The sequence below is a fragment of the Drouetiella sp. genome, assembly GCF_059504425.1.
In genome coordinates, this window is the sequence record NZ_JCACIN010000081.1 from 105,109 (window position 1) to 187,637 (window position 82,529).

At 50.4% G+C, this 82,529-nt stretch carries 65 protein-coding genes, 1 tRNA gene and 1 pseudogene; 32 read left to right on the forward strand and 35 right to left on the reverse strand.

Features of this window, described 5'->3' with window-relative positions:
• The coding region (locus tag AC5JMP_RS18965; RefSeq protein ID WP_495853045.1) for a tetratricopeptide repeat protein at positions 1 to 2,675 on the reverse strand (2,675 nt) is incomplete at its 3' end.
• The gene (locus AC5JMP_RS18970) at positions 2,668 to 3,699 is read right to left on the reverse strand and encodes a caspase family protein (RefSeq protein ID WP_495853046.1); all 1,032 of its coding nucleotides are present in this window, start codon (positions 3,697 to 3,699) and stop codon (positions 2,668 to 2,670) included. The genes AC5JMP_RS18970 and AC5JMP_RS18965, both read right to left, overlap by 8 nt.
• Before the next feature lie 283 nt (positions 3,700 to 3,982).
• Between AC5JMP_RS18970 and AC5JMP_RS18975 the strand changes: the two genes are divergently transcribed.
• Positions 3,983 to 5,746: a sensor histidine kinase gene (locus tag AC5JMP_RS18975; protein ID WP_495853047.1), complete on the forward strand. Its 1,764-nt coding sequence runs from the start codon at positions 3,983 to 3,985 to the stop codon at positions 5,744 to 5,746.
• Positions 5,743 to 7,461 carry a putative bifunctional diguanylate cyclase/phosphodiesterase gene (locus AC5JMP_RS18980; protein ID WP_495853048.1) on the forward strand — a complete coding sequence of 573 codons (1,719 nt, stop codon included), beginning with the start codon at positions 5,743 to 5,745 and terminating at the stop codon, positions 7,459 to 7,461. Before AC5JMP_RS18975 ends, AC5JMP_RS18980 begins: the two co-directional genes overlap by 4 nt.
• 18 nt (positions 7,462 to 7,479) lie before the next feature.
• On the opposite strand, the gene AC5JMP_RS18985 is transcribed toward AC5JMP_RS18980, so the two are convergent.
• Both AC5JMP_RS18985 and AC5JMP_RS18990 read right to left on the reverse strand, forming a co-directional pair.
• Positions 7,480 to 8,802: a glycosyltransferase gene (locus tag AC5JMP_RS18985; RefSeq protein WP_495853049.1), complete on the reverse strand. Its 1,323-nt coding sequence runs from the start codon at positions 8,800 to 8,802 to the stop codon at positions 7,480 to 7,482.
• Positions 8,803 to 8,926: 124 nt separating this feature from the next.
• Positions 8,927 to 9,988: a Gfo/Idh/MocA family protein gene (locus AC5JMP_RS18990; protein ID WP_495853050.1), complete on the reverse strand. Its 1,062-nt coding sequence runs from the start codon at positions 9,986 to 9,988 to the stop codon at positions 8,927 to 8,929.
• A gap of 125 nt (positions 9,989 to 10,113) precedes the next feature.
• Here AC5JMP_RS18990 and AC5JMP_RS18995 point away from each other — a divergent pair, with 125 nt between their 5' ends.
• A complete protein-coding gene (locus AC5JMP_RS18995; RefSeq protein ID WP_495853051.1) occupies positions 10,114 to 11,079 on the forward strand; it encodes an aldo/keto reductase in 966 nt (321 codons plus the stop codon).
• Between the two features lie 350 nt (positions 11,080 to 11,429).
• Positions 11,430 to 12,308, forward strand: a complete 879-nt coding sequence (locus tag AC5JMP_RS19000; RefSeq protein WP_495853052.1) for a S1 RNA-binding domain-containing protein — start codon at positions 11,430 to 11,432, stop codon at positions 12,306 to 12,308.
• Positions 12,309 to 12,317: 9 nt separating this feature from the next.
• Here the strand turns inward: AC5JMP_RS19000 and AC5JMP_RS19005 are convergent, their stop codons facing one another.
• Complete coding sequence (locus tag AC5JMP_RS19005) at positions 12,318 to 13,253, reverse strand: lipase family protein (RefSeq protein WP_495853053.1); 936 nt, start codon at positions 13,251 to 13,253, stop codon at positions 12,318 to 12,320.
• Between the two features lie 647 nt (positions 13,254 to 13,900).
• Between AC5JMP_RS19005 and AC5JMP_RS19010 the strand changes: the two genes are divergently transcribed.
• Positions 13,901 to 14,578, forward strand: a complete 678-nt coding sequence (locus tag AC5JMP_RS19010; protein ID WP_495853054.1) for an SDR family oxidoreductase — start codon at positions 13,901 to 13,903, stop codon at positions 14,576 to 14,578.
• Positions 14,579 to 14,602: 24 nt separating this feature from the next.
• Positions 14,603 to 15,691: an A/G-specific adenine glycosylase gene (gene mutY / locus AC5JMP_RS19015; protein WP_495853055.1), complete on the forward strand. Its 1,089-nt coding sequence runs from the start codon at positions 14,603 to 14,605 to the stop codon at positions 15,689 to 15,691.
• Between the two features lie 74 nt (positions 15,692 to 15,765).
• Here mutY and AC5JMP_RS19020 read toward each other — a convergent pair whose 3' ends face one another.
• From AC5JMP_RS19020 to AC5JMP_RS19035, 4 genes are all read right to left on the reverse strand, one after another.
• Positions 15,766 to 16,587, reverse strand: coding sequence for an acyl-CoA desaturase (locus tag AC5JMP_RS19020; protein WP_495853056.1), 822 nt, complete (start codon positions 16,585 to 16,587; stop codon positions 15,766 to 15,768).
• Positions 16,588 to 16,798: 211 nt separating this feature from the next.
• On the reverse strand, positions 16,799 to 17,437 hold the full coding sequence (locus AC5JMP_RS19025) for a histidine phosphatase family protein (RefSeq protein ID WP_495853057.1): 639 nt from the start codon (positions 17,435 to 17,437) through the stop codon (positions 16,799 to 16,801).
• A 35-nt stretch (positions 17,438 to 17,472) separates the two neighbouring features.
• Positions 17,473 to 17,823, reverse strand: coding sequence for a hypothetical protein (locus tag AC5JMP_RS19030; protein WP_495853058.1), 351 nt, complete (start codon positions 17,821 to 17,823; stop codon positions 17,473 to 17,475).
• A gap of 80 nt (positions 17,824 to 17,903) precedes the next feature.
• Positions 17,904 to 19,094 (reverse strand): transaldolase, encoded by a 1,191-nt coding sequence (locus tag AC5JMP_RS19035; protein ID WP_495853059.1) that lies wholly within the window; start codon positions 19,092 to 19,094, stop codon positions 17,904 to 17,906.
• A gap of 677 nt (positions 19,095 to 19,771) precedes the next feature.
• Here AC5JMP_RS19035 and AC5JMP_RS19040 point away from each other — a divergent pair.
• On the forward strand, positions 19,772 to 21,019 hold the full coding sequence (locus tag AC5JMP_RS19040; RefSeq protein ID WP_495853060.1) for a 1-acyl-sn-glycerol-3-phosphate acyltransferase: 1,248 nt from the start codon (positions 19,772 to 19,774) through the stop codon (positions 21,017 to 21,019).
• On the opposite strand, the gene AC5JMP_RS19045 is transcribed toward AC5JMP_RS19040, so the two are convergent.
• The 3 genes from AC5JMP_RS19045 to AC5JMP_RS19055 form a co-directional block, all read right to left on the reverse strand.
• Positions 20,994 to 21,407 (reverse strand): DUF2141 domain-containing protein, encoded by a 414-nt coding sequence (locus tag AC5JMP_RS19045; protein ID WP_495853061.1) that lies wholly within the window; start codon positions 21,405 to 21,407, stop codon positions 20,994 to 20,996. The two genes, AC5JMP_RS19040 and AC5JMP_RS19045, sit on opposite strands and share 26 nt — an antisense overlap.
• A gap of 95 nt (positions 21,408 to 21,502) precedes the next feature.
• Complete coding sequence (locus AC5JMP_RS19050) at positions 21,503 to 22,873, reverse strand: NAD(P)/FAD-dependent oxidoreductase (protein ID WP_495853062.1); 1,371 nt, start codon at positions 22,871 to 22,873, stop codon at positions 21,503 to 21,505.
• Between the two features lie 182 nt (positions 22,874 to 23,055).
• Positions 23,056 to 24,303, reverse strand: a complete 1,248-nt coding sequence (locus tag AC5JMP_RS19055; protein ID WP_495853063.1) for an aminotransferase class V-fold PLP-dependent enzyme — start codon at positions 24,301 to 24,303, stop codon at positions 23,056 to 23,058.
• A gap of 194 nt (positions 24,304 to 24,497) precedes the next feature.
• Here AC5JMP_RS19055 and AC5JMP_RS19060 point away from each other — a divergent pair.
• Positions 24,498 to 24,571, forward strand: a tRNA-Asp gene (locus tag AC5JMP_RS19060).
• 6 nt (positions 24,572 to 24,577) lie between these two features.
• Here AC5JMP_RS19060 and AC5JMP_RS19065 read toward each other — a convergent pair.
• Together AC5JMP_RS19065 and AC5JMP_RS19070 are read right to left on the reverse strand one after the other, a co-directional pair.
• Complete coding sequence (locus tag AC5JMP_RS19065; RefSeq protein ID WP_495853064.1) at positions 24,578 to 25,081, reverse strand: gluconokinase; 504 nt, start codon at positions 25,079 to 25,081, stop codon at positions 24,578 to 24,580.
• Between the two features lie 152 nt (positions 25,082 to 25,233).
• A complete protein-coding gene (locus tag AC5JMP_RS19070) occupies positions 25,234 to 28,035 on the reverse strand; it encodes a sensor histidine kinase (RefSeq protein WP_495853065.1) in 2,802 nt (933 codons plus the stop codon).
• Between the two features lie 363 nt (positions 28,036 to 28,398).
• On the opposite strand from AC5JMP_RS19070, the gene AC5JMP_RS19075 reads away from it, so the two are divergent.
• The 3 genes from AC5JMP_RS19075 (at position 28,399) to AC5JMP_RS19085 (ending at position 30,573) form a co-directional block, all read left to right on the forward strand.
• Positions 28,399 to 29,544: a quinone-dependent dihydroorotate dehydrogenase gene (locus AC5JMP_RS19075; RefSeq protein ID WP_495853112.1), complete on the forward strand. Its 1,146-nt coding sequence runs from the start codon at positions 28,399 to 28,401 to the stop codon at positions 29,542 to 29,544.
• 76 nt (positions 29,545 to 29,620) lie between these two features.
• On the forward strand, positions 29,621 to 30,088 hold the full coding sequence (locus AC5JMP_RS19080; RefSeq protein WP_495853066.1) for a DUF3531 family protein: 468 nt from the start codon (positions 29,621 to 29,623) through the stop codon (positions 30,086 to 30,088).
• Positions 30,089 to 30,108: 20 nt separating this feature from the next.
• The gene (locus AC5JMP_RS19085; protein ID WP_495853067.1) at positions 30,109 to 30,573 is read left to right on the forward strand and encodes an NUDIX hydrolase; all 465 of its coding nucleotides are present in this window, start codon (positions 30,109 to 30,111) and stop codon (positions 30,571 to 30,573) included.
• Positions 30,574 to 30,671: 98 nt separating this feature from the next.
• Here the strand turns inward: AC5JMP_RS19085 and ribE are convergent, their stop codons facing one another.
• A complete protein-coding gene (gene ribE / locus AC5JMP_RS19090; RefSeq protein ID WP_495853068.1) occupies positions 30,672 to 31,379 on the reverse strand; it encodes a riboflavin synthase in 708 nt (235 codons plus the stop codon).
• Positions 31,380 to 31,738: 359 nt separating this feature from the next.
• Positions 31,739 to 32,782, reverse strand: a complete 1,044-nt coding sequence (locus AC5JMP_RS19095) for a DUF2278 family protein (RefSeq protein ID WP_495853069.1) — start codon at positions 32,780 to 32,782, stop codon at positions 31,739 to 31,741.
• Positions 32,783 to 33,144: 362 nt separating this feature from the next.
• Between AC5JMP_RS19095 and typA the strand changes: the two genes are divergently transcribed.
• Positions 33,145 to 34,935 carry a translational GTPase TypA gene (typA, locus tag AC5JMP_RS19100; RefSeq protein WP_495853070.1) on the forward strand — a complete coding sequence of 597 codons (1,791 nt, stop codon included), beginning with the start codon at positions 33,145 to 33,147 and terminating at the stop codon, positions 34,933 to 34,935.
• A gap of 82 nt (positions 34,936 to 35,017) precedes the next feature.
• Here typA and AC5JMP_RS19105 read toward each other — a convergent pair whose 3' ends face one another.
• Positions 35,018 to 35,251: a hypothetical protein gene (locus AC5JMP_RS19105; protein ID WP_495853071.1), complete on the reverse strand. Its 234-nt coding sequence runs from the start codon at positions 35,249 to 35,251 to the stop codon at positions 35,018 to 35,020.
• 172 nt (positions 35,252 to 35,423) lie between these two features.
• Here AC5JMP_RS19105 and AC5JMP_RS19110 point away from each other — a divergent pair, with 172 nt between their 5' ends.
• The 3 genes from AC5JMP_RS19110 to AC5JMP_RS19120 all read left to right on the forward strand — a co-directional run bounded on the left by AC5JMP_RS19110 (position 35,424) and on the right by AC5JMP_RS19120 (position 37,868).
• Entirely contained in the window at positions 35,424 to 35,663 is a 240-nt protein-coding gene (locus AC5JMP_RS19110; protein WP_495853072.1) for a hypothetical protein, read from the forward strand.
• Between the two features lie 101 nt (positions 35,664 to 35,764).
• The gene (locus AC5JMP_RS19115; protein WP_495853073.1) at positions 35,765 to 36,163 is read left to right on the forward strand and encodes a hypothetical protein; all 399 of its coding nucleotides are present in this window, start codon (positions 35,765 to 35,767) and stop codon (positions 36,161 to 36,163) included.
• Positions 36,156 to 37,868, forward strand: a complete 1,713-nt coding sequence (locus tag AC5JMP_RS19120) for a GUN4 domain-containing protein (RefSeq protein WP_495853074.1) — start codon at positions 36,156 to 36,158, stop codon at positions 37,866 to 37,868. The genes AC5JMP_RS19115 and AC5JMP_RS19120 overlap by 8 nt, the downstream gene beginning before the upstream one ends.
• On the opposite strand, the gene AC5JMP_RS19125 is transcribed toward AC5JMP_RS19120, so the two are convergent.
• Positions 37,843 to 38,925 carry a glycosyl transferase gene (locus AC5JMP_RS19125; protein ID WP_495853075.1) on the reverse strand — a complete coding sequence of 361 codons (1,083 nt, stop codon included), beginning with the start codon at positions 38,923 to 38,925 and terminating at the stop codon, positions 37,843 to 37,845. The genes AC5JMP_RS19120 and AC5JMP_RS19125 overlap by 26 nt on opposite strands.
• A gap of 238 nt (positions 38,926 to 39,163) precedes the next feature.
• Here AC5JMP_RS19125 and AC5JMP_RS19130 point away from each other — a divergent pair, with 238 nt between their 5' ends.
• The 9 genes from AC5JMP_RS19130 to AC5JMP_RS19170 all read left to right on the forward strand — a co-directional run bounded on the left by AC5JMP_RS19130 (position 39,164) and on the right by AC5JMP_RS19170 (position 50,621).
• Positions 39,164 to 39,778, forward strand: a complete 615-nt coding sequence (locus AC5JMP_RS19130; RefSeq protein WP_495853113.1) for a TetR/AcrR family transcriptional regulator — start codon at positions 39,164 to 39,166, stop codon at positions 39,776 to 39,778.
• A gap of 44 nt (positions 39,779 to 39,822) precedes the next feature.
• Positions 39,823 to 41,247 (forward strand): GH1 family beta-glucosidase, encoded by a 1,425-nt coding sequence (locus AC5JMP_RS19135; RefSeq protein WP_495853076.1) that lies wholly within the window; start codon positions 39,823 to 39,825, stop codon positions 41,245 to 41,247.
• Between the two features lie 312 nt (positions 41,248 to 41,559).
• Positions 41,560 to 42,180, forward strand: a complete 621-nt coding sequence (locus AC5JMP_RS19140) for a TMEM165/GDT1 family protein (protein ID WP_495853114.1) — start codon at positions 41,560 to 41,562, stop codon at positions 42,178 to 42,180.
• Between the two features lie 124 nt (positions 42,181 to 42,304).
• Positions 42,305 to 44,242 (forward strand): CASTOR/POLLUX-related putative ion channel, encoded by a 1,938-nt coding sequence (locus AC5JMP_RS19145; protein ID WP_495853077.1) that lies wholly within the window; start codon positions 42,305 to 42,307, stop codon positions 44,240 to 44,242.
• Between the two features lie 523 nt (positions 44,243 to 44,765).
• A complete protein-coding gene (locus AC5JMP_RS19150; protein WP_495853078.1) occupies positions 44,766 to 46,328 on the forward strand; it encodes an N-acetylmuramoyl-L-alanine amidase in 1,563 nt (520 codons plus the stop codon).
• Between the two features lie 11 nt (positions 46,329 to 46,339).
• Positions 46,340 to 47,254: a 3'(2'),5'-bisphosphate nucleotidase CysQ family protein gene (locus AC5JMP_RS19155; RefSeq protein ID WP_495853079.1), complete on the forward strand. Its 915-nt coding sequence runs from the start codon at positions 46,340 to 46,342 to the stop codon at positions 47,252 to 47,254.
• Between the two features lie 206 nt (positions 47,255 to 47,460).
• Positions 47,461 to 48,159 (forward strand): Crp/Fnr family transcriptional regulator, encoded by a 699-nt coding sequence (locus tag AC5JMP_RS19160; RefSeq protein ID WP_495853080.1) that lies wholly within the window; start codon positions 47,461 to 47,463, stop codon positions 48,157 to 48,159.
• Between the two features lie 114 nt (positions 48,160 to 48,273).
• Positions 48,274 to 49,476 carry an NAD(P)/FAD-dependent oxidoreductase gene (locus AC5JMP_RS19165; protein WP_495853081.1) on the forward strand — a complete coding sequence of 401 codons (1,203 nt, stop codon included), beginning with the start codon at positions 48,274 to 48,276 and terminating at the stop codon, positions 49,474 to 49,476.
• Between the two features lie 161 nt (positions 49,477 to 49,637).
• On the forward strand, positions 49,638 to 50,621 hold the full coding sequence (locus AC5JMP_RS19170; protein WP_495853082.1) for a potassium channel beta subunit family protein: 984 nt from the start codon (positions 49,638 to 49,640) through the stop codon (positions 50,619 to 50,621).
• A gap of 65 nt (positions 50,622 to 50,686) precedes the next feature.
• Here AC5JMP_RS19170 and mtnA read toward each other — a convergent pair whose 3' ends face one another.
• The gene (gene mtnA / locus AC5JMP_RS19175) at positions 50,687 to 51,745 is read right to left on the reverse strand and encodes an S-methyl-5-thioribose-1-phosphate isomerase (RefSeq protein WP_495853083.1); all 1,059 of its coding nucleotides are present in this window, start codon (positions 51,743 to 51,745) and stop codon (positions 50,687 to 50,689) included.
• Positions 51,746 to 52,077: 332 nt separating this feature from the next.
• Between mtnA and AC5JMP_RS19180 the strand changes: the two genes are divergently transcribed.
• Positions 52,078 to 52,764 (forward strand): hypothetical protein, encoded by a 687-nt coding sequence (locus tag AC5JMP_RS19180; RefSeq protein WP_495853084.1) that lies wholly within the window; start codon positions 52,078 to 52,080, stop codon positions 52,762 to 52,764.
• Positions 52,765 to 52,805: 41 nt separating this feature from the next.
• Positions 52,806 to 54,467, forward strand: a complete 1,662-nt coding sequence (locus tag AC5JMP_RS19185) for an NAD(P)H-hydrate dehydratase (protein WP_495853085.1) — start codon at positions 52,806 to 52,808, stop codon at positions 54,465 to 54,467.
• Here the strand turns inward: AC5JMP_RS19185 and AC5JMP_RS19190 are convergent.
• The 8 genes from AC5JMP_RS19190 to AC5JMP_RS19225 all read right to left on the reverse strand — a co-directional run bounded on the left by AC5JMP_RS19190 (position 54,454) and on the right by AC5JMP_RS19225 (position 59,757).
• Complete coding sequence (locus AC5JMP_RS19190; RefSeq protein WP_495853086.1) at positions 54,454 to 54,699, reverse strand: hypothetical protein; 246 nt, start codon at positions 54,697 to 54,699, stop codon at positions 54,454 to 54,456. The genes AC5JMP_RS19185 and AC5JMP_RS19190 overlap by 14 nt on opposite strands.
• A 284-nt stretch (positions 54,700 to 54,983) precedes the next feature.
• A complete protein-coding gene (locus tag AC5JMP_RS19195) occupies positions 54,984 to 55,199 on the reverse strand; it encodes a hypothetical protein (RefSeq protein ID WP_495853087.1) in 216 nt (71 codons plus the stop codon).
• A gap of 491 nt (positions 55,200 to 55,690) precedes the next feature.
• Positions 55,691 to 57,001: a TldD/PmbA family protein gene (locus AC5JMP_RS19200; RefSeq protein WP_495853088.1), complete on the reverse strand. Its 1,311-nt coding sequence runs from the start codon at positions 56,999 to 57,001 to the stop codon at positions 55,691 to 55,693.
• A 29-nt stretch (positions 57,002 to 57,030) separates the two neighbouring features.
• Positions 57,031 to 57,597, reverse strand: coding sequence for a hypothetical protein (locus AC5JMP_RS19205; RefSeq protein WP_495853089.1), 567 nt, complete (start codon positions 57,595 to 57,597; stop codon positions 57,031 to 57,033).
• Between the two features lie 67 nt (positions 57,598 to 57,664).
• On the reverse strand, positions 57,665 to 58,561 hold the full coding sequence (argB, locus tag AC5JMP_RS19210; RefSeq protein ID WP_495853115.1) for an acetylglutamate kinase: 897 nt from the start codon (positions 58,559 to 58,561) through the stop codon (positions 57,665 to 57,667).
• 233 nt (positions 58,562 to 58,794) lie between these two features.
• Positions 58,795 to 59,346 carry a shikimate kinase gene (locus AC5JMP_RS19215; protein ID WP_495853090.1) on the reverse strand — a complete coding sequence of 184 codons (552 nt, stop codon included), beginning with the start codon at positions 59,344 to 59,346 and terminating at the stop codon, positions 58,795 to 58,797.
• Positions 59,347 to 59,419: 73 nt separating this feature from the next.
• Positions 59,420 to 59,512: a cytochrome b6-f complex subunit PetL gene (gene petL, locus AC5JMP_RS19220; protein WP_495853091.1), complete on the reverse strand. Its 93-nt coding sequence runs from the start codon at positions 59,510 to 59,512 to the stop codon at positions 59,420 to 59,422.
• 62 nt (positions 59,513 to 59,574) lie between these two features.
• Complete coding sequence (locus tag AC5JMP_RS19225; RefSeq protein WP_495853092.1) at positions 59,575 to 59,757, reverse strand: hypothetical protein; 183 nt, start codon at positions 59,755 to 59,757, stop codon at positions 59,575 to 59,577.
• A gap of 236 nt (positions 59,758 to 59,993) precedes the next feature.
• On the opposite strand from AC5JMP_RS19225, the gene AC5JMP_RS19230 reads away from it, so the two are divergent.
• The gene (locus AC5JMP_RS19230) at positions 59,994 to 60,833 is read left to right on the forward strand and encodes a Tic22 family protein (RefSeq protein WP_495853093.1); all 840 of its coding nucleotides are present in this window, start codon (positions 59,994 to 59,996) and stop codon (positions 60,831 to 60,833) included.
• A 462-nt stretch (positions 60,834 to 61,295) separates the two neighbouring features.
• On the opposite strand, the gene AC5JMP_RS19235 is transcribed toward AC5JMP_RS19230, so the two are convergent.
• On the reverse strand, positions 61,296 to 67,949 hold the full coding sequence (locus AC5JMP_RS19235) for a PAS domain-containing protein (protein WP_495853094.1): 6,654 nt from the start codon (positions 67,947 to 67,949) through the stop codon (positions 61,296 to 61,298).
• A gap of 735 nt (positions 67,950 to 68,684) precedes the next feature.
• On the opposite strand from AC5JMP_RS19235, the pseudogene AC5JMP_RS19240 reads away from it, so the two are divergent.
• Positions 68,685 to 68,890, forward strand: a pseudogene (locus AC5JMP_RS19240) (DUF5615 family PIN-like protein); the annotation flags it as partial.
• A 267-nt stretch (positions 68,891 to 69,157) separates the two neighbouring features.
• On the opposite strand, the gene purB reads toward AC5JMP_RS19240, so the two are convergent.
• The gene (gene purB, locus AC5JMP_RS19245) at positions 69,158 to 70,453 is read right to left on the reverse strand and encodes an adenylosuccinate lyase (protein WP_495853095.1); all 1,296 of its coding nucleotides are present in this window, start codon (positions 70,451 to 70,453) and stop codon (positions 69,158 to 69,160) included.
• 198 nt (positions 70,454 to 70,651) lie between these two features.
• On the reverse strand, positions 70,652 to 70,918 hold the full coding sequence (locus tag AC5JMP_RS19250; RefSeq protein WP_495853096.1) for a helix-turn-helix domain-containing protein: 267 nt from the start codon (positions 70,916 to 70,918) through the stop codon (positions 70,652 to 70,654).
• A gap of 185 nt (positions 70,919 to 71,103) precedes the next feature.
• On the opposite strand from AC5JMP_RS19250, the gene AC5JMP_RS19255 reads away from it, so the two are divergent.
• Complete coding sequence (locus AC5JMP_RS19255) at positions 71,104 to 71,316, forward strand: hypothetical protein (protein WP_495853097.1); 213 nt, start codon at positions 71,104 to 71,106, stop codon at positions 71,314 to 71,316.
• Complete coding sequence (locus AC5JMP_RS19260) at positions 71,313 to 72,275, forward strand: DNA-methyltransferase (RefSeq protein WP_495853098.1); 963 nt, start codon at positions 71,313 to 71,315, stop codon at positions 72,273 to 72,275. The genes AC5JMP_RS19255 and AC5JMP_RS19260 overlap by 4 nt, the downstream gene beginning before the upstream one ends.
• A gap of 86 nt (positions 72,276 to 72,361) precedes the next feature.
• Here the strand turns inward: AC5JMP_RS19260 and AC5JMP_RS19265 are convergent, their stop codons facing one another.
• The 4 genes from AC5JMP_RS19265 to AC5JMP_RS19280 form a co-directional block, all read right to left on the reverse strand.
• Positions 72,362 to 74,125 (reverse strand): CHASE2 domain-containing protein, encoded by a 1,764-nt coding sequence (locus tag AC5JMP_RS19265; protein ID WP_495853099.1) that lies wholly within the window; start codon positions 74,123 to 74,125, stop codon positions 72,362 to 72,364.
• A 260-nt stretch (positions 74,126 to 74,385) separates the two neighbouring features.
• The gene (locus tag AC5JMP_RS19270; protein ID WP_495853100.1) at positions 74,386 to 75,093 is read right to left on the reverse strand and encodes a DUF928 domain-containing protein; all 708 of its coding nucleotides are present in this window, start codon (positions 75,091 to 75,093) and stop codon (positions 74,386 to 74,388) included.
• Between the two features lie 153 nt (positions 75,094 to 75,246).
• On the reverse strand, positions 75,247 to 77,937 hold the full coding sequence (locus AC5JMP_RS19275) for a CHAT domain-containing protein (RefSeq protein WP_495853101.1): 2,691 nt from the start codon (positions 77,935 to 77,937) through the stop codon (positions 75,247 to 75,249).
• Positions 77,938 to 78,153: 216 nt separating this feature from the next.
• Positions 78,154 to 78,363, reverse strand: a complete 210-nt coding sequence (locus AC5JMP_RS19280; protein ID WP_495853102.1) for a high light inducible protein — start codon at positions 78,361 to 78,363, stop codon at positions 78,154 to 78,156.
• A gap of 180 nt (positions 78,364 to 78,543) precedes the next feature.
• On the opposite strand from AC5JMP_RS19280, the gene AC5JMP_RS19285 reads away from it, so the two are divergent.
• Positions 78,544 to 81,312 carry a cation-translocating P-type ATPase gene (locus AC5JMP_RS19285; RefSeq protein WP_495853103.1) on the forward strand — a complete coding sequence of 923 codons (2,769 nt, stop codon included), beginning with the start codon at positions 78,544 to 78,546 and terminating at the stop codon, positions 81,310 to 81,312.
• A 79-nt stretch (positions 81,313 to 81,391) separates the two neighbouring features.
• Positions 81,392 to 81,550, forward strand: a complete 159-nt coding sequence (locus tag AC5JMP_RS19290) for a hypothetical protein (RefSeq protein WP_495853104.1) — start codon at positions 81,392 to 81,394, stop codon at positions 81,548 to 81,550.
• Here AC5JMP_RS19290 and AC5JMP_RS19295 read toward each other — a convergent pair.
• A protein-coding gene (locus tag AC5JMP_RS19295) for an IS630 family transposase (protein WP_495853105.1) occupies positions 81,531 to 82,407 on the reverse strand; the annotation gives its coding sequence in 2 pieces (ribosomal slippage) (positions 81,531 to 82,076 and positions 82,078 to 82,407; 876 coding nt in all). The genes AC5JMP_RS19290 and AC5JMP_RS19295 overlap by 20 nt on opposite strands.
• Positions 82,408 to 82,529 lie beyond the last annotated feature (122 nt).

Sequence of the window (82,529 nt, forward strand, 5' to 3'; positions counted from 1 at the left end):
TTAACCGATTTTGGGTCAAGTTCGATCGCTTTTTGATAGCTTTCAATCGCTTCCTTATATCGCTCCAAATTTTTAAGTGCGACTCCCTTATTTACCCAAGCATTAACCGATTTTGGGTCAAGTTCGATCGCTTTTTGATAGCTTTCAATCGCTTCCTCATATCGTTCCAAATTGCCAAGTGCGACTCCTTTATTTCCCCAAGCCTGAACCGATTTTGGGTCAAGTTCGATCGCTTTTTGGCAGCTTTCAATCGCTTCCTCATATCGCTCTAAATTGTTAAGTGTAGCCCCTTTACTTGACCAAGCCTGAACCAATTTTGGGTCAAGTTCGATCGCTTTTTGATAGCTTTCAATCGCTTCCTTATATCGCTCCAAATTTTTAAGTGCAAAGCCTTGACCAAAAAAAGATACTGCATTACCTTGAGCTAATTCAAATGCTTTCTCATAGCAATCCAGCGAATCTTGGTAACGTTCTGCACCAATCAAAAGTCTGCCAAGATTTGAAAAAAGACCATGAATCAATTTTGGACGGCAGTGAATCATGAGTTGTTCGGTCTGGGTTTTCGCTTGCAAGAGCAAATTACTTCTATCTCTAGATCTATGGCAACGTAAAGACTGATACATCAACCCTACAGACTTGCTTAAGCCATCCGGCAAGCTGTCCACCTGCTCTAACAAAATTCGCAAGGAATCTTCGAGCTTTTTGAGATGCTTTTCAATCACTTCCGTTGAAAGATTTCCATCACTTTCAAACTTATGCTCATAGCTTCCTGGAAGCTTATCTAGAAAAAACCAACCTAAGCCAAGGGCTATTCCTGAATCCTTAAAAAACGCACCTGTCGATTTGGGAAGCAGATTTTGGTTCTCTTCACTCATTTCTGCGCTGACAAAAGCGAAGGGAGTCATGAATATATCTGGCTCTCGGAGATAAACTGCGGCAAAGACCTGCTCAACATATCGTTGCAGTCCTTCTCTTCCCTTGCCAAAAAGACTGTAGTAGAGAAACTCAGCTATCAGCCCTCGCCATTCCTCATCCTTATACGGATCGGGTAAAGGACTCTGCGGATCAACCACTTCATCTGCCTGTCCCTTAAAGTAGTCGGCTAGTAGACTATTAGTTTTCCGAAACTGAGTTTGGTCATCCTGAAAATAGGATTGCCGAAAGACATCCCGCGCCACATCATCCAAGCGGTAATATCCTTTAGCAAACTCAACGAAATCTGAACCCTTGAGCCATTCAAAATAGCTTTCTGCGTCGTCACCAGCATTCTGCAGGCCTAATCCATCGCTGTTCAGCAAATGTCGAATGATAGCCAGATCAAACCATCGGCAGCAAGCCACCACCTGTAAAATCTTCCGCTCCTGAGAACTTCGTCCCTGCAAAAGTAGTTCAGCGATCGCCTGATTTCCTTTAGAAAAATCAGGGTCTTCGCCTTGCTCTCGTTGCTTCCGCACCCAATCCAGATAATAGGGCAATCCCTGTGTTGCTTTGAAAATGTTGGCGCGTGTTCGACCCTTCTCAATGCCAATTTTTTGGAGATAGACCTCTGTATCTTGCTTACTAAACTTCGTCAGCGGCGTCTCATAAAGCAACTTCCGATCCTGATTGAGCTTGCGCCACCCCTCATCGGTTTGCAGCGATCGTCGCCCCACAACCACAAGCTTCACAGGCGCAGACTCTAAAGGAGTATCTTCTACCAAATACTGCCACAGCCATTGATTCAGGTAAGGCTGAGCTTTTTCATAGGTATCCAATACCAGCACGAGCGATCGTCCTCGGCTCTGGGCAATTTGCATCAGACTCTCAGCAAAAGCTTGCGTTAGCCTAGAAACTGGCTCCAACATCAGCGCTTGTAGCTCAGGCTCATTTTTGGTTGCAGGATGATTCCGCACTCGCTGCTGTATCCAGTCTTTCAAGCCCTCTGCATCTTCCCCCGCCGCTGAAATCGAAAACCCGCCTGCAACCTCAAAGGATTTTGGCTTACTTGGAGTAGAGATCAAACTCGTTGAGCCTAACCAGATCAATTGTTCAAACCAGCTTGTAATTTTCCTGGATTCTTCGCTGCTGATTGTTTCACCGTCTACTGATTTATGGCTCAACTCAAACAGAGCCGCCCCAAACTGCTGCTCCCGCTGAGTAAATGCATCAGCGGCTTCCAACCCCCCAAGCCCCATTGCTTGCTGATGCAACCTCCGCATCAGCTTCAGCGGCATCTCAATATCAGCAGTTTTAGCAAAACAGACATCCAGAAAATCAACTTCGCCAGCATGGGCTTCCTGCAATCGCCCCAGTAGCGTTGTTTTGCCAACTCCGCCAATTCCATAAATATTGAACAGTAAGGGTTGTCCCTGTGTCGGCTTCAGCGCAACCGCAAAGCGTTCTAAGAGCCTTTTGGCTTGATCTCGTTCGATGTAATGATCGGTTGGCACTCGCGATCGCATTCGAGACGGCTGATTTATCCCAGCCTGAGCCACCTGCTTAGACTCTTTCTTTGCCAATTGCGCTCTCTTCAGCCTTTCCTGTAAGCTTTCAACTTCTTGGCGCTTTGCATTTAAGTCTATGGTTAGGTGTGAGGGCGTTGTGAGGCTGGTGTAGCCTGCCGCCTTTTTTTCTAAGTCCATAAGTACTGCTTGGGCAATGACCAGTGTCTGTTGCAGACCAACGCAATCATCCATCAGATTCCCCATTTCTCAAGCGCGATTCCAATTCTGCAACCTGTTGGCGCTTTTCTTCCAGATCAATCTGTAGATGGGCAGGCATTTGTAACCGACCATAGCCAGCAGCTTGTTCTTCTAGGATAGCTAACGATCGCCGTGCCATCGCTAACGCTGGGGTCACTACTTCCTGATTCGTCATTACCTTGGGCGATTTTAGGCTTTGCCCTAGATTAGGTAGTCCCTTGCCGCCACGCAACAATGCGATCGGAAAATCCTCCGTTGCCGTATCAAAAAATGGAGTTTGTTCTGCTTGGCGGAGAGTACGAGCACTCTCCGCTACGGTTTTGCCCAGATGGGTCATGATATTGGACAGTGTCACTTGGCGATCGCCTGGTTGATTTGCTGCGCCCTTCAATGCTTCGATCAGGTGATAGGTGTAAAGGCTGAGCGTGCCGTCTGGACGCACCCATGAACTTTGATCTCCTCGCGACGAGGTAAAAACTGCGCGCCCTCCTCCCTGCTTCAGTGCATCCACCACGCCTTTAGGTAATGCAGTGGGCATAAAGTCAGCAGGCAAATCATCCTTGGCGCTTGCCATTCCCTCCGCATGGCAACTATCAATAATCACCCATAGACGTTTGGCATTTATCTCACGCAACTTTTGGGTTAGGGTTTCAGCAGCGAGAGCGGTTTCGGGAATAGACTGGCGATCAAAATCATGCTGGAGCAGGTAATAGGCATGGCTGGCGAGATCAACCATGCCGTGCCCAGAGTAATAAAGTACAACGGTGGCATCTTGATCTGTAGTAACTTTCTGCTTTAACCAATCTAAGCCGTTTAAGATAGCGCTACGAGTTGCCCCTTGATCTTGCAATAACTGGACATGGTCAAGATTGTTGGGATAAGCACAAAGATTGGGATCGGTAAGAACAGCTTTGAGCGCTTGGGCATCTTTGGTCGTCACGGGCAGTGACCAACGAGAGTTCGCCGTTGTACCTACACCAATCAGCAGAGCGTAGCCATGAGTAAATAAATCTGACATGTTCACGGAACTCCAGCATGATGATAATTGCAACAGCTCAAACAATCGAACCCAGGATAACCTGTCAGCCTTCCACTGTAAGCCAAACTTGATCATAAATAAGTCTTGCAAGAACTGCTCGGCTCGCTTATGAGCTAGCGAAAGCAGACCCGTTTACCCCGCTGTCACTCGATCGCAATCAAAACTTTGTTGTCTTAACGTGAGCAGGGTTTCATGGGCAGAGCCTGCTACCTAGCTTAGTCTGGAGGGTACTCTGAAGAAGCCGTCTCTTCCACGCTATACCGTGTTTCTTCTGACCGCGTTTCTCCCGACGGTTCTGACCCTATCCGCTGCTCAGAAATCAACCGCTCAGGAGCTTTTCCTCCAGATGGAGCGAGTGCTGCTGGCAATGAGTCTAGCAATATCTATTATTCTGGCTGCGGCTCTGGTGGTTTCGCTGTACGATCGCCGTATTCAAGCAGGGCGTTCTCGATTGGAAATGCTGCGCCGGAGCGAACAGCAGTTTCGATCGCTGGTGCAAAATAGCTCGGATATTATCATGGTGGTCACAGAGATAGGCTTGATTAGCTACGTCAGTCCTTCTCTGCATCGGCGGCTAGGTCATGCACCTGAAACCTGGCTAGGCTCTAATCTTTTCGATCGGGTGCATCCCCAAGATCTCTCTCAGAGTCAAGCGCTGTTGCAGAACGCGGCGCGATCGCCCAGAACAAATATCACGACAGAATTTCAGGTGCAAGACGGGCAGGGGGCATGGCGTATTTTAGAAGTCGTTTGCCTCTCATCTGATGAGCTTGCATTTGAACCGCAAGCGTTAAGTCTTGTTCTCACCTGCACTGACATTACTCTGCGCAAACAGCAAGAAGAGCAGCTGCGGTTGCTGCAATCGGCGATGATTCAGGCTAAAGATCCGATCATTATTACCGAAGCTGCATCGCTGGAATTGCCGGGGCCTCGGATTATCTACGTTAACGAAGCCTTCACTCAGGTTACGGGCTACAGCCCTGAAGAGGCGATCGGCAAAACACCTCGGATCTTACAGGGTAAAAAAACCGATCGCGCGATCCTCGACAAAATCCGAACGGCGCTGGAGGCATGGCAGCCAATTGTGATAGAGCTGATCAACTATCACAAAGATGGCTCAGAATTTTGGGCAGAGTTGAGCATTGCACCCGTTGCCGATGAGACGGGTTGGTTTACCCATTGGGTTGCCATCCAGCGCAATATTACCGATCGCAAGCAGGCAGAAGCTGAAATTCGCAATGCGCTGGAGCAAGAGCGAGAGTTGCGAGAGCTAAAGTCTCGATTTATCTCAATGGCATCCCATGAGTTTCGTACGCCGTTGGCAACCATCATGGCATCCAGCGATCTGCTGAAATCCTTTGGGCACAAGCTTAGCGAAGAAAAGAAGATAGAGCGCCTGAATAAAATCCAGAAAGAGGTCAACAGCATGACTCAGCTTTTGGAGGATGTTTTACTAATCGGCAAAGCTGAGTCTGGGTATGTAGAGTTCAATCCAACGCTGCTAGATGTGCCAACGCTCTGTCGGGATATTTTGGACGAAGTTGAGCTGACGAGCGATCGCCATTTTTTCACATTTGAAGTCACTAGCCGTGAAATTACTGAGATTTCTCCAGCGTTAGTGGATGAAAAGCTTTTACGCCACATTCTAACCAATCTGCTCTCTAATGCAGTTAAGTATTCTCCGCATGGTGGCAAGGTAAGTTTGCTACTACAGTATGACCTAGCCTCCATTACCTTTCAAATTCAAGATCAAGGGATTGGCATTCCGCTAGCTGACCAAGGGCATTTATTTGAGCCGTTTCATCGCGGTAGCAATGCGGGCAGTATTGCAGGGACAGGCTTAGGTTTAGCCATTATTAAATTTGCAGCAAATTTGCATGGTGGCAGTATTCAATTCGTCAGCACGGTTGGGGTAGGCAGCACTTTCACAGTTTCCATTCCCAGAGCTGCACCAGATTTATTATCTGAACCTTCATCGGATCAACCGCCTGGTCAATTACTAGCTCAGCCATCAGAGGGGAAATGACCACTATTCTCATCATTGAAGATACGGCTTCTTTGCAGGAAGAAATCCTGCAAATGCTGGATTTAATGAACTTCCGGGGGCTTGCCGCAGACAATGGCGTGGCGGGAGTGCAGCTTGCCCAGCAGCATCTTCCAGATATCATTCTCTGCGACATCATGATGCCCGAAATGGATGGCTACGATGTCTTGCAAACCCTGCGGCGCAATCCTGAAACGGCTCGAATTCCGTTTATCTTCCTCACCGCTAGAGCCGATCGCGCTGATATTCGGCGGGGCATGAACCTGGGAGCTGATGATTACCTAACCAAGCCTTTCACCAGCAGTGATTTGGGTGAGGCGATCACGGCTCGGCTTTGCAAACAGGCGGCTATCACTGCGCCCTACGTTTTAGAAATGAAGCGGGCGGCAGAGCAGTTGGGACAAATGGCGTTTCGAGATAGCCTGACCGGATTGCCCAATCGAATTCAGTTTCAGCATCGGCTTCAGGAGGCGCTGATTCAGGCAAATCGAAATCAGCAGGCGATCGCGGTTTTGTGCGTGAGTTTAGAGCGGTTTCGAGCCTTCAATGTGCGATTTGGTCAATCTGCGGGGGATGCTCTTTTGCAATCTGTTGCCGAGCGGCTGAAAACCTGCGTAACTGCCGAAGACACGATCGCCCGCCTCAGCGGCGATGAGTTTTGCATTTTGTTGACCCACCGTAGCCCGGAAGCAATCGAGCGATCGGCTGAAGAAATTCTTAAGGCGCTGTCCGCACCCTATCTGATTCAGGAACATTCTTTGCATACGCAGATCAGCATGGGAGGCAGCATTTATCCAAATGACGAGAGTGGGGATAAGCTGCTCAATCATGCTGCGATCGCGATGAATTGGGGCAGAGAGCAAGGCAACCCCCACTGTCAATTTTATAGCGATGAAATCGCTGAGACTACTGCCACTCGCAGCTTGCTAGAAGCGGGACTTCGACGAGCGTTAGACAAGGCAGAGCTACAGGTTCACTACCAGCCTCAGGTGAATTTGATCACCGGGCGAATCATTGGCGCGGAGGCTTTTCTCCGCTGGAATAGCGCTGAGCTAGGCTCGATTTCGCCTTTTAATTTCATCGCGGTAGCTGAAGAAACGGGACTAATTGTGCCGATCGGCGAGTGGATGATTCAAATTGCCTGTCTACAGGCCAAAACCTGGCAAACGAAACATTTGCTGCCTCTCAGGATGTCGGTGAATCTTTCGGCATACCAATTTAAGCAGCCCGGACTGGTGCGATCGATCGCCCAAATTTTGAAGGATACTGAGCTAGATGCAGAGTTGTTGGCGATCGAAATTTCCGAAACGACCGTCATGGCAGATGTGGAAGCCAGCTTGTCTACTCTACAGCAGATCAAAGAGTTGGGCGTTCACATCAGTATTGATGACTTCGGCACAGGCTATTCATCGCTTAACTACTTGACGCGCCTGCCGATGGATACGCTCAAGATAGATCAGGCTTTTGTCAAAGATATTACGACAGATCAGTATGGTGCGGCGATCGCCTCCGCAATTACGGCTTTGGCGCAAAGCCTTAATCTTCGCGTAGTTGCAGAAGGGGTTGAAACTCCAGAACAACTTGCCTTCCTACGCCGACAAGGCTGCAATGCTTTGCAGGGATTCCTGTTTAGTCCCGCTATTTCTGCCGACGAGTTTGAGAAGCTGTTGACAGAAGATAAACGTCTGTTACTTTAGCGCCTATTGCTTCAGCGCCTATTCCTGCGTGTCGGTGACACGCCAGCTCAGCTTCAGGTTGAGCCAAAAATTCCAGACAGTAACAATTGCGATCGCAATTAAGTTTGCGGCATAGCGATTGATATGAAAGGTGTTGAATAAGAAATTGAGCAGCAGTACGTTGAGAATCAATCCGGCAAGACAGATCAAGTTAAATTTCAAGAATCGCCGGAGACGTTTGCGGTTGCCGCGCTGACGGCGAGAAATATCCCCAAAAGTCCAGCGATCGTTCCATAAAAAGTTGTTAAGGATCGCCACTTCAGAAGCCATGATTTTGCTCCGGGTCAATCCCCACGCCAGAGTAGAGGGATCGCTGAGCAGGTACAGCATAACCATGTCCACAAATACGCCGCTCAAGCCCACTAGACCAAAGCGGATAAATCGCCGGAAGGGCAGTTGCTCTGGGTGAGCCGCAGATTTCGTCGCGCTGAATCTCAGCCTGACCAAGTGCAGCAGATACTCTACATATTGCTTCCAGGTGACTTTACTTTCGCCCTCTTGACGCTCCTGAAACACATACCCAACTTCGGCAACTTGCTCAATGTTGCCGCGACCCAAAACCTCCAGCAGAATTTTGTAGCCTAGCGGATGGAGCGTGCATCCGGCGATCGCCTCTCGTCGCACCAAAAAATAGCCGCTCATGGGATCAGAAACGCGACCTACTACGTTCGGCAGTACAATCAGTCCCAGCATCTGCGCCCCTCGCGACAAGAATCGCCGCGTCGGACTCCAATCGCTGACTCCGCCCCCGTCGCTGTTGCGGCTGGCAACGGCAAGGTCGGCTCCCTTTTCGATCGCTCCCAACAAATTCAGCAGCACTTCCGGCGGGTGCTGTAAGTCGCCATCTATCACGCCCAAAACTTCGCCCTGAGCTGCCTGCCATCCCCGAATGACGGCGGTAGATAGACCACGCTCCTGCTGACGGCGCATCACCTGAAGAGCAGGGTAGTCTTTCATCAATGCCTGCGCTTTTTCCCAGGTGCAATCGGGGCTGTCGTCATCCACCACAATCAGCTCATAGTCATCTGCCAGTACTGGATCGAGCAATTGAGAGAGGCGATCGATAATCAGGGCAATATTTTTTCCCTCGTTATAGGTAGGGATGATCAGAGAAAATCGGACGGGTCTTTGAGTGGGTGGAGCGGGAGTGTGGCGAACGTCACTTGTTTGAGCTTGCGTCTGATCTAGAGCTTGCGTCTGGTCTAGAACTTGCGTCTGATCTAGCTGATCTGTTTGAAGATCAGGAATTTGCAGCGCTCCTGACGGAGTCATTAGCAAAGCGCGAACGGAACGAGTCGTCATTTTAGGCTAACTCCCTTGCTGTGATCTGTGCGATCGCACCTAAAACTGTGCCCGCTTAAGTTCCAAGACTAAAATTAAACTCAATATTTGTCCATACTCCGCTGAAGCTATTTGTGGTACCCCTTTAGACTGATTGCGGCAACTCTACGGTGACTGTATGACCCAATTCAGCCGATCGCCGCGCTGCATCAGCAACTTTCAGAGCATGAAGGCTTGATTCTAAAGTGACATAGAGGGGCGTACCCTCCGTCAGATAATCCAGTATCCTGCCTGTGTCTTGGGCAAAAAGTCCCTGGCGGCTACCCATTTCGAGTTCATGGGTTTGATCGGCAAGCACTAGCTTCCCCTTCTGCCCTTCTACCAAGACTGCGCCTGTCTCGCCTTGAATATGGAGCGATCGCTCATTCTGCCAGATGGCTTCACCTTTGCCATAGGTCAGGTCCGCGATCAGTCCGCTCTTAAACTGCAACTGTGCTGAGCAAAGGCAGGAGGTGTAGAAATTTGGAGTGCTGATAGCTAGAGGTTCGCCGTCTGGAGATTCGCTGTCTAGAGATTCGCTGTCTAGAGATTCGCTATCTGGAAACCGATACCAAAAACGGGCTTGACAACTCACCTGACTGACTTGCCCAAAGAGATGAGTCAGGCGATGAATTCGAGAGACTGCACCCACCAGCGGAAAGCCAAACAGATCGGGGTAATAAGTCCATTTTTTTGGGGCGGGTCGCTGAGTGGCGAGGCTGGCATAGCGCACATAGAAGGGAGAGCCGATCGCCCCCAATGCCTCCCGAATTGCCAGATGAATGCCGCTGAGCAGCTCAATATGTTCGACATGCAGAAGCAGGTTTTGGGCGGCAGCAAGCTGAATCATGGATTCAGCCTCAGCGATATCTAGCGCCAGCGGATATTCCACTACCACATGTTTTCCAGCTTGCAGTGCTGCGCGGACGATCGTCCCATGATCCCGATTGACGTTGGCAATGACAACTAAATCTATATCCGATCGCGCGATTAGATCTTGCCAGGACGCTAGCGCTTCAGCCTCATGGGGTTGACTTAGAGCCTGAGCTTTTTCGAGATTACGCCCTGCAACGGCAATGAGGCGCGATCGTCCATCAGCTTGCAGGGCATCGGCTCTTGCTTTGGCTGCGTAGCCTGTTCCCACTATACCGACTGCTATAAGACCCATACCTTCTTGGATTTTAGATTTTAGATTTTAGATTTTGGATTGTGAAACTCTGTTATCCCTGTTCAAAGCTGCTTGGCGCTGCTTTAAGAACGGTAAACTGAAGATATTAAGTAGTGTAAATGATCATGGCAAATACCATTAGAATTGGCGCTAATGATGCGATCGCTCCTTTGGGCATTGGCACTTGGGCTTGGGGTGACAGTCTCTTTTGGAGCTATGGCAAAGATTATGCGGCTGCTGATCTGCAAGAGGCTTTCAATGCCTCTCTAGAGGCTGGAGTCAGCTTTTTTGATACTGCCGAAATTTATGGGCTAGGCGAGTCTGAGCGGCTTTTGGGTCGGTTCATGCAGCAGCAGGCTGCACCTGTGCAAATTGCCGCGCCTGTACAAATTGCCACGAAATATTTTCCGTTGCCTTGGCGGTTCAGTACCACTGCTGTTGCGGATGCTTTGACGGCAAGCTTGAAGCGGCTGCAAGTGCCGTCAGTGGCGCTGTACCAGGTTCATTGGCCGTTCGATTTTTTCATGGGACAGAAGGCGCTGATGAATGCTCTTGCTGATGAGGTGCAGCAGGGCAGAATTAAGGCGATTGGGGTAAGCAATTACTCTGCCGAGCAAATGCGTCAGGCGCATCAATTCCTTGCCGAACGGGGAGTCCCTTTAGCGGTGAATCAGATGCAGTATTCCCTGCTAGCTCGTCAAATTGAGCAGAATGGCGTGATGACGGCGGCTCGTGAGCTGGGTGTGGTGATTTTGGCTTACAGTCCTCTGGCACAAGGGTTGCTGACGGGCAAATATACGCCGGAGAACTACACACAGCCGACAGGCGCACGTCGGCTTGATCCCAAGTTTAGCCAGAGCGGTCTGCAAAAGCTGGCTCCTGTGATTGAAGTGTTGAAAGCTGTGGGGGCAACGTACGATCGCACTCCTGCTCAGGTTGCGCTCAATTGGTTAATTGCTCAAGGCAATGTGATTCCAATTCCGGGCGCAAAAACGGCAAGTCAGGTTCGGCAAAATGCAGGCGCGTTGGGCTGGTCTATGACGGAGGTAGAGCGAACTCAAATTGATTTAGCGACTCGCTCTTGGCTGTAGAGCCAGCAGTTATAGATTTCATACTAGGAAGTTCGCGCCCGCAGGGCGCGAACTTCCCCCCACAAAGCCCGAAGAAAGCTCGCCTGTGGCGAGCTTTCTTCGGGCTTTGTGGCAAAACAAGAATTGCTGCTGTAGGGCAATCTCAAACGGCATGAGTTAGCGGCATGAGTTAGAATGGCTCTTTCCATAAATTTCCCGTTGACAATCATTGACAATTTTCTCTCGCGTCCATGCCAGATGCTAGAGGAATTGATTATATTGGGAAGACTTAACCCTAGAAGATACATATTCTAGATATGTTCTAGCGGATATGTTCTAGCGATTATTTGATCCAGTTCCAGGAGGCTACCTTGTCCTTTTCCACCGACGATTTTGCCAAAGCCCTTGAGCAACATGACTACCAATTTCAAAAAGGTCAGGTAGTCCGGGGGAAAGTGGCAAGCTACGACTCTGATGGTGCCTACATCGACGTTGGCGGCAAGGCTGCGGCTTTTTTGCCGCTTGAGGAGGCTTCGCTAAAGCGCGTTACGAATTTAGAAGAATTCTTGCCTACCGATGAAGAGCGAGAATTCATGATCATCCGTGAGCAGGATGCAGATGGTCAGGTGACGCTATCTCTTCGTCAACTAGAAATTCGTCAAGCCTGGGAACGTTTGGCAGATATGCAGGAAAGCAACCAAACGATTCAGGCAAGGGTCAGCGGCTTAAACAAGGGCGGCGTGACGGCAGATGTTCAGGGCATTCGGGGGTTTATTCCGCGATCGCATCTGGTTGAGCGCAATGATCTGGAGTCGCTGATCGGCAAAGCGCTGACGGTGAGCTTGATTGAGGTTGATCCGACTCGCCGGAGATTGGTGCTATCGCATCGGATGGCTTCTCAGGCGGCTAGCTTGAGCCAGCTGGCGATCGGTCAACTGATTGAGGGCAAAGTTGTCAGCCTCAAGCCGTTTGGAGTCTTTGTAGACTTTGAGGGCACAACGGGTCTGCTGCACATTAACCAGGTCAGCAAGAACTATGTAGCTTCTCTGAATGCAGTCTTTGATATGGGTCAGCCAATTAAGGCACTGATCATTGACTTAGACGAAGCCAAACGCCGTGTTTCGCTTTCAACTAAAGTTCTGGAGAGCTATCCCGGCGAGATGCTGGAAAAAATGTCAGATGTGATGGCGGAAGCCGATGTTCGTGCTGAGAAAGCTCGAAAGAATATAGAGCAGCGGGGCGTTGAATAGATTTCACGGCTAGCTGAATCTAGCTGCATCTCTGTAGGTTTCGATCGCGTGATTTAGCTCAAGCGTATCTTCCTGCGCTACGTAAGTTTGTTGCTGTCCTATATGCTGATAGGCGAGCCTAGAGGGGGGCAGCAGGGGAATGCGATCGGCGAGATTGACCATGCGGTAGGTGCGGGGCAGCAGTGCATCATAGAACGTGGCAAAGGCGCGATCGCCCAATCGGGGAGCGCCAAAGCTATAAACCTGGATCTTTTCTCGCAACTGGGGAAGGTTTAGGGCAATTTCGGCGGCGGCTAAGTGGGCGATCGCGCCTCCCAAGCTGTAGCCCGTTACGTAGCAGGGTAGAACCGGATCAATGTGTTGGGTGACTGCCTGGATTTGAGGTTTCAACGCAGCGTATAGCTGCTTGACGCGGCTGTGAACCTGTCCTTGTTCTGGCTGATGGGGATCAAAATCAGTTGGGCGAGCAGAAGCGTATTGCAGCCATTCGGCATCAGATGGGCTGATCTGTAGGGCAATGATGTTGTGGTGGGGCGACCGCAACGCTAGTCCAAAGTTTTGCAGCTTTCCATAGATGGCGGCCTGGTCTGAAAGCTTGAGGGCCACGCCGTGAAATTGAGGTTCATAAAAATGAGGAACCTGCGCTTGAAACGAGGCAATTTGGGTGTGGCGATCGAAGAGTTCAGGATTTATTCCGGAGGGCTGAACAGAATTTTGATGATCCGTAAGAATAAATTTGGGGGGTAGAGAAACGACTTGTGAGGCTGCCAACAGACAGCATTGCATCAGCAGGTTAGAAGTTTTGGGGTTAGGAAAGCCTACCTCATGCGATCGAGAATGTGGATGGCGCTCAGCAACATCTCCTTTTGCCCAACTCGATTGAGTGGCAGCCAAAGCTCCGACTGCCAAACTTGCCTTCAGGAGTCGCCGACGGTTTAACTTCATGCTGGTATTCTGGAGCTTGCATTCATTTCAATCTCTTTGGTCATCCTAACGAGATCGATCGCCTCTAGCCAGTGAGTAGAACACAGTAAACATAAAGATTTCATGAAAATGGATTATCAGTTTCGAGGTTTAAGTCAGCCAACTCTGTGTTTTTTGAGCGATCGCCTTCGTTCTCCAGAAAATCCACTCTGTGATTTCAATTCATGACTTTTGAAGAAAATAGGTTAATTCAGCTCTGAATAGTTTTAGGTGTAAGTTCTATCTAACTTTGCTATAAAATTCGTCCTAAACCTTCGCTTTTTTGGACGCTTGATGAGTATCAGTAGATCGCAAACCAATGCTCACGCTAGAAATACTCGTGTCTGCTCCCCCTAAATCCCCGCGCTATCGCGCCGCTGCGCTAGAAAAAAGGGGGACTTTGAGGTTTGAAGCCCCCTTTTTAAGGGGGTTGGGGGGATCAAGTGTAAGCTTCGCAATCTACTGAGTATTACTAATTCTCTATCTCAGAAGCATTTTAGATTCTGTAAAAGTTTTGGCATCGCTTACTCAAAATCAACTGGACATTCAAGGTTTTCAAACTTATTTTTCGCGCTGAAAGCTTCAGGCATGGTTAGATCAAGATAGAGATCAGAACACTGGAGATCATCATGCCAAGTACAGCCTACATTTTTTTGGCGGGAGCCAGCCGAGGCGTGGGGCGAGAAATTGCGCATTGCCTGATTGCCCAGTCGTTGAACGTCAAGGCGCTAGTGCGATCGACTGCGGTTCAGGCTGAGCTAGAGGCAATGGGAATTAAAGTTGCCTTGGGTGACGCGCTAGACACAGAGGCAGTAGAACAGGCGATGTTAGCCGATCCGATCTCTGCGGTTATCAGCACGATCGGCGGTTTGAGAGCTGACGGACAGCGAGTCGATTTTTTGGGCAATAAAGCCTTGATCGATGCAGCCGTTCAGGCAAAGGCGCAGAAGTTTGTGCTGGTGTCTTCAATTGGCAGCGGTAACACGGCGGCAGCACTCCAGCCCCAGGTACTAGAAGCCTTGCATGATGCTCTGGTTGCTAAGGAGCAAGCTGAACAGCACCTGATTGCCAGCGGCTTGACCTATACGATCGTTCGTCCAGGCGGGCTAAAATCTGAACCTGCGACCGGAAATGCGGTGCTGACCTCTGACCCGACGATCGCGGGTTCTATTAACCGGGCAGATGTTGCTACGCTGGTCTGTCAATGTCTGCTCTCTGACAAAGCCAATAACCAAACGCTGTCAGCAGTCGATCGCCAGATGGTGTACGTCCAAAAAGAGTTTGAGATTTTAGACTTGAGTTCGTGATCTAGCTCAAAGGGCGATCGCATCTTGAATCCACTCCCTTCATCTCTAAATCTGAAAGCCCTACGTCGAGATCTGCTGAGCTGGTATAGGGCATCAGGGCGAACCCTACCCTGGCGGCAAACCCAAGATCCCTACGCCATCTGGGTGTCTGAAATTATGCTTCAGCAGACTCAGGTGAAGACAGTGATGCCCTACTATGAGCGATGGCTGCAAGCGTTTCCAACGATCGCCGATCTTGCTGCCGCCGATCAGCAGCAGGTGCTCAAGGTCTGGCAAGGGCTGGGATACTATGCCCGTGCCCGGAATTTGCATCGAGCGGCACAGGCGATCGTGCAAGAATTTAAAGGAGAGTTCCCGGTCAACCTATCGGATGTTCTGTCTCTGCCAGGAATTGGGCGCACCACGGCGGGAGGCATCCTGAGTGCGGCGTTCAATCAACCCTTGCCGATTTTAGATGGCAACGTCAAGCGGGTTTTGGCACGGCTAACGGCTCTAACCCTGCCCCCTAGCAAGGCGCTCAATGCACTCTGGCAGCTTTCGACAGAGTTACTAGACTCCCAGAATCCCCATGATTTCAACCAGGCGCTGATGGATCTAGGGGCAACGGTCTGTACGCCCAAAAATCCGAGTTGCCCTATTTGCCCGTGGCAATCTCACTGTCAAGCCTTTCATCTAAACCAACAAACCCAAATCCCTATGAGTGAAAACCGATCGCCCCTGGCTCACAAGCAAATTGGCGTTGCTGTGATCTGGAATCAGGAGAGACAAATTCTGATCGATCGCCGTCGTCAGGAAGGTCTATTGGGCGGCCTGTGGGAGTTTCCGGGAGGTAAAATTGAACCCGGTGAAACGGTAGAGGACTGCATCAAGCGAGAAATTCGAGAGGAGCTAGGCATCGAAATTGCGGTGGGCGATCGCCTGATGACCCTCGATCATGCCTACACGCATTTTCGGGTGACGCTCAACGTTCACCACTGCCAGTATCTCAGCGGCGAACCCCAGGCGATCGAATGTGACGAAGTGCGCTGGGTAACATTGGCAGAATTGGATCAGTTTCCCTTTCCTGCCGCCAATGTTCAGATCATTGAGGCGCTAAAAACCGGGCAGCCCTAAAGGTGTAACTGTCGCCAGTTTGCTGAGGACATTCAGGGTGGGGCGCTTTGCGCCCCACCCTGAATGTCCCCGTCCTAACCGACCTTAGCGCCTTTAACATGGGTGGCTAATCCAACGGCTTGTAGGAGACGGATAGTCAGCCAAGTTACGTCTATTTCCCACCACTGGTAGCCATAGCGCGCCGAAGACTGAGCGGCGTGGTGATTGTTGTGCCAGCCTTCGCCATAGGTCAGCAAAGACACCCACCAGCAATTGGTTGAGCGATCGCCCGTTTCATGGGAGCGATAGCCAAACTTATGGCAAACGCTGTTGACAAAACAGGTGCAGTGAAAGCCTAGGAACAAACGGACAAACACGCCCCAAACCAGAAAGGGCATGCCGCCAATCAGGTACAAAATCACGGCCAGCACCCCTTGCAGCGGGATGTACTGGTTGTGGCAGAACTGGTAGAAGCGATCGTTCGCAATGTCTTTAGTCAAGCGGGGCAGCTCGCCTTTGGTGGGCACAGTATGCATCAGCCAGCTAATGTGGCTCCACCACAAACCCTCATTGGAGTTATGGGGATCAGCCGCTTTGTCGGTATAAAGATGATGCGCCCGATGGTATCCTACCCAGCCCAGTACACCGCCCTGTCCTGATAAGGTGCCACATAGTATCAAGAAATACTCCAGCCATTTGGGCACTTTGAAGCTGCGATGGCTTGCCAGTCGGTGGAATCCTAGAGAAATACCTAGCCCAATTGTCAGCCAGTGCAGAAACAGAGCCACGCCAACCGCCGCCCAGCTAAAATTGCCAGGGAAGAAGGCAAGTAGAGCAGCCAGGTGCAACACAACCGTGAAAAAGATCACGTGCCACCGGGGGCGAGGCGTATCAAGCGTCAAAGATGGATTAGACATTGAGTCAGCTAAGGTATTGAGTAAGTTTGAAATAGGGGATGCGAGTAGGATTAACCTGCGTAACGATGATACGCCGTTATTTAGGCAACATCAAAGAGGCAACATCAAAGAATATAACCCCTCGATCGCCTTCCCGTAATCCTTTGACGCAGGTTTTTCAGCTTGAGATTCCACTTTGAGATCCTAGCCTGAGGTTTTAGCAATTCCAGCTCTAGCTGCCCGGCAGATCGCGCAGATGCTCAGGAAAGTGCGATCGATCGCCCAACCTGTGCAGCAGCGGCCCATGTGTCCCAAATTCGATCACGCTGATGGAGGCAACGGGTACGCCAAGGCGATCGCGGTAGCGCCCCACATCGATGCCCAGCAGACCACAGAGCATGATCCGGATAGTGGCTTTGTGAGAAACCACCAAGACGTTACCCGTGGGATACTTCTGCTCAATTTCATCTAACACAAGATGGCTGCGTCGGGCAATATCTACAGCCCGTTCGCCTCCGGTGGGGGCATTCCAGCCTGGATCAGCCATATAGCGAATGTAGTCATCGTGATAGTCACGGCTGGCTTCTTCAGGAGTTATGCCTTCCCACTTGCCATAGGAAATTTCCCTTAGCCCATCTCGGATCTGCATCTCCGCGCCGATCGCCTGACAAATTGGCATGGCAGTATCCAACGCGCGTCGTTTAGGGCTGCAATAAACGGTAGCCCAGGGAAAAGAGCGATAGGCTTCTGCAAAGGCGGCTGCCATTTCTTTACCAACCGCCGTCAGCTCAATATCCAGATCGCCACAATAGCCGCCCGATCGACTAGCAGCCGTTTCGCCGTGCCGTAAGAAGTAGATATGTAGGCTCATGGGGCTTTATTTTGCAAGAGCTTGTTTTTCAGGGCTTATTTTTCAGGGGTCTGCTTCGGAGAATCGTAATGCATTCTGTAGACTTCGTTGTCTAAACCCAGTTCGGTAATGGTGGAGCGGGTATGAAGGACGCGATCGGCGATCGATAAAGCGTCACTCACGACTGCAAACAGAGAAATCTCTGTATCTATTCGACGCAAAGTAGCCATTAGCTCCTGTGTCTTTTGCTCGTCTTGATGGGCATGAAGCTGGCTAGCCGTATGGCTTCGCTCAATTTCATAATGAGAGCAAGCATCTTTAAAGTACTCATGCAGTTGCCCGATTAAGGAAGCAACAGACTGGTGATCCGTCAAAAAACTGGGATCTTTACGTTCTTTTTGAGTCATGGGGGCGGCTAAGGTCGCGATTTCTCTACAATACTTTTAATCTTAAGGGGAAGCGCAAGCCCCCCCTTAAAATTGACAGGTCAGGCTGTCGGTACGAGCGCCTTCGCCAGATGTAGAACCGATCCCAGACCCGCACTCATCTCTTCTGGCGTAATTTTGCCATCCTTGTTGCTGTCTAGCGCATCAAATACGGCATCTGTGCCCATCCATTCTTCGCGGGTAATGAAGCCATCGCCATCTAAATCGTAGAGGTGAAACATGTCTTCGGTTGCATGGCTTTCCTGCTTCTCGCCCTCTAGCTTAGAAAGGCGATCGGTCAGCAGAGATTCGAGCGCCTCTAGAGCTTTGGTAAACCCTGCGATGCCTTCAGCCAGCTTGTCAGATGCCATCCGGTCTGCGGCATGCATCTTGTCAAAGGTTTCCTTGTCTATCGAGATTTTTTCAAGATCTGTGGCGGCAGCTTGGCTAGGATCGAGCTTGCGGGGCAAGTCGGCTTCGGTAGACTGCAATTCGGCAAGGAGAGCTGGAGAAATCGTTAGCAGATCGCAACCCGCCAACTCTGTGATCTCGCCAAGGCTGCGGAAGCTAGCTCCCATGACTTCAGTGTCGTAACCAAATTTCTTGTAATAGTTGTAGATCGTGGTGACAGACTGAACGCCCGGATCTTCTTGAGGAGTATAGGTGCGTCCAGTATCTTTCTTGTACCAGTCTAAAATGCGACCGACGAAGGGCGAAATCAGGGTGGCTCCAGCCTCGGCGCAGGCGATCGCTTGGTGAAGTCCAAACAGCAACGTCAGGTTGCAGTGAATGCCCTCTTTTTCGAGCACTTCGGCAGCTTTGATGCCTTCCCAAGTAGAGGCAATCTTGATGAGAATGCGATCGCGGGAAATTCCAGCCTTTTCATATTCCGAGATGAGGTAGCGACCTTTCTCAATGGTTGCCTCGGTGTCATAGGAGAGACGGGCATCGACTTCAGTTGAAACGCGCTTGGGCACAATTTCTAGAATTTTTTTGCCGAAGGAGACTGCTAGGCGATCGAATGCCAGCTTTGCCACATCTTGGTCAGATGCATTGTCTCCTGCATCAAGCCGAGCCTGCTTCAGCGTTTCGTCAACAATTTCCTGATATTCGGGCATTTGGGCGGCTGCGGTAATCAACGAAGGATTCGTCGTTGCATCGCGGGGCGTAAATTTCTTGATTGCCTGAATATCGCCTGTGTCGGCAACCACAACCGTCATTTCCCGCAGTTGTTCCAGCAAATTTTTAGCCATGCTTTTTATCCTTACAACAGTAGTTGTGTATCTGGGTCATGCTTCTAGACCTTTTATTTCTTGAAACATCCCTCTAATGCCTTTAGAAGTCAAGAAAACAGCAGAAGTCGAGAAAAATAGCTTGGGTACTCAATGTCGGACTTGGAAGTGATTTTGAAGATTTTAAGCCTTGCTACTTAACTTATATCGATAAAGTATCGATAAAGCTTGCTTGAAAGCATCAATCCAATGACCTACTACTCGATTTAGACCTGATCTACCCTAAGCGATCGCCAGAGACAGCCATCGCTAGAGATAGAAGTCGCCAGAGATAAAGTTAATTGCAGTCAAGTACAGCCTAGAACCTAGTTTGCCCTCCGCTGCAATCATATCGCTGCGGTTCTAGGGAGCAGAGGATTCTTCCAATTATTTACGGATATGAGCAATTTGCATGTTCGTTAGCCAACCAAAAAGCTAGTCTTTTGCGATCGCCCAATTCAATATGGCAGCAATTGAGTGAATATAGAGGCAGCGAGTCCTACAGACCAGACCTAAAGGAAAACCTAGAGGTGCGAAATTTTTGGCTGTCAATCTGTAGATCGGTTCTAGGCTGTTAATTTTTCCGAACGACTTTGAAAAAATTGATAGCAGAATTTGGATTAGCTTCTTTCACCGAATTGCTCTGCAATGGACTCCGAATGACGCGGCTTCCCTTTTATCCCCCCAAGATCAACCCCTTCCTGGTGTGGATGCTCCAGCAAGCTTCTCCCTGGATTGCGCGCTGGATCGATCGCCTCGAACTTGTGGTCAGCGCAGAACCCGAAGTGCCGATCGCGACCCTGCAACAGCAGCCTTGCCTCTTGCTGTGCAACCACTCGACTTTTCAGGACGAGGTGGTGCTGTTTTTGCTCTCGGCACGGGTAGGACAGCCTTTCTATTACTTGGCGGCTCATGAGCGATTTCAGGGCATCCGAGGCTGGTTTTATCAGCGGATTGGGGCGTACTCGGTGCGGCGGGGGCTTGCCGATCGCGAGAGCGTGCGGCAAACGCTGTCTCTAGTGACTCGTCCGGGCTGCAAGCTGGTGGTTTTTCCAGAAGGCGGCTGCTCATTCCAAAACGATACGGTGATGCCATTTCGCTCAGGAGCCGTGCAGATTGCGCTTCAGGCGTTAGCAAGGCTGGACAAGCGTTCTGGTTCACCTGGCTCATCTGGTTCATCTGGTTCACCTAGCTCGCCCGATTTGCCTGACCTGTACGCCGTGCCCATTAGCCTCAAATACCGCTACACAGGCAAAATGTCGGTGGTGATTCAAAAAACCCTGAACCGCTTGGAAAAAGCGATCGCACTGCCGCCAGCAGGGGATGTTTATCAGCGGCTGAGAACGATTGCTGAGCATGTGCTGGTGAACTGTGAGCAGGAATATGGTCTACCCTCACCGCTTGATCTCAATTGGAATCAGCGCATTACCCGACTCAAGGCGCAGGTTTTGCAGCAGTGCGAGGCTCAGCTTAAGCTGACGTTTATCAAGGGAGAACCCGATCGTGAGCGGGTTTACCGCATCCGTCATGCCCTAGAGAACCGATCGAGTACCCTCATGCCTGACGGCACCGATGGCTGGGATGTGATGCTGCAAGCCACGGCGCGGGTGCTCAATTTTGATGCCATCTATGACGGCTATGTTTCCGAGAAGCCAACGCCTGAGAGATTTTTGGATACGTTGATTCGCCTAGAGCGTGAGGTTTTCAAAATTGATCAGCCGCACCCCAAAGGCTATCGGCAGGCCTACTTGCGCATCGGCAAACCCATTAACCTCAAGGATCATGTGGCAGACTATCGGCGCGATCGCTCAGCAACCGTTAACCAGGTAATCCAGCAGCTTCACGGCACGGTGCAACGGAATCTAGACGTGCTTTCGGAAGCTACGGCAAGAGGTATTTCATGGTGATAGTGAGCGATCGGCTTTCCGGCGTAAAGTCAAAGGCGGCTTTATGGAAGGGAGGCGCACCTAGCCAGATTTTGGGATCGCTCGAAAAGCCGATGCCTTCTTTAGGAATGCCCAGAGAATTGACGTTGAGAATGCCATCCTGATTTTCGTCATGATGCACCGTAGCGGCATAGCGCCCAAACGGCAGATCGGGGAAGGTCAAAATTAATGGACTGGCTGAAACCTCAAAGCAGCCCGATCGCACGGCTTGGGCAGCAACATTGGGAAACCCTTCTGGGCTGTCAAATAACCCCAGGTTGACGACACCCCTGAGATTGCGAAGCCCAACTAGCTCCAGGGTAAGGGTTCCGACTCTAACTGATCCAAGAATTGACGCAGGTTCAGACATTGCCTCAAAAAATCAAGTAAAAAACAAATAAAAAGCAGCAGGCTCAGAAAATTAGGGGGAGGGTAGAAGCAATGAGCGACTTCTACCCCCGGTGTTCATACCTTAGCGGCAGCCTGACTCGCTGAAGCAACTGCATAATTGCCGTCCGCGTCTACGTTGACTTGCTCTAAAACGCCTTCGCCTGTAATCAGCCTTGCTCCACGGTTACGGGTGAAGTAGTTCCAGCCCCACTGGAGCATCACAATCAGCTTGTTGTCGAACTCAATCAAGTAGTAGATGTGGGCAAAAGTCCACAGAAACCAAGCTGGCGCTCCTGAAAACTTAGCGCCTCCCATGTTGGCAACCGCCTTGTTTTGTCCAATGATTGCCATACTGCCCATATCGTTATAGCGGAAGGGAGGCAGGTCGTTCCCCAGAAGGCGTTCGCGCACCAGACGCGCAACGTACTGCCCTTCCTGAATGGCTACAGGAGCTACACCAGGCAAGGGCTTGCCGTCTTGGTGGGTGTAAACAGACAAGTCGCCAATCACAAAAATATTGGGCTGATTCGGGAGGGTGAGATCGGGTTCTACCATGACGCGCCCAACGCGATCGAGGGTTGCCCCCGCCCGCTGCTCTAGCACCTTGCCGACCACCGAAGCCTTGACCCCAGCCGCCCAGAGAATGGTTTGAGCCGGAATTTCTTCCACCTGATCGCCCTGCTTTGCCGTGACGACATTGTTTTCGATGTTTGTTACCAGCGTTTTGGTGCAGATGGTCACGCCCATTTCCCCTAGTGACTGAGCGGCTTTCTCAGACAGCTCAGGGGGGTAAGGCGGCAGAATACGATCGAGACCTTCGAGCAGCAAAATCTTGGCGGCGCCTGTGTCAATGTTGCGGAAGTCTTGCTTCAGGGTTTTGTAGGCGAGTTCGGCGATCGCTCCAGCCAATTCCACGCCTGTCGGACCGCCGCCCACCACAATGAAGGTCAGCCAAGCTTTACGCTTCTCAGGGTCAGTTTCCTTTTCCGCGGCTTCAAACGCCATGAAGATCCGTCGCCGCATCTCCAGAGCATCCTCTACCGTCTTCAATCCAGGAGCGGTAGGCTTCCAATGGTCGTTGCCAAAGTAGTGATGGCTGACCCCTGTGGCAATGATTAACGTGTCGTAGGGCACTTCGCCATTCTGCAACATCACTTTCTGCTGAGTTGCGTCAATATCGGTCACTTCATCCATCAGCACCTTGGTGTTTTTGTTGCCGCTGAGGATGCCGCGCAGCGGCGAAGAAATATCTGCTGGAGAGAGGGTTCCCGTTGCCACCTGGTAGAGCAAAGGCTGAAACAAATGGAAGTTTCGCTTATCGATCAGCGTTACCTCAACCGGGGCGCGACCCAGCTCTTTTGCCGCATACAGCCCACCAAAGCCGCCTCCCACAATTACGACTCGGTGCTTCTCAGCAACTTCTACCATTCCTAGCAACTCCTTCATGTGATGCGGTTTCTGAGTTCTCAAAACTCAGCTTTCTTCTAAACTTTTCCCAAACCTTCTCAGCTTTTCTCAAAACAGAGGCTTTCCGACTTTATACAAAGTTTCGTAAAGTTGCTGCTGATACAAAGCTTAGCTCAGGTAATCCAGTTACTAGGTAACTATGACTACGGGTAGATAAATTTTTACTCAAACTTTTGAATTGCTTCAACAAGTCGATCGATTTCCGATTCCAAAGTCAGGTAATGTACACAGGCTCTCACACAGTCTGGATCTTGAATGGTGCGCAAAAAGATGGACTGTTGCTCTAGCTCCAGCACCAGACGGCTATGAATCCCAGCCCCAGGGCGATCGACTTTAAAGGACACCAAACCTGCTTCAGGGGGAGCCGATCGCAGACAGGTAACGTGGGGCAGATCGGATAACTTTTGCCAGAGAGCGAGGCTAAGCGCCAAAATCCGCTCAAAGCGTTCGGCAGCCGATCCCCACTGATTTTGAAGCGCGATCGCCTCTCGCAAACCGCTAAATAGGGCGTAATCAGAAGTGGCCACCTCAAAGCGCCTGCTGTCAGGCATCCAGCCGATCGGGTAGCCCGAAGCATTTTTCTTGACGCCGCGCCAGCCGATAAACGTGGGGCTGAGGCTAGACAGCGCCTCTGGGTGGATATACAGCCCGCCTATACCCGCTGGTCCACACCACCACTTATGTCCTGTAAAAGCGTAAAAATCTGCGCGTAGCTTGCTCAAGTTGAGCGGCATTACCCCAACCGACTGCGCTGCATCAACCAGAAGCCGCACTGGAATTTTGGGCGTGGGGTAATTGTGGCAGGCACGAGCAATTTCGGCGATCGGCAAAACCTGCCCTGTATTCCAGAGAATATGGCTGACGACCACAAGGCGAGTCGTAGGGCGCAAATTTTGCGTGATGACTGTCACCGGATCGCCTTCGTTCAACGTTGCCATCAAAGGGCAAAACGTCACCTCCGCCCCAAACCGCCGCTGAATTTCTAGCGCCGCCGCAATAATTCCTGGATGTTCGCAGTCCGACAGCAGCAGATGATCGCCCGTCTGCCAGTCAATTCCCCACATGGCAATGTTGCAGCCGACCGAGACATCTTCCGTCAGGGCGATCGTTCCGGGAGCCGCGCCTAGCTCAGTGGCGATCGTTTCTCGCATTTGCTCCATTTCTTCTGTCACCCAGTCGTTGATGGCGCTTGAGAAGGGACCTATCTGCTGGATATGCTCGTGGGCGCTGAGGATGGCAGCGATCGCGCTCTGGGGCATAGCTCCCTGCCCGCCGTAGTTAAAGTAGGCTTTGTTGGCAAGCGCCGGAAATTGCTGGCGATGCTGCTCTAACGGGCTGGGTTCTGAAGAACTGGATTCCAGAGAGCTTTCTAGAGAACTGGATTCCAGAGGGTTAGGTGAAGAGGTCATGGGTGCGCTAGGTCTTGACAGAATGAGGGCGATACTGCTGGCAGGGCACTAGAAAAATGTGCTGGGCAGTGCCGCAAATCGAATTGTATCAGGGTAGATTCACAACCTACGATAAAAAACTTCACAAGAAGTGTTTGACAAAATTCAATTACTAGGTAAATATGGAGATCGCGCTGAAAACGCGTTCGCTACGAGGGATCGTAGTTCAATTGGTTAGAGCACCGCCCTGTCACGGCGGAAGTTGCGGGTTCGAGCCCCGTCGATCCCGTTCTATTTACTCAATCTTGAAATCGGTTTTGATTGCCTGAACTATCGCTTCAGGTGGTTGACCAATCTCTATCTGGAGTGCATTGTCGGGTTCTTCCAAAGTATCGAACTGGCTTTTAAGCAGGTTTGCTTTCATGTAGTGCCCTTGGCGCTGGTTGAGTCGCTGCTGAATTAGCTCAGATGAGCCTTTGAGGTAAACCCACTTGATCTGATCAGTTAGCTGGAGCTGATTAGATGGCTGAAGCCACTGGCGATACTCAGACTTGAGGGCAGAACAGGCAAGTACGACATTGATTCCCTGACTCAGCCATTGCTCGATCGCCCCTTGCAATAACTGAAGCCAGGGCAGGCGATCGGCATCGCTTAACGGCACTCCCCGACTCATTTTCTCGATATTGGCTGCCGGATGAAAATCATCGGCATCGCTAAATTGCCACTGCAATGTCTCTGCCAGCATTTTGCCGATCGTGGTCTTGCCAGAGCCGGAAACCCCCATGATTAGGATTACCATTGTTCCCTTGGTAGTGTTTCAAAAAATCAACAATATAGCAACCGCTAAGGCGGTTGGGACAGGGAAATTTTTGGTGGGGCGCGAAGCGCCCCACCAAAAATTTCCTAAGCAAACTAGCGACAGCTATAGGTCTAGAACATCATCCCTTCCCTTTAGAAAAATCCTGTAATTTCGCCCTCACTTCGAGCCGCATGATTCAGAGTTGTTCCTGTGGCGATCGGCAGCAGCAGACGGCTGAACAGCCGACCATCTTCTAGCTTGTGAAAGCTAAATTCGCCACCAATTCGAACCATGATGGATTTGCAGATTGCTAGGTGTAAACCGGGCGGATGTTCTAGGGTTGAGGGAACGAGTAAATCGCTCGATCGCCCCATTTCTAGCTCTTCCAGCAGCCTTGGCTCGACAATGCCGTTATCGGTAATGGATAGCTCTAGCCACTGAGCATCAACCTGGCGGCACCAAATATCTAGCCGCCCTGCCGCGACAGAACGCTGACAGGCAGCCGTCAAAACCTCTAGCAGGACAAACTCAATTTTGGGAACATCGCCGCCAATGGTAACGCTGGCATCATTGTGAACCTGCGACCAGATCTGTCGCTGTTTGATCAAGGAGTCTAGCCGTTCGAGCGATCGCCTCAGTAAGCTGGCTAGCGGAATTGTCTCGTAATCTCCTTGAAACTGCCACTGCTCATGCTTTAGCACAGGAGTCAGCGCCGTTAGCGTTCCACCCAAATGCCGCAAAATTTGCTGGTAGCGCATACTGGATGCACCTTCTTTTTGGTGGCTGAGTTCGTTCAGCCGCCGCACGCCTGTTCCCAAGATACGGTAGGTTTCCTCTAGGCGGCGCTGCTTGTACCAGTTGAGCTGCTCTAGCTTTTCCCGCTGCTCGAACAGGGTTTCGGCAATGAGTAGATAGCGGCGACCCCAGCCTAACTGACTGGTGAGCGTGCCAAAGGCAATCATTTGCTGCTCTGACCACTGGCGATCGGCAACGTCACCCACCAAAATAATTCCGGTCGGCTCATGCTCTGGAGCCGTGCGCAAGGTCAACACAAGAACTTGACCGATCTCAGCGCCGCAAAGCCATTGGCGCGTCTCAGGCGAGATGTCATTGATGCCCACGGTCAGCAGCCCGTCGGTTTGTAGTGCCCATTGCACCAGCACATCTGTGTAGATAGGCACAGGCACCTGAATTGCCACCTCAAACTGACGCTTTGAGACAACGGGTGCCGTCAGCTGAGCGGTGGTGCGTCCCGGTAGCCAGGTGATCAGAACTGCCAGAGGAGATTGTAGGAGCTGGGCAATTTGCTGCGTGGCGGCTTGCTCTAGGCGATCGAGCTGATGTGTTTGCTGCATCGTGGTTAGCCCCCATTGCACCGCCTGATAGTTTTTTTGTAGCCGATCGGTCTGACGCTGAAGCTGAAATTGGTGCAACAGCAGCCCAATCTGCTGGCTAACGACCCGTAACAAATCCCGCTCGGCTCGGCTCCAGCTTCGGGCGGTTTCATGCCCCAGCACCACCAAGCCCTCGATCGACTTGCCCATAGAAGTGCTGCACACCAGCAGCGATCGCACCTCTGATTCTAGAAACACCTGCCGCCATGCCATCAGCTTCAGGTCTGCCTCCAGGTTTTCCACGGCAACAGCTTCTGTGCTACGTTCCAGCATCTGCCAGTCTACGGGATTCAAATCTTCTAGCGATTGGGCGATCGGACGGCGCTGTTTCGGCTGCTGCTGGTAGCAAATTTCAAATGTTTTAAGGTCTTTGTCGTAGAGTAAAACCAAAAACCGTTCGGTGCTGAGGCGCTGACACACCTGATCGGCACATTTTTGCAGGGTGATTTTCCAGTCATCCTCGGTGTAGAGGGCGCGCGTGATCTCTGCCGTCAGCACCTGATCGAGCTTAACCTGCTGAACAGTGACCTCCATTTCTTCGAGGGGAGCCACCAGGGAAACCATCTGCGCTACCCCCCGAACAAAGTTTTTCTCTTCTTCTGACCAGAGCCGCGCCTCATTGCCCTCAACAGTAAGAAAGCCGCGTAGCTCTCCCTGGTATAGCACCGGAGCCGCGATGAGCGATCGCGCCTGGAGATACTGCATAATGCGTCCGCTGAGGTCGGCTTTCACTGTGCTTTGGGCTTCGCCAATAGAAATTACCTGGTCAGCCGTTAGCGCCTGATAGAAACCGTTAATCTCCTGAACCGGAATTTTTAGGTCATTCCCTTCTAAAGCGCGGCTGCCTTGACGCTTCCAGAAGTAGCGCTGCTGAGGCTCATACCAGTAGATGTTGGTGCGATTGGGCTGGACAAAACGGTGCGTCTCATCAATAACGGCATCTAGGCGTTTTTTGAGATTGGGGAGCGATCGCAGTTTTGCTAACAGGCTTAAGAGCGGCTGATCAGGGCGCTTGACCTGCTGTCGATGCTGTTCACCTGCGAGTTGGTAAAGCCCGTCCGCTAATGATCCGAGCAGCATCGACAGTCTAGCTTTTTCGTCGGCATGGGGAGAGGTTCCCCAGAGAGGAGAACCCAGCAGCACTAGACCAAAACAGTCACTTTTATGGCGAATGGGGAAGACGATCGTGCCCTGAATGCTGTACTTTTGGGCAGCTTTACGCCATTCTCCGGCTCTGGACTCCTCACGCAGGTCGGGAACGCCAATGGGTCGGAGCTGAATCACCACCTGCTCCAGCAAATCGCCCGGACTGAGGCTGAAGCGCTGCTTAAGAAAAGTGTCATCTCCTGCTGGAGCGTGCCCACCCTTGCCGATTAGGCGGTGTTCAGGGCGATCGTATAGTGCTATCCAAACCAGAGCGTAGTTAAACTCAGCCTGAAGATAGCCCAACGCCATTTTGATCAAGCCATCAACCGTTTCCTCTTCCCGAAGGGCTTGAAGAACGCGTCCTAAAGCCACTAATTGTCTTTCATGTCCCGACGGTTCTTTTTGCAAACCCATGCCAATCTGACTCCTGCCGCCTGAATGCTCCTCTGATTAGACAAACTGGCGGGAATTTACGGTGCTCTCGCTTGTAATGCTCTTGATGGTACCCTGTAGCGCTCCGGTATGAAGGCTGAGACAAATCGCCATGAGGTATGATTTTGCAGGACTTTTACAGATTCTGCTGCCTCTAGACTCTAACAGAGCTGATTTTCTTTAGAATTCCCTTAGTCCTGCCCTTCCTATCTGTGCCTTCCATAGCAACCGCCAAAGCGGTTAGGACAGAGACATGATTCTCTTGCGCTTTAAAAACCCCTGCCCTGATTTACGTTAATCTGTGAAGTAGCCTAGACTTCAAGCCTTATTTTGAATATTGACAAGCTGGATATTTATAAGTCAATCCTACGTCCGCTCCTGTTCTCTGGGCTTAAAGTTGACCCAGAGCAGGCACACCAGCAAACGCTGCGCCTCCTGAACTGGCTGGCTGAGCAACGTGGAATATCCGGACAGCTATCTCAGCAGCTTCAGCGATCCTGTCAGTTTCAGCATCCGGGGCTAGAGCAGCAGCTTTGGGGTTTGCCCTTTGCCAATCCGATCGGTCTGGCGGCGGGGTTTGACAAAGATGGAGTCGCGGCTAGTCTCTGGTCTGATTTCGGCTTTGGCTTTGCCGAGCTAGGTACCGTCACCCTCCATGCTCAGCCAGGAAATCCTCAGCCGCGTCTGTTTCGCTTGCCAATCGATCAGGCGGCTCTGAATCGCATGGGATTTAATAACCAGGGAGCGGCAGCGTTAGCGAAAAGATTGGAGAAGATGACTGAACGGTCGATCGATCGCGCCTCCATTCCCATCGGCATCAACCTGGGAAAATCCAAAATTACGCCTCTCGAAACCGCCGCAGAGGACTACTCAGGCAGCTTTCGGCTCTTGCGAGATTGGGGCGACTACTTTGTGGTGAACGTGTCTTCACCCAATACGCCGGGGTTGCGATCGCTGCAAGCCGCCGATCAGCTTGAGCCTATCTTGGCAGCCCTCCAGCAGGAAAACCATCTCGCTAAGCCCATGCTGATTAAAATTGCGCCCGATCTGGAATGGGAGGAAATTGCTGACGTGATCAAGCTCGCTCAGGCTTACGAGCTTGCCGGAATCATTGCCACCAACACCACGATTCGCCGCGATCACTTAGAGACAAAGACGATCGCAGGTAAACCCATTAGCGAAGAGGCAGGCGGCATCAGCGGCGCTCCGGTGAGGCAGCGATCGACTGAAGTGATTCGCTTTATTTACCGAGAAACTCAGGGCAAACTGCCGATTATTGGCGTGGGCGGCATTTTTACGGCAGCCGATGCCTGGGAAAAGATTACGGCTGGAGCTAGTCTGTTGCAAGTTTACACGGGCTGGATTTATGAAGGACCTTGGATGGTGCGTCGTATCCTGGAGGGATTGGTGCAAAAGCTGGAGTCTAGCAAATTGTCCAATATTTCTGAAGCAATCGGACTAGAAACTCACACTTCCCAACCTCTAACGTAAGCTTTTTTGAAAAGCGCACAAAGCGCCTCTGCAAAAAAGTAACCCACTTGAAAAACACCCCCACGACCCGTCTCCCATGAAAGTAGAATTCCGCGAGTGCGATTTTTTTGATCTCTGGATCTGGCTAGAATTCAGCAACACGCCCTCGACCGCCGAACAGCAGTATGTTGAGGAAGTCTTCAACTCCTGGTTTCTGCTAGGTAAACTGGGCGGCTTCAATGCCGAAAATATGCAGGTGCAAGACACAGGCTTAGACATCAGCTACTTAGAGTACAACCAGGATGCCGCCGAAGATAGCTTTGTGGCGCTAATGCACAATATGAGTGAGTTTGAGTACGAAGGCAACTGGGGACGCTGCTGGTTTGATCTGGGCACTGCCGACGCGATCGCCGCCGATATTTTGATCAATGCCCTCGACCAGCTCAGCAAAGACTATGTGACGATCGAGCGGATTATTTTTGGTGGCGAAAATCAAGACTGGAAAATCCCTGGAAACAAGCGATCGAGCTTTGCCGAAAACGATCAAGACAATCAGAATAACTAGAGTTCTGCGAATTCACTTCCATGAATCAAACTGCTTCTCAGGGCGTTTATTCGCCCCCTGCACATATTCGCGTGGTTGCGCTGGGGCTAATCAAACACAAAACTCGAATTTTTGTATTTGAAGCCCATAATCCTGAAACGCAAGAAGTTTTCTATCGTGCCTTGGGAGGAGGGGTAGAGTTTGGTGAAACCAGTGAAGCAGCTCTCCGTCGAGAGTTTCTGGAAGAAATAAATGCTGAGCTGATTCACGTTGAATATATTGGATGCCTGGAAAATTTGTTTACCTACAACGGCAAGCCGGGACATGAGTTAGTCCAGCTTTACCGATGCGACTTTGCAGACGATCGCTTCTATCAGTCTGACTCGTTTCAAGCTTGTGAAGTGGGCAACAAATTCACGGCGCTTTGGGTAGAGTGCGATCGCTTGAGGTCGGGCGAACTCCGTCTAGTTCCCCCCGCATTTTTGCAATTCCTTGAAGATACGTAACGCTACGCGCCTAGATCCAATGAGTTATTTGAGAGCCGCGCTCTGCGCGGCTCTCAAATAACTCGTCCTAACTCAATTACGTAATTTTAGGCATAACGCTACGAATACCCATGTTCTGCTAAGAATGTCTCGGTAACATCTGCTCGATCGCCCCTACTTCCGCCCGCCACCAGAATTTCCTCTAGTCCTGAAACTGAGAGCTGATGAGCATCAGAACCAAGCCGCAAAAACTTCTCCACATACTTGCCTAGCACATCGCCCTCTAGGTTCACCCGACCACCAGGCTGTAAGTAGCGTAAGTTTGTCTCGGCATAGGTGAGTGGAATCACAGCCACCTTAAACCAGGAGCCAATCGGATCACAATCTGCGATCGTCAAACTCACCCCATTAATTGCAATACTGCCCTTAGACACAATGTAGCGAGCCACCCGCGCATCCGGCACCCTAAAACTCATCTCCCAGGCATTCTCTGTTTGCACAGAGGACTCCAGATAGCCCACACCATCAATGTGCCCCGTCACAAAATGCCCGCCCAGCTTGCTACCCACCTGTAGCGAAGGTTCCAGGTTGACAGGCACATCCTGAGAATCCTGTCCTAAAGTCGTGCGGCTGAGGGTTTCAGGCGACACATCGGCAGTAAAACCCATGGGCAGCAGCCCCGTCACCGTTAGGCAAATGCCATCCACCGCCACACTGTCTCCGAGTTCCAACGTGCCCAGATGAGCGATCGCGTCACAAGAAACCTGAAGCAGATTCTCTCCCTGTGCCCGAACCGTTCCCACAGCCTGAATCAGACCTGTAAACATCAGCCCTATCTCCTCCCTAAACGCCCGAACCCCCGACCCATGCGAAGCGCTCCCTCCCACTCCCCCATTATCGCGCAAGGGATAGCGCAAGGAATAATGAGCGGTTACAGGGCTTAGGGTTTTTCACCATCCCCTGTTCGAGCCAGAAATCCCCCCAGTTGGGTAATCCAGCGCACTGCTTGACGCAGGGTTGGCGGTTTTTTAGAGCGATTTTTTGGTTCAAACTTGCGCCCATGGGTCAGCCACATATCGCCAGCGATACTGGTTAAATTGGCATGAGAAAACTTTTTGTATGAGAGGGGCGCTCTGTACCCCTCTCATACAAAAATCATCCCCCGATCGAGCAATACCACAACGTCTTAGAAGACCACAGTCCAGCCTTCTAGCTTGGACTGCTGCGCCGTGTAGGCAACCCCATCGACCTTGAGTCCTTCCTGGTTGAGTAAAGTAATTAAGCCACCCTTGTTGCCTAACTGCACCGTAGGCGGCAAAGCAATCAGCACCGTGGCTCCAGGCGCGATCGCCCCTGTCAGCTTATGCTTGTTCTTAAGCCGATCGGCGATCGCCCAGTCAGTTAGATCGATCGCGTCAGGCGAGGTATTGAGCAGGGTTACGGTTTCTTGCTCAGGCGCAGGACCTGTAGAATTGACTAGCGCCGCAATGATCCGCACAATCCCTTGAGGTTCGTCTGGAATTGGCGTTTCGGGCGTAGGTTCTTCATTCACGACGGGCGGTTTGCCCGGTTCGTTGGTCGGAATAGCATGACCTGTGCGATCGTCTGTATGCCAAGTCTGGGACTGAAATTTCAGAAAAACAGCAATCCAGCGACTCTCAGCCGGAAAGTGGATTAACATCGCCCCATCTTGCCAAACGCCATCATCATCCACGTACCTAGCATTATTTCCCTGATTCATGTGAATGTCATGAATCCCATTACCCGGCAAGAAGCCAAAGTATTTGTCTTTCTTTTGCTCTTCTGGGCCCCATCTTGCGCCAAAGGCATAAATCAGAGCCGTTTCATCCGACAGCGCCCGCTGAACATATCGATTGATCTTCTCGTTCAAATCATTTTCTGGCCCAGGTATAGAACCCGCTAGCGGCACCATTTTAGTGCGATCGAAGAGGTTTCCCCGAATATAATCTAATGACAATCCGCCTGGTTTGCGCTCTGGCAGAGGCTTAAAGCCCAGAGGCAATTGCTCTAGCTGATTCAAAGTTGGGTAGGTAAAATTTTCATCCACGAAGTAGAGAACGTCAGGGGGAATTTCGCTCGATTTGACGTTGATCGCAATTCGGTAGTCTGTCGTGTCATCCACAATGCGAATCTGATAATGGTCATTTGCACCTGCGGCAAACTTGACGGCGATCGGGCGACCCTTCAGAACACCATAGTTTAGGGACATCAGGTTTCCTCTACTTTATTTATTAAGGAGCTTATGGCGAAAGGCTCATGGGTTTCAGTCTTGGAGAAGTTGGCGGCTTAACCAAAAGTTAATCAATTCAGCCCTGGACACGCCAATCTTGGCTAATTTGGGCAGTTTTGACCAGTGCCCTCACGGGTGCCTTTTGAAGAATGACTCTAACGGTGAGAAGCTAGCGATCGCCCTAACTCATCTTCCAGAAAGCCAGTTATTTTACGAACAGTTAAGATAAGATCATGACGGCTTCTTTACACGGAATTCTTTCTAGAAGCAAGGAAGACTCTATTAAGAAGTGAATTAACCCTAGTAAGGCTTCTCCTACATTTCTCTACCGGAACTTTTTTATGACTCTGCCTATTCGCAATGTTGCCATCATTGCTCACGTTGACCACGGCAAAACTACGCTCGTTGATGCACTGCTGCGACAGTCCGGCACATTCCGAGAGGGCGAAGAGGTTCCGGATTGCGTCATGGACTCCAACACGCTGGAGCGGGAGCGGGGCATTACGATTCTGTCCAAAAATACTGCCGTTCACTATGGCGAAACGCTGATCAATATCATTGATACTCCTGGACACGCAGACTTCGGCGGCGAAGTGGAGCGGGTTCTGGGCATGGTTGACGGCTGTATTCTGATTGTCGATGCCAACGAAGGCCCGATGCCTCAGACGCGCTTTGTGCTGAAAAAGGCGCTGGAAAAGGGATTGCGCCCCATCGTCGTCGTCAACAAAATCGATCGCCCTCAAGCTGATCCCCATGGATCGGTCGATAAGGTGCTGGATCTCTTCCTAGAGCTGGGCGCAGATGATGCCCAGTGCGATTTCTTCTACCTGTTTGCTTCAGGGCTGGCGGGCTATGCCAAGAATGCTTTGGAAGAAGAATCAACAGACATGAAGCCTATGTTTGAGGCGATTCTCAACCATGTGCCACCTCCAGTCGGCGATCCTGAAAAGCCGCTCCAGCTTCAGGTAACGACGTTGGACTACTCAGATTACATGGGTCGAATCATCATCGGCAAGATTCACAACGGCGTGATCCAGATGGGTCAGCAGGCGGCGCTGGTGAAAGAAGACGGCTCGATCGTCAAAGCAAAAATCACTAAGCTGCTGGGTTTCGACGGCTTGAAGCGGGTGGAAATGGCATCCTCTTCGGCAGGTAACATTGTAGCGATCACAGGCTTTGCCGATGCCAACATTGGTGAGACAATCACTGACCCCACCAATCCCCAGGCATTGCCGCTGATTAAGGTGGATGAGCCAACTTTGCAGATGACTTTTTCTGTAAACGACTCGCCGTTCTGCGGTCAGGAAGGCACGTTCGTGACTTCTCGACAGGTGCGCGATCGCCTCATGCGAGAGCTGGAAACCAACGTGGCGCTGCGCGTTGAAGACACTGACTCACCCGATAAGCTAGCGGTTGCGGGTCGGGGTGAATTGCACCTGGGCATCTTGATCGAAACGATGCGACGCGAAGGCTATGAGTTTCAGGTGTCTAAGCCTGAAGTGATCTACCGCGAAGTCGGCGGACGACCCTGCGAACCGTTTGAACAGCTCGTTCTAGATGTGCCTGAAGATGCGGTGGGTGGCTGTATTGAGCGGCTAGGTCAGCGCAAGGGCGAAATGCAAGATATGCACGTTGGCGGCAATGGTCGGACTCAGCTAGAGTTTTTGATTCCGGCACGCGGCTTGATTGGCTTCCGGGGTGAGTTTATGCGTCTGACGCGCGGCGACGGCATCATGAACCACAGCTTCCTGGATTATCGTCCGATCATTAGCGAATTTGAGACTCGCCGAAACGGGGTGCTGATTTCTTTTGAGGAGGGCGTTTCAACCTTCTACGCCATGAAGAACGCTGAAGACCGAGGCGCTTTCTTTATCTCGCCCGGTACCAAAGTCTACAAAGGCATGATCATTGGCGAACACAACCGCCAGCAGGATTTGGAGCTAAACGTCTGTAAAGCCAAGCAGCTCACCAACCATCGCGCATCTGGCGGTGAAGAGCTAGTGCAGCTTCAAACCCCGATCGACATGAATCTGGAGCGAGCTTTGGAATACATCGGCAACGACGAACTTCTGGAGGTCACACCCAAGTCGATTCGCCTGCGCAAGGTCTCGAAGAAGCTGGTTAAGCGCTAGACTAATCCGTTGAATCTATGAGCAGAGGGTTAGAGCATTGTCTCTAGCCCTTTTTTGTCGTCCCATTTTTTATCGTTCCAAACTACTCGATCGCCCCATAGCGCAACAGCACGCTCACCACCTCTCCCGGCTCCCCCAAATCCTGAGCGGCAACGGGTTTAGACCAAAAGCTAACTTCTGCATAGCCCTGAATATGCAGGATTTGAATCGTGCGTTTGACGGCTCTGGGCGAACCCACAAGCAAATGCTTGATCCGCTCTCTGCTGGACTGGACTTCGGGAGCGCGATCGTCTGACGACACAAATTCTTCTGCCATAGTTCACCTGTTGAAATAGTTCTCCTGCCCTCTATTGGTCAATAGCGGGGCGCTTGTTTTTATAATCGCACATTTTAGCAATTTGATAGATATCAAATTGCTAAAATGTCAATTCAATAATCTTCAACCTGTGACATGGCAAAATTGCACAAGTCTTTTGTGGCAATCTGTGATGTCGGAATCCAAATCAGTGCAGTTTAGGGCACAAGTGCGCCCAGATATTGATTTTTTGGTACGTGCAATCATTCCGCTCAAGAATTCGGGAAAGGATTGGTCGGTGAGTGATGTTGCCAATGAAGCGCTGATTGAGTGGTTGCAAAAAGCAGAGAATCGTCAACTGATCGAATCTCACAATCTCCTAGATGCCTTAGAGCGCCGAGGGCTAACCACAAACATCTACAGTGAATCTTAAAAGGTTTAAGTTGAGCAGTAGACACCAAACCGTTCTGCGGAAGCCTTTGGTACTGCTTTACTCTGGTTTAGAATAAACGTAATTTTATTCCTCTGCACTTTATGAATCATCCTATTGAGTTTCAGCTATCCGTCCAGGATGAACAGGCAACGGATGAGGATCTTCAACTTATATTGCGGACGTTAGCAGCGGAGCTAGAAAGCCAGTCTGCGGAGGTTATGCCTGTTGCCCCTTCTGCGGCTACAGAGCCAGAGATGGTAGAAAAAGGGGAACCTAGCAGCAGTATTTTGGATGTAAAAATTAACCTAGATACCCTAAAAACCTTTGGTACGTGGTTGTATGGTCGCTTGGTAGGAACAACTACGAAAGTAAAGTTTAAGCACGAAGGGACAGAGTTTGAGTTTGAAGGACGCAATGACAGCGATCGCGCCTCTGCTCAGCAAGATTTCGAGGATTTTGTCGCAAAGCTTGAGGCAGTAAAGCAGGCAAAGCATGAGTAAGCGAGTAGCGTTGCTAGTTGGAGTGAGTGAATATGGCGAGGGATTTGAGCCACTGCCAGGGAGCCTGCGAGATATGCAGGCAATGCAGACAGTGCTACAAAATCCAGATTGTGGTGCGTTTGAAGTACAGCCTCTAGAGAACTGCGATCGCACTCTTTTAGAAGCTCAGATCGAACAATTTTTTCGCGGCAGAGATCCAGAAGACCTACTACTGCTTTATTTTTCAGGGCATGGTGACTTGGGCAGCGGCGGTATGTTACATCAGCAGTTGCATTTTTGCACCCACAACACCTACAAACAGCAGGGGCGGCTAGTAGAGTCGAGTGCGTTGTCCGCAGGATTTCTAAAACGCCAAATGGATATGACTCGATCGCAGCAGGTAGTAGTGATCTTAGACTGTTGCTACAGCGGGGCGATCGCCGATTGGATCAAAAAGGGAGAGGGAGACATTGACTTTGATGAACTGAAAGCCAAAGGACGGGTTATTCTAGCTTCCTCTAGTGCAGCTCAAGTGGCATTACAAGCAAGGGACGGGTTATCGCTCTATACTCGCTACTTGGTTGAGGGCATGGAGGGAGCTGCGTATCCAGGACAGGGCGAGTGGATCGTCGCTAGAGATTTGCACGGGTATGCCGATCGCCGCCTTGAAATTGAAAGTAAGGGAGGCTATCCGCCCAAAATTATTGCCGAAGATACAGGCTTCGACTTGCCAATTGTGCGAGCGCCTAAACCAGAGCCTAAATTAGAGTACCGCAAGGCTGTCGATCGGATTTTTCAAGAACTTGATCAGGAGCTAGGTCTAGAGTTTAGTGGGGCAATTGAAGAAGAGCTGGATCGAGGTCGTTTGGATACTCGTTGGAGACGCTTGGGAATTTCTTCAGAAGATGCGAAAACGATTGAAGAGCAGGTTCAACAACCCTATCTAGTGCGAGCAGAACAGCGACGTAACTATGCCGATTATTTTGAGAAAGCGACTAAAAATGGCTTTTTGCCAGAAGAAAGTGCCCGCCGCAAATTAAAAGACATCCGCGAAAATCTTCTGCTTGGAGAAGACGATGCCGATCGCATTGAACAGCAATTAACTCAGCAACTGAACCTAAAATCCGCCTCAACTATTCTGGCTCCCGAAACTGCTTTAGTAATTCCTCCCTCTACTTCATCTGCACAAACCCCGTTACGTTACGCTCAGTTGGAAAAACATCTAGAAAACCAAGAGTGGAAAGAGGCAGATAAAGAAACCTATCGGCTGATGATTACTACTGTTGGTAAGAAGAAAGGACAATATTTTAATCGTGCCGATCTTGACACTTTTCCTTTCGAAGATTTGCGAACCCTAGATCAACTCTGGGTGAAGTACAGTAAGACACCGGATTATCCCGATGGCAAATGGGGCTTCAGTATTCAAAAGCAAATTTGGCAAGAATGCGGGTACCCAACAGATGATAACGATAATGATTGGAGAAGGTTTGGCACTCGCGTCGGGTGGCGCAAAGGCAACAATTGGGTGAGCTATGACAATCTCTCATTCGATCTAGAAAAGTCACTGATCGGAGAGTTGCCAGTTTGGCGATTTCGGTTGTGGGGTAGTTTCGTTCGCTTGGGCAGCTTCTCTTCTCTCATACAGAGGCTTGCAGGTTGTAGCACGAATCCTTCTCTCATACGAAAACTTGCAGATTCAGTCAATTCCGATCGACCCACTCCATAACCGCCTGAGCGATCGCCTCATTGCCATCTTTTGCCAGAGGCTCTGAAGTTTGGGGCGGCTGCATCGGTTCCTCTAGAAAGCTCCAGTCGCTTTTGAAAAATTCCTCTGGGGTGAGAATGCGATGCTGAGCGTGATTCTGGATACCCTTGAGCAGTACCGCAGCTTCGGCAAAATCATCTCGCGTAATAGAAATAATCGGCACTCCCACCCGACAAGCCTCAGCAAAGGTGCTGTAACCCGGTTTAGACATAACTCGACTACACAGCGGCATAAAGTCTACCGGGCGATACTGACGATCGCTAATTCTCACCAGGTTTGGCACATCTGGAATTTGGCGATCGAACGTGATGAACTGCCAGTCTGGAAAGCGCTGGAGATTGTGAACCGGAACCTGATCGACTCCTAAACCGCCAAAAGTCAGCAGCATCGTTTTCTCAATGGGCGCGGTCAAGTGAAACGTTTCTCGCAGATCTGCCAGCGCAAAGCTGGGGTCGCCGCCCGTCAATCCGATATCGGTGATGTGAGGAAAAGCGCTCATCTCCTCGTGAAAGGGCATCCGCAGCAGGCGATCGCACTGGGCAAACTGTGCGCCAATCCAGTCCGCCATCTCTACAAATTCGCCGCCCCAAGGACGATAGATAAAATCCCAGCCGAAGTTACTCATCATCCAGCCGGGAACGCCTGCCGCCCGTGCGATCGGAGCTGCCAGCGGCGGAATATCGGCAAGCACAAGGCTGACGCGATTCTGCCGGATAAAGTTCACCTCTCCGGCAATCATGGACTTATGGCGATCGCGGATTTGCTTCAGCTTTTCCAGGGTTGCCGCTTTGTCCATCGTCAAGCTGTCACCCTGCACCACGCCAATATCGAGGGCGATCGGACGGTGGATGAAGTCGCCTTTGATGTAGGCTTCCAGGAGCGATCGTGGGGCTGTCGTTACCAAAATCACGAGCGCTTCCGGGCACTGTCTTTGAATCTCCGCCACCACGGAGCAGGTGCGAGTCGTATGACCATATCCGTGATTGGTAATGGCAACGTAAAGGATAGGTTGGGGCATGGAAGATAGGTTTTCTAAGCAGTATGGGTGTCGCCAGTTAGGACATTTAGGGTGGGGCGCGCTGCGCCCCCACCCTAAATGTCCCCGTCCTAACCGCCTTGGCGGTTGCTACATAAAAAACAGGCAGCAAAGAAATTATCGCCTCCTTTTCCGCCCGCCTGTAAAGTTTTACAGACGGATGAAGTATTCACGAAGCATTGTCGCTACCATCTCTACATACTTCTACTTCTTTTTGGCTATGCGATCGTTTCGTACCCCGGCTCCCCCATCGGAAGTGGAAACCCGAACGCGGATTCTTAAAGCCGCTCAAAAATTGTTTGCGCGTCGAGGCTATGACGGCACCACCACCAAGGATTTAGCTCAAGAGTCTGGAGTTGCCGAAGGGACTCTGTTTCGCCATTTTGAAAACAAAAAAGCAATTTTAGTAGAGGTAGCGACGCAGGGCTGGGTCGAAATTCTTACCGATTTGCTGACCGAACTCAGCGAGATGGGGAGCTATAAAGCGATCGCTCAAGTCATGCGCCGCCGGATGCTGAACCTGCACCAAAATGCCGACCTGCTGCGGGTTTGCTTTATGGAAGCGCAGTTTCACGCAGATTTGCAGGCTCAAATTCAAACCGAAGTCATCGTTAAAATGACGGACGTAGCTGAGGCTTTCTTTCAAACGGCAATGGATCAAGGCATCTATCGCCGAACCAATCCCCGCATCGTGGCACAGGTGTTTTTGGGTATGTTTGCCGTTTCAGGGTTTAGCCGCGACACTATTATGCCCGAAGCTTCTTCCCCCCAGGCCATGCTAGAAATGGCGGAAGGTATTGCCGATATTTTCCTCAACGGCGTTTTAGCAAAGTAGCTATTAACCCGGCAATTAAAGATTTTTTGTTGTGAGGCGAAAATATGGCAACCTTTCCAGCCGATTTCCTATGGGGAGCCGCGACCGCCTCCTATCAAGTTGAGGGAGCCTATCAACAGGATGGAAAAGGACTCTCCATTTGGGATGTCTATTCCCATTTACCGGGCACAACCTACCAGGGAACCAACGGAGATATTGCTGCCGATCATTACAACCGATATGTAGAAGATGTGCGGTTAATGGCAGAGCTGGGACTGCGCTCTTACCGATTTTCGATCGCCTGGACAAGGATTTTTCCTGACGGCAGTGGAGAGGTTAACCCTGAAGGCATTGCATTCTACAGCCGCTTAATTGACGAGTTGCTGAAATACGAGATTGTTCCGTTCGCTACGCTTTATCACTGGGACTTGCCTCAAGCTTTACAAGATATTGGCGGTTGGGAGAATCGAGCCGTTGCGGATGCCTTTGCCACCTATGCCAGAACTTGTTTTGAGCAGTTTGGCGATCGCGTCAAATACTGGATTACCTTCAATGAAGTGATCAATTTCATCATGCTCGGCTATCGAGAGGGAATCCATCCACCCGGAGTCAAAGATGAACGCAGAGCCGTTGAAGTCACCCATATTGTCAATGTGGCCCATGCCAAAGCGGTGGCTGAGTATCGGCAGTTAGTGCATGAGGGGAAAATTCTGGAGGGCAAGATTGGCGTTGCTCATGTGCTGTTACCCGGATTTGCCATTAGCGATCGACCAGAAGACATCCAGGCTTGCGAATACTATGAAGCCATGGATCACCATTGGTTTTACGATCCTGTTCTCTTGGGCGAATATCCTCAGTTGATGTGGGAGTATTACCAAAACAAATGGGGCGCTCCCACGGTTCTAGAGAGCGATCGAACACTTTTGCGACAAACAAAAATTGACTTTATTGGAGTCAACTACTACCAGAGTACATTTTTGGCGCACAATTCAATAGATGGAGTAGGTGCTGCTCCGTTGAACACGACAGGTAACAAGGGTAGCCAAAAAGAGAGCGGCATTCCTGGATTGTTCAAGCGAGTTGTAAATCCCGATATTGAATACACTGATTGGGACTGGGCAATCTATCCGGAAGGGCTACTTGAAGGCATGAGACGGATTCAGGAAAGATACGGCAATATCCCAATTGTGATCACTGAAAATGGCATAGGGGCGAAAGATCCGATCGCTGAAAACGGAGAGATTTTAGATTTTCCTAGGATTGAGTACCTGAAGCAGCATATTCTTGCTTGCAAGCAAGCGATCGAGAATAGCATCCCTTTATTTGGCTACTTTGCTTGGTCGTATATTGATCTGTTGAGCTGGTTGAATGGCTATCAAAAACAGTACGGGTTTGTCTATATTGACCGAGAAAAAGAGTTAGAAAGACGGAAAAAACAAAGTTATTTTTGGTACCAAAGAGTTATTCAAACTAACGGAGCAGAACTCTAAGGATCACGATAAGCGGGAAGCTCCACAAAAAATAGATCACTCCCTATTGACAAGTCGATCGCAAAGCCGATAGATTACAGCTTATGAAGGGGAGTAGCTGCTAGCCGATCGCTGTCCGTTATGGGCAACCTCACTAGCTCGCCTTAAGTCAACATGCTGGTGATGAACCTGGCTGGGGCGACAGAGCTTTTAAGATTTCTGTAAGCGAGACCTTCACTGAGTCCACGTATTTTGTGGGCTTGGTGAAGCGTGTGTTTTCCCTCCTCTCATCAAGCCCACTCAAGATCCCTACATCTTTTGAGAGGCTTGATGATGTTGACGGCATTCACCGCATCGCTTTTGCTGACCACCATTTCTGAAGTTGGCGACAAGACTTTTTTCATCGCCGCCATTCTTGCCATGCGCCATTCGCGGAGGGTCGTTTTTGCTGGGGCTAGCGCCGCCCTGGCTGTAATGACCGTTCTCTCAGTGGCAATGGGGCAAGTCGCATCGCTTTTGCCCAAACACTATGTTGCTTGGGCAGAGATTCTTCTGTTTCTGGGGTTTGGGCTGAAATTGCTCTACGAGGCTAGCCAAATTTCGCCCAAGGTAACGGCTACCGAAGGCTGTCAGGAGGCAGAAGCCGCGATCGCTCAACAGGAAGCCAAGTTCAATCGGCACACCCAATGGGCGGTTCTGGCACAAGCCTTTGGCATGACGTTTGTGGCGGAGTGGGGCGATCGCACCCAGTTCACTACCATTGCCCTGGCGGCGGCGAATAATCCGGTGGGGGTAACGCTCGGCGCTATTTTGGGTCACATATTGTGTGCAGCGATCGCGGTGCAGTGCGGTCGCTATGTTTGTGGCAAGCTGTCCGAACGGACGCTTTTGGGAATTGGCGGAGCGCTATTTATTTTGTTTGCAGGGGTTGGCTTAGTGGAGCTGTTGCATTAGTTGTTAAGGCTCATTTTTTGGGCATTGGTTAATCTGGGTAGGAATTTTTTGAAAAGTGAGCCTGGAGTGTATCAGGGGAATACTGGCTTAACGGCTAGAAGGTTTCACAATTCCCCCATCCCTCATGCAAAAACTAATTAACGGTAAAAGATTTCGTGGCAAGGTAAACAGCGGTAGAGTCAACAGCTTTGCCGATCGGCTGCGCTATAAGTTTGATAACTTCATGTCCAAAGGCACGATCGCCCTTGTCGGTGGACTTGCCTTGGTGTGTTTTGCATTCATTCTTGTGATGGCATTTCTGGTCAACCTGGTGGGAATTGCGCCTGAAGGCAGCGATCGCCTCAGTGTCCCAGAAGCAATCTGGGGGGTGCTGATGCGCACCCTCGACTCTGGCACAGTCGGGGGCGATACGGGCTGGTTTTTCCGCCTAACGATGCTGTTTGTCACGTTTGGCGGCATCTTCGTCGTCAGTACCTTAATTGGTCTGCTGAGCAGCGGCATTGATGCCAAGCTGGAAGACTTGCGGAAGGGACGATCGCGGGTGATTGAAACCGATCACATTGTCATTCTGGGCTGGTCGCTTCAGATTTTCACACTCATTTCTGAGCTGGCGCTGGCGAATTCTAATCGATCGGATACCTGCATTGTTATCCTCAGTGAAGAAGATAAAGTGCAGGCAGAGACTGCCCTTCAAGATACGCTGGGTAAGCTGCCTCGCATTCGGTTGGTGTACCGTACGGGTAGCCCCAGCAATATGGCGGATCTAGGCATCGTCAGTATTCAGACAGCTCGCTCCATCATTGTCTTGAATCCTGCCAACGAACATTCTGATGCTCAAGTGGTGAAAACGCTGCTGGCCATTACCAACATTCCGCGATCGCTGCCTCAGCCCTATCACATCGTGGCTCAAGTCCAGACTTCCAAAACCCTAGATGTGATCAAACTCATTGGGCATCACGAAGTAGAGTCACTGATGACGAACGATTTGATTTCGCGCATTGTGGTGCAAACTTGTCGGCAGTCAGGTTTGTCGATCGTCTATATGGATCTGCTCAATTTCAGTGGGGATGAAATTTACTTCAAAGCAGAGCCTATGCTCCAGGGCAAGACTTACGGCGATGCGCTCCTGTCCTACAACAACTCCACAGTCATCGGCATGAGACGCTCAGATGGGACAATTCAGCTTAACCCACCCAGCATCACAAGGCTACAGGTTGATGAACAGCTCATCTTTATCAGTGAGGACGACGATACCATCCATCTCTCTAGCTACTCTGAATCTTGGATTGATCATCAGGTCATTCAGCAAGCAGAGCGAAAACCTGCCGAGGCAGAGCATACGTTAATTCTGGGTTGGAACAATCGCGTCTCTCACATTATTCAGCAGCTCGATCAATACGTTGCACCTGGCTCTACGGTAACTGTTGTTGCCGGGTTCCCAGCAGCAGAGGTGGATTTATCGGCTGAAGCGTTACAGCAACAAATGGCGCAATATCAGCAGGGTGAACCCACCGATCGCCAGGTCTTAGAAAATCTGCATCTGAGCAAATACGATCACATTATTGTTTTGTGTAGTCCTGATTTAGAACCGGAACAGTCAGATGCCCAAACCCTGATGACCTTGCTGCATCTCCGGGATATTGCCAATCGGGATGATCATGACTATCAGATCGTCACTGAAATGTTGGATGTACGGAACCAAACGCTGGCTCAGGTGGCTCGTCCTGATGATTTTGTGATCAGTGAGCAAATCATTAGTTTGATGATGGCTCAGGTGTCAGAACAGAAAAACATCAATGCGCTATTGACGGACTTGTTCAACCCAGAAGGCTCAGAAATCTATCTCAAGCCCGTTCAGGATTATGTGAAGAGCGATCGCCCTGTCAACTTTTACACGGTTGTAGAGGCGGCTAGGCGGCGGGGAGAATCTGCGATCGGCTATCGGCGCAAAGCAGATGCCAATAACATGGGAAGATCTTACGGAGTTGTGCTTAATCCCCAAAAAGATCAGCTCATCGAGTTTAAGCCTCAAGATATCATCATTCTCTTAGCTGACTCTTAGCTGGCTTTTATCAACTTGGCAATAATTGAGAGTGCATTGTTGGAAGATTTTTGTTGTGAGGCGAGTGAAGTTCGCCTCACAACAAAAAATCTTTAATTGCCGGATTAATAGCTAAACATCTGAGCTGGTTTTTGGCTAATTTTTTGGCGAAAAAGCAGAATTAAGCTCCATTAATTATTTGCCGTTTAATTAATAATCGGCAGACTGCAGGTTCCTTATTTTTATGATGAAAACCATTCTCAGAATAAGAACTACTCACCTCTTTCTGATAGGATGACAAGTCTGGTTAATTCTGGAACAAATGCTGTATGAGGTTGGGGTTTAGAGCCGATGAGGAAGGCGTTGCTGGTTTTATGGATAGTTTTTTTTGAAGGGGGCGCTCTGTATCCCTTTCAAAAAAATCACCTCCAGATTCAGCCCTGCCATGAGGAACATCCATTAGCTCTGCATCTTCTAGATTTGAATCTTCAAATCCTTTGCAATCTATGATTTCTGTCGAAGACAGCAAGGAGAAACCACAACCGTGAAATATCTCTGGCGATCGCCGAGTGGGCTGTTGCCCCCCAAACTGCTATCCCTCCTTTTGGGAGCAGGAATTCTGCTGTTTTCATCTCCCGCAGAGGCAGGTCAGCTGCAATCATGGCAGTTCAACAGCCGCGAAAACCGCCTGACTTTTACCACCGATGAGGGCGTGTTGCCCAGCGTTCAGCTTGTCCCTGACCCCATGCGGCTGGTGATCGATCTGCCGGGAACGAGGCTGGGGCGATCGCGCATCAACCAGTCCGCAGACGAGGGCATCCGCGAGATTCGGCTGGCGCAGTTTAATGCCAATACAACCCGAATCGTAATTGAGCTAAGTCCTGGATACACGATCGATCCAACTCAGGTAAAAGTGCAGGGTGCGAACGATACAAATTGGACGGTGCAGCTCCCCACGCCTCAGCAGAATGAAGCAGAGCAAAACCTTGATCGCGCGATTTCAGGTGGGGCTTCTTCAAGTACAGTTTCAAGCACGACCTCAAGCACGACCTCAAGCACAGTTCTAGAGGGCGTGCGCGTGACACAAGACGGCTTCTTTTTCCGTACCAGCGGACAAAAACCTAACCTGGTGCAGGAATACAGCGACGATCGCCGCCAATTGACCCTAGAGCTAAAGGATACAACTCTTTCCTCTCGTCTGACCCAGCGAGACATCACGGTCGATCGCTATCGGGTCACCCGCATTCAGCTTGTGCCAGTCGAGGGGGCAGATCCGCCCGTTGTTCGGATTGTTCTAGACACGGCAGAAGATGGCCCTGAATGGCAGGCGACTGTAGCCAGCTTAGGAGGGGTGGTTCTCGTGCCTATGGGCGGTCTTGCGGCAGCCGATCCAGACGATCGCACTTCTCGATCTCTCACGACCGAGTCCACAACAAGCCAGTCTGGAAACCAGCCTGTGGCTAATCGCAATCAGCCCTCATCCAATTCTGGAACGGCGATCGATTTGTCCAGTCCCGACTTCCTCAACACGCCGATCGAACTGCCTGATGTGTCTAATCAGCGGGTGCGGATTGCGATTGATCCAGGTCATGGCGGTCGCGATCCCGGCGCGGTTGGCATCAACGGTTTACAGGAGAAAATCGTCGTTCTGGACATTGCTCAAAAAGTGGCGCAGCTGCTAGAACAGCAGGGCGCACAGGTGATCTTGACCCGGAATAACGATACTGAAATTGGGCTGGAACCGCGCGTCCAGGATGCCAACCAGGGCAACGCCAACGTGTTTGTCAGTATCCATGCCAATGCGATCGATATGGATCATCCTGGTACCAATGGAGCCGAAACCTACTACTATTCCTCAGATGAGGCTTTCCAGTTGGCGCAAACGATTCAAACCAGCGTGGCTCAAGGTACTGGGATGCGCAATATCGGCGTGAAGCAAGCCCGGTTTTATGTCCTGCGCAACACCTATATGCCTGCCGCCCTAGTAGAGGTGGGGTTTGTCACCGGGCAAGTAGATGCACCTCGCCTTGCCGATCCGACCTTCCGCGATCGCATGGCGCAGGCAATTGCCCGTGGCATCCTACAATACGTGCAGCAACGTCTCTAGCGGGTATTCCCATGCATCTCTCTGCCGACCAGCGTCAATCTATTCAGCGGCTGATCCGGGATTGCGGACGGCAAGCGCAACAGATGGCAGCAGAAAAGTTTCAAGTCTACGAAAAAGGGCGCGATGATTATGTCACCGATGTCGATCGCGCTCTGGATGCAAGATTAACCGCCGGGTTTTCTCAGCTTTTTCCTCAAGACGGCATTATTACTGAAGAAAATTCTCAGTCTTGGCAGGTCTTAGGGCAAATTGGCTCAGGGCAGATTGGCTCAGGGCAGATTAGCTTAGAACAAAGCAAAGAGCAAGCCGATCGCCGCCTCTGGCTCATTGACCCGATCGATGGCACGGATGACTTTATCCAGGGCAAACCCCACTACTCAGTGATGGTAGGATTACTAGAGGCAGGTCAGCCGATCGCCGGATGGGTCTATGCCCCTGAGTTTGACCAGCTCTACTTTGGCGGCAGCGACTGGGGGCTATTTCAGCAATTGGGCGATGCCGAGTCCATACCGTTGATTCCTCAGTCTCCTCAGCCGCCTTCCGACCACTTTTGCCCGATTCTCATGGGCTACAAAGACCAACGCCGCTATGGACAAGCCATCACTCAGTTTATTCCAGGTGTCCAATTTGACTGTATCGGTAGCTTTGGGCTAAAGGTGATGCGGGTGATTTGCGGTCAGGCAGGGCTATATGTTTATCTCAATGGTCGGGTCAAGCTGTGGGACACGGTCGGGCCTCTAGCGCTGGCAGAAGCCGCAGGTCTAGTTTGCTGCGATCTAGAGGGCAATCCGCTGAAATTCACTGCTGATGCCGTTGATCCGCAAACTTTGGCACATGACCAAACGATCGTCATTGGCTGGGCAGATTATGTGGAAGCCCTGCGATCGCCACTACAGCAGGCAATTGCTCAATCTAAATTGGGCTGAGGCTAAATTGGGCTGAGGCTAAATTGGGCTAAGAATACTATTCCCCGTAGCAAATTAGCTAACCTGAATTGACAGTGAGCTATGATTGCGATGAGCCAGTCGCCTTCCCCAACTGCTAACCAAACTTGACTCATTATCGTTATTATTTAACCGCATTATTATTAAGCTACATCCTATTCGCCTTACAGTCGGAGTAGCCTGACTCCATGGATCGGTACAACCCCCGCGAACCGCGAGACAATTCACTTATTCGCTCAGCCCCTTTCTTCAACGAGCTTCCGGAAGAAATTATTGAAAAAGCGATCGCCCATGTTGTAGTTCGCAACCATCCTCAAAATCAGGTGATTTTGCTGGAGAATGACTGGGGTAGCTCAGTCTATTTCATCCTGGAAGGGTGGGTCAAAATCCGCACCTACAATTTAGACGGCAAAGAAATCACGCTGAATGTGCTGGGGAAAGGAGAACTTTTCGGCGAAATGGCTCCCCTCGACGAGGTGCCTCGCTCTACCGATGTGCTGACCCTGGTGCCGACTGTCATCGGCAATATGCCCTCCAATGACTTTGTTCAGCTTTTGAACACCGAACCCACGGCAGGTATTCGGCTGGCGCAGCTTATGGCGCGTCGCTTACGTCAGGTCAATCGGCGGCTGCGCTTACGGGAATCCGACAGCGTTTCACGCGTTGCCGATATCCTGCTGTTTCTCGCCGAAGGACAGGGAAAACCTGGCGATCAGGGCATCGAGATTCCTAACTTGCCCCATCGTGAACTCAGCAGCCTCAGCGGATTGGCGCGGGAAACGGTGACTCGTGTCCTGAGCAAGCTAGAGAAGAAAGGATTGATTCAGCGCGATCGCGATATTCTGTGCATTCCTGACGTGGATGCTCTGGAGCGGATGTTGGTCTAACCCAAAGCGTGATTTTCCCTGGGTTTTCTCTTGGGGTTTCTCCTGGGTCAAACCTGCCAGAGAGGATTCATTGCTATCCTGAAGGCAGTTATCCTCACGCTTCCGTCTCCAACCATGACCCAACAACCTACCCGTATTTGCATTCTGGGTGGAGGCTTCGGGGGGCTTTACACTGCCCTGCGCCTCAGCCAGCTCCCTTGGACAAAGCTGGAGAAACCTGACATTGTTTTGGTGGATCAGCGCGATCGCTTTCTCTTTTCTCCTCTCCTCTACGAGCTGCTCACGGGCGAACTGGAAACCTGGGAAATTGCGCCGCCCTACACCGAACTGCTTGCCAACACAGGCATCCAGTTTTGTCAGGCTGAAGTCGCCAGCGTGGATGTTGAGGTGAAGCAGGTGCATATCAAAGATGCCGAAACGGTGCTGCCCTATGACTATTTGGTGGTGGCAATGGGAGGCGAAACGCCGATCGATTTGGTGCCCGGTGCCGCCGAGTTTGCCATTCCCTTTCGGACAATCGCCGATGCCTACCGACTGGAGGAGAAACTGCGGTCACTGGAGCCAGCCGACAAAGTTCGGATTGCCATCATCGGCGGTGGCTATAGCGGCGTAGAGCTTGCCTGTAAGTTAGCAGAGCGATTGGGCGATCGCGGTCGCGTTCGATTAGTCGAAGCAGCAGACCAGATTCTCAGAACTTCGCCAGAGTTTAATCGCAAGGCGGCTAGCGAGGCGCTGGAAAAGCTGGGAGTATTTGTCGATCTAGAAACAAAGGTAGAGTCGATCACGGCTGAAGCGATCGCCCTGGAATATCGAGAGCAAGTTGATACTATTCCTGTTGATGTGGTGCTGTGGACGGTGGGGACAAAAGTGGCTCCTGTGGTACAGGCATTGCCGCTCAAGCACAACTCGCGCCATCAGCTTGTGCTAACTCCGACCCTGCAAACCGATCGCCCTGAAATCTTTGCCCTAGGCGACTCGGCAGAATGTATTGATGCTGAAGGGCAGAAAGTGCCCGGAACGGCTCAGGCAGCTTTTCAGCAGGCCGACTATGTGGGTTGGAATCTCTGGGCATTAATTACAGACAAGCCGCTGCTGCCGTTTCGCTATCAGGCGTTCGGTGAAATGATGACCCTAGGCAAAGATAATGCCACCCTGTCGGGATTGGGCGTGAAGCTAGATGGCCCCTTTGCCCACATTGCCCGCCGCCTAATGTACCTTTACCGAATGCCCACGTTGGATCATCAAATTAAGGTAGGGCTGAATTGGATCATGCAGCCTGTGCGCGACCTGCTGGCTTCCCAGTCTCCTCGCCCCTGAGATGGATTGTTTATAGTGACGAAATGGTAGCCGATCGGCGGCTAGTCGCGATCGTAATGTCTACATTACCTGCTGCTCTTGCTATTGAGCCTACCAGGGCTTGATCTTATTTCGATCAAGCCACTGAATCTACGCCTTTTAATTTTCAGGGGGAATTAAAGATGAAATACCGACGATTAGGACGCTCTGGATTACAGGTGAGTGAACTGTCCATTGGTTCTTGGGTGACGTATGGTAATCAGGTAGATGGGGATGCAGCGATCGAAACCCTATCGGCGGCAAGAGATGCAGGCGTGAACTTTTTTGACAACGCAGAAGTGTATGCCGGGGGGAAGTCTGAGATCTTGATGGGAGAGGCTTTAAAACACCTCGGCTGGGAGAGAGAATCTTATATTATTTCCACCAAATTCTATTGGGGCATTGCCGACGGTCCTAACCGCAAAAATACGCTCAACCGCAAGTATCTGCACCATGCTATTCAAGGCTCGCTTCAGCGCTTGCAGCTTGATTACGTAGATTTGGTGTTTTGCCATCGTCCTGATCCCCATACGCCGATCGAGGAAACGGTGTGGGCAATGCATGACATGATCCAGCAGGGTAAAGCCCTGTATTGGGGCACGTCTGAATGGTCGGCAGCAGAGATTGTTAGCGCTTGGCAGATTGCCGATCGCCATCATCTGCATAAGCCAGTGATGGAGCAGCCTCAGTACAACCTGTTTCATCGTCAGCGCGTGGAGCAGGAGTATACTCGACTCTACGAAGATTTGGGCTTGGGCTTGACCACCTGGAGTCCGCTGGCTTCGGGTGTCCTGACCGGTAAATATGCCAACGGTGTGCCTGCCGGAAGCCGCTCCACCTTAGCAGGCTATGAATGGCTGCAAGAAACCGTGACCAATTCGGACTGGATTGCCGCTACCGAGCGCCTACGACCCATTAGCCAGGAGTTAGGCTGTACGCTCTCCCAATTGGCGATCGCTTGGTGTGCCAGCAACCCCCATGTCAGCACCGTAATTACAGGAGCTAGCCGCACTGCTCAGGTGACGGAGAACATGAAGGCGATCGATCTCATTCCTCGGCTTGACCCAGATTTACTGCAACAGATTGATAAGGCAATTGGCACCGTTGGGGTGACGGCACCTGAGTAACCTGCACCTAGGCGATCGATGAGTGGCGATCGATGAGCGATCTCTTCGATTGTGAGGCTATCAACCTAGATAACCTGCTTTTCACGGAACTTGATTAAATCATCTGGTTTAACAACGCCATGCTCAGTGATGATGCCCGTGATCAGCGCTGCGGGGGTGACATCAAACGAGGGATTGTAGAACTCTGCGCCAACGGGACAAATCCGGGTATTGCCAACTTGATACAGCTCGATCGGATCACGTTCTTCGATCGGGATCAGGCTACCGTCCTTTAGCTCAAAGTCGATCGTAGTCAGCGGAGCCGCCACGTAAAAGGGAACATTGTGCGCCTTGGAAATTATCGCCAGGGCGTAGGTGCCGATTTTATTTGCCGCATCGCCGTTTGCCGCAATCCGATCAGCTCCCACCACTACTGCGTCAATCATGCCTTGCTTCATGCAGTGAGCAGACATATTGTCAGAAATCAGCGTCACCGGGATGCCTTCCTGCACGCATTCCCAAGCCGTCAGTCTTGCCCCCTGCAAACGTGGACGCGTTTCATCGGCATACAGTCGCTCCAGCCGACCTTCTCGCCATGCCGATCGCACTACGCCCAGAGCCGTGCCATAGCCCGCCGTCGCCAAAGCCCCCGCATTGCAGTGGGTCAGCAGCCGCAATTGCCCAGGGTTCTGAGGCATGACGCTCAGCCCGTGATCGCCGATCGCCTGACAGGTTTCGATGTCGTCTGCGTTGATGGTCTGAGCTGCCTTCAGTAAAGTCTGTTTCAGGTAATCGACGGGGCCGACGGTTTGCCGCGCCACCTTTAACATGCGCTCGATCGCCCAAAACAAGTTCACGGCAGTCGGGCGGGTGGCGCGTAGCTTCTGGGCAACTGCCTCTAGCTGGGTCAAAAACTGCTCTCGATCGCCTGTCTCAATTTCTCTTGCCCCCAGATACATGCCGTATGCCGCAGCAACACCGATCGCGGGAGCGCCTCGCACAATCATGGTTTTGATGGCGATCGCCATGTCATCGCTACGGCTAATTTCTACTACCTCAAAGCTGGTAGGCAAATGATTTTGGTCAATCAGTCGCACATGATCGTCGTACCAAATAACGGGAAAAACCTGGTTTGTGATAGACATACTGACTGACGTTCAAGAACAATATCTAGAGGAAATACGGTTTACAAAAGCTTGAACCGAACTCCAGTTATGTTCAACTATATCCGGCAACCGGGGGCATGTCACATATTCACCAACGAATTTCGCCAACGAATTTCGCCTTAAAAATTCACCCGTGAGAAGGCTACCGAAAGGTTATGCTGCTGAAGGGTAGTGTTTCAAATGTGTTGTTGATTTTTTGAAAGGGGCGCGGAGCGCCCCTTTCAAAAAAATCAACAACATGTCTAGAACATCACCTGCTGAAGGATATTATTTAGTGTGGGCTTATGAGGCAAGCGCTTAGGTTACTGGGAATGACGTTGGGATTGATGGTTGTCGCCGCTAGAGGAGCGATCGCCCAGTCTCTTCAACCCCCTATTCCCCCATCTCCCACTCCCCCTGCAACTGCTGCCGAACAGCTTAATCTCGACCCGGCAACTATTGAAAACAGCCCTGTCTTACAACGCTGGCTGCAAGAAGTTCCAGATGTGCAGTCAGACATTCGCCATGATCCGGCTTTTCGGACGCGAGTGCGATTAGGCTACACCCATTTTCCCTCTAGCGGCGACTCTGGCGTGAATGTCGGCATCGAAGATGTATTCGTGGGGCGATCGGGCATTACGGCTAGCGCCGACTACCAAATTGTTCGCGATCGGCAAACCTATGGTGCTGAAGCCCGCTACTATGTTTTGCCATTGGGCAGCTATGTAAATGTGGCTCCTACGGTCGGATATCGTCATGTGGAGAGCGATCGCGATTCTGTAGATGGCGTGAGTTTAGGTGCGCGTCTCATGCTCTCTCCCTCTCGCACGGGCGCAGCCGATGCTTCTCTTAGCCAGAGCTTTGTCGCTCCTGGCACTGCCGATGAAGTTGGCATCACCACCCTTTCTTTTGGCTATGCGCTAACCCATCGCCTGCGACTTTCTACCGACTTGCAACAGCAAAACGCCCCTCGTAGCAAAGATCGCCGCGTGGGTGTGTCGCTAGAGTGGATGCTTTAAGCCAGACCTGCGTTCAGCAACGCCCGAATTTTTATCCACAAATGACTGAAATGAATGACAGTCGATTAGCTCCACCCTTGACCCGAATAGAGCAAATCCAGCGATTTGCCGTCACTGCTGAGCAGATGCGCCAAATTGAAGCGCGAATCTTTGCGGCAGGAATGCCTGTAGCGGCTCTGATGGAAAAAGTCGGCAAACTTTTAGTGCAGCGTCTACTAAAACAAAATCTCTTAAAGGAAGGCGATCGCGTTGGCATCCTAGTCGGATCAGGACACAACGGCGGCGATGCTCTCGTGATGGCGCGTGAACTGTATTTGAGCGGTTATGAGGTGCTGCGCTATCAGCCCTTGACGAACTTGAAAGACCTGACTGCCGCCCATTCTCGCTATGCCGACAGCCTGGGAATTGCCAAGTTTGACTCCGTTGAACCGCTGAAAACCTGCAATTTGATGATCGATGGACTGTTTGGCTTTGGATTGACGCGATCGCTAGAAGGCGCTTTTGCCCTGGCAGTACAGGAGATCAACCGATGGCAAAAGCAAACGGTTAGCATCGATCTGCCTTCGGGTTTGCACACCGACACTGGAGCCGCTTTAGGCACAGCCATTCGAGCCACCCACACTTTTTGCCTGGGGCTATGGAAACTAGCTTTTCTCCAGGATCAGGCTTTGGAGTATACGGGCAAAGCGGAGCTGATTGATTTTGGCATCCCGTTAGCCAATATCCATGCGATTCTGGGTGCAGATCCGCTGATGCAGCGAATGACAGCTGCCAGCGCGATCGCCGCTCTGCCGCTGCCTCGACCTGCCTCAACCCACAAATATCAGCAGGGGCATTTGCTGTTGGTATGCGGATCGCGGCGCTACATGGGAGCCGCACTTCTCGCTGGGTCAGCAGCTCGATCGAGCGGTGTGGGAATGCTGTCGATCGCCGTTCCCCAATCCTGCCAGTCTTTGCTGGTCAGTCATTTGCCCGATGCCTTGGCGATTGGCTGTCCTGAAACCGAGAGTGGCGCGATCGCCCATCTGCCCGATGCAGTAGATCTGGAAAAATACGATGCGATCGCCTGTGGGTCAGGGCTGACGATCGAGGCAAAAACCTTGGTGCAGCAGGTTCTAAACAGCGCCTGTCCGCTAATTTTGGATGCTGATGGCTTAAATATTCTCGCCAGTGCTATGGAATCTTTGCACTCGCGATCGGCTCCTACCGTACTGACGCCCCACGCGGGAGAGTTTAAGCGGCTGTTTCCCCATTTGGTGGAGCTGTCATCGGCATTGACGGACGATCGCCTTCAAACGGTTCAAAAAGCGGCTCAGCAAAGCGGAGCAATCGTTTTGCTAAAGGGGGCAAGAACGGCGATCGCGACTCCTCAAGGCTCTGTATGGCTTAATCCAGACAGCACATCGGCTCTGGCACGGGGCGGCAGTGGCGATGTGCTAACGGGTCTGATGGGCGGACTGTTGGCACAGATTGTGCGAAATAGCGCTTTGCAGGAGGGTGTTTGGAGCGATCGGGCGATCGTCTCAGCCATACAAAGCGCGACCTGGTGGCATTCTCAGGCAGGGATATTGGCAGCCCAAACTCGCACAGAGTTAGGCGTTGACGCAACCACCCTTAGCCAGTTTCTGATTCCAGCCCTTCAAAAAATGATGCAGGTTCAGAATTTAACCCAAAATTTAACCCAAACACTCAAGGCAGATTAGCGGCTTCGGCTTCGGCTAGCTTTTGGGCAATCGCTGCTTCTTGCGATCGCACTTTAACTTCGTAAGTCAGGTCGTTAGCGAATTCTTGGCAAGTCCTAAAGGAAGGCTGCGCCAGCTTCTGAACGATACGATTCCAGGTTGTAATTTCGTACATCGAATTTACAGCTAGAACGCTTACCATTGGAGCCACAATTGCCGTCAAGATTAGATTGCTGCTAAACCAAGCCCCCATTGCGCCTCTCCCAACTGACTGGCTATCAGGAGATTTTTCCCAAGTTCGCCCCAAGACTATCAATAGCTCTCAGAGAACCTGAATTTCAAATTGCTAATTACTCCTGATTGCTAAATATTATCAGAAATTGATTGTGGGAGACGACTAAGAATCGTGGATTTGTTAACGTGAAATTCTGCGTAGGATGCCGTTAGCGATGCGTTGCGGCTAGTGCTGAATGCATCCTACAAAATTCGGTGTGGTTGAATTCTTATTTCTAAACCGGGCTAACTGAGCGGGTTTAGTTAGAAGATGGGCGGTGGCAAAATGCCATTTTGAACTTTTAAATCGAATACAAAATCGTTGGCCAACTTTGCCGATGCCGTCAGCGAAGACTTTGCTTTTTGCGGAGCTTCATGCTCGACAGAAGAGATATCGGCAAATGAGGTGAGGGCAAGTAAGCCGTTCAAAGGGGTCAAGGCGATCGCTGCGATCAGAACACTTCTCAGCCAGGGTTTCATGGTTTGTGTGGAGCGTAGACTGCATTTGTACTTAAGGACTCATGCGATCGCCCATCAGTTCCAGACATCCCCCAAGGCTGTGACACCCTTCAGTGCGGCAGATAGGACGGTATGTTTATCCTCAATTTAACGTTCTGAACTGGCAAAATTAATGTGTCGCTTCATAGATTGGTTGAGCGATGCAAGACCCAACAAATTGCTAAGGAACATGGATTTAAGAAGATCAGTAGATCGCAAATTAAGGTTTTGTGGCGCGCGGAGCGCGCCACAAAACCCTAAAAGCTGGATTTCAAAGGCGCGGAGCGCCTTTGAAATCCAGCTTTTAGGGAAAATATTAAGACTTTGCGATCTACTGAAGATGCGATTCTTGAGGTAGGGGCTTAGCATTGCTAAGCCCCCACTAAGCCCCTACAGCAGATCGGGTATACAGGTTACTTAATCCACGATCCTAAGTCCAGCCTTAAGGCTTAGCAAGCATGATGAAGCCCACGCTAATTCCTTGACGCTACGCCCAGCTTGCCAAACAGAAGACTCGGCACGTAGGAACTGCCGCCTACCCATTCCGGCTGATCGCCCAAGTCTACAAGCTGCTGAAATGCCTCAAAGATGCTGCCCGCAACCATCGTGTTTTTGAGCCGCCCAACGATTTTGCCCTTCTCGACTTTGTAGCCCAGGTCAAGATTGACCGAAAACTCACCCGCCAACTGGTTCGACTGTCCTGCTCCCAAGACCTGATCGACAATAACCCCCTCCTCCATATTGGCAATCAGATCGGCTGTAGAGGTGCTGCCGGGAGAAATGCACAGATTGACGGTGCTGGGAGCTGGACGAGACAGCCCACCCCGAAAGCCGTTGCCCGTGGAGGCTTGCCCTGCCCGTGCCGCCCAGCGGCGATCCCAATAGAAGCCCGTTATCTTGCCGCGATCGATATAGGTTTTGCGGCTCGTGGGCGTGCCCTCATCATCAAAGGTGCAGGCACTAATGCCCTGGCTGGGGTCTTCAAACAGGCTAAAGCGATCGTCAAATAGGGTTTCGCCCAGCTTGTCCGCCAGCAGCGAAGTTTTTTGCAGCACCGCCTGACCCGAAAGCGCCGTGCTGAACAAGCTCCGAAAAGTTCTGGCAACCGCTTGGGGTGTAAACAGCACCGGGTAAGAACCGCTGCTAATGGCGGCATTTTGCTCTGCCCAGCGATACTTTTGCAGCAAATCTTGCAGGATGCGATCGAAGTCTGGGGTGCGATCGCGTCCCACATCATAGCTATAGGGCTGAAGAAAATCCTCGCCTCGGACTAGATTGCCGGAAAGACTGGCGCTGACGGTGCGGCTCGATCGCTCAGCATACACGTTCTGATTTGTGGCGATTTTTTCAATCCCCGACCGCACTCGGAATCCAGCTTCCACCAGCACATCGGCATTGTACCCATGCACCTGCTGAATCAGCTCCTCGCCGATCGCCACAAGTTCTGGCGTCGTGGGCGGTGTGTAATCAGATCCGTTGCCGTTATCAGAGCTATGAAAATCAGCAGCAAACTCAAATTCCGCAGGGCTACCAATCTCTGCCGTCTGTACGGCTGCGTCTACCAAATCTTCCAGTCGCGTCAGGTCAGTAGAGCTAGCAAATCCCAAACGACCGTTGCAGATTACCCGTAGCGCCACGCCCTGAAGCGCCTTTGTTTGCAGAGACTTCAGCCGATTGTTTTCAAAGTCAATCGGCGTGTCCTGGCTAGAGACATAGTAAACCTCTGCTGCATCGGTGCGAGGTGCGGCAAGCGCCAGAATGGTTTCGAGGAGAGTGTCGGACATGGTGTGAGGAGAAATAGGCTGCTCTCAATCTAACTGAAGATGCCAAACCCGAACAGGGCAGCAAGCACCAGGGCGATCGCCCCCAGCGCCACCCAAACAAAGCCGTTATCTTGAGTGTTGACTTTGCTTAAGTCTACAGGCTCAGCTTCTGGCTGGGGACGGGGGCGGGTAGGCGTACGGGGGGATGTGCCACCTGCACGACCTTTGCTGCTATCCGTTGAGCCTTCTAGCGCCGTCAGGTCAGGAATTTGGGTCAGCCATTCTGGACGGGTTTCCAGCTTAGGGGCTTTGAGGATGTAGAGCACATTGCGGCTCTGCTGGCGCGTCTTTAGGTCAGGATGCTTGCCCAATGCTTCACAAAGGGCGATCGCTTCCTGGTCTTGCCCTGAAGCCTGGTACGCCGTCACTAGCCACATCTGGATTTCTCCCCCCAGAGCCGTGGCGCGGCTAACCAGCTTTGTCGCCTCTTGCAGGCGTTCTACCGACTGGCGGTATAGTCCTCGCTCAAAGGCGGCTTTTCCAGCTTCATACTGGCTTTTGGCAAGATCTATATTTTCGGGGTTTGCGTTTTCGGAGTTCGGTTTATCGGAAGTCACGGGTTAGAACGTGTTGGCGAAAAATGTCGCGGGAAAATGTCGCGGGAACAATGTCGCAGAAAAGCGTTTACGAACGATATTCGGAGGCAACAATCATGGAACCAATCCCTGCGTCGGTGAAAGTTTCCAGCAGCAGCGCATGGGGAATGCGTCCGTCAATGATGTGAGCCGCCTTTACGCCCTGAGCCAGCGATCGCACACAGCAGTTGACCTTGGGAATCATGCCGCCACTCACCACGCCTGTTTCAATCAGCTGACGCGCCTCCTGGATATCGACTTTGGCAATCAGGGTGTTTGGATCTTTATAGTCTCGCAAAATTCCTGCCGTATCGGTCATCAGAACCATCTTTTCGGCTTCTAGTGCGGCAGCAAGTTCACCCGCTACGGTATCGGCATTGATATTGTAAGCCTGTCCAGTTTCATCGGCAGCCACACTGGACACCACCGGAATGTAGCCGCTGGCGATGAGCGATCGCAGCACCGTCACATCAATACTGCTGACTTCCCCGACAAAGCCAATGCCTTCATCGCCTTGAGGGCGGGCTTGAATCATGTTGCCATCTTTGCCACACAGACCGACCGCCTTACCACCCGCCTGATTAATCAAAGACACAATTTCTTTGTTAACCCGACCTACTAACACCATTTCGACCACATCCATCGTGGCGGCATCCGTCACCCGCAGCCCGTTCTTGAACTGCGGCTCAATGCCCAATTTAGCCAGCCAGGAATTAATTTCTGGCCCACCGCCATGCACCACGATCGGTCGTAGCCCCACACAAGACAGAAACACAATGTCGCGCATTACGGTTTCTTTGAGGTTGCTGTCTTTCATCGCCGCGCCGCCGTACTTCACGACGATCGTTCGTCCGGCAAATTGCTGGATGTAGGGCAGGGCTTCACTCAGCACCCGGACTCTGGTAGCTTCGGCTTTGCGGATGTATTCGCTATCGGTAGTGAACATGGTTGCTTGGGGCTTAATTGCTTGCTGCTTAGAAGGAGGCGATCGAATTTCGAGCTGAAATTTCAATCTAGTGAAGTGTAGCAGCCTCAGTAATCAAAGAGTGTTTCTAGCTACCTTTTTTCTAAACTCATGAAGCAAGATCCTGCTGTTTTCAAGACCGCGCCATTCTCCTTAAAGATGGGGTAGTGGTCTTGAGGTAAGGACTACCAAAAATGAAAGCTGCACAGGAAGATTTAACCCGATCGCTCCCCGCTAGTTTTCAAGATCTTGGGCACCTCTGCCAAAATGCGAAGTGCAATATCCTCTGGGGTTTCGCCAGGGCAAAGAGACACTTGCAGATCGGCTTGGGCATAGAGAGGGCGGCGTTCTTCTAGCAGAGCACAGAGTTTCTGGTGTGGGTCGGCACCTTGGAGGAGGGGACGTGAGGTGTCTCCCTGAAGCCGATCGCAGATGTCTTCTACAGAAATATCTAGCCAGACAATTAGCCCATGCTTGAGATAGCTCCAGTTTTGGCGATCGAGGACTATGCCGCCGCCTGTGGCGATCGCCAGCTTGCGATATGCCGACAGCTCTGCTAGCACCTGAGTTTCTAGGTGCCGAAAACTTGCCTCGCCGGAGGTTGCAAAAATCTGGGCGATCGATTGCTGAGCCGCCCGCTCAATCACGGCATCGGTGTCAAAAAAGCGATAGCTCAGCTTTTCCGCCAGGGCTTTGCCGACTGTGGTTTTGCCTGATCCCATCAGACCAATCAGGTAAAAGTTGAGGCCTTGAGGAAGCGAATTCATGAAGCTCGTTCTTGGGGTTATGGGTTTGCAGGGTGGGCGCACCCTGCAAAACGCTTATTGTTTGGATAGATGGCTAGATCAACTTCACGGCACGTAGCCCAAAAAACAGCACCATTGCTACGCCAAACGCCCCGCCAATCATTGCAAAATAGGCTAGTACAGCCATTTTTATGTCTCCCTTCACTGCATACTAAGACTATTCAATCATCTTCTGGCTCGTTCACGGAACTATTGCCGCTTGGGTTGGGTCTGGTAAAAGACATCTTCCGCCATCCCTTGAACCCGCAAGCCTCTGCTGTTCGATCGCTTTGAAAACTTGGAGCCAAATTCCTTTGGCGCTGCGATCGGCACTTCGATCGCGGCATGAGCAGTTTCACTGGGTTTGACCCACGAATTTTGAATTTTTGTCAAAATTTTGGTAAAGTTTGATGCTATCTCGGTTAGCTAGATGAGATGAGACAGAACTGAGTAGAGCATTCGGTTCAGGTAAAACATCCTGTGATCAGGACAAATTCACCTTTTTGCCGTTAGGCACAAGATATGGACAGCATTCAGAGCAACCTTCCGGCAGATGCGTTGCGGCTAGCAGATAGAAAAGATTATTAGATGCCAATGGTCAGATACCCGTGTCGTTACTAGGAGCATTTATGAACTCACTCATTCGGTTTGGTACCACGATCGGTTTAGTTGGCAGCGTTTTAGCTAGCTCCTTTTTCATGGATTCTCCTCGCGCCCTGGCGCTGCCTCAGGAGCAGGTGATGCAGAGTCTACAAACGGTGCCCGTATTTGCGTTGATGAATAGCGAGGGCGGTATTCTGCTAGCAACTCCTAGCCAAGGCACCGACAGAACGCCTGTTGCCGGGATTTTTATGGACGGACAGGCGGCACAAAATTTCTTGAATGGGTTGAAAGAAAGCAATCCTCAAGTGGCGCAGGGAGCGCAGGTCGTGCCCATTTCTCTTGCGAAGGTCTATCAACTTTCGCTGGAGAAAAAAGACGAGGTACAGTTTGTCTACATTCCTGTAGAGCAGGAAGTAGAGGCTGCTAAGGCGGTTTTACAGCAGTCGGGTCAGCAGAATGCTCAAGAGTTTCAGGGTGTCCCGCTGTTCGCAGCGCGTTCCTCTGAGCCAGATGGGGCATATCTGACAATTCAGCAGGGCGATCGCCAAATCGTGCCCATGTATTTTGGTCGCCAGGAGTTGCAGGCGGTGATCGATCGCTTGAAAGAGGTGCAGCCTGACCTAGCAGCAAAAATGAAGATTCAGGTGATTAATCTTGAGGGCTTCATTGAAACGCTGCAAACTAGCACCAATCAAGACCTGACGCAGATTCAGCTTGATCCCACCGATGCCAGCATTCAGTTTACGCGGTCTTTCCAGCAGGCAAACCCCAATTTTGGTCAGGCGGCTGAAGGTCAGCAAGCTCCCCAGGGTGCAGCGCCATCCCCCCGTCCCCAGCAAACTCCGCAGGCTCAGCCGCGTCCCTAGTCATGCAGCTTAGATTTAAATAATGAGGTAGAGAAGCTGTGACTCACGGCTTCTTTTTTGTGGGGATGTTGACGGAGGTTGATGGAATTGACACCCCTTTAAACGGGTTGTAAGGCAGATATTTTTTGAGAGCTGCGCTTCGCACAGCTCTCAAAAAATATGGCCGTAGCCACTTTGTTTAAACTTTTTCTTTGAAGACAGGAGTTAAGTTTCTGATTAGTTTAACTTACGGCAAGGGGCGATCGTACTGTTTTACAGCATCAAGAAATACCAAAAATAGAAGCGGTCTAACGTGTGAGTTCAGCGGCAGCTAGCAGCTTTGACATCTCAATCAACTATGTTTATTCCGCCGCTGCAACGATTTGTTGTACCGCGTCGCCACAGCTGTCTATCTGCAACCTTTCATGCAGAATTGGCTATCAACTCGCGATCGGCAGTTGTAAACAATTTGCAGCAGTCAAATTATTCCTGGCTTGCAGATTCTTTTGCCGGAGGTAAGCGCACTGTAAATGTCGTTCCTTCACCTAAAGTGGAGCGGCAATCAATCTCACCCTGATGGTACTTAGTGACAATTTGATGGCTAGTTGACAATCCCATACCAGTACCAGTTCCTACGGATTTAGTTGTAAAAAAAGGTTCAAAAATCTTTGCCTTGATTTCATCTGTCATCCCAATGCCATTGTCCTGTACTGAGATTAAAACGGCTCCAGATTCCTCCTGACTGGTAGTGATGCCAATAATTCCTTCATAGATGGGGTCGCTCTCGCTGTTTTGTCGGGCTTCAATAGCCTGAATCCCATTCACCAACAGGTTCATAAAGACTTGATTGAGTAAGCCGATGTAACATTCAAATTTAGAGACATTTCCATAATTCCGAATCACCTTGATTTCTGGATTTCCCGATCGACCATTTAACTGGTTTTGCAGAATCATCAGGGTGCTATCAATATTCTCATGTAGATCGACCTCCTTCAAGTTGGCTTCACCTAAACGAGAAAACGTGCGCAGGGATTTAACAATTCCTCGAATCCGAGAGGCTCCTGTATTTATGGATTGAATGATTTTAGGTAAATCTTCAATGATTAAGGGTAAATCTAAATCTGACAGTAATTTACTCAATTCGGCGGTAGACTCAGGATAGGTATGTTGATAACAATAAATGATGTTTAATAAATCGTTTGTATATTCTGCTAATGGTTCTAGATTGCCGTAGATAAAGCTAACGGGATTGTTGATTTCATGGGCAATACCAGCCACTAGCTGTCCCAAACTTGACATCTTTTCAGCTTGAATTAGCTGCACTTGCGCCTCTTGCAATTTTTGATAGGCAGCTTGTAGTTCTTGGGTTTGGCGTTGAGTGCAATTTAAGAGTGTCTCCAGTTGTGCTTGGGCGGCAACCCGTTCTGTGATATCCATGATCACACCGAACAGTTGCAAGACTTGTTCCCCTTTCTGTTCTAATTCAATGCGGCAGTTGAGGTGGCGAACTGTCCCGTCAGGGTTGAGCAGGCGATGATCAAAGTTTTGGGGAGTGCCTTTTTGGGCATCATTGACTCGTTCTAAAACAAGGGCACGATCCTCAGGATGAATGTACTCAATGTATTCTTCAAAACTGGCTTCCCCTTGCTCAAAAGGGCGTTCAACAATCCGAAAGATTTCTTCTGACCGAGTGAGTCTTTGAGTAGTTAGGTCATAAAACCAGTGACCCAGTTGGGCAATTTCCTGGGCTTGTTTGAGTTGCTTACTGAGTTCGGTGAGGGCAAGCTCGGCTTGTTTACGCTCGCTGATATCTTGTACCATCGAAAAACTGCCAACCGAATTGCCTTTTGCATCCCGTAAGGGGGTGTTAATCCATTCACAGGTAATCAGGGTACCATCACTGCGAATATTCTGATTGAGGCTATAGTAGGCACCCTGCTGAGTGTTTAGGGCAGCCATGACCTCAGCGACATGGGATCGGTCGGATTCTGGCACAATTTGAGCGGCAGGGTGATTCAATATTTCCGCTGCCGGATAGCCAAAGATTTTCTCTGCTGCTGGGTTCCAGTTAACCACCTGAAATGCAGTATTCCATTCGATGATGCCGATCGGCGTTTCCTGGATTAAGAAGGTCAATCTTTCTTGGAATGCTTTTAAGGCAACTTCAGTAGCTTTGCGATCGCTAATATCACTAAAGGTGCCAACAAAGCGAATCGGATTACCCGCTTGATCTCGTTGTACGACACGCCCCTTGGCACCAATCCACTTATAGATCCCGTCTTTGCCAAGGATGCGATGTTCATGTTCATAAACAGGGGTTTGTTCTTGTAAATGTTGCGCCAGAGCCGCATTGGCAGCCTCTAAATCTTCAGGATGAACACGACTAGACCACTCAGTGATATGGTTCTGAGGTTTATGGTCTTCATCGCCAAGTAAGCGCTTCCACTGTGCATCAAGAAGCAGCTCATGAGTCTGAATGTTCCAATCCCATAGACCAATGCTTGAGGAGTCAAGAGCCAGCTGTAGCTGGAGTTGGGTCTTGTTTAACTCTTGAGTGTTGAGGTCTAATGATTGTCTAAGCGCCTGTGCCAGAGTATCTACCTCTTGATACAGGCGAGCATTTTCGAGGGAGATGGCGAATTGGGTACACAGGAAGTTCAGAATTGCAGTACGTTCATTGGTAAAGATGCCACGGGTTAGACGATTCTGCAAATATACAATACCGATACAGCGACCCTGATTCAGAATTGGCAAAAACAATACGCTTTTGGGCCGTTGGATTTGCAAATATTCATCGAATATTGGTAAATCGGTTTCTAGATTGTCAATAACAACCACTTCCTGGGTGTTTTTGACATACTGAATCAGCTTGACAGGCAGAGTGGTATTGTGCTCTAAGGTTTCTGCACAGAGGTGAGTTTTTTCTGGGGTCGCGATCGCCCGCACCTGCCAGGTACCCGTATCATCGGGAAGAACAAGAGCACAGCGATCGCCCCCAGAATTTTGCAAAATAATTTGGGTAAGCTGATGCAGTAGATCATCCAATTTGAGCGTGCCAGAAAGAACCTGGGAGGCTTGCAAAATACTGGCAAAGTCAAGGGCTTGGTTGATGCTACTATGACTCGAATCGGAGCGAGACTCAGAATGGAGGGATGGCACCGGAGCCGAAATCGTCATGAAGGTTTTTAACACATCAGCGGGTGTCACTGAGGGTTGTAGGACAGGGCCTAATAAGTTAGGATAGCGGGTTTCTAAATCCAGAATTTTGGCGGTTGCACCCCAATGAGAATAGCAATAATAGGCTTCTTGCATATAGCCCGCTGCTACTTTTTCTTTGCCCCATCCCAGGTAGAATTTGGCGGCAAGTTCGTTGGCGAGAGCCTCCTCCTGGATATAACCGCTGGCTTTTGCTCCTGTAATTGAGCAATCGTAGAGTGAGATCGCTTCAGCATATTGATTCAAGATTCGGCATTGTTCTGCTTGGATTAAATTACATTTATGCAGGAAGGTAATAGGGGCATGGATGGCCCATTGCTTTAGCTTTTCTAAATGGCTTGTAATGACCTCTGCATTCTGAGGTGGATTTGCCAGTAAAGTCAAAGCACAATAAAAATGAAAAACACCCAATTTAACCGTGCCTGCTATTGCACCCATTAATGCTTCACTTATTTGAGCAACTTCTAGTGCGGCTTCAGGCTCAGCAAAGTGGTACATCAAGATTAATTTGTGGACATAAACAGTGGCAATTGAGTATTGATCGCCTGCAGCTTGATGTTGCTTGAGCCGTTCTGCTTCTTGATAAATATCGCCTGCAAGCAGATGGGGGTTGATACTTTGTCCTACCCAATTGAGAATGGATTGATACCCAATCTGATGAAAGTTTAATGCAGTAGATTGTTTGAGGCTAGAAATTGCTTGATTGTAAGTCTGCATTTTTTGCAGTACTTCATCCAGATGAACACCTGCAAAGAAGGCAAGCTGACAGTGGTTAAATGCACAGTAAGCTGCAAATTCAAAATCTCCCGATTCTAAGCCTGCCTGATAGCCTACTAATAGAGGCTCTAAGCCTGTTTCTAAATGATCACGCCAAATCCGAACAAAGGTATAGACCAAATTCAGAATTTTCGCCGTGAATCTGGATTTTTCTGAGGGATCTGAAAACTGTCCCATCAAACTTAATGCAATATCTGCTGCATAGTTTCCAGCAGCAATTTGGCCGCCAAAGGCACAAAGAATCAAGCCATAGGTTGAAAATGCATAGGACGTTTCTACTGCGAAACCAAATTGCAATGATAGTTCTATTTGCTTCAGAACAACCAAAGGATACAAGGCGGGTGCCCCGATATAGGCTGCCGATGCCATGCTGCTGAGAATATTCATGGCAGCTAGCTTCTCAGGATACTTCATGGGTGGTAGCTGGGTAACATCTCCGAGCGCTTCTAATTGCTGTTGGATGTCAGCCAAGGCTGGTTGCAGTTGCTCTGTAGTTGGCTGTGTTGGCAATTCTACATTCAAGATCCTTAATACCCTGCAAGCGACCTGAATCGCTTCTGCCAGGAGATTTTGCGCTACTAAAGATTGGATCTGAATATCGATCGCTTGAACTTGATCTAGAGTGCGATCGGTATGGCTGAGGATCGTCCGTATCCGTTGGTCAACACAGTTAAATTTACCAACTAGACAAGCTGCATTAGCGGCCTCTACGTAAAGATCTAATGTGCGTTTGGGAGCTTGCAGCCACGCATTAGCCGGAAGCAGCTGGAGCGCAGCTTCACAGTATTGTTCTGCTGCTGCATAGGCTGACGAATGGCGGGCTTTCTTCGCTGCCTGAAGGTTAAGAGAGATGAGCTGATCCTGTTGTTCTAAAGTCGTGTGTGCAATCCCTAAATTGCACTGATTAACAATCTCAAATAGCTTTTCGTCGCGTTGCAAGGGTGAAACGTGACTTAAAAGTGCTTGCCCAATCTTGAGGTGGACAATTTGCGGCTGCTCTTCAGAAATTAAGAAATAAGCCGCTTGCTGCACGCGATCGTGCAAAAATCGATAGCTCGGATTAGGACTTGTCGCTGTCTCCGTTTGTTCTCCCTGAAAGAACTTGTAAATCTGACTGGTGGGTAGGATCAACCCTTCTTGCAAAGCTTTCCATAAAGCAGTTGCTACCTCGGTTGCTGCTTGTTCTGAAACGATCGCCAAGGTTGCCAAATCAAACTGGTTGCCAATACAAGCGGCAAGTTTCAAGATCTGCTGAGTGGCATCGGGCAATTTTTGCAATTGCAGTGCCATGAACTCGACGACATCATCGGTGAGCGATCGCGCCTTCACCTCCGCAATATCGCATTCCCAATAGCGGCAATCCCGATTAAAGGTAATCAACTCCTCTTCATGCAAGGCTTTGAGAAACTGTGTGGTAAAAAAGGGATTACCTTTGGTTTTGCCGACAATGAGTTCCGTCAAGGGTTGTGCCAGTTGCCTAGAGCAATTTAAGGCATCGGCAACCAGATGATTAGTATCGTCAAAGGCTAAGGGCACCAGCGTCATTCTATGGACAATCACCTGAGCCTTCTGCAATTCGTCAACGGTGATCATCAATGGATGCGATGGGGACACTTCATTGTCGCGATAAGCACCTAGCATGAGTAGATAACCGTTGTCATTCACCAGGAGCTTGATCATCTGAAGCGATGAAGAATCCACCCATTGCAAGTCATCCAAAAACATGGCTAAGGGATGGTCTGGCGTGGTAAAGACTTGAATGAACTTTTGAAACAGCAGATTAAATCGATTCTGAGCCGCGATGCCAGACAGTTCAGGTGCAAGCGGCTGTTTGCCAATCACTTGCTCCAACTCTGGGATGACTTCAATCAGAACCTGCCCATTCTCGCCCACCGCAGATAAAATCTGGGCTTTCCATTGTGTCAATTGGTCGTCTGATTCTGAGAGCAACTGCCCCATCAAATCGCGCAAAGCTTGCACAAAGGCAGACAGGGGAATGTTGCGATTAAACTGGTCAAATTTGCCTTTGATGAAGTAGCCCCGTTGCCGCACGATCGGTTTATGGACTTCATTCACTACCGCTGTTTTGCCAATGCCGGAAAACCCAGCTATCAGCATCAGTTCGGATTTTGGATTTTGGATTTTGGATTTTGGATCGCCAGCTATGCGATCGAAGGCTTCGAGTAGGGTCTTAACTTCTGATTCGCGACCATAGAGCTTTTCGGGGATGAGAAAGCGATCGCTCAAATCTCGCTGTCCCAACGCAAATTCTGAGATATCACCACAGGTTTTCCACTGAGTCAAACACTGTTGCAAATCATGTTTCAGACCCAGGGCACTTTGATACCGATCCTCGGCATTTTTCGCCATCAGCTTGCTGACGATCGCAGCAACCATCCCAGGCAGCTCAGAATTCACCTGATCCACGGGTAAAGGTAGCTTGGCAATATGGCAATGCATTAACTCCAACGGATCTGCCGACTCAAACGGCAGTTTTCCCGTCAACAATTGATAGAGCGTGACACCCAAGGCATAGAAATCAGCCCGATAGTCAATTCCTCGGTTCATCCGTCCGGTTTGCTCTGGAGCCAGATAAGCCAGAGTCCCTTCTAGAATGCTTGTGCTTTGGATTTCCTGAGTTTCCTTGGGCAATAAAGAAGCAATACTAAAGTCGATCAGTTTGACTTGTTTCGACTCTGGATGAATTAAAATATTGGCAGGTTTGATATCTTTATGCACCACCCGATGCTGGTGCAGATCATGCAAGATATCAGACAGTTGGAAAGCGATCGCCAACACATCCGCCAGATCTAACGGCTGCTGCTGAATGTATTCGCCTAAAGACACTCCGCCGCAATCTTCCATCACCAGTGCATGGCCATTCCCCAACAATTCCAGACTCAAGGGATGGATAATCCCTGGGATAGAGAGATGTTTGGTGATGACATACTGATTGCGAAACTGCACCAATTCGCTAAAACTCGGATAGTCTTGCCGCAGCACCTTAATCACTACAGGCTGCTGAGTCGCCGTTTGTACCGCTCGATAGACCGCTGTACGATTTCCCAGATAAAGCTGCTCTGCAAGTGTGTAACCCGAAATTTCAGGGAATGAGTAAGGGGAGGGGCTTGCTGAAAGCGTCATAGTTTTGGATGGGAGAGCTGACCCGCGTCTAATAGACTTTATGCCGTCACCAGTAAACAGGCTACAGCCATACCTAATAAGGTTCCCAAAAAATTGGGTGACTTTACCACAAATTCTGCCAGACGCACAAACCACCGGAGTAGTACAACGGCTAAAGTGAGCGGCGGCGAGTAAACTCAGAACGTAGCGCGAAGAATCTGTACCGTCCGCTCCACTGTGTTGTGTACGCCCAGCATGGGCGTACACTAATGGGGTGAAAGTCCCCTGGAGGAGAACCAGCGTCCAAATGCTCGAAACTCTTGGAGCCGAGAGACGTATCACTCCCAGCTTAACCCTCGTATATCACTCTAGACGAGGAAAAACAAGTTATGCTGTACAAATTATCTATAAGAGCACTATTTAAGTATGTTCGTTATAGCAGCTTGAAAGCTTATCCTACATAGCTTTCAGCAGTTATAGAGTCATCCATTTCACATCTATTTATCATCATTTAGATGGTAAATTAGTATTCACAATCTTTCCCTAACACCCCTGACTTACTGCGAATGGTCTGTGAACGATAAATTGTCAACTAGATGATACTTGTTAGACATGAAATGGACGATATTAGGATTCTTGAAAGCCGCTTAGTGCAAGGCTTTTAGAGACTAATGAGTTATGTTAATCAGTTAAGATAATACAGGAATTACACAGTACATAAGGTAATTTTCCTTCCGCAGAGTGATATATGAGGGATATGCAAAAGATAATAATTTGATGATTGTCTCGAAAGATGCTGATTGCACGATCTAAGCTTAGTATTTGGAAATCAACCGAAAGTTATTGGAATTCGCCTTGGCAACTGCTCGACATCACAAGTTGAAAATTTGTGATGTCGAGATTTTAACGTGATTAAATTATTCTACGAAGACGAGAATTTATCGCTGCTTGCTTTATCATGATGCACCGATGTCTTTGGATCTCTTCCCAGGATTTTTAGAAATGGAAAGACCATAATTGCGATCGCTGCATAAAGCACCCATGCACACCGACCGCCAAAGGTTGATTAGTTAGGATGCGGAGGTTATTTGCGGCGGGTGATGAGTAACGTATACAGCTCACTTCTTGACTAGGACGCAGCCGAGAACCTGCCTACTTTGGCAGATCGCATAAGCTGCGTTCCCGTCTGGCAAAAGGAATGTAGGGGGAAACTGAGGTAGCCATTGGCACTAAATATTCAGCCGTTGATAGACGCGATCGAGGTTCTTCAGATGCGCCTTCGGGTCAAAGCAAGCCTCTACTTCTTCAGGCGAAAGGTGCGCCGTGACGCGCGGATCTTGGGCAATTAGCGTATGAAAATCGCCATCTTCCTTGTTCCAAGCAGTGTGGGCGTTAGATTGGGCGATCGCATAAGCCTCTTCTCGGCTTAGCCCTTTGTCTACCAATGCCAACAACACCCGCTGACTAAAGACCACGCCGCCATAGAGGTTCATATTGCGCCGCATATTTTCGGGATAGACCAGCAGCGTCTTGATTAAATCTGTGGCTTCTACCAGCATGAAGTGAGTGAGAATGCAGCAGTCGGGAAACATCACCCGCTCCACCGAGCTGTGGGAAATATCGCGCTCATGCCAGAGGGCAATGTTTTCTAGAGCCGCGATCGCGTGTCCTCGCACAAGCCGCGCCATCCCGGTCAGCCGCTCCGATCGAATGGGGTTACGCTTGTGGGGCATTGCCGAAGAACCCTTCTGACCTTTCGAGAAATATTCTTCGACTTCGAGAACGTCCGTGCGCTGCAAATTGCGAATCTCGACAGCAAATCGCTCGATCGAGGCTGTCATCAGCGCCAATGCCTGGACAAACTCAGCATGGCGATCGCGGGAGATCACCTGAGTTGATGCCGGGTCAGGCTCTAGCCCTAAGTTCTGACAGGTCAATGCCTCAATCTGCGGGTCAACATTGGCGTAGGTGCCGACCGCACCGGAAACTTTGCCCACGGCAATTCTTTTTTGAAGTTCGCAGAGGCGATCGCGATGGCGCAACATTTCCGCCAGCCAGCCCGCCAGCTTAAAGCCAAAGGTAATGGGTTCGGCGTGGATGCCATGCGATCGCCCAATCATTACAGTGTCACGGTGCTGCTGCGCCTGATAGCGAATCGCCTGAATCAGCCGCTCTACATGGGTCATAATCACATCTAGACTAGCGACGAGCTGTAGCGCCAGAGCCGTGTCTAGCACATCAGAGCTAGTCATGCCCAGGTGAATGTAGCGTCCTGCTTCGCCCACATATTCATTGACGTTGGTGAGGAAGGCGATCATGTCATGCTTGACTTCCTTCTCAATTTCTAGCACCCGCGCCGCGTCAAAATTTGCCTTCGCCTTGATCGTCTCCACTGCCTCAGCGGGAATGTAGCCCAGCTCTGCCTGTGCCTCACACACCGCAATTTCTACTTGCAGCCAGGTTTTCAGCTTATAGTTTTCCGTCCACAAATCGCCCATTTCGGGCAGGGTGTAGCGTTCGATCAAGGTTCACGCCCAAATACAACCGACAATTGTACAACTTTGAAGGGTTGAAGGAGCGATCGCTAATCTTAAGCAGGGCGATCGTCCTTCGTTTCGCCTGATGCTTCTTGGCGATCGCGCAAAGCTTATTCTGTCAGAGCTTGATAAATATCTTCTGGCAAAGTAACAGTGACTCGCAGGCGTGGAGACATAGTGAGGCATCTACATTTGATCGTCTTCGGAAGCTTCGCCTTCAATAATGTCAATAATATCGCCCAAATAAAGCCTAACAAAATCCTTAGCCGCAGCCTCATCGATTTTTTGGAGCGCTTCAATGATTTGAAGAAGTGACTCAGCCGTTGGATCTTGCGTGTTGTTGAACCAGTAATGAACGGTCGATCGCCCAGCGCCCATAGTTACCGCTAGCCGATTTTGGCTAATACCATAGGTTTCAAGCACCTGTCTTAAAGCTTTTCCGGCTCTTCCCATGCCTCATATAGTGTCAGAGGCTTCTGACTAAGTAAATGTTCAAGGTGATGAACGCTTGAGGTATGATTAAGCTGTTCAAGGTGATGAACATTGATTTCAAAAATAGCTGAAAGCCAGCACTCCCAAGTTTCTCAGGCTCCGGGGTGCTGGCTCAGGCTCCATATTCTGCTGGAGACAAATTTATTATGACCTATCGCGTTCGCGAAGCGTCCCGATATAGGGATTGCCTCCATCACTGGGCGGTAATTCGGCTGCTGCCCAAAATGCAGCGCATTGTCGTTGCCCGTTTCCACAGCCGCTCTGATGCTGATGGATATGCCACAACTTTGAAGCGACTGACTCCTGATGCGCTATTCATAGTGGTATTCGATCCGGTGGGTGATGAGGAGCCAGAATGACTGATGAAAAGCCAGATGCTAAGCCAAATGAAAAGCTCAGAGCGCCTCGAAACCGGACATTGACGTTATCCACAGAAGAAATACAGCGCTACACTCAGCGGCTCTTGAAGCTAGAAGGCGCGATCGCCCCCCCTGATCTGCAAAATAAAACCATCAGCCAAGATTTGTTTAAAATTCTTGACTGGCTGCCTACCCAATTTGTCGATTTGCTGTTCATTGATCCGCCCTATAACCTAACCAAATCTTTTGGCACAGAGCGTTTTCGGGAGCGATCGCTAGCAGCGTACCAAACCTGGCTAGAATCCTGGTTGCCGAAGTTGCTGAGAATTCTCAAGCCTACGGCTTCGGTCTATATCTGCGGCGACTGGCGATCGTCTGCGGCAATTCAGCTTGTGGCGGAGCAATACCTGACGATTCGCAACTGCATCACCTGGGAGCGGGAGAAGGGCAGAGGCGCTAAGGCAAACTGGAAAAATTGCTCTGAGCAAATCTGGTTTTGTACGGTTTCAGAGCAGTACACCTTTAATCTAGAGGCGGTGAAGCTGAGGCGAAAAGTGATCGCGCCTTACACGGATGCTACGGGCAGTCCTAAAGATTGGGAGAAGACTGAGAACGGCAACTATCGCCTCACCCATCCTTCTAATCTTTGGACTGACCTTTCAATTCCTTTCTGGTCGATGCCCGAAAACACCGATCATCCGACACAAAAGCCTGAGAAGCTCTTAGCCAAAATTATCCTTGCTAGCTCCAATCTGAATGACTGGGTTTTTGATCCATTTTTGGGATCAGGAACGACCTCCGTGGTGGCGAAGAAAACGGGACGAAATTATGTTGGAGTCGAACTTGACCCGCTGTATGGCTGTATGGCAGAAAAGAGATTGGCGATCGCTGATCAGAATAAAACAATTCAAGGCTATGCCGAAGGCGTCTTCTGGGAGCGCAATTCGATTAAAGACTAACAGCGAATGTTGCTGATTGTGGGGATAAATTTTTTGAGAGAGGGGCACCCCTCTCTCAAAAAATTTATCCCCCGATTAAGCAGTGCCTAACAGCGAATGACATATCGATCGCGTCCACTGGTTTTGGCTTGATACAGCGCTGCATCGGCTTCTGCCAGTAGGCTCACAGGCGACCAATCGGGACTCTGTAGATGCTGTTTGCTAATGGCAACCCAGGCAATGCCACAGCTTAATGTCACGTAGGGCTGAGCAAGCGAGTTGATGTGAACCATGTTGAGCGATCGGACTTTGCTCAGGACTCGCTCTGCAACCTGCGCTGCTAGGGTGAGATCGGTGTAAGGCAGGATGATTGCAAATTCTTCTCCGCCGTAGCGGCAGACCAGATCAGATTTGCGGACTGCTTGCCGTAGAGCCGTAGCAACTTGTTGGAGGCAGTCGTCTCCAGCCTGATGCCCGTAGGTATCGTTATAGGTTTTGAAGCAGTCAATATCGCACAAGATGACGGATAAATCTCCGACAGTATGCGATCGCTCTGCGAGAAATTGATCAAAGTAGCGGCGGTTGGCAACCTGAGTCAGGCTGTCGATGTAGGCAAGATGCTGAAGTTTTTGATTATGCAAACCAATACTGACCAATGCTGAGAAGGTTAAACCCAACAGGGGGGCAGCTATTGGAATCCACAGACTTCCTAGAAACAGCAGATAGCTGATGAACACCAGTCCGCCCCCAACTCCCAGGGTTAACAGAATGGTTTTGCCGTAAAACAGCCATTGAGTGAATCCGTTGGTTTGCAGCCCATATCGGCTCACTTGCCACCCGATGAATGACCAAAGTAGAATCCAGGTCTGCTCTACCCAATCTGGCATAACCTGGATAAAAGGTTGACCGTCAAGCGCGGCTCTAAGAATTTGACTGATTAAGTTTGCGTGGATAAAAACGCCCGGCATCCGATTAAGTTTGTTGATGCGGCTGGTCGTGTAGGGAGTCCAAAAAAAATCATGGGTACTTTCGGTGGTAGAGCCAATTAAGACGATGCGATCGCGCAAAAGGTTGGGCGGAATTTCTCCCTTCAGTACGGTCGTCATAGAGAGGGTGCGAAACTGTGAGGGCAGGTTTTGCCAGTTCATTAAAATTTGATAGCCACTGTCATCTGCGTTTACGTAGGCTCCATCGTTACCGCTGAATGCAGAAAAGTGAGCACGACCTAGCTTGAGCTGAGATGTACCCTCTATGGGTTCCAACTGTATCCCTTCGCTTTCTAAATACTTAAGCGCTATGACAGCACTCAAGCTGAGGTAGACTTGCCCCGTTTGATCATCCCTAGCAGAAATTAATCCTCGACGCACTGTGCCGTCAGCATCTTCAATGAGGTCAGCGATGCCTGTTTGGTTTAGTTGTGCTAAAGCTTTGGGCGGAGGAACTTGCTGTCCCCCAAATCGCTTTTCAATTCCAATTAAATTTGGGTTTGATTTGAATACAGATTCTAGGCGATCCTGCCCAGAGCCAACGGATAAGTCTCGGTAGAGATCTAGACCTACAAATCTAGGACGCTGTGCCTCAATTTTGAGGAGCGCCTCTGCTAAGACTTCGTCTGGAATCGGCCAATGACCAATCTGGGTATTGTCCTGATCATCGACTGTGATCACAACAATGCGATCGTCTAGAGGCGGAAACGATCGCCAGCGAAAAAACTGGTCAACGACTGCCCATTCTGACCCTTGCAGAAAGCCTAACCCATTAAGTCCGATGATTAGCAGTGCCACGGTGGGTGCGATCGCCAGACTTTGCCACTCCTGCCGCAAGGTTTGCTTGAGCGATCGTCGCCGCCTCTGCCAGCTGTTTTGACCCATACTCAATTGACAACCCGATTCTCTGCTCTTAGAGTACCCATTGTTGAGGAACAGTTCTCTGAGCCTAGATTCACAGCTAAATAGTAGTATTTAGAGTAATATTTACAGCGCTTTGCGCTGGGTTAAGGGTGGGTTATTTTTTAGAAGCCGCGCTCTGCAAGGCTTCTAAAAAATAATGGCTTATGCAATTGAAAATTGCTGTAAGTCATTATTTTTCGAGAACTGCCCACAACTGAATTCAGGAATTGAGAAGTGCTGATTTATGGAGCTTTGAGCAAAAGCGCCGAAGGGACAGAGTTGAGTTCGGCTGAGTTTAGAAGGTTCTGCCAGATTGTGGTGAGTTCGACATCGTTAGGCTGTTGCTGCCGCAAATCGGCTAGAGTAGACAGCGCATCATACCAAATTCCAGAGCTGCCATAGAGAGCGGCATTCTCTAGAGAGGGTTCAGCATCAGCAATTATTGTGGAAGGCTGTCTACGTTGAATCCAGCTCGTGATGAAGGGGCTGTCGGGTCTTAATTTTCCAGAGGTAAGCAGGGCAATTCCCCACTGGTAAGATTTACCAACTTGTAGGGCAGGTGCATTATCAGGCAGATCAACGCGCAGGATACCGCCTGAGGCGATCGGCAGATCAGCAATGGAAAGGGTAGTTTGATAAGTCACCTGTCCGGCTTCATCCCGCAAGCTAAAAAAAGCTTTCTGTGCAGCAGTCGGGGGGATATAGACAAAAAATGTTGGGTAGGCTTTGAGCGTCAGACCAGAGGCGGAATGGGGGGTCAGCGCTATCAGTTGAGGTTCGGTATCGCCACGGGAGGCGCCGCCCCTGGTTTGCTGGGGTGCGCCCCCACGGGGAGGATTGAATGTTACCGTTGATCCGGCATAGGCAGGCAGCATAGAAAACAGCAGCCCTCCAAGCCAGAAGCTAGTTAAAATAGATACTGATAAAGATGACTGCTTCAGCTTGTCCATATACGGTAGATAACGCTTCAGGAGACTACTAGAATAGCCTTAAAGGAAAGTTCAAGTCTTGAGCTAATTAGCGTATATTTTGCATCTTGTTAATTTATTTTATACCTAAATCTAAGAGAGTACACGCATATAAATTCTGCACTTTAGTATGGATTAGAGCCAGTTTCCCACCAGAATGAAGGGTGCCCAATAGTATGGGTGCGCATATTGAGAATTTTTGAGCAATGCGAGCTGGGCTTGGCGAAGCGCTTGAGATTTGTTGAGTCCTGGCTGAGTCAGCGCTTGGTAGAACTGCACCATGAGTTTAGCGGTGGATTCATCGTTGACTGACCAGAGGGTGGCTAGAGTGCTGCGTGCGCCCGATCGCACCGCTAAACCTGCCAGCCCTAAAGTCGCCCGCTGATCGCCTTCTGCCGTTTGGCAAGCGCTGAGAACCAGTAGTTCAATGGGCGCTGCGTTGGATTCAGCACGCGATCGCAGCAGTTCTCGAAGTTCTTCAATCGTGAGGCGATCGTCCCAGGTCAGCAGAAAAGTGTCGCTAGATTCAGAGCTAAATTGACCATGGGTTGCCAGATGCACTAACGGAAAGGCGGTTTCCTGCGCCTGGTGTTGCAGATTTCTGTAGGTAAACTTTTGGTTGAGCAGAACGTTTGCTGTCAGCTCGGAAGCAATTTGGTCAGATTCTTGGGCGACACCGGGCAGAGCTACAAACCCCTGACGAGCTTCTGTAATGCCGCCGATTAGCACTTCAAGCCGCTGTTTTGAGGTGAGCGATCGTGGCTCCAGTAACTGCAATCCCGGCGTGATGGCGATGCTGTATTGCTCTACTAGATACTGCTTTCCATCAAACAAGGCTGCTAACGGCAAGTTGCGCAAACTGCCATCTAAGACAAAAACCAGCGTTTTAATGTCACTCTGTTTTAGAGCAGTTTCTGCTGGACGAATTAGCCATTCATACATTTGCTGAGAGAGGCGCAGACGCTCGGAATCCGCGAAGAGAGGGTTTAGGGATTCCAGCATATTCTCGGAAACTGTCTCGACCTGCTGCCGGGAGATGGGGCTGCTGTAGGCAGTGAGCGGCTGCTCTGGCAAAGATAGGATCACCGTTAGACGCTCGACCAGAACGATCGGATAGAGCACAGCTGCTGTGGGATCAACCTGATCAATTTGGCTGGGATGGGCATCTAGGCAAGCCGATCGAAAGAAGTTGTTGAGTTCTGCGAGTTGCAGTGCCTCAATAACTTCGCGTGCCTGCTTAAGATCGGCTTGGCTCAGGCGATCGCCCTCCACGAGTAGATTAATTAATTCTCTGTAGATGGGTTCTATTTTGTCTTGAAAGGAGAACTGAACATTCTGATTATTTGTAACCAGATCGCTACGAAGGGATTTGAGAAGGTGCATGGCATCTGTGTAGGCGGCTATGGCGCTGGAGCGATCGCCCTGCTGTTTTTGTAGCCGCCCTAGCTGCCATTGCCAGCGATAGGTGATTTCAGGGGCATTGAGGGATTGCGCAATTAGCAGAGCCTGCTGGGTAAGCTGCTGAGCTTCTTGCCATTGATGAGTTTGTTCGTATAAGGCGGCTAGTTCTCCTAAGACATAGGATTCGGCTCTGGAATCGCGGAGGGTGCGCGCCTGTTGGAGAGCCGTTGTAAGATGGCGGGCAACTGGCAAGAGATGATTATGCTGAGGCTGACTGCGCTGCGGAGCGTTGCTAGCCAAAAATTTGCCCCAGCTTATGGCAAAATTCACCTGGATATAGATACCCTTGCGGCTGGGCGTCAGGAGATCTAGCTGGGGCTGAATTTGCTCGATTAGCTCTTGCGCTGCGGACTGACGCTTGAGATCGAGCAACAAGCTGAGCTGGTTGACTTGAGCTTCTAGACGGGCGATCGCTCCTGGAGCAATTTCAGCGGCTTGTTGGTAGGACTGTAGGGCGGCTTCGGGTTGATTGAGCACCCGTCGCGTGTTGCCCAGATTAATCTGCACGGCACTGATTTCGGCAGGAAGATGGAGCTGCTGGGCAATGGCTAGACTCTGCTGTAGGACATTTTGTGCGGCTGATAAGTTGCCCATCTCTTGCCAGAGGGAACCTAGGCTACGGAGCGTTGCTGCTGCTAGCGCTGAAGGCTGAGCCTGAAGCTGCTGATTTACCTGCTCTAGCAAGGCTTGTGCCTTTTGAAATAGTCCTAGAGCTTGCAGAGCCTGAGCCTGGTTGAGCTGGCTGCCCCAGGTGCCGAAGCGATCGCCCAATTCAGTGTAGGTGCGTTCTGCTCTTTGCCAGATTTCAAGTGCTGTCTCGGTCTGACCTCGCGCAAACTGAAGGCTACCCTGAGTATTGAGGGCTTGAGCCAGAATGAGTTTTGCTTCTGGGAGTTTTGCTTCTGGACTTAAATTAGATTGCAGCAGCGTCAGGCTGCTATCGATCGCTTGACTCGCCGCATCCCATTTGCCTAGAGCCTGCTGTGCCAAAGATAGGTAGTTGAGGCTGATCGCATGATTGAGGCGATCGTTTTGTGAGTTTATGATCTGTGAGCTGATAACCGCCTGCTGCCACAGCTCAGCTGCTTCAGCAAACTGTCCAGATTCGTAGCGCTGCTTGCCTTGATGCAGGAGAAAAGCGGTATCTGTGGCAGATTGGCTCAGGGCAGGAGGGTTTGCTGAAGCTTTTCGCCAAGGCTGAATTGGGCGATCGGTGGCTATGCTCGGTAGGGCGATCGCCATAACTAAGACGCTGAAGATAGTCAGCCAAAGTTGTCGGTAACGAGGCGATCGTATCCTTGTGGTTTTTCTCTGGAGCAAGGCTCGGTTGCAGAATGCTATCCAGTTAGGTTTCCGAAGTCTCATAGCGCTGGTTCTTGGGTGGCATTGCCGCTGTTTTACAGTTCCCCAGCCTACAGTTCCCCAGCTTAGTCTTCTTCCCAACAAACGAATACATCTGCTAAAGAGCACAGTCACTAAAAAAGCTTTGGTAGACATTCATGTCTACCAAAGCTTCGCAAAATTGGGAGATGAGATTAACGAGGGTATTTCTCAGAGTTTTATGAGTAGGGAAGTAGAAAACTACAGGCTGGAAAGCAAGCTCAGAAGACCATGACCAGTAACAACCTCTAACGCCAGCATGGATACAAAACCGATCATTGCCAAGCGTCCGTTTAACATTTCGGCATATTCGGTGAATCCAACGCGAGACTCAGCGTCTATATACACCTGAGGTTCAACCGCGTAGATATTTTGTCTGCCTTGTTCTTCAGTTACAACGCCACTTCTCATGATTTTTTTCTCGCTCTGATTGGATTGCTTTCAGCTCTTATGTAAATAAATGTAACGTAATGTTTAAGAATTGTAAACAGCTTTAAGGAAATCTGATTTCATCTCGCTCTCTAGCCAGAAGCGCCAAGAATACTTGTGGTTTAATCTAAGTGGCAAACATTTCCCCTCCTTACTAGCCTCATGAGTGACTGGTATCAGCTTGAAGCATCTCAGGTCGTGCAGCAACTTGGCACAGATAGCGTTGGCGGACTGAGTACAGATGAGGCTAACCAGCGATTGTCGCAGCAGGGAGCAAATGAACTGACGGCACAGCCTCCTAAAAGCCCTTGGCTGATGCTGTGGGAGCAATTGATTGCCACAACGGTGGTGGTACTGATTGTGGCGGCTGTGGTGTCGGCGCTGCTGGGTGATTTGCAGGATGCCGTTGCGATTATGGCGATCGTCGTCTTCAACGCTATTTTGGGCTTCACGCAGGAGTATCAGGCGGGTCAGGAGTTTGCGGCGCTAAAAAAGATGGCAATGCCCAAGGCACGAGTTTGTCGATCGCATGAGTGGCAATCGCTTGAGGCTCGCGATCTAGTGGTGGGAGATTTGATTCAAATTGAGGATGGCGATCAGATTCCGGCAGATGGTCGATTGCTAGAAAGCATCAATCTCCGCACTCAAGAGTCTGCTTTCACGGGCGAGGCGGTGGCGATCGAAAAAAGTGCGGAAATTCTGTCGGGCGAGGAGCTACCCCTGGGCGATCGCTACAACATGGTGTTTATGGGCACTATTGCTACCTATGGGCGTGGCAAAGCGATTATTACTGAGACGGGCATGGGCACGGAGTTGGGCAAGATTGCGGATTCGATGCAGTCTGTTGAACAACAGCAAACTCCTTTGCAGAAGCGCTTGGATCAGTTGGGTAAGCGGCTGGCGTTGGCGGCGATCGCTTTGGTGGCCATCATTTTTGCGTTTGGGCTGCTGCGAGGGGAAAATTTTAATGACATGTTTCTGACGGCTGTGAGTCTTGCCGTGGCGGTGATTCCAGAAGGGTTGCCTGCGGTGGTGACGATTGCACTGGCGATCGGGGCACGGCGGATGTTGAAGCGACAGGCGCTGATCCGCAAGCTGCCTGCGGTGGAAACGCTCGGCTCTGTCACGACGATTTGTTCGGACAAGACCGGAACCTTGACTGAGAACCGCATGACGGTAACGATTCTAGCGCTGGCTGGACATCAGGTAGATCTGAAGGAGAGCTTTGCTCAAGTAACTTCACTGATGGATGGTCGGGAGTCTACTATTCAGCCCGGATCAGGTTCAGAACTAGATTCGCCGATTGCCCTTACTCTAGTCGGTAGCGCTCTGTGCAACAACGCTATGCTGGCTGGTGATGCGGGCGCTGAATCGCAGGAAGATGGAGCCTCTAGGGCGATCGGCGATCCGACAGAAATTGCGCTAGTGGTGGCGGCAGATCGGATGGGTCTGGAGAAGTCTGCTCTAGAACAGCTCTTTCCACGGGTGGCAGAAGTGCCTTTTGATTCCGATCGCAAGCGCATGAGCACTGTCCATCGCTTCAGCGATGTGAAGGGGTCTCAGTCTCCTCTGAAAGAGCAGCTAGGCAATTTTTCTGAACTGCCTGTCTCTGCTTACATTGTGTTTACGAAAGGGGCAGTTGATGGGTTGCTGCAACAGTCGAGTCAGGTGTGGACGGGCAATCGGACTGAGCCACTGGATGCAAGCTGGGAGAAACGGATTCGAGAGGCGAACGATAAGCTGGCTGCATCCGGAACTCGCGTTTTGGGTGTAGCCTTTCGGCTGCTTCAAGAGTTGCCGGAGAAAGGGGCGCAGGGAGCGATCGAGCAAGAGTTGACCTATGTAGGGCTGGTGGGAATGCTTGATCCGGCGCGACCTGAAGCTAAGCAGTCTGTGCAAACTTGCGCTGAGGCGGGCATTCGGACTGTGATGATCACGGGCGATCATCCGCTGATGGCGCAACATATTGCTGAAGAGTTGACGATTTCTAAAGACGGAAAATATCTGACTGGACAACAGCTTTCGCAACTCTCGCCTCAGCAGCTGGAGGAACAGGTGGAGTCGGTGTCGGTCTATGCGCGGGTCTCGCCGGATCAGAAGCTGAGAATTGTGGAGGCACTGAAAAATCGGGGACAGATTGTTTCGATGACAGGGGATGGGGTCAACGATGCGCCTGCTCTGAGCAAGGCTGACATCGGCGTGGCAATGGGAATTGCCGGAACCGATGTTGCCAAGGAGGCTGCCGATATGGTGTTGCTCAACGATAATTTTTCGACGATCGTGGCGGCTGTAGAGGAAGGGCGGGTCATCTACGATAACATTCGCAAGTTCATTCGCTATAGTTTGACGGGTAACGTGAGCGGCGTGGTAATTATGCTGTTCGCACCTTTGTTCGCGATGCCGTTGCCGCTTCAGCCGATTCAGATTCTCTGGATTAATCTACTGGCGGATGGGCTATTGGCGATCGCCCTGAGTGTGGAACCTGCTGAAGATAATGTCATGAAGCGTCCACCTTATTCACCGGGTGAAAGCGTTTTTAGTCGAGGCATTGGTAGAGATATTATTTGGGTCGGGACGCTGATGGGAGCTGCGTTCCTATGGCTGGGCTATCATGGCTTTACCTCAGGCTGGCAAAATTGGCAAACTCTAGTATTTGTCACCCTTGCCTTTTCTCGGATGAGTTTGGCGTTTGCTATGCGCTCTGATCGAGAGCTGCTGATGCGTCGCGGATTTTTGACCAATAAGCCACTGCTGATTGCCGTTTTGACGACTTTTGTTCTGCAAATAGTCGTCATTTACGTGCCGTGGATGCAGGAATTTTTCCATACCCAAGCTCTGCCACTTGAAGACTTAGCGATCTGTTTGAGCCTCAGCACGATCGGATTTTGGGCAGTGGAGTTTCAAAAGTTTTTCCGGCAACGACGGAATTAAAATCCCTGAAGTGTTGCTCGCTCTGGAGTAAAAACATGGGAACTGGTATATACCTAAAAAATATAGATCTGGTACCTCAATGGAATCTGGCGTACAAATTTCAATAAATTGCACTCAAACTCTAAAACCTGCGATCGTCTTGACAGGCGTGGGATTGGGCGATGTCGAGGGTGCGATCGGTCGAGCCATCGTCGCAGATATAGCGGTAGCCACCTCCATTAGGACACTGCTTGTTTGAGAACGGATTCCATCGCATCGCGCAAATTATCCGAGTCGCGTAAGAGTTTGCGAATGCGACTCTTCAGCCAAGCCCAACACTTTTCAATCCGATTGAGGTCTGGCGAATAGGGAGGCAGGTAAACGAGTTTGCACCCTGCCTGTTTAATCAATTGGGCAATGCGACCGCCATGATGAAACGTCGCATTATCGACAATCACCCACTCACCCGGTTGTAGCACTGGAATCAAGCAGGTTTCGAGCCAGGTTTCAAACACAGTCCGGTTACAGGCTCCCTCGATCGTAAAAGGGGCAATCAGTTGACCATTACGGTACCCAGCGATCATATTCACCCGCCCCTGCCGCCGACCCGATTTGAGGTCGTAGAAGCGTTCCCCCACTGGAGAGTACCCGTAGCCATAATTATCGCGTTCATCCCTGCCCGATTCATCCACATAGATCAAGTGAGGCGCTTTAGCGTCTTCCAGTTGCGCTATAAAGTCTGCCCGCTTAGCTTCATCGCGTTGGCTATATCCGTATGTTTTTTTTACGGCTATGCCCAATCTTCTCCAATGCCCGCGAAAGGGTTCGTTGACTGATCTCCCCCTCCCATAACTCTGCCATTTCGCTCTGGGTTTTATCCCCATGCTCTTTGACAAAGTTTTGAAACTTCTCCCAATCGGTGATTTTGGCTGTTGGAGAGGAGGTTGGTCTCGGCTTGGGTTTAACATCCCCTGTTTCGGCTCGACGCTGGAACCATAAGTTAATCGTATTGCGACTGATATTGAACATTTGGCTCACCTCACTTTTCTTAAACCCGTTCAACTCAATCGCTTCCATCACTTTTTGCCGGAAATCATCACTATAGGGTTGAGCCATTGGACGAGGATGGGGTCTAGGGGAATTCTTATAGTTTACGTCCTAACTAGGCTGGCTATAGCTATAACAATAGTTCAGACAGTTTTGCGAGAGCAAATTAGATCGGGTTGTGTAGACAAAAA

Coding starts and splice junctions, on each gene's coding strand:
- AC5JMP_RS18970 (WP_495853046.1), bottom strand. CDS start 3,699: ATGTCAGATTTATTTACTCATGGCTACGCTCTGCTGATTGGTGTAGGT.
- AC5JMP_RS18980 (WP_495853048.1), top strand. CDS start 5,743: ATGACCACTATTCTCATCATTGAAGATACGGCTTCTTTGCAGGAAGAA.
- AC5JMP_RS18985 (WP_495853049.1), bottom strand. CDS start 8,802: ATGACGACTCGTTCCGTTCGCGCTTTGCTAATGACTCCGTCAGGAGCG.
- AC5JMP_RS18990 (WP_495853050.1), bottom strand. CDS start 9,988: ATGGGTCTTATAGCAGTCGGTATAGTGGGAACAGGCTACGCAGCCAAA.
- AC5JMP_RS18995 (WP_495853051.1), top strand. CDS start 10,114: ATGGCAAATACCATTAGAATTGGCGCTAATGATGCGATCGCTCCTTTG.
- AC5JMP_RS19005 (WP_495853053.1), bottom strand. CDS start 13,253: ATGAAGTTAAACCGTCGGCGACTCCTGAAGGCAAGTTTGGCAGTCGGA.
- AC5JMP_RS19010 (WP_495853054.1), top strand. CDS start 13,901: ATGCCAAGTACAGCCTACATTTTTTTGGCGGGAGCCAGCCGAGGCGTG.
- AC5JMP_RS19020 (WP_495853056.1), bottom strand. CDS start 16,587: ATGTCTAATCCATCTTTGACGCTTGATACGCCTCGCCCCCGGTGGCAC.
- AC5JMP_RS19025 (WP_495853057.1), bottom strand. CDS start 17,437: ATGAGCCTACATATCTACTTCTTACGGCACGGCGAAACGGCTGCTAGT.
- AC5JMP_RS19030 (WP_495853058.1), bottom strand. CDS start 17,823: ATGACTCAAAAAGAACGTAAAGATCCCAGTTTTTTGACGGATCACCAG.
- AC5JMP_RS19035 (WP_495853059.1), bottom strand. CDS start 19,094: ATGGCTAAAAATTTGCTGGAACAACTGCGGGAAATGACGGTTGTGGTT.
- AC5JMP_RS19040 (WP_495853060.1), top strand. CDS start 19,772: ATGACGCGGCTTCCCTTTTATCCCCCCAAGATCAACCCCTTCCTGGTG.
- AC5JMP_RS19045 (WP_495853061.1), bottom strand. CDS start 21,407: ATGTCTGAACCTGCGTCAATTCTTGGATCAGTTAGAGTCGGAACCCTT.
- AC5JMP_RS19050 (WP_495853062.1), bottom strand. CDS start 22,873: ATGAAGGAGTTGCTAGGAATGGTAGAAGTTGCTGAGAAGCACCGAGTC.
- AC5JMP_RS19055 (WP_495853063.1), bottom strand. CDS start 24,303: ATGACCTCTTCACCTAACCCTCTGGAATCCAGTTCTCTAGAAAGCTCT.
- AC5JMP_RS19065 (WP_495853064.1), bottom strand. CDS start 25,081: ATGGTAATCCTAATCATGGGGGTTTCCGGCTCTGGCAAGACCACGATC.
- AC5JMP_RS19070 (WP_495853065.1), bottom strand. CDS start 28,035: ATGGGTTTGCAAAAAGAACCGTCGGGACATGAAAGACAATTAGTGGCT.
- AC5JMP_RS19080 (WP_495853066.1), top strand. CDS start 29,621: ATGAAAGTAGAATTCCGCGAGTGCGATTTTTTTGATCTCTGGATCTGG.
- AC5JMP_RS19085 (WP_495853067.1), top strand. CDS start 30,109: ATGAATCAAACTGCTTCTCAGGGCGTTTATTCGCCCCCTGCACATATT.
- ribE (WP_495853068.1), bottom strand. CDS start 31,379: ATGTTTACAGGTCTGATTCAGGCTGTGGGAACGGTTCGGGCACAGGGA.
- AC5JMP_RS19095 (WP_495853069.1), bottom strand. CDS start 32,782: ATGTCCCTAAACTATGGTGTTCTGAAGGGTCGCCCGATCGCCGTCAAG.
- typA (WP_495853070.1), top strand. CDS start 33,145: ATGACTCTGCCTATTCGCAATGTTGCCATCATTGCTCACGTTGACCAC.
- AC5JMP_RS19105 (WP_495853071.1), bottom strand. CDS start 35,251: ATGGCAGAAGAATTTGTGTCGTCAGACGATCGCGCTCCCGAAGTCCAG.
- AC5JMP_RS19110 (WP_495853072.1), top strand. CDS start 35,424: ATGTCGGAATCCAAATCAGTGCAGTTTAGGGCACAAGTGCGCCCAGAT.
- AC5JMP_RS19115 (WP_495853073.1), top strand. CDS start 35,765: ATGAATCATCCTATTGAGTTTCAGCTATCCGTCCAGGATGAACAGGCA.
- AC5JMP_RS19120 (WP_495853074.1), top strand. CDS start 36,156: ATGAGTAAGCGAGTAGCGTTGCTAGTTGGAGTGAGTGAATATGGCGAG.
- AC5JMP_RS19125 (WP_495853075.1), bottom strand. CDS start 38,925: ATGCCCCAACCTATCCTTTACGTTGCCATTACCAATCACGGATATGGT.
- AC5JMP_RS19130 (WP_495853113.1), top strand. CDS start 39,164: ATGCGATCGTTTCGTACCCCGGCTCCCCCATCGGAAGTGGAAACCCGA.
- AC5JMP_RS19135 (WP_495853076.1), top strand. CDS start 39,823: ATGGCAACCTTTCCAGCCGATTTCCTATGGGGAGCCGCGACCGCCTCC.
- AC5JMP_RS19140 (WP_495853114.1), top strand. CDS start 41,560: ATGTTGACGGCATTCACCGCATCGCTTTTGCTGACCACCATTTCTGAA.
- AC5JMP_RS19145 (WP_495853077.1), top strand. CDS start 42,305: ATGCAAAAACTAATTAACGGTAAAAGATTTCGTGGCAAGGTAAACAGC.
- AC5JMP_RS19155 (WP_495853079.1), top strand. CDS start 46,340: ATGCATCTCTCTGCCGACCAGCGTCAATCTATTCAGCGGCTGATCCGG.
- AC5JMP_RS19160 (WP_495853080.1), top strand. CDS start 47,461: ATGGATCGGTACAACCCCCGCGAACCGCGAGACAATTCACTTATTCGC.
- AC5JMP_RS19165 (WP_495853081.1), top strand. CDS start 48,274: ATGACCCAACAACCTACCCGTATTTGCATTCTGGGTGGAGGCTTCGGG.
- AC5JMP_RS19170 (WP_495853082.1), top strand. CDS start 49,638: ATGAAATACCGACGATTAGGACGCTCTGGATTACAGGTGAGTGAACTG.
- mtnA (WP_495853083.1), bottom strand. CDS start 51,745: ATGTCTATCACAAACCAGGTTTTTCCCGTTATTTGGTACGACGATCAT.
- AC5JMP_RS19180 (WP_495853084.1), top strand. CDS start 52,078: ATGACGTTGGGATTGATGGTTGTCGCCGCTAGAGGAGCGATCGCCCAG.
- AC5JMP_RS19185 (WP_495853085.1), top strand. CDS start 52,806: ATGACTGAAATGAATGACAGTCGATTAGCTCCACCCTTGACCCGAATA.
- AC5JMP_RS19190 (WP_495853086.1), bottom strand. CDS start 54,699: ATGGGGGCTTGGTTTAGCAGCAATCTAATCTTGACGGCAATTGTGGCT.
- AC5JMP_RS19195 (WP_495853087.1), bottom strand. CDS start 55,199: ATGAAACCCTGGCTGAGAAGTGTTCTGATCGCAGCGATCGCCTTGACC.
- AC5JMP_RS19200 (WP_495853088.1), bottom strand. CDS start 57,001: ATGTCCGACACTCTCCTCGAAACCATTCTGGCGCTTGCCGCACCTCGC.
- argB (WP_495853115.1), bottom strand. CDS start 58,561: ATGTTCACTACCGATAGCGAATACATCCGCAAAGCCGAAGCTACCAGA.
- AC5JMP_RS19215 (WP_495853090.1), bottom strand. CDS start 59,346: ATGAATTCGCTTCCTCAAGGCCTCAACTTTTACCTGATTGGTCTGATG.
- petL (WP_495853091.1), bottom strand. CDS start 59,512: ATGGCTGTACTAGCCTATTTTGCAATGATTGGCGGGGCGTTTGGCGTA.
- AC5JMP_RS19230 (WP_495853093.1), top strand. CDS start 59,994: ATGAACTCACTCATTCGGTTTGGTACCACGATCGGTTTAGTTGGCAGC.
- AC5JMP_RS19235 (WP_495853094.1), bottom strand. CDS start 67,949: ATGACGCTTTCAGCAAGCCCCTCCCCTTACTCATTCCCTGAAATTTCG.
- AC5JMP_RS19250 (WP_495853096.1), bottom strand. CDS start 70,918: ATGGGAAGAGCCGGAAAAGCTTTAAGACAGGTGCTTGAAACCTATGGT.
- AC5JMP_RS19255 (WP_495853097.1), top strand. CDS start 71,104: ATGACCTATCGCGTTCGCGAAGCGTCCCGATATAGGGATTGCCTCCAT.
- AC5JMP_RS19260 (WP_495853098.1), top strand. CDS start 71,313: ATGACTGATGAAAAGCCAGATGCTAAGCCAAATGAAAAGCTCAGAGCG.
- AC5JMP_RS19265 (WP_495853099.1), bottom strand. CDS start 74,125: ATGGGTCAAAACAGCTGGCAGAGGCGGCGACGATCGCTCAAGCAAACC.
- AC5JMP_RS19270 (WP_495853100.1), bottom strand. CDS start 75,093: ATGGACAAGCTGAAGCAGTCATCTTTATCAGTATCTATTTTAACTAGC.
- AC5JMP_RS19275 (WP_495853101.1), bottom strand. CDS start 77,937: ATGAGACTTCGGAAACCTAACTGGATAGCATTCTGCAACCGAGCCTTG.
- AC5JMP_RS19280 (WP_495853102.1), bottom strand. CDS start 78,363: ATGAGAAGTGGCGTTGTAACTGAAGAACAAGGCAGACAAAATATCTAC.
- AC5JMP_RS19285 (WP_495853103.1), top strand. CDS start 78,544: ATGAGTGACTGGTATCAGCTTGAAGCATCTCAGGTCGTGCAGCAACTT.
- AC5JMP_RS19290 (WP_495853104.1), top strand. CDS start 81,392: ATGGAATCTGGCGTACAAATTTCAATAAATTGCACTCAAACTCTAAAA.